Genomic DNA, 115343 nt, shown 5'->3' with positions numbered 1-115343 from the left:
CAGCTACAAATAAATTGGCAGGATGGTTGTAAATATCTGCTGGTGGTGCAAGCTGCTGTACATAACCGTTATTTAATACCGCAACTTTAGAAGAAAGCGTCATTGCTTCGGTTTGGTCGTGGGTAACATAAACTACCGGAGATTTTTGGGCTGCAAATATCTGTTTGATATCGGCTCGGACTCTTTCGCGCAATAATGCATCAAGGTTGCTCAAAGGCTCATCTAACAAATATGCTTCAGCTTTACGCACCAAAGCTCTACCTACAGCAACCCGCTGTCTTTGCCCTCCAGAAAGTTGTCCGGGTTTGCGCCCAAACAAATCTTCTAAACCCAAAAGTTCCGCAACTTCACTAACTCGGCTTTGAATTTCCCCACTGGGTACTTTTTTCAACTTTAATCCCGAAGCCAGGTTTTCCCGTACCGTCATATGTGGGTAAAGCGCATAACTTTGGAACACCATCGCCATGTTGCGATCGCCAGCGCGTTTGTATGTAATATCTTCAGTTCCCAAAAATATTTTTCCTCGCGTCACTTCTTCCAAACCCGCAATCATTCGCAAAGTTGTAGACTTACCGCAACCGCTGGGGCCTAATAATGTCAGAAACTCGCTATCCTCTACAGATAAACTAATATCTTTCACCGGAATAACTTTCGGAGAAAAGGTTTTGTTTAAGTTTTTTAATTGCAGTATTGCCATATTTTAATTTTGGATTTTGGATTTTGGATTTTGCGGAAAGTTTGGGGTGTAGATTCACGAACCCCAAAACTTTCCAAGACGGGTGCAGGGATTACTCTTCTTAAAGACGCTTGCAGGCAATTACAGATTTATGATTTTGGATTATTCAATATGTAAGAGATAATTGATAGATTTGATATACAATCTAAAATCTAAAATCTAAAATCTAAAATCGACTTACCCTTTAACTGCTCCAGCGGTAAGCCCTTGAACAATTTTGCGCTGGAAGAACAGAACTAATAATACTAAAGGTAATGTTCCTATAACTGTTGCGGCAGCAATTGGACCATAGGGTATTTCAAAAGTTGATGCACCACCTAATTGGGCTGCTGCAACGGGAATTGTTTTCAGATTTTCGCGGGTAATAAATGTGAGTGCGAATATAAATTCATTCCAAGCAAAAATAAAGGTGAGAATTCCTGTTGTTACCAAAGCCGGAAGAGTCATTGGTAAAATAATTTGGGTTAGCGTTTGCCAGGTATTATAGCCGTCTACTCTAGCAGAATCTTCTAAATCTTTGGGTAATTGCTCGAAAAAGCTGCGTAATACTAAAATAGTTAATGGTAAATTTATTGCTGTATAAGGAATTATCAGCGCTAAATAATTGTTACCCAAATGCAGGAATTGAACAATTTCTAGTAATCCTAAAAATAATAGAATTCCCGGAAACAAGGTGACAACCAGAATACCTGCAAGAATAATATTTTGACCCTTCGGACGCAAACGCGCCAAAGCATAAGCAGCAGGGGCACCAATACCCAAAGAAAAAGCTGTAGAAAGAATCGAAACAAAAGCACTATTTAATATATAACGCCAAAAATCACGACGAGTAAACAACTCAGTGTAATGATTTAAAGTAAAGCGAGTCGGAAAATAAATTGTAGGAAGTTTGGAAATATCTTCATTCACCTTAAATGAAGTTAATAATTGCCATAAAGCCGGAGCCAAACTAAAGACAATTACAAAAATAATTGCCATCCATAACAATATTGTTTTTAGGGAGTTTTTTTTCATACCAATTATAGATTTTAGATTAATAACCACTAACAGCTAACAACTAACTAGCGCGAGATACGCGGAGTAGTAAATTTGCGATCGCCACTGCAAAAATTAGCAACATAAAAGTTACTACAACTAATGCTGCACCGTAACCAAAATCTAAATAGCGCATGATGGTGGAGTAAATGTAGAGCGATACTACTTCTGTCGCTCCTCCGGGGCCACCACCCGTCATTACCGAAATTAAATCGAAGATTCCGAATGCTTGGGCAAAGCGAAATAAAACGGCTATTAATATTTGTGGTATCAAAAGTGGCAGGGTTATTTGAGTGAAACTTTGCCAAGGTGAGGCCCCATCAATAGAGTGCGCTTCATACAAATCGGCGGATATGGATTGTAAACCAGCCAACAGCAAAATACTGATAAAAGGCGTGGTTTTCCATACGTCGGCAACCACAACCGCAATCATTGCTAAAGTTGGATTTCCTAACCAGTTAATACCATCTTGAATAAAACCTAACCGCTGCAAAATATCGTTTGCGACACCGTATTGATCGTTAAAAATCCAAGCCCAAGCCAAACCAATTAAAGCAGTAGGTAAAGCCCAAGGTAAAATCGCAGTAGTTCGTACCAAGCCACGTCCGAAGAATTGCTGATTCAATACCAAAGCTACGATTAAACCCAACAGTAATTCTGAAATTACCGATGCGCTAGTAAAGATAGTTGTTACCAGAAAGCTTTGCCAAAACCGCCCATCACCCATCATTCTTCCGTAATTATCCAAGCCCGAAAAAACAGGTTGTAATTGCGTTCCTAAATTTTTCGTAAACAAACTTAACCAAAAAGCCCGAACGATCGGATAGCCAAACACCAACAACAGCAACAGCATCGCTGGGATTAACAAAATTAAAGCCGTTTTTTGTTCTCTACTCCGAATTGTTTCCATATTAGTTGTTAGTGGTTAGTTGTTAGTTGTTAGTTGTTAGGAATTGGACATTGGGAATTGGGAATTGGGAATTGGTTATTATAAGTTTTAAGTCTTAAATTTATAAATAATAGTCCCCCCATCTCCCCATCTCCCCCTCACCCTATCTCCTTAAAAGCTGACGAGTCTCGGATGCTGCATTCTTCATCGCGGCTTCGGGTGTGATTCTATTAGTTAATGCAGCGGAAAGATAGCGTTGCAAAATATCGGATGCTTGAGCGTATTGAGCGATGGGGGGACGCAATACTGCTTTATCTACGACTTTTAACAATTGAGGATAGTGGGGATATTTGGCAACAATTTGCGGATCGAGAAATAGCGATCGCCGACTTGGTACAAATCCGGCTTGTAAGACAAATTTTCGCTGTGCTTCTTCGGAAGTAAAATATTTAATTGCTTTCCAAGCTTCTTCGGGATGTTTGGTAGATTTGGATATTCCTAAAGCCCAACCTCCCAAACAAGCGCCACTACTTCCATTTTTGGTATGCACCATTGGTTTGATCGCAATTTTACCGTCAATGGGTGAAGATTCTTTGTTTGCAAGAGGCCAAACGTAAGGCCAATTTCTTAAGAAAACTGAATTCTCATTTTGAAAAATCTGCCTGGTTTCTTCTTCTTGATATGTAGTTACTCCAGGAGGAGAAATTCCAATTTGAATCGTATTTTTGAGAAATTCAATTGCTTCGACTGTTTGTGGACGATCTAATCCTACTTCTAAAGTTTCGGGGTTAACCCAATAACCACCAAAACCTTCGAGGATTTCCACAAACATTGCTGCTAATCCTTCGTATTGCTTACCCTGCCAAACATAACCCCATCTACCCTTGTTTTCATCTTTTAAAGCCTGGGAAATTTTAATTAAATCATCAAAACTTTCTGGAGGATTAAACCCAGCTTCTTTAAGCAAATCTTCCCGATAATAAAGCATTCCCACATCGCTGCGCATGGGAATTGCGTATAGTTTACCTTTATAGCGTCGCCCTTCTACATCTTTTTCGGAAAATGCTGCTAACTCTGCTTCGGTAATTTTATCCGTCAAATCTAACAGCCAATTAGCCGCAGCAAATTTGGGTGTCCAAACGACATCCATATTGATCAAGTCGTAAGGAGAATCGCCCAAAATAAAGGCAGAAGTATACAAATTTTCTAATAAATCGGTAGCATTCGGACCTTCAACAATATTGATTTTAATACCGGGATTTTTCGTTTCAAAGTCTTTGATTATCCCTTGTTTCCAAGGTTCAGCATCGGGTGCTGTCATCAATAAATTTAACGTTACCGGCTGCTGCGTTTGTGCTGGCTTTACCGAAAAAAAAGCCACGCCAAACATAACAATAAGAAATATCACAACAACTCTAAACTTGAGTTTTTGCAATACTTTTCTGATTTTTTTTACCACTTGTACATCCAACATTGATTATTAGTCAAACAACAGTTTAATTAACACCACATTTTTTGTCATCAATTATTTTCGTGATGCCAGTATGCTGCTTAATATTTCTTTGTATTTTTTAATGTTTTTAAACTTTATATGCAATTTTAAATATCGACATTATAGCTTTTTTGCTCAAAATCGCCAGGTAGAATAAAAAATTAGAATAATTAGAATAAGTTAAACACCTACGCAAAGCCCCCCAATTTATCGGGGGGTTGGGGGGATCTCAACGTCTGGAACACTACATTTTAATATATATGTTAAGTGGTTGCATCCTTTGTATGTTTATGCAGATTGCTCCCTGCCGCTTTATGCAGCGTGTTGCCTAAATAAAATAAATATAAGTTTCAATAGACATAAGGCTAAAAGCCGCTTTCAGCCCTTTAACCTCAATTACGCTTCTTAGTTAGATATTACATACCGAGCTTTTCCTTTCTCTTTAGCTTGGTACATTGCTCTGTCAGCATCATCTAGCAAATTTAAGGGTTCTTGGTGACTTGCGCTGCTTAAAGCAATACCAATACTAGCTGTGATTAATATCTTACGCTGGTTAATATCAAATGGTGTTTCTAAGCTCTCTTGAATGCGTTGAGCAACATTTTTAGCCTCCTTAACATCTTTAATATCTTCTAGGAGAATGGCAAATTCATCGCCACCAAATCTAGCTACAGTATCGCCGCCACGCAAACTAGACTTTAAACGTTGGCTTATATCAACTAACAATTTATCTCCCATCCCATGCCCAAATCTATCGTTAATTCCCTTAAAACCATCTAAATCCAGGAAAAAAACGCTAAAGCAATAATTCTTTCTTCGCTTACTATGTTCAAAAGTCTGTTTAAGTCTATCTATGAACAAAACCCGATTGGGTAATCCTGTTATGGAATCATAAAAAGCATTGCGTTTAAGTTCAGCTTCTGCCTTTTTACGTTGGCTTATATCCTGAAACACCAACACTGCACCTAATATTTCCCCATCTTCACCACGCAGGGGTGAGACAGTATCTCCGATATATATTTCGCTTGTATCTTTTGCAACTAATTTACGGTTTTCTGGTAAATTCAGAATCTCACCTGTTTTTATTACCCGTGCAGCTAAATTCTCAATTTCTTCTTCTGTATCGGCATCTTTCAACTGAAAAACCTCCAATAATTCTTTACCAACAGCCTCTTTTTCCTGCCAACCAGTTAGTGACTCTGCAACCGGATTAATAGTTCTGATACAGGTATTTACATCTGTAACAATTACTCCACAACCCATACTGTTGATTATTACACCTAACTGTTGTGGTTTTTGTTGTAACTCTTTAAGTGTTTGGTGTTCGTAGGTAGGCATTTTGATAGCCATATGTAGGTCTCTTCTTGTAAAAAAGTTGAAAAACTGAGTGAAATGTTTGTTAAAAATTTTTGTATTTTCCACATTATTTGTAAAATAGATTACCTATATATAATAATAATTTTGAATAATATCTGTTATTTGTGTACTATTTTCTCTTGTCAAGCAAATATCAATCAATATTAAACTTTGAATACTTTTTACAAACTTTGTAATTAACTCTTCAATTGAATTCATGACTTTCAGAACGCTATTATAAAAATTTTGGTAAACTTTTTATAATAGAAAAATTCCGATTTTTTCCATTTATAATAATTAAGATTTTCAGACTGTTCATCTTGAATGCCTACTTAATGTAAATTTAAATATCTTGATCCTAATCAATATTCAAAGCCACATTGTTCTTAGCTCACAATTGTGTCTACTAAATTTATGATGGTTTCTGCTCGACTACTCTTATTGCTATGCTTGACATTTATTTTATTTTTTTACAACTTGAATTCAAAATTTATTATAGCCAATTATTAATAAATTACAAAACCATTTGTATTAAATAAATAATAACATTTCTCAACTATTATTTATTATCGTTTGGATTGAAAATAGGAATAATTGTGGTTTTTACTTAACCAAAGCAAAAAATAATACTATTTAAGTAGTTGTGCATAATTATGAGTCAAACTTGCTTTGAAAGAAGTTTGTATAGATTGAATGGTTTTGTATTGCCGACAATCAAATATCGAGATCGACTAAAAAGCACGATATTTAATACATACAAGCTTGTATATTAAAGTCACAAGACATAAAATTTCAAATCCTGCTTAAAATAAAAAATGCGAACTGTCTTTTCAGATACCAATCGCTTTTGCAGAAAATAAACTAAATTTATGCTTTTTCATGGATTAGTTTCTATCTATTGCTTCTACAAATTAAGCCCATATCAATAGTTAAACTAGAAATAGATATAGCTTTAAGTTTTATTACGTTAGACGAGAGAAAAAACAATCGCTTCTTTAAGAATAGGCAATATCTCTCCTAAAGAAAATATGCAATAAGGCATAAAAATAAAAATAAGTAATTAAGCAGCAGACTTTTTCGTCTGACTCAGGTATGAGGCTAAAGATAAAATAATCGATAGTCACTGTTCTATTGTGACGATAGGTTATTCCACGCTCGTCAAAACTAATCGAACTTTATTTCATGCAGAGTTTTTGTATGTAACTATTTGCTTCTAATAAGTTCAATAGTAATTTTGCCGCCAAAATCTGGAATCGGTGCAGCAGGCTTACTTAAAATGACTTGAACTTGCTTTACCGTTGTGGCAGACTGCAAAATAGAATCTGCAATACTACCAGCAAGACGTTCGACTAAAGCAAACTTCGAGGTTTTGACTAAATCTTGTACTAAACTAATAATGCTGCGGTAATCGATAGTATCTTTAATCGCGTCAGTTTCGGCAGATATACTTAAATCCAGCCATAACTTTACATCTACCTCAAACCATTGTCCTAGTACTTGTTCTTCTTTTAGATAGCCAGTGTAACCGTAAGCGCGAATTCCTGTTAAGTAAATGCAGTCCATAAGATGAGAAGATTGGGGGATGGGGAGATTGGGGGATGGGGGGATGGGGAGACAAGGTAGAGAGAAAATAATTTTAACCTTTGACCTTTAACCTTTAACCTTTAACCTTTAACCTTATTTTTCATGACGATTGGATTTAGAAATGTTAACGAACTTTGGGCTTCTATATTTACCGAAACGCTTCAACGATTGGGTTTAAGTTGTGTTGCGATTTGTCCGGGTTCTCGTTCGACTCCTCTGACAGTTGCTTTTGCTCAATCTCCGGATATAGAAGTTGTTCCGATTCTCGATGAACGTTCGGCTGCTTTTTTTGCTTTGGGTAGAGCGAAAGCTACGGGATTACCTGTTGCTGTTGTCTGTACTTCCGGAACCGCTGGAGCAAATTTTTATTCCGCAGTTGTGGAAGCTAATTTCAGTCGCGTACCTTTATTATTATTAACTGCCGATAGACCTCCAGAATTGCGTGATTGCCACTCCGGGCAAACTATAGACCAATTGAAACTATTTGGTAATTATCCTAACTGGCAAACAGAGTTAGCATTACCTTGTATAAGTATGGAAATGCTAGCTTATTTACGCCAAACGACGATATACGGATTTGAACAAACACTTTATCCCGTTTCTGGTGCTGTACACTTAAATATACCGTTTCGCGACCCCCTTCCACCAATTAAAGATGAAAGTGATGTTAATGCAGCATCTTTAAAATTATTGCAGTCAAACTTTAACTCAGAAGAATTTTTCGCCGCAGTAACGAATAAATATCAACGAATGATAACTCCCAAGCAAATATCAATTCCTCAAAAATGGCTGGAAACGCAACGAGGAATTATCATTGCTGGAGTTTCTCAGCCGCAACAACCGCAAGAGTATTGTAGTGCGATCGCCAAACTTGCTCAAAAGTTAAATTTTCCAGTTTTAGCAGAGGGATTATCACCAGTTAGAAATCATGCTTCACTCAATCCTTACATTATTTCTACCTACGATTTAATTTTAAGAAATCAGGATTCAGCAACCAAGTTAACTCCAGAAGTAGTAATTCAAATCGGCGAAATCCCTACCAGTAAAGTATTACGACAATGGTTGAGCGATAAAAATCCTTTGCGCTGGATAATTGAACCATCGAATCAAAATATTGATGCTTTGCACGGAAGGGTGGTTCATTTACGGATGAATGTGGAGGAGATCGAGAGACAAGGGGACAAGGAGACAAGGGGACAAGGAGATGATGAATTTATAAATTCTTATCTTCAAATTTGGGTAGATTTGGAAGCGCGGGTAAGAGAAAAAATAGATAAAACTTTGGCAGAAAAGACGGAGTTATTTGAAGGTAAAGCCGCTTGGTTGCTTTCTCAAGTTTTACCACCTCAAACGCCTTTATTTATATCGAATAGTATGCCGGTGCGCGATGTAGAATTTTTCTGGAAACCCAATAATTTAGGCATCAAACCATTTTTCAACCGTGGTGCAAACGGTATCGATGGAACTTTATCAACTGTTTTGGGAATAGCTCATCGTCAACAAAGCAGCGTCATGTTAACGGGTGACTTAGCTTTACTTCACGATACTAACGGCTTTTTAACTAGAAATAAACTTATCGGACATTTAACAATAGTATTAATTAACAATAACGGCGGCGGAATCTTTGAAATGCTGCCAATATCGGAATTTGAACCACCATTTGAAGAATTATTTGCAACTCCACAAAATATAGACTTTGCTCAACTTTGTAAAACTTACGGTGTTGAACACGAATTAATTACTTCTTGGCAAGAGTTGATTAATAAATTAAATCCATTACCTAGTAAAGGAATTCGGGTTTTAGAAATACCCACCAATCGAAAAGCAGATGCCAAATGGCGTAAAGAGAATTTGGGCAAGATGATGAATTAAGTTGTAGGGTGTGTTACGGCTGATATCTCTTGAAATAGAAGTTACTAATTTGATAATGCCGTAACGCACCATCTTTATTTGATTGATTTGTGAAAAATGGAAAATCTTTAATTCTAAAGCAAAACTACGAACCAATAAAATTTTGATGTTCTGCCGTACTTAATCCCTGCTGTAACACTTCTAAAACTTGAGCTAAATTTCTTTCTAATAAAGCTGATTTATCTAACCATAAACCGGGAAAAACTTGTGAACAAATTATCCCTTCGCTATCAGCTTCTAATTGAATATACTTACCTTCTTGAAGCTTAAACCAATCAAAAGCATTGTCGTATACTCGCCATACTAAATATTCTTGTACTTGATTGCGTCGATAAACTTTCAGTTTTTCATGTAAATCGTAAGAAGCGGTACTGGCAGCAATTTCTACAATTAATTCCGGCGCACCTTCAAGATAATCATCTTCAGTAATACGCGACTGCCCACCATTTTCAATTCTTAACAAAGCATCCGGTTGGGGTTCATTGTCAGCATCAAGTCTTACTGTCGGATTATCGGCAAATCCAACACCAGGTGTTGCAGCTTTATAAACTCCTAACCAAGTCATAATAAAACCATGTGGTTCTCCATGACTTTTAATTCTTAAAGGTGATGCCAAGTAAACGACTCCTTCAATTAATTCTGCTTTTTTCAAATTTGGCATAGCATCATAACGACGCTCAAATTCAGCACGGGTAAGTTTATCACCGCTTTCGAGAGGAGGAATAAATAAAGGTGGTTTAGTTGCAATTTCGGGTGTCATGGTTTTCTCCTGTTATATGAGAATTTTAGCAATAGGAAAGTTTTGTAAAGAACAGCATTTTTTATACCAGATGTTACCTTATCGCCAAATCTAAGAAGTAAAGTATTAATTATTATTCTGGCAATTATTGCTTACAATCTACCTGTCACTATTGCAGTTATAGCAACTCAAGTTTTTCCAAACATAATCGTAGAAAATGTAAACGTCCCGATGCTTCCCCTACAACTATCGTTTGTCCATCTGGCGCGATCGCGCAACATTTAATCTCACTTTCTCCTGCGAAAGCGGCAATATCTTTTCCAAGCAAAGCATCCCACAATTTAATATTTTCGTCACCCCAAGACCAAATTTGAAGATTATTATCAGAACTGGTAGCAAGAAGAAAAGGTAAAGTGCTATCAATGCGGCGAAAAATTTCTTCAATATCGCCAAATTTGAGTTCAGTAATCTTTTGGTTTTGCTTATCTCCAAAAGTAAATAGCGAATTGACATTCCCAGTCAAAGTTTTCTCATTCTCCCAAGTTCCGACTTTCCAAAACTTAAGAGTTCCGTCTTCTGAAGCAGACCTTACCTGTTTTCCATCAGAGGTAAAATCAACTACTTCCACAGAGTCACTATGAGGTGTTTTTGAGTTTTCAGTATCGAATAATTGATTTTGTACGCACCTTTCTAGATCCCAAATTTTGATAGTGTAATCATTTGAAAGTAAATTATAAATAGTACTTCCCGAAGCGGAAATTATCTTTGTTCCGTCAGAAGTAACTGCGACTGCAAGAACCGAACCTGTATGAACATTAATAGTAGCTTCATTCTCCCAGGTTCCTGTCTTCCAAATTTTAAGAGTTTTATCTTCTGAAACAGAAATTATTCGTTCCCCATCAGAGGTGATAGATATAGCACGTACCGAATTAGTGTGACCTTGGAAGCTATATTCTTTCTGGCGAGTTTTTATATTCCAAATTGTAATAGTTCCATCCAGCGATCCAAAAATTACTAATTCTCGATCGGGAATAGCTGTAGTAGACCACACCATATCACTCTTACCGAGACTGAATTCCTCTTTTCCAGTTTCCAAGTTCCAAACTCTAGGAGTGTCGTTATATGAACCAGAAACTACTAAGTTTTTATTGTTGGTATTAACTATTGTGACCGCTTGTACTGAAGCATGATGACCAATAAATGTATGAAGCACTTCCCCATTTTGCAAACTCCAAACTTTAAGAGAACAGTCAGAAGAAGCAGATATAATTTTTGAACCATCAGGAGTTAGTACAACTGCGTTAATAGAACCATGATGATCAATAAGCCTGCGTACTAAATGTCCTGTATTTAAGTCCCATATTTTAATAGATTGATCGTAGGAACCAGAAATTATGTATAAACCATCATCGCTAGTTACAACTGTATTCACAGAGTCACTATGAGCCGTGATAGTGCGTATTAAATCTCCTGATTTCAAATTCCAAATTTTGACAGATCCATCCTGCAAACCTGAAATCAACTTCTGTCCATCAGAAGTAACAGCAACAGACCACACAGAACTACTATGACCACTTAAAGTACGTATTAAAGGTTCGCGAGGAGAAGTTAAACTAGCTGTCAAAGGACGTAACCAAGCAATTCTAGTTTGCGATATTTGTTCCAGCAATACTTGAACTTCTGGCAGATCAAAATTCAGCAACCGCCCTAATAATTGTCCTGCAAGTTGCTTTGTATCTTTAATTAAAACATGAGCAGATAGCCGCAATGCTCCTTGAATCAATTGAAGCGTTTTTATAGTTTGTTTTTTCTCGTCTGGGAAGTTTGATAATTCTCCACTATCAATTAAAACATAATCTTTAATCAACGCCTCTACGCCAATTTCAGGATAATTAACTTTTGCTTGTATAAATTCAAAATTATGCAGCAACCCATACAAATCATCCCAGTTTTCCCCATCTCGTAAGTGTTCTGGATAATGTCTCAAAGCGTAACAACTCTGATGTTTATCCCAATGACTACAATATTTCAGTAATTTATCTTTAGCCGACGAAGCCTGACGACCTAACAAATTTTGAAATTCTCGTGCAAGGAGCGGGTGAGCAAAGCTGTAAAAAGGTTTTTTAATGCTGAACCAACGTGTAGCTTGCCAAGGTAAAGCCTCTAGATCCCATGTATCTAAATTAGTTAATTCCTGAATATCATCTTCTGAGAGTATCCCTAGTGCAACCGACAATAAGGCAAATAATTCTTTTACTTCTTGCTGCTTTCGTATCTCTTCTACTCTTGCCAAATGTTTAAATTGTTGTTTTATATACTTCTCAAATCCTTGGGGCGTTTCTGCCAAAATTGAACGCACATCCTTTCCTTGTTTGGCTGCATGACTCAATTCATCAGTTAAATAACTCAGGTAAAGCGGAAAGCCCTGAGTTATTTCATGAAGTTGATCTACAAAATGATTATCATCAGCAAATGTTTCTAATTCACCCTCACCCATTCTTTTTAACCAATCAGCAAGTGCGACTTTAGTTAAGCGTTTAAGGTATAACTTTTGCGATTTTTCTACCCAATCTTCTAAATATTTCGGTTCCTCTGCTTCTGAAGCTCTCGCTGAAGCGATAATAAACACATTGTTAGGTAAAGGATTGGTAAAAGGCAATGAAAAAGGAATTTCAAATTCGTTTAATTCATCTAAAGCATCTATAACAATCACTAAGGGCTTATCTTCCTTTGCACCACGTTCTCTTAATATGTTGTATAGCGACGCTCTCAACTCATCTAGTTCGCTTGGTAGTTGTTCGTGGTAAATTTGGTAATATTTATGTATTTGCCGTAATAAATTCTGATAAGCACTTTTAGCAGAGCGAGTTTTATCATTACGTTGTGAGAAGAAATGGTAGGCAATGAAACAGCCATTTTCCTGTCGTGATTTTAACCAATTAGCTAAGAGCGCTGTTTTACCAAAACCAGCCTCAGCCGTTACCAGCATTACACCACTTGAGTTTTCTTGCAAAAAATTGTCCAAGGCTTGAGTTTCTTTACAACGCCCTACAAATAGCTGCGTGTATTCATTGATAATATTTTCAACATTATCAATTACTTCCCATTCAGGCTGTCTTCTTTTTTTACCAAAATTTTCTTCTAAAATCTTTTCAACTTCACGCGCTTGCTCAATCGGAAATTTATTAACTTCTGTAAGAATATTTCGATAATCCCAAATATCTTTTTTCGTATCAAATTTAAACTTACCTTGAATTATTTTTTTAATTTCTATAGCGGAATAGGAATTCTGCTTTTCTGTCAAAACATAAATAATCAGTCTGTCATACTTCTCGTATAACTTGTATTCAATAAACTTTCTCAATGTATATTTGACTTTTTCAATACCAGGTGTAGATGTAATTTGAAAAGCAACTCTTGCCGTTTCATCAGCTAAATCAATACCAGGATAGTTTTTATGTTCACTATCATTTAAATTTTTGATATTTTTATAGCCGTAAACCTGAGCTAACAAAGATTTTGTTACATTTTCAGATATCTTATTAATATCTGTTTGCTCCATAGCTGTAGCAGCCTTAATCTCTGTCACAAATAATGACATCAAATCTCTTATATTTTGTAAAGTTTTTTCAAGTTTCATACTTTACCGTAAAGGTATTTAATTTCATCTTGTATTTTACATATAGATACTTATTTTGAAAATAAATAGTTTTTAATACTACTTAATTCATAAATACGATTTTTAGTCCATTTTAATGGACTTTCGCTATTAGATTGGGGTTTGCAACCCCAAGCGGATATGAACGCAGTCGAATAATTTTGAAAAAATTGAGTATCTTTTTTAGTTCAATTGATATTTAGTGCAAGATATTATTTAATAAAAAATTGTTGAAAACCTCTATCAAATACTTCATAAAATAACCATTTTTGCATCGCACTAATTAAAAATTAGCCTAGAGTCCCCACACTGCGATAAAATTCTCAAGCTAGGGTCAATTCATAACCCATCACCAATTACCCATTAGCAATTACCAAATAATGCAAATCAACTGGCAAACCGCCAAAACCTACGAAGATATTTTTTATCATAAAGCCGATGGCATTGCGAAAATCACCATCAACCGTCCCCACAAACGCAATGCTTTCCGTCCCAAAACTGTTTTTGAACTTTATCAAGCTTTTTGCGATGCCCGCGAAGATTCGAGTATTGGCGTAGTTTTATTTACTGGTGCGGGGCCTCATACCGACGGTAAATATGCGTTTTGTTCTGGTGGCGACCAAAGCGTGCGGGGAAAAGCGGGTTATATAGATGATGATGGCACTCCCCGTTTAAATGTATTGGATTTACAGCGCTTGATTCGTTCTATGCCCAAAGTTGTAATTGCTTTGGTTGCAGGTTACGCGATCGGCGGCGGACACGTTTTACATTTAATTTGCGACTTAACAATTGCTGCCGATAATGCTGTTTTTGGACAAACCGGGCCAAAAGTTGGTAGTTTTGACGGTGGTTTTGGTGCAAGTTATTTAGCCCGCAGCGTCGGACAAAAAAAAGCTCGCGAAATCTGGTTTTTGTGTCGGCAATACAGCGCTCAACAAGCTTTAGATATGGGGTTAGTTAATACTGTTGTACCTATAGAGCAATTAGAAGCTGAAGGTATTGAATGGGCACAGGAAATCTTAGAAAAAAGCCCGATCGCAATTCGCTGTTTAAAAGCTGCATTCAACGCCGACTGCGACGGGCAAGCGGGTTTACAAGAACTTGCTGGAAATGCCACTTTACTTTATTACATGACAGAAGAAGGAGCAGAAGGGAAACAGGCATTTTTAGAAAAGCGTAAGCCAGATTTTCGTCAATATCCTTGGCTGCCATAATTGAATTTTGGTTTTTAATATGCAGGGATTTTGGATTGTAGAAGGTTGATCGGTAATACTTTCCAATAAATTCAAAATAAACAAAAAAATGCACCCGTACTTAACAGGTGCATTTTTTTACGTGCAAGAACGATGAAAACTTACAACATAAATTTTAAACATAAGTTTTAAACATAAGTTTTAAACATAAGTTTTATCAGAAACGAAATCTACTTCGCTTATTCACTTATTCAATTTATATAAACTAGACCGATTGATAATTTTGATAGAACGGTTAAATTGTTTCTAAATTAAAAGTTGCTGTGGATTTTTTGTCTTGATTAACCGTTCAAGCTTTGCAGAAAACCAGAAAATTGCTCATCACACAAAAATCTAACTTAATAAAGCTTCTGCTTTGACGGGTGTAGATACTTGCTCAACCGATATTTCTACATTCTTGAGGGCTAACTTATTAGAACTATGAGCTAATAACGGCGTAGCATCGGGCAAACTCCAAGCATCTTCCAAGGTTTCCCATGAGGGCGCAAAGGGAGGAGCCGCGAAAGAACAAGCTTTCCAACTTCCACGTACTGGCGCTCCGAGTTGCTGACAATTTCCTCCGCGCCGTCCAACTGGTGCGAAGTGACGACAATTCCGGCAAGCTGAGGTAAAGGTTTGGATGCTTTTCATTTTTTTGTGCCGTATGCTCGACTGATTTACATCTCCTATTTTGCTCCTAGATATAAATACTGAATAAACCCATAAAGCCTTGAGCCTACATAAGTTTTCACGATTCCAATGATAAAATAGCTTTATAATCTCTTTATGTTTGTGTTATATTTTTCAACTTTATTGTAACGAAAAAGCAACAAAACTATTAAAAAGCATTCACCCTCCTTTTATACCTAAACCAATTGGGGATCGCGATTAATCAACCTGCTTTAGATATAGGAGCATAACAACCTCTACGCTTTAAGGAGTACTTCCTCAAGCTAATTAGTTGATCCCAGATGTCAAGATAAGAAAGATAATTATCAATGAATTATCAATTATGCTTTTAACGGTTTTCTGCTCCCCATTCAAAAAGACCTAGCAGCACAAATTGAGCAAACACCCCAGCGTTCTAATTCTCCCTTGGGAGTGGGGGATTGACAGTTGGGACAAAGGGGTAAAGATGAATATCGCGTTTTTATTGTTTCGCTCCAATTAGCAAAAGCAAGATCGGGATTTTTGGGTGGATAGTGAAGATTCAGGTTTTGATTAAGATTGTTGACTTTTCCTAAATAGCTGGGATGATCTAGAGACGAAATTTTTAGTTGCGTAGAAGATTTTTTTTTGGTAGGCTGCCAACGAGCGGTAGAAAAACGTATATCTACTAAGGGGGTTGGTAATATTTTGTTTAACTTTTTTAGCAATCGTTGCCGTTCAAAAGTTAAGTTTTGTGCCCAAGCAGCCCCCGAAGTCGCAACCCACAAAACGTCCCGTTCAATAGATATTGGCCTTGTTTGAGTGGCAATAACTTTTCCCACAACTTCTTGCCAACAATCAAGTAAACGTTGTATGGGCTGTTGCTGGTATAAAGCTTCAATTTGCAGTCGTTCTAAAATTTCTGGAATTGATTGAAATGACATCTTGAATAAGTGTGAGTGCAGGAATTACATTTTGGTGAAATCATGTAACCATGATAATTTTCGCTAGGATTAGGATAAGGGTATTTGTTTTACCTGACTATGACTCCTTTCATATTGGGACAGGTTTGATAAAAGCTTCTCCCTAATTGGGGGAGATACTTGTCTGGATTAGGGCTACTGGCTTAATCAGGGAAACCTGCATCAATTTTATTTATGCAAAAAAATTGTCAAATATTGGATAATCTGGCAGTAGGTACGGAGGCACATGGGCTATGAGTGAAAACCCCCTATATTATTCTGGGTTACAAACATCTAAGACATCAAATCTAAAACCGGCAATTAGTGCGGCTTTGGCAAGTTTAGAAGTACAGCTTGATCAAGAATTGTCGCGATATCGTCGAACGCGAATAGCACATAGAACCCCAATTCAAAAAAGTCTTGGTAGTTTAATTGCTGCTAAATCGCCCTCCTCAAATGTTATAGCTGCTGCTTCGAGTCAGTCGCAGCAAAATTTAACGGGCAAGGAAGCTGCGGCTTATATAAGACAGCAGCAAGCGAGCATTTCGGCGAACGAAATTAAAACAACACCACCGCCACCTCCTCCCGCTCTAGAAACTTTTCCAGAAGTAACTTCTAACAAAGAGCTAAATACTGAAATTGCTTCTAGCCAGGGGCAAGTACCATTCCCCTCTGCGACAACGAATACTCAAAATCAAACTGAATCCACGCCAAACCAAAGCAGCATTGTTAAAGCGGATACTAATCGGAATACACCTCCGGAAAATATATCCCCGCCGAAGGATGACACTAAATCGCAACCTGACGATTATTTAGAATCTTCTGAAGCTTTGCTACGAAGCTTACAAGAAGAACAACAGCCCCAAACCAAAAAGCCAAAAAATAATAATGATAGTCTGCTATCGCCTTTGAGTATTGGTTCGATGCTATTACTTTTAGTATCAAGTATCACTTTTGGCTATATTATTTTTAACTTAGACGACCTAGCATCATTCAGTTTAGGCGGATTGTTTAAGCGTAACGAACAAATTACCAGTAGTGAAAATACTGAAACAGTTAGTGATGTAAACGCAGATGATAAAAAATTAGCGCCCCCCGTATCCAGAAATCCTAATCTAGCAAACGATGCGCTTCCAAATATAAATAGTATTGATGATGTCGCTGGGGCAACCCCCAAAGGCGAACCAACTCAAGCAGCAAAACCATCCAACCCAGTTACAACTACAGCCCCAGTGGAACAGATGTCGCCCCCAGTTGCAAATACTCCTGCTCCTGAATCGCCTGTTTCCGAAACCGAAGCTGTAACAACACCTCAAAATCTTGATGAAATAGAACCATCGAATGGTGGATTTTATAATGTCATCGTAGATAATACAGGCAATACTTTAGCTGAGGTTAAAAAAGTAATTCCAGATGCATATTTATCACCAGAAGGCAAATATGTTTACTTAGGTGCCTTTAAATCCAAAACAAGATTAAAAAACCATTTAGAACTTCTTAAAGAAAACGGAATTACGGCAAGGGTTGAAGAACCTGACAGTTAGCAGTTAGCAGTTAACAGTTAGCAGTTAACAATTTAATTAGTTGGGGTGAGGAATATGCGGGTTTGAAACGATATTGCCATTTGCTAAGCGGTTATATTAATTAATTGAGAAGCAACCGGATTCAATTCCCAACCGATTACGTAGCGCAGCGTGGGAAGTTTTTCTGTATGTACCCTCTAGTTTGTAATTATTAAGGCGGCTCTCGCCTTTAAAATAACTGATGAACTAACTGATAACTGTTAACTGATAACTGATAACTGATAACTGAAAAAATGGAGGTTTAACTTATGGGGCTGATGGAGCGTATCGGGCGCTTATTTCGTTCAAATGTTAATAGTTGGACGGCACAACGGGAAGATCCTGAGAAAATTCTGGAACAAGCCGTTTATGAGATGCAGGAAAATTTGGTGCAGATGCGACAAGGAGTAGCGCAGGCGATCGCCACTCAAAAACGTACCGAACGACAAGCGGCTCAGGCTCATTCTACAGAAGATGAATGGTATCGTCGCGCTCAAATGGCTTTAGAACAAGGTAATGACGCTTTAGCGCGAGAAGCCCTTACCAAACGCAAAGCTTACCAGCAAACTTCAACTGCGCTTGCTTCCCAAATTGGGCAACAAAAAACTTTAGTCGCTAAACTTAAAAAAGATATGCAGGCTTTGGAGTTAAAAATCTCTGAAGCTAAAACAAAAAAAGATATGTATATTGCTCGCGCTCGTTCTGCTGAAGCTTCTTTGCGACTTCAAGAAATGCTTGGTGAAACTGGCGATACCAGTTCGCTTAAGGCTTTTGAGAAAATGGAAGACAAACTTTTAGAATTAGAAGCGAAACAAGAAGCAATTGCAGCATCTGATACAGACGAATTAGAAAATAAATTTGCGAGCTTAAGCGAAAGTGATGATGTAGATGCCGAACTTTCGGCAATGAGAGCACAACTTCCGATTAGTACGCAAAAATATCAACAGCCTCCCCAGTAGTTAAATGAAATTTTATAACTCATGCCTGTAATATTTCTTTTAAGAATTGGGGGTTATGGGGAGGACTAATTGATAAGAGTCAGATTACCCTGAAATAGGGAACTATATAAGTAGTAAAAAAGCTAACTTTTGATCGCAAAAGCGTAAATCTCAAGAGGAAAAAAATTATGGGATTATTTGATCGTGTAAAACGAGTAGTAAGCGCCAACCTTAACGACTTGGTAAGCAAAGCCGAAGACCCAGAAAAAATTCTCGATCAAGCCATCATCGAGATGCAGGAAGACTTGGTTCGTTTGCGTCAAGGGGTTGCTCAGGCGATCGCTGCTCAAAAGCGTACAGAGAAGCAATATAACGATGCTGATAATGAACTAAATAAATGGCAGCGTAATGCAATGCTAGCGCTGCAAAAAGGCGATGAAAACCTAGCTCGTCAAGCCTTAGAGCGCAAGAAATCCTTTACTGATACTGCAACCAGTCTCAAGGGAAGTTTAGATCAGCAAACCACTCAAGTTGATTCTCTCAAGCGCAGCTTAATGCAGTTAGAGAGCAAAATTTCTGAAGCAAAAACCAAGAAAGATATGCTCAAAGCGCGGGTAAGAGCAGCCAAAGCCCAAGAGGCGCTCGAAGGAATGGTAACTGGGATGAATACCAGTGGTGCAACTGCTGCATTCGAGCGTATGGAAGAAAAAGTGTTAATGCAAGAAGCACGCGCGGGGGCGGCAGGAGAATTAGCTGGCGCTGACTTAGAAAGTCAATTCGCAAAGCTAGAAGGTAGTTCGGCTGTAGATGATGAGTTAAATGCTTTAAAAGCACAAATGACTCTACCCGGAAGCGGAACAGCAAGCCAGCCCCAACTACCAGAACAAACTGACAGCAGCCAAGCTCAGAAGAAAAACAGCGAACCAGTAGATTCTGAACTGGAATCACTACGCAAAGAATTAGACAATATGTAATTTTTTAGATTTTAATTCAAATGTTGATAAATATCCCACAGCTGATAAGGTTGTGGGATTTTTCAGTTAACAGTGAACAGTTATCAGTTACCAGTTACCAGTTACCAGAGTAATGGAGTAAACGTTATTTCCTCATCCCCCCATCCCCTTGTCCCCTTGTCTCCCCATCCCCTTGTCCCCCCCGAACCCCATCTCCCCATCCTCTTCCCACAGCTACTAGTTTCGGGACAACAAATTGGGATACATTAAATCTGTGTAACTATAAAAGATGCTATTAAGTGGAGATTAAAATGAGCGAGGGTGTAAACATTATCAATGATGCAGATTTTGATAAAGAAGTACTGCAAGCCGAAAAGCCAGTGTTAGTTTACTTTTGGGCTACTTGGTGCGGCCCTTGTAAGTTGATGTCCCCAGCAATTAGCGCTGCTGCCGAGAAGTATAGCGACAAGCTTAAGGTTGTGAAAATGGAAGTCGATCCTAACCCTGTTTCAGTTAAACAATATCAGGTGGAAGGTGTTCCCGCTTTGCGACTTATGCAAGGAGATAAGGTATTGGCTTCAAGTGAGGGAGTTGTTAACAAAGATAAATTAATGAACTTGTTAGATACTCATTTAAGTATTTAGTGGATAGTGGTTAGTGATTAGTGGTAGTAAAAATGATAATTTAAAGAACTAGCAACTAACAACTAACCACTAACAACTAATATTAAAGATGCAATTTGCCAAGCGTTTAGAACCCCTGCAATCCAATGTGTTTGCAGATATGGACATTGCGAAGGCTAAGGCTTTGGCTAATGGTCGTGAGATAATTGATTTGTCTTTGGGATCTTCGGATTTACCAGCAGAAAGTCATGTCATTGAAGCTATAGCTGAGTCTTTACACGATAAGAGTACTCACGGTTATCTGTTGTTTAATGGAACTCAAGAGTTTCGCTATGCAGCATCTCAATGGTATTCGCTTCGATTTGGTATTTCGGTAGATCCAGAAACTGAAGTGCTACCCCTAATTGGTTCTCAAGAAGGGACGGCACATTTACCTTTGGCGATTCTAAATCCAGGGGATTTTGCTTTATTACTCGATCCTGGCTATCCTTCTCATGCTGGGGGAGTTTACTTAGCGAATGGTCAAATTTATCCGATGCCTTTACGGGAAGAGAACAATTTTTTACCTGTATTCGAGCAAATCCCCGCCCATGTCTTAGCGCAGTCGCGAATGATGGTATTGAGCTATCCACACAATCCCACTGCTGCGATCGCACCATTATCTTTCTTTAAAAAAGCTGTTTCTTTTTGTCAGCAGCACGATATTGTTCTGGTTCACGATTTTCCCTATGTGGATTTAGTGTTTGCAGAAAACCCAGCACAAGCAAGCAATCCGATCTCTGTGGCTCCTTCAATTTTCCAAGCCGACAAGACAAAAAGTATCTCGATTGAATTTTTCACTTTGTCCAAATCTTACAACATGGGCGGTTTTCGCATTGGCTTTGCTATTGGTAATCGCGAGCTAATTGCAGCCTTACGTCGGGTAAAAGCAGCAGTTGACTTTAATCAGTATCGAGGAATCTTAAATGGTGCGATCGCCGCTTTAAGTGGGCCGCAATCGGGAATAAAGATCAATGTAGATAGCTTCCAAAAACGCCGCGATGCTTTTGTTAATGCTTTACACCGTATCGGTTGGGAGGTTCCCACGCCAAAAGCCACAATGTATGTTTGGGCAAAACTACCAGAACCTTGGAGTAATAATTCTATTCAATTTTGTAAGGATTTAGTTGAAAATACGGGTGTTGCGGCTTCCCCTGGTGCTGGCTTTGGTAAATCGGGAGAAGGTTACGTGCGCTTCGCATTAGTTAGGGAACCGTCAGTGTTAGAACCTGCTGTAGGTAAAATATCCCAGTTTTTGCAGTTAGTTCATTAAATCTTTATTTAAGATTGATGCAAATTTAATCAAATAGTATCGGCAATTACAGTATTACTCGGTTAAACTTAACAAACTCTTACAGATTTCGTGCATCATTTTTTTAGTAGATTAAAGCAATATATTTACCTATATAAAATTTAATCTCCTTTAAGAGTAATGTAATTGCACTCAAAAGAAAGGGAGTATCAATTACTTGTTTTTTTAGTTTTAAGGAACGATTGCGTCCATGACAATAACTATAAACATTCGTAATTACGTATTGCTTGGTACGATAATTAGTGCAAGCGCTACAGCCCCGGCACAAGCAGGCTCGCTTAAAAATCTTAATAGTAATGATGACTTGGCAAAAAGTCCCAATAAGCAAGCATCAGTCAATAGTAAAGATATTTTTTTAGTAGAGAAACAAAATTGTCAAGAAGCAGATCCTTGTATATCCTTTCCCGAATTTGATTTAGACGGCGAATTTAACGAAAACGATAAAACATATTCATCAAAAAAGCCATCTAAAAAAAAAGCCAGACAGATTACACAATCAGTTAAAGCTACTAAAAACGTTGAAATCAAACATTTAGCAGATGGGCGTAAAGCCATAATATACAAGAATCAATTTACTCCATCGGAAAGCGAGCAGCTACATACTTCTGTCTATTTATCCGCAGCTTCCGAAAGAAAAAAGGTTCCAGAACCTTCTGCACTGATTGGATTAATTACATTTTTCTTTCTTGCTGCAAAGCGTCAAACAGCCAAAAATAGCCCGAGATTAATTGAATAATCATCGGCACAATCCCGTAGAATAATATTTGAATTAATTTTATTATTTAACTTGATTTAAAAAATTCTCTCCGAAGTATTTAATTAAAGGTGCATCTATTTTCTATTGCCGCCTTTAAACTGGATCGCGAATGCAATATTATCTATATGGATTGAAATAAATCTCAGAGATTGGATATTGTTACATTCTTTTACGAATCATTGACTCGTGAGCGAAAGTGATAGGTGAAAATGACAGCGCAACTAATAAATGTAAAGCAGCAATTTAAGCCACATTATAGTAAGAAAGTTTTACTAGTTGAAGATAATGATGCCAATCGAATGTTACTGAGCGATTGTTTCAATTTTTGTGGATATCAAGTTAAAGCTTTACCTAATGGTTCAAAGTTTTTCTCTACAGTAGAAACTTTTCGACCAAATTTAGTTGTACTAGATTTAAAATTGCCGGATATTGACGGTTTCTTGTTGCTAGAAAAAATGCAGCACAACTCTCGCACTGCAAAAATTCCGATAATTATAGTTTCGGGGTTAGCTTTTAAATCGGATTGCGAGCGAGCGATGGATTTAGGCGCTCGTCGCTATTTTGTTAAACCTGTAATTCTTACCGAGCTTACCCAAGCTATTGAAAAAGAGTTATCCTGTAATCAAAAAGAAGTATTCAAAAATAAAACTGATTTTCACCGATAATTTTATTCGGATTTTATTCAGATTTTTGATTAATTAGATATTCTTCTACACTTTGACTCAAATTTTGTACGGAAGAACCAATTATTGAGATTTTTCGCTGAGCTTGCGCTAACAGCAAAATAGCCGATTGCAGTTCGTTGAGCGTTTCATTCATCGTTTCACGATACTGAGATTCAAAATCTTGCGAATTCATATTTTTATCTCCTTAAATATTTTCTCTAAATTTTCTCTAAATTAATTGGGAGTGAGTACCAAAAAGGAAAACATATCAAACTATACATCAATTCCTTATAAGTGCGTAAGACAGGATTTATACCAATCATAATCATTTGATTCATATCTATAAATCCGTTGATTTGCTTAAAATTCAAGGGTTTCGCAAATAATAGGTCATCTTGCTTATTTAAGTTGAGCAAATATAACGAATTTATGATGATAGAAGACTCGACTGTAGAGAGTTTACGAAAAATACGAAAAAATGGGTCAAAATAGGTATCAAGCACGTTTTAATTAAAATGTAAAGAGCGGACGTTAATCCCAGCTTTAAAAGAATCCTGATTAGTTTTTTAAGATTTTATAGTTAATTGAGGAGAAAGTATAAAAGGGTTGCTCGATTAAAAATCAAATCAGCGTACAACAACGGTGATTTTACTTAAAATAGTAAAGGTGGGTAGATTTCCAACATTTTCAGGCTTTAATTGTGACCAAATCTGCTGAAGCTTTACCGCTGCTCAAAAATCCAGAACGTCTAGAAAATCGTTTAAAAGAGATTCCCCCAGAGCCGGGGGTTTATTTGATGCGCGATGCAACCGATCGCATCGTATATATAGGTAAATCGCGAAAATTGCGATCGCGAGTTCGTTCTTATTTCCGAGAGTCGCAAAAACTTAGCGATCGCATTGCAATGATGGTAAGACTGGTGACGGATATCGAATTTATTGTCACCGATACCGAAACCGAAGCGCTAGCTTTAGAAGCGAACTTGATTAAGCAGCATCAGCCATATTTCAACGTGCTGCTCAAAGATGATAAAAAGTATCCTTATGTATGTATAACTTGGTCTGAAATATATCCCAGAATTTTCATGACCCGCAAACGCAGACTTGGTAAAGAAAAAGACAAATATTACGGCCCCTATACTGATTCTCGGTTGTTACGGGGAGTATTACATCTGTGTAAGCGAATATTTCCCCTACGACAGCGGCCGCAACCTTTATTTAAAGACAGACCTTGTTTAAACTACGATTTGGGAAGATGTCCGGGTGTTTGTCAGCAATTAGTTACGCCGGAAGAATATCGTAAAATCGTGCAAAAGGTGGCGATGGTCTTTCAAGGTCGGACTTCTGAATTAATTGATACACTTACCCAACAGATGCATCAAGCATCCGAAGAATTAAACTTTGAAACAGCAGCGCGTAGAAGAGATCAAATCGCCGGGTTAAAGTCGTTAAATGCCGACCAAAAAGTATCTTTACCAGATGACACCATTTCTCGCGATGCCATAGCTTTAGCCGCAGACGAAAAACACGCTTGCATTCAATTATTTCAGATTCGCGCGGGACAATTAGTTGGAAGACTGGCGTTTATAGCCGATGCACAAGCTGGATTTGGAGATATTTTGCAACGGGTATTAGAAGAACATTATCAAAGTGCCGACTCAGTAGAAATTCCTACAGAAATTATAGTTCAGCACGATTTACCGGATGCAGAAATTTTGGCGGAAGCGTTGAGCCAGCGTAAAGGGAAAAAAGTCACTATTATTAATCCCCAGCGTCAACTTAAAGCAGAATTAATTGAAATGGTAGAGCGAAACGCCAGCTATGAATTGCAAAGAATGCAAAAACTAGGCGATCGCAACCAACAAGCATTGCAAGATTTAGCCGCGATAGTAGATTTACCCGAATTACCCCATCGCATCGAAGGTTACGATATTTCTCACATTCAAGGTTCAAATGCGGTAGCTTCCCAAGTAGTGTTTATTGATGGTTTACCGGCAAAACAACATTATCGGCACTATAAAATTAGAAATCCTGAGATTCAAATCGGGCACTCAGATGACTTTGCTTCCTTAGCTGAAGTTATCGGCAGACGCTTTCGTAAATATATAGAAGATCCACAACTGCAAAGAGTAGGTAATCCCGATTTTCCCGACTTAGTAATGATAGACGGTGGAAAAGGACAATTATCTTCTGTTGTTGCAGTTTTGCAAGAAATGAACTTATTAGAAGACGTGCGAGTTGTCAGTCTAGCGAAAAGACGAGAAGAAATATTCGTACCCGGAGAATCCATACCGTTAAAAACAGAAGCCGAACAACCAGGAGTCCAATTACTGCGACGTTTGCGCGATGAAGCCCACCGTTTCGCAGTCACCTTCCACCGCCAACAACGAACCGCAAAATTAAGGCGATCGCGCTTGGATGAAATACCAGGTTTGGGACACAATCGGCAACAACAACTGTTAGCGCATTTTCGTTCCATAGATTACATTCGGTTAGCAACACCCGCGCAAATAGCCGAAGTCTCCGGAATTGGTTCGCGTCTGGCCCTCATAATTTACGATTACTTTCATCCCAATAATGAAATACATTCGGTTGAGGGAACGGGAAACTCTTAATAGGGAATAGAAAAAATTAAGTTTGTAGTAGGTTAGACGGCGCTACTACAAACTACGATTACCCCTCAAAAATGATGCTTTGTCCCATTAATTACAGGAGATTGTATTTATCTTACATTTTGCACCGTTCTCAACACCGCCAGGGAATGTAATTAAGAGTCTTATAGCTAAAGTCCTATAAATAGGACTAGCTAAGGATTTTAGTGCGTTTCAACGTACTTTGTATATGAGCCTGGGAATTTATTCCAAGGCGGTTTGTGTGGCTTGTTAAGAATGCCGCAAGATATAGGATAAATAGAACTGAAATTAAAAATATTATTTCCCATTCCCTATTCGTCATTCCCTATTCCCTATTCCCCATTCCCCATCACCTAATCGCAGGCAACACAACCTTTTCAACTAATACACGCTTGAGCATATCAATCTCACCGATATATTCTCTACCATCGAGTTCGTAAAATACTAATAAAGTCGTTGAATTTTTTTGATGGGAACCTAAGAATCTATCGACTTCATCAATAACTTCCGTATAATCGCTTCCGGAAACATCAGAAACAGCAATAGTTATCTTATCATTATTATCTAAACGTTTATCGTTATTGCTATCAGCTTTAACCACTTCATACCATATCCCCCTGACAATTTTATCGTCACGCCTTTCTAAAACTACTTTTTGGGCATTGACAAACAAAAAGTCATTTTTAGGTACTAATTGCTGTGTTGATTTATCATTAACATTGACAAATAAATAGTTACGGATAGTGAATTGTTTATTTTCAGAATAATCTTGACGATAATTTAGTTGAGAATTAACAGGTGCCATCAAATAAGGTGTACCCTCAAGTTCGGAGAAGTTACCCAAACTTGTTTTTACTTTGCTGTCCTTTTGAAGCTTTTTATTTGCCACAGTATTGGCTGTGGGTTCGCGTAGGAAAAAGCGCCCAAGTTGATAGCCACCGAAGCCAAAAACTACAAGTACAACTAAACCAATAATCAGAAACAGCTTGCGATTCGCGAATTTCATTTTTAATGAACGTGGAAAAGAATCGGTAATAAATTATTCATTATTTTAAAAATTATATCTCACTTTTTGGTCGTCTAATTAAAATATAAAGCTTTGGTACGTTAGCTATATCAATTAATAATAAATCTGTATTTTAGCAAGTTTATATCTGAAATAAATAAAACAGATGAAATCATAAATACAGTTAACAGATGGCGAGCCTAACCAATTGTACGAATAACTAATAGTGGAAATTGCACAACTTTGGTGAGAAAATATAAAGGCATCTCCGAGTTTTTCAGGAAAGGTATGGAATTATGGGTAACAAAACAGTTTTTATTGATGGCGCAGAAGGTACTACAGGATTGCAAATTCATTCGCGTTTAAACCAGCGCGATGATATCGAAATTGTCAGCATACCCCCAGAAAAACGTAAAGATGCTCAAGCGCGATCGCACTTGATCAACTCTGCTGACGTTGCCATTCTTTGTTTACCCGACGATGCCGCCCGTGAAGCCGTAAGTTTTGTCACCAACCCAGATGTAAAAATCTTGGATGCAAGTTCCGCTCATCGCGTTGCAGATGGCTGGGTGTATGGCTTTCCCGAATTAGAAGAAAAACGCCGAGAAGAAATTAAAAACGCTAAAAGAGTCAGTAACCCTGGATGCTATCCTACGGGATTTTTAGCCTGTATACGTCCTTTAGTTGCAGCAGGTATTATTCCCAAAGATTTTCCCGCGACTATCAACGCCATTTCCGGGTATTCGGGGGGAGGAAGAAAGTTGATGGAGGAATATCAAAGCGCTTCTGAAGAGCAAGCAAACAATTATGCTTACGGTATTTACGGTTTAACCTTCGCACACAAACACGTTAAAGAAATGCACCAGCATTCCGGTTTGCAATCTCCACCGTTGTTTGTTCCTGCTGTAGGAAACTTTGAAAAAGGGATGTTAGTACAAATTCCTCTAGCTTTGCATTCGCTGCAAAATAAATTAAAAAATAAACTTAGTGGTGAATTGATTCATAAAACACTCGAAGGATATTATCAAAACGAAAAATACGTTTCCGTTGCGCCCATAAATGATGAAGGTTCTTTACGCAAGGGTAAGTTTTTAGATGCACAAGCAGCGAATAATACCAACTTGGTGCAAGTATTTGTGTTTGCGAACGACGAGACAAAAGAAGCTTTATTAGTAGCGCGATTGGATAATTTAGGAAAAGGTGCTTCCGGTGCGGCGGTGCAGAATTTGAATATTATGCTGGGTTTGGATGAAGATTTGGGGCTTGATTGAATGTTTTTTGCGAAAGTAGTTTCAACAATCAAGTTCCAGATTTAAAGTAATCCAAAAGGCGATAAGCCGTTCACCCACGGCTATCTCTTTGGGAGACTAAAAAGCGATAAGCCCTATGTCCTACGTACACGCTTCTCTAAGAGGCACTTTTGAAGCGATCGCCAAAAAACGGACGAAATAACTCGCACCCCAGGCTTGCCATTTTACCATGCAGATGCACCAACCCCATCTTGCACAACTGTCCGGCTTGCACAGCGTCACAATATAGAGGACTTGATTGGTTAACGATTTCTGTAAACAATCGCAATAAATCGGGATATCGTAGCAGGTTCCACCATTGTTGCTCTAAATGTTGTGCATAAATGGCAGCAGTAATTGAAGAATTTTCTAAGAGTTGTTCGAGGGTTATTGTTTGTTGGTGTAGATGATAAAATGCCAACTGCAACCGATAGGGATGTCCTCCCACAAGGGTAATCAATTGCTCGATTTGTTCCACCGTCATTTCTTCTCCCCACCGATTTGCCAATTCCTGCACCTGAGCAGGGGTAAACTCAGGTAAATTGAACACTAGCCCTGTATTCAAGAGGGATTCATTAATCGAAACTGGCATCTGGATTTCGGTAGAATGAACCGTCACCAGTCGGAGCTTGTGCCAAGGATTGCTGTCTGCTACCGTTGCTTTAGCTCGCTCAGACCAGGTTCGTAAAAGTAAGAAAAATTCACTAGCAACGTCTGGGTAGGCAAAAAGCTGGTTGATTTCATCGATAGCAATGACTAAGGCGCGATTTTCCCTTGGAGACGCTGCGCGAAGGGAATTGGCTAAAATAACATCCTCGAAGTAATCAGTGGCATTTGATTTGGCACCCAAGGAGTTATCCCAAAAATTGGCCGTTGCGTTTGGCAAATTTAACTGCTTGCTGACTCTGGCACAGAACCATTGTAAGAAGCGTTCTAGGTTCTGTAAAATATCGTCGTTGGCAAGTTGCAAGCTCACGGAAACGGTGTTATAGCCCAGGAAGCTAGCGTAAGCCAGAATGCGCGTCATGAGGGAAGTTTTGCCCATTTGCTTGGGAGCGCGGATGTTGATCGACACACCGGGTTGCTCGATGGCTTCGTAGCACAGGGATTCGAGCATGGGACGGTCAATGTAGAAGATTGAATCGAGGGGCATCTGCCCTCCTGGTGTGTTTGAGGAACCAGGGTGCAGATTATTTTGCGATCGATCCATTTTCTGGGGGTGGGGGGTATTCCTGCCATAATCACAGAATGATTCGATAGGACAGCAGGTTTGATTCGGGAACATTGAGCGAATCTCGGCAAAATTGTCCTGATGAGTCTCCAGGTATAGATAATCGTCTTTTAATAAGGTCAGATTAAAGACATTGAAGCAACACTCTAGGGTTCGCTTATCCACTCCTGCTGAGCGAGTAAAAACCTTACTGAGGGTATTGGGGGTTAAGCCTGTTACCTCGCTGAGGTCTTCGAGACTGTATCGCTTAAAGTTTCGTTCAATTTCTACTTCAGCTTTTGCGTGGTTGAGTTTGCTTGAGCCTTGAGCCGTCAAAGTCGCACCCCGCCGTCGCTGGTTTTTCGATTGTAATTGCATTTTTACCTACAAATAAAAGTATAAAAATGTGTTTAGTAATCTGCCTACTAATATATATGGATGAATACTGTTGTGACTTATGCACTTTGCAAATTTACGCAGCATAGCTACAAATCTTACAAATAAAGTTCAAAAAGTTTATTTTGAATACGCTTATACTTGGCACTTACAGTAAAGCTCTATATTATCAATACTTCTAAAGAAATAAATATATAAGCTTTGAATTGAAGTTTTCTCTGGGAAAAGTAAAGGGAAGTATATTTATTAACTTGGGGTTTTTTTCAAAGTTAAGAACGACGTTAACTAATGGTTGCGAGGTACTTAAATTTTCGGTAACTGAAACCAATATGAGGAATGGCTTAGGGTATTTGCTAGTGTAAATCCTTAACTTTTTTCTTAAAGTTGTAAACTTTGGTGGTATTGGCGGCAGGAAATCTGAATAATGAGTAACAAGTGAGCCAGAGCTTACTTGGAAAATTGAACATTTAACGAAAGGAGAAAACGACTTTTAGGGCTAACTCAAGTATTGCTCCTAAATGCCAAACTTCTACTTCATATCAAATTCACATCAAATTTTGGAGCGTTAATTATGTCTATCGAAATTTTTGTAGATGCCAATTTCTCTGGAGGCTCATCAGGTCCGTTTAATCAGGACTCTTCTTTTGTTGGAGATTTTTGGAATGACAAAATATCCTCGATTAAAGTTCTCTTTGGCACTTGGGAATTTTTTGAGGATGCAAACTTCCAAGGAAGAAGTTTTCGGCTGACACCAGGTGAATATGCTTTTGTCGGCAATGAATGGAATGATATAATCTCATCCTTCAAACAAGTCGAACAAGGTACTCCATCTGGTTCGTCAGGCGGTGGTATGGCACAAGAGATACTGAATGCCCACAACTCGTACCGATCGCAAGTCGGTGTTTCACCTCTCACTTGGTCTAATACTTTGGCGAGTGATGCTCAAGAGTGGGCAAATTACCTCAGTTCCAACAGAAAATTCGAGCATAGTAGACAGAGGAGAGAGCAAGGAGAAAACCTTTGGATGGGAACATCACGCAGGTTTAGCTTTACACAAATGGTTGGGAGTTGGGGGAATGAAAAGCAGCATTTTGTCAATGGAACCTTCCCAAATGTGAGTAATACTGGCAATTGGGCTGATGTCGGTCACTATACTCAAATGGTTTGGAGAAATACTACGCAAGTAGGGTGTGCTGTTGTTGACGGTGGTGATGGCAACGCTAGACTCGTTTGCCGCTACAGTCCTTCAGGAAATTTTACTGGTCAATCAGTTTTTTAACGGCATCTGTCTTCTTAATAGACATCGACTGAATTTAGATTTCGACTCAAGCATTGTAAGGGTTAACGTCTCCTAATCGGAGATTGTCTAACGGCAGATTTACTGTAAGTGCGTAGGCGAAACCCGTCGTAGACATCGCCGATCTTTTAGGTTGCGTTAACCGATGACAACAACTCAATTGATTAATTCAAGCTATTGAAAGAAAAAATTATGGCTAGAAAACAGGGAAACCCTCCAACAACCCATACCGTAGAAGCTGGAGACACATTATTTGATATAGCTCAAGCATACTATGGTGATGGCAATCAGTGGCAAAAAATCTCTGCTGCTAACGGTAATATTCAGCCTCAAAGTTTACAAATTGGTCAACAACTTCAAATTCTAGCAGTTGATACTCCTCCTCCAAATCCCCCTTCTCCTCCTGGCGATGGGTTTGCGGGTATTGTATCGCGCCAAATCTTTGAAGCTATGTTCCCAAACCGTAACAGTTTTTACTCCTACGACGGTCTAGTGTCAGCAACGCAGAAATACCCAAGCTTCTGCAATGAAGGATCGGACGAACAACATAAACGTGAGGCTACTGCGTTCCTGGCAAATATTGCCCATGAGACTGGGGATCTAAAATACATCGAAGAACTGAACACAGCAAATTGGACTCATTACTGCGATCCAGCCAATAATACCTATCCGTGTGTTCAGGGGAAAACATATCACGGTCGCGGACCGATCCAGTTGTCGTGGAACTACAACTATGGTGCGTGCGGGGCAGCCCTCGGCATTGATCTGCTCAACAACCCCGATCTGGTTGCAAAGGATAGCTCCATTTCCTTCATGACCGCCCTCTGGTTTTGGATGACTCCCCAATCACCCAAGCCATCGTGCCACAATGCCATAAGTACGTCTGGCTTCGGTATGACCATTAACATCATCAATGGAGGCATCGAATGTGGTAAGGGGCAGGTGACTCCACAGGCTCAGAGTAGAATAAAACTCTACAAGCAGTTTGCCCAGAGGTTGGGTGTAACTCCAGGCGAAAATCTTTCGTGCTAGAACACGCTTCGCTTTTAATCTGGTCGGTTGAGATACAATACTGGTCGGTTAAGGAAATAAAGTAGCGACTGTCTTAAAAGTAATCCGTAGGCGTAGCCCGTCGTAGACATCGCTCCTATCTGATAGTTGATGAGTAAATCACAAAAATATATAAATTCAACGAATAAGAGACGCTTCAAACAAGTTATAAAATGTTGGGTTACAACGCAAATCTAGATTTTTCATATGGATGCAAATATCTCTTGTGCGTTTCCACCCAACCTTCTAATGATTGGTTTTCAATCTGTTTCTTCTTGGGTTTCAACGTTGTCATAATCCCACTCTTCTAAATTTAATAGTTCAATAATTTGTTCTACATACACCCCTTTAACTTTTTGTCCACCTTTTTTGGGAACAGTAATCGTTCTACCTTGAAAGTTACAAAAGCTATGATGACTGCCTTTAGAGCGTTTTTCTTCAAATCCAAAAGCTTCTAAAATGTAGCGTACATCTTCAAATCTAACTTCCGGAGGTTTTCTAACTTACTCATCGAGAAATAGTACCATATATAGTATCACTCAATTAAGCAAAGCTTGTTTAACTAGCCAACAAAAAACTGTAGTCACTTACAAATAACTACAGTTTTCATTCATCTATTTTCAGTTAACTCAATTTAAAAGTTTACTGTTGAGGTGCTTCTTCCGCTGCGGGAATCTCCAAATTTCCTTCAGCAGGAATCAATTTATTCAAAACATTAATGTAGCTTAAAACAGTATTGCGCTGTTGTTCTAAATTAACCGCAACATTAATATTCTTTTTCGCGACAACCTTTTGCAACTCTTGTATTTTACTGATATTCAAATTACTATCTGTATCCTCAACTTTTCCTAAAGCTGCTGCTGCTTCTTGTAAGCGAGTATTTGCCATACCAAAGTTACGCTCATCTAAGTTGACTGTAACATCATACAAATCGCCGCGAGCTTCCATTAAATAAGCGCGGTTTGTTGCTGTATTCAACAATTCCTTAGTTTGCTGTAACTCTTGCTTAATTGGCTCATCATCAGAAGAAAATTGAGAGCGCCCTTGCCACCAACCAGCGCCGTATAAAGCCGCACCCGCAATTGTGGCAACTACGATACCAATTAGAATTTTCTTAAATTTAGAAAACCCCGAACTTTTATTATTTATATCTGTTGTTTTAACATCTGCTGCTTCACTCATGGCTGTTTTACCTTCCTTACTATGCTTAATTTGTAAAACGTTTATAATCTTTTTCTTTAATTATCTCAAGAATATTCTGGGAAAAACTCGTAAATTAATATACGCGACAATTAATTAACAATTATCAATTATCATTTGGGCATGGAGAGAGGGGGAAGAGGGGGGAGAAGGGGTAGAGGGGGTAGATTTAATTCCTAATTCTCAACTCCTAACTCTTAACTCCTAACTCTTAAAGCGGATTCCGAGAGGGTACGCCAACTGCACGGGGAAACTTGGCGGGTGTAGTTGCTACTTTTCGCAAATACAAACAATGGCGATCGCCTTTACTCAAAGGTGTATTAAATTGTTCGATTGATTCTATTTTGCCACCCAACTGTTGAACGGCGTTTTCCATGCTAATATTTTCTTCTTCCGTCCAGCTACCCCGGTAAACTACAGCTAATCCCCCTGGTTTTAACAATGGTAACGCATACTCCGCGCAAGCTGAAGCTGAAGCTACGGCACGAATTAAGGCTATATCGTAATTCTCTCTATGCTTACTGTCTCGACCAATTTCTTCTGCTCTACAAGTAGTAGCTTTAACGTTATTTAGGTTAAGTTCGGGTAAAATGCTATCTATAAAATTAATTTTTTTCCTAGTAGAATCAACTAGATTAATCGTACAATTATTAACTATTATAGCTGCCGGAATACCAGGAAAACCAGCACCAGTACCTAAATCAATAATCTTAGTTTTTTTTCTCTCTACCCCCTCTACCCCCTCTACCCTCTCTCTCCCCCTCCCCTCTGCTGCAATCAAAAACTTAATTCCCCGTAAAGAATCCCACAAATGTTTTTCCCAAAAATCTTCAGGGTTGATAATGCGAGTTAAATTTAGCTGACGGTTTGCTTCAACAATCAACTCATAAAGACGCTGAAACTGTTGTTGCTGTTGAGGAGATGGCTGCCAATTAAGGGTTTGTTCCCAGATGTCCATCATTGTCGGCAAACAAGATATAGTTGAATCGTTCACAATTAAAATGACGAGTTATATTTTTAAGTCCAAAATAGTATTTTAGATATTAACTCGACTATTAAGCCGACAAAACTTAACTAACAGCAATTAACAGGTTTTAAATTTGCAGACGAAGCCTAAAATCAAACTCAAATTAGAACAAGTCAGCTACACGGAAAAACTGACTGCTCAAGCCAAACACAAATTACCCGAATATCCGATATTGCAGGATATTTCATTCGAGGTTTACGAAGGCGATCGCATTGCAATTATAGGCCCCACTGGTGCGGGAAAGTCTTATTTATTAAGGCTTTTAAATCGTTTGTACGAACCTTCAAATGGTAAAATTTATTTTGACAATCGAGAATATCAGCAAATTGCCGCTCAATCATTACGTCAATCTGTAATACTAGTATCACAAGAACCAAAGTTGTTAGGAATGAGCGTCAGAGAGGCTTTAGCTTATCCGCTTGTATTGCGAAATCTACCCAAGTCTCAAATTCAGCAACGCTTAAACTATTGGATGGAACAGCTACATATTCCAGACGACTGGTTAGGAAGAACAGAAACACAGCTTTCCAACGGACAGCGACAGTTAGTAAACCTTGCCAGAGGCTTAGTTATCCAGCCAAAAATTTTATTGTTAGACGAACCAACCTCTAACCTAGATTTAGGCACCGCCGAGCGCATCATAAAAATTTTAAATCAGCTATACGAAAATCATCAGACAACAATTTTGATGGTGAATCATCAGCTAAATATAGCCCAAATGTTTTGCACCCGGCTTTTACACTTGCAGCAAGGGCGTTTGATCGCAAACCAAACAGCTTCTCAAATAAACTGGAATAATTTGCAAGAAACCTTGAAACAAGCAGAAGCCGACGATGATTTTGAATTTTAAAAATCAGAATTGGGAACTGAGAATAGTTAAGAGTTAAGAGTTAAGAGTAAGGAGTTGGAAGTAGAAAATAACAAGTAACAAGTAATAAGTAGTAAATTAGTAATTCTTCTCCTTGTCCCCTTGTCCCCTTGTCCCCCCATCACTCCATCACCCCATCACCCCATCATCCCATCACCCTCATCCCCTCATCTCCCCGAAGCAATGGTAGAATGCTGGCTAGCAAATTGTTTTGGTTGATGATTAGCTATCTTTGCAGCTGGTTGCGAAATATTTTGAGAAACATTTGTATTTAGAATTTCGACATTAAATCGGTATCCTACGTTGCGAATCGTTTGAATTAAACTTGGTTGGCGTGGATCTAATTCTACTTTTTTCCGCAATGATAATACGTGCGTATCAATCGTGCGCGGATTGTCTATTGCATCTGGCCAAGCTCGACGTAGTAATTCCGAGCGAGACAGAGGTATTCCAGCGGCTTGAGCCAATACATAAAGTAAACTAAATTCCTGTGGTGTTAAGTCAATAAACTCACCTTTAAAACGAACGCGGCGCTGGATTAAGTCAATTTGCAAAGCACCGTAATCTAAATAAGCAGGTGCTACAGGAGTACGCTTGCGACGAACAAGTGCTTCTACTCTGGCTAAAAACTCTTGCATCCCAAAAGGTTTGCTCAAGTAATCATCAGCACCTGCTTTCAAACCCGTCACAATATCAGCTTCGTTATTTCGCGCAGAGAGCATTAGAATCAAAGGCTGTTGCTGGCGATTTAACCAACGACAAAATTCGACTCCATCACCATCGGGCAGATCGGCATCAAGAACAACTAGTGTTGGTTGATGAGTCAGAAAGGCTTCTTTAGCTTGATAAATGCTAGCAGCCTGAAATACTCTGTAGTCCAATTGTTGTAAGTGCCAACCTAAAAGCGATCTTAAATGGGGATTCCCCTCAATAATTTCTATACAAACCGAACCCACGGTGGCAAACCCCTCATTCGAGTATGACTTTCAAGGTAACAAAGCCTGTAGCATCTGTTTTGTAACCGTTGTTACTTCAATTGGCATTTGCTTGACATTTATTGCTTTTTTTAGTTGAAAGCTACCTTTAAGCAGTTGCCTAATTTGCTTGCTTGGTTGGTAACATTTTTCAATTTTTGGTATACTAAGGATAAGATATTTGTTAGTAGTTTTGTTCTCTTTATTGTATTACTTGCATTCAAATTGCGAGGGGCAAAGCCTAGTTCTGTAATAAGCTATGAAAGCGTTTTCGGATGAACTGGGGGGTAGATATTTCCTTTTTAAGAACGTAAAGCATTCATTTGTATAATGAATTAATCATGTAGGAAAAATATAACAATCGCTTATTTACTCATCACATTTCGCCTTTTAAAGAATACGATATGTGTAGAAGTCGTGACAATAGCTAATTTTATTCACGCAAATTTTATTTAGTTGTAATTCATGCCTAATTAAAAGTTAGACTTCACATCTAGGCTTGAATCATTTACAATTCTCATTCCAACCCATAGCGACGTTTTTCTCTTATCTTATGCTCCAAGACACACGAACCATCCGCTACTATCAAACGTTAACTGATGCCTTCGTCGAGATGTGGAATCGGGGTTATCGTACAGATGATATGCGAATTTATTTAGACGGTTACTTAGCCGCGCTAAGACAAAGCAACGGCATAGAACCTTATTTAATTCATCGCTTAGAAGAAGAAGCTAGTCGTTTTCTATTCGATGTATCTAATTTTGCAGTTACTCAACCAGAGGCAGAGCCAGATTACTATCAATAAACATTTTCCCTGTTAATTAATAGTGAATGTTGCTTAACGGTGATAATTCTAGCATATTTTCTGAAAATATCAACTGTACCAGTGGTGCAATTTACTTTGTTATAGATGTTTTGTAACAATTCAACTTAATTACCCCTCACCGATTTAATTGGTCATCCAAGAAATCGGTGAGGGGATTTTTGCTTTTTCTAAGCTATTGGCTTACAAAATCCCTTCTCCGATGATTTGGAGAGGGGAAGGGGCGAGGTAATGAAGGTATCCTAAGAAGCCATTGCGACTTCAACCATTTGTTGTAGTTCACCTTTTTGGTAAAGTTCGATCAAAATATCCGAACCACCAACGAATTCACCGTTTACGTAAACCTGGGGAATTGTAGGCCAATCAGAATATTCTTTGATTCCCTGACGTACTTCTGCATCTTCAAGAATGTCAAAAGTTTCGTAAGGAACTGCCAAAGTATTGATTATTTGCACAACATTGTTAGAGAAGCCGCACATTGGCATTAACTTGCTTCCCTTCATAAAGACCATGATTTTGTTTTGCTGTAACAGATTATCAATTTTTTCTTTAGTTTCTGGTGTCATGATTGTTCCTTTTTTTAGTAGTGTTTTGGCTGCGAAGACTGGTATTTTAAGCTAGAAGCTAGAGTTTGTTTACAACTATTGTTACAGCTATAAGTTAATTAATCTTTCTGTAAATAATTCAAAACTTATAACTCATAACTTATAACTCATAACTCATAACTTATAACTTATAACTTATAACTAGCGATTATGAAGCGGCTGCTGTTTGCCAAGCTTCGGGAGTATATGTTTTAAGTGCTAGAGCGTGAATTGCTTCGGTAGACATAGCTTGTTTCAACGCACCATAAACCAACTGATGTTGCTTTACTAATCCCTTGCCAGCAAACTGCGATGAAACTACACTTACTTGATAATGGTCGCCACCGCCAGTTAAATCTTCTACCTTAACTTGAGCGTCTGGCATTTGAGTCTTTATCATCTCTTCTACTTGCTGCGGACTTATCATCGCTATCCCTTAAAATTAATTATTTCCCTACACCTTAATATTATGTACAAAATTTGAACAAGAGCGAGCGGTTGTCAGTTATCAGTTAGAAGTAATTAAGACCAAAGGTTAAAGGTTAAAGGTTAAAATTCCCCTTGTCCCCCTCTCCCCTTGTCTCCCCATCTCCCCATCTCCCCTCTCTCCCCACTCCCTACTCCGCAAAATTCAAAAACCACCGCTAAAAATTTAACGATGGCACATTTAATAATTTTATTGTAGATATCAAAAAGGATTATTATTTCTGAGAAGAAGAAGATCTACCACCGTCTTTACCGAAAGGAGAATCAACAAAACCTAATTCAAATAATTGTTGATAAGCTTTTTTACCTAAATCTCTGGTTGGATTTTGACTTTTGATAATCTGTACCAGCAGAGGTACGGCTAATTCTGGTTTGTTTTGCGCTCTGTGTACTAATGCCAGCTGATAGGTGGCTTCATCTCGCATTTGAGCGGTAGATAAAGCTTTTTTGCGCTGGGAATCGGCTAATCTGTTGTCAATTCCAGCAAAACTAGAGTTTAGCTGCTGGTAGAAATTTGATAGCTGATTGAAAACTAAACGCGCTTCCTTGAGTTTGTCGGCAGCTAAAGAATAGTTCTGTGAAGCAACTGCATTACTAGCTTCGGACATCAAACGCTTGCCACCATCGAGACTCAACACGCTTGTTGTTTGTCCGGTTGGCTGAAGATTATTTGGATCGTTTGGATCTATCGGTTGTACTTGCGTGCTACCACTAGGTAGTTTAACCTGAGCGTGAGCGGGCGATCGCAGGCTAAAACTTGCTATTACCGATAGCAAAGTCAGACAAATAGTAGGAACGGTTGCAGCAAATTTCATGGGGATAAATACTTGGGACTACTAAAAAGAGTAAGGATGAAAACTTCGGGTATCTTAACTCTGTTTTGCTATCAAAACAAAGCAAAGCCACATACTAACTGTCTGTGAATTTAGACTGAAAATTCAATCGATTGAGTTCCCACAACCATTAGAGTTACCAAAATCGCTGTCATGAATATGAGCGCAAATACAAGCGAAAATTTCGACTCTGGAGTACCAGATAGCAGTTTAGGAATGATTATACAACGTGGCGGTGAAGAATTAATCCTAGAAAAGATTTCCGACCGCTTTACAGTTCGTAAAAACTCTAATATTTCTGTCAAGGAATTAGCTCAGAATTTTTTAGGTAGTTGGCGCAATACTATTCCTACTTCCCGTTTAGAATTGTTTAAAGTTGCGCCCAGTAGCTTAGAGATGGCGATGTCTCAAGCGCGGAGTTCGACTTCGGTTGCTTTCGCCAGTCATGTTTACCAAATTAAAGGTAATCCTGGAAACCGAGTTTATCTAAGCGACCAAATTACGATTGAATTTGCTTCTTGGGTCGATTCTGCCAGAGTTAATGCCATTGCAGCCAAGTTTGGCTTGATTGTTTATAAAGCTATTGATGGTCTTCCTAATACTTTTGCATTTAAAGTTGGTAAACAAGCTACACAAAATCCCATAAAAATTGCTAATAGGTTACAAGGATTACCATGTGTTGTAGCTAGCGAGCCGAATATTATTATCCATCAACAAGCTTATTATAAGCCTCGCGACCCTCAATATTCTCAACAATGGTATCTAAATCACAATGGTGGTAATCAATTAGCTTATGGTTCTCATATTTCGGTAGAAAAAGCGTGGGATATTACTAGAGGAGTTCGTTCGATAACTGTTGCCCTAGTAGATGATTCTTTGGATCTGAATCATCCCGATTTTATGGGTAGTGGAAAAATAGTTGCCCCCTTAGATTTAAAAGATAAAGATTTTTTACCAACACCATCACAAAAACAACCCAGCCACGGTACTGCTTGTGCGGGAATCGCGATCGCCGAAGAAAACGGTACGGGTATTTCCGGCATTGCTCCGGGTTGTGCGTTTATGCCTATTCGTACTAGTGGATTTTTAGATGATGAATCTATAGAAGCGATTTTTGATTGGGCAATTGAAAAAGGAGCGAGTGTAATTTCTTGCAGTTGGGGGGCAACGGCTGTATATTTCCCGCTTTCTTTGCGTCAACGCGCTGCTATTACTCGTGCTGCTACCAAAGGACGCAATGGTAAGGGTTGCGCGATTTTATTTGCTGCTGGTAACGCCAACCGTCCGATTAACGGCACGGTATACGAACGCGGTTGGGTAAAAAATATTGTGACTGGTAAGACAAGATGGCTAAGTGGATTTGCGGTACATCCAGATGTAATTACGGTTTCTGCATCTACTAGTTTGAATAAAAAAGCCGCCTACAGCAATTGGGGTACGAATATTTCGGTATGCGCTCCGAGTAATAACGCTCAACCGGGAATATGGTTTGAACAAACAGGTTTTATTTATTCCCAACCCGCCATTTCAGCTTCACTTCCTGGAAAGGGAATGTTTACAACCGATCAATTAGGATCTGCTGGCTACAGCAAAGGCGATTTTACTAGTTATTTTGGCGGCACTTCCAGCGCGACTCCGGTAGTCGCTGGAGTCGCGGCATTAATTTTGTCAGTAAACCCTGACTTAACAGTCGCACAAGTAAAACGCATACTTGAAGAAACGGCAGATAAAATTGTTGATTTGGACACAGATCCACAACTAGGTTTGCGTTACGGTAGTTACGATGAGAACGGTCATTCAAAATGGTTTGGTTACGGTAAAGTAAATGCACTATCGGCTGTCAAAGCAGCGCAAAAGCTGCAAGCAAATGCCGCAGTTGCAACCAGACTTATAGAAGCACGTAATAATTCTGTATTACCTATTCCCGATAATCATAAACAAGGCATAAAAAGCTCCATTCAGATATCTGACTCGGGTAATATTGGCGATATTCAAGTTAACGTCAATATCCAACATGAATTTTTAAGCGATTTAGAAATTTATTTAATTGCTCCCAACAATCAACGGGTATTGCTGCAAAGTCGTACTTTAGGTCGTCGTCAAGATTTACTTACCACTTATTCGGTGCAAACCCATCCAGTTTTAAAAAATCTACTCAATCAGTCAGCCAAAGGCAACTGGCAACTATGGATTATTGATACTGCACCACAAGATGTAGGCAAATTAAAGAATTGGGAACTTGCTTTATCAATTAACAATTAACAATTTTCAGCAGTTGGGCGTAAATCGTCAACTAACAACTAACTTTCTACTGACATGAAAGCGCTACTAGCAAAATCATCATATTGATAATTTAGTTGTTGAAGAGAATAAGCCAAGTCATCTGTAAGACTTTTCGCATCTTGCTTTACACAGCCTTGAGCATAATCAGAAACTTTTATTGCTGGAGCGATACTAATGCTTACATCCGTACCCCAGCTTGGATAAGGGTGACTGTAATTAAAAGAAATAGGCACAATTTTCACTCCTAAACCAGGATGAGTAGATTCAGCGCTCAAAGCCAAACGTCCGATTCCAGGTTTTAAGGGGTGAACTTCACGATCGCGAAAAATACCGCCTTCGGGATAAATAACCAACATTTCGCCGCGCTTGAGTAATTCTACAGTATGGCGAAGAGTTGTAATTGAAGGGCGTTGTGAATTTACGGGGAATCCTCCCAAACGTCGCACAAACCAACCTTGAAAACCCTGACACTCAGTACTTGTAACCATAAACCGCAAATCTCTTCCGGTAACGCAACGTCCGGTTGCATAAGGCAAAAGTAAAGAATCCCAACGTGCTTTGTGGGTGGGAGCTAAAATTACTGGGCCGCTTTTTGGTAAATTTTCCTGTCCGACAATCGTAATTTGGCTAAAGTACAAAGGTAAAAGTACATTTCCTGCCAGTAGGTAAGTCAAAGAACTTAACCAAGGAGAAATTCGCGAATTCGCATCAGCCAACTTAGTACTTGCTTTACTATCGGCTATTTTTCGTCTGTCCGTATCGAATATCAAATCAAATTCCATCATCTCGGTGACTGCTGAATATTAAGTAAATCAAAATGTAAAGAATTCTTGATTAGTAACACCGTAGATTTTCTCCCCTGACTTTTGTAGCACTGACTGGACAGTTTTACCTCTGTCCTTTATGTTGTGCTATGTCGCCGATTAGCAAACCAAGTTTGTAATGACAAGCGACATTCAGATTCTCGGATGCCTCCAATTACACTCAAACGGTGATTGGAAGCCGCACTATCGGGAATATTGGCAACCGTGCGAATTGCCCCAGTTTTCGGGTCATCTACTCCATAGATTAATCGATTCACACGGGCTTGGACAATAGCACCAGCGCACATCGGGCAAGGTTCGAGAGTAACGTAGAGACTACATTCATCAAGCCGCCAACTTTGTAACCTTCGCGTTGCTTCTCTTATAGCGAGAATTTCCGCATGAGCGGTGGGGTCATTGTCGCGTTGCTTTCTATTTTCACAGAAAGCAATCATATTTTGGGATGAATCAATAACAACAGCGGCCACAGGAACTTCACCTGCTTCTCCCGCCAATTGAGACAGTTTTAAAGCCTGTTTCATCCATTTTCTATGTATCAAATATTCTTCGTTGAGATTTAACATATTTTTAAGAAAAGTTAGGAGTTAAGAGTTAGGAGTTATACCTATTACAAAAAGCCGCTCTTAAAAAGGGGGAATCTTACGTTAGGAATACCAAATTTTTGTTGCGTAAGTCCCGATCAAAATAACCCAGCCTCTCAAAGAAGCCGGGTTTTCAATTGTATTCAAATGATTTTAGCAAAAGCTTTATATTTTTATAGGACTTATGCAAGTCCTGTTTTAATCAAGCTGTTGCAGGCTGATTTAACAAAGAATCAAGTTGACCTTGGGTATCTAATTTATACAAATCGTCGCAACCACCAACGTGTTGATTATTCACAAAAATTTGTGGTACTGTGCGCTTTCCATTGGCACGGGAAGCCATTGCGGTTCGAGCGGTTTCGTCTCCATCAATCTTGTATTCGGTGAATTTAACTCCTTTCCACCATAAAAGCATTTTTGCCCGGATGCAGTAAGGACAAGTCTGCCAGGTATAAATTTCGACGTTTGCTTTGATTTTTTCGGGATGGCGACCTAAAAGCGGGTTGAGAAAGTCAAGCATATTTTTTACGTGAGAATTTTTTTGAATTTGAAACTTTCTTTTAGCCTAGCAGTTGGGGGTTTTTTCTTAATTACAAATTCTTCAAAGCCATACACCAAGGTGGATATACAATATTTATATTTAATTTATTATTGCCCAAAAGGAATATTCGCAGCTAGAGAAGGATATAAATACGTAGCGTAGAGATGATTAATATTGCAAGTAAATTTACTATTTTTATTTTAATTAATATATTCAATCAGATATTTCATTTTAACTAAATTAGATAAAATACATGATTAAATTTTGCTTGAAACAGCGTGCGTTTTATATTCTCTCTTCACCGTTTACCGTTCCCTTCTTTCGCGATTAATTTGACAAATTAAAACTGAATCAAATATATTTGGCGATTTTAAAATTGCATATAATAAGCCAACAAAAGAAGAATATGTTCATTAATATTAATATAAAAAGCCATTAGATTAATTAATCAACATAATAAAAAAACTCAACTCAATGTTAATTGACCAAAATTACAATTACATATATCCGAATGTAAAAAAAGTACTAAAATGAAATAGTAATATATGCCAATAGTTTGATGCCAGAAATATGCTCGGCAGCAAAACTTAACAAAACGAATTGGCAAGACGCATTTCCACGGGTATACGCCCTTTGGTAGACTTAATAACTGAAATCGCAATTCGCTTTTACCGCGAATGGCCAAGCAATTGAGAGGGCAGACTTCGTGGAAAATACTCTTGGGTTAGAGATTATTGAGGTAGTTGAGCTAGCGGCGATCGCCAGCGCTCGATGGATGGGTAAGGGCGAAAAGAATACCGCCGACCAAGTAGCAGTGGAAGCTATGCGGGAAAGAATGAACAAAATCTATATGCGCGGACGCATTGTGATTGGAGAAGGCGAACGCGATGATGCTCCCATGCTTTACATCGGTGAAGAAGTGGGAATTTGTACTCGCGAAGATGCCAAGACTTTCTGTAACCCCGATGAATTAGTTGAAATTGACATCGCCGTTGACCCTTGTGAAGGTACTAACCTGGTAGCATACGGTCAAAATGGTTCGATGGCAGTACTCGCAATTTCGGAAAAAGGCGGTTTATTTGCTGCACCTGACTTTTACATGAAAAAGTTAGCGGCACCATCACAAGCCAAGGGCAAAGTAGATATCGATAAATCTGCTACTGAAAACCTAAAAATTCTAGCTGAATGTATGAATCGTTCGATAGAAGAATTAGTAGTAGTAGTGATGGATCGTCCCCGTCACAAAGATTTAATTGCCGAAATTCGTCAAGCTGGCGCAAGAGTCCGGTTAATTAGCGATGGTGACGTTTCTGCTGCTATCTCCTGCGGATTTGAAGGAACCAACATTCATGCCTTAATGGGTATTGGTGCGGCTCCCGAAGGTGTAATTTCTGCTGCTGCAATGCGTTGCTTGGGCGGTCACTTCCAAGGACAATTGATCTACGATCCAGAAATAGTCAAAACAGGTTTGATTGGCGAAAGCAAAGAAAGCAACCTTGCCAGACTTAAAGAAATGGGTATTAATGACCCAGATAAAGTTTACACCGCCGAAGAACTAGCTAAAGGCGAAAACGTACTGTTTGCAGCCTGCGGTATTACTCCCGGAACCTTAATGGAAGGCGTTCGTTTCTTCCACGGAGGAGCTAGAACTCAAAGCTTAGTAATTTCGAGTCAATCCAAAACTGCCCGGTTTGTTGATACCATTCATATGACCAATAAGCCAGAAACCATAAGTCTTCACTAAGAAGTTGAGAGTTAGGAGTTGTTGTAGAGACGTAGCAATGCTACGTCTGTACAGTTAGGAGTTAGCAGTTAGGAGTTAGCAGTTAAGAGTTAAAAATTGGGATTTTTGAATTTATGATTCAAATCATCTTAATTGCCTTGATAATCCTTTTAATACGATTTGAAACCGATCTCAAAATATTTACAGGTAATAAAGGCATTTTTAATTCACATAATTCATAACTCATAACTCATAACTTTTTTCAGTTGCCCATTTTCATTTCAAGAATATCAATTATCAATAAATAGTTAGTAATTACCATTTAAAGTAATGCATATAGCAGTAGTAGGCTTAAGCCACAAAACAGCGAGCGTAGAAGTTCGAGAAAAACTTAGCATTCCCGAACCACAAACTGAAGGTGCGATCGCTCACCTGTTAAGCTACCCCAGTATTGAAGAAGTAACAATTCTCAGCACTTGTAACCGTTTAGAAATTTATATTGTTACTCAAGAAAGCGAACAAGGCATCCGAGAAGTAATTCAATTTCTCTCGGAACATAGTAAATTACCTGTAACCATTTTAAGACCTCACTTGTTTATGCTGCTGCATCAAGATGCGGTGATGCATTTAATGCGAGTTAGTAGTGGTTTAGATAGCCTGGTGCTTGGAGAAGGACAAATTCTGGCTCAGATTAAAACTACTCATAAAATTGGTCAACAATATAAAGGTATCAAAACGGTTTTAAACAAATTATTTAAACAAGCCATCACAGCCGGTAAGCGCGTGCGTAGCGAAACTAGTATCGGAACTGGTGCGGTTTCCATTAGTTCTGCTGCGGTGGAACTAGCTCAGATTAAAGCCCAAAATTTAGCAGCAGTTCGAGTTACCATTGTTGGCGCGGGCAAAATGTCGCATTTGCTGGTAAAGCATCTGATATCCAAAGGTGCAGTCGAAATTTGTATTTTAAATCGTTCGGTTAAAAGGGCTGAGGAATTAGCGAATAAATTTAGTGCTTGTACTATCCGCACTCAACCTCTGGAACAAATGATGCCAGTAATTAACGAGAGCGATTTAGTCTTTACAAGTACTTCTGCGACAGAGCCAATAATTGACCGCAGCAAATTAGAATTGGTTTTAGAACCCAGTCGTCCTTTGATGTTATTTGATATTTCCGTACCGCGTAACGTTCATTCGGATGTCAACGAACTAGACAACGTACAGGCATTTAATGTAGACGATTTAAAAGCTGTAGTAGCGCAAAACCAAGAAAGTCGTCGTCAAATAGCGCGGGAAGCAGAAGGGATTTTAGAACAAGAAGTAGATGCTTTTGATATTTGGTGGCGCAGCCTGGAAACAGTTTCGACTATTAGTTCTTTGCGAAACAAAATTGAAACCATCCGCGAGCAAGAATTAGAAAAAGCTTTATCCAGATTGGGTTCGGAATTTGGCGAAAAACATCAAGAAGTAATTGAAGCCCTAACGCGAGGAATTGTAAACAAAATATTACACGATCCAATGGTGCAGTTGAGAGCGCAGCAAGATGTCGAAGCCAGACGACACTGTATGCAAACTCTACAAAAACTATTCAATTTAGATGCAGAAGAACAATTTAGTTAGATTGGGAATTGGGCATGGGGCATTGGTAATTGAAAACTCCCCATTCCCCCATCTCCCCCTTCGGGTATCTCCTCCGGAGACGCTACGCTAACACCACTTCTCTCGTACTGCGGGAGACGGACCCACGAGAGTGGCTTCACCATCTCCCCATCCTCCTCACAAGAAAATCTCGGTAGTTTGGAAGCCCACTCTTTTTAAAGCTGGGAGGAAAAACGCCACGCGCGAATTTATTCGCTGTGGTCTTTAATTAGTTCGTCAATATATAGCCTAAACTTTTCTTGCCAATCAGGAATTTGCTTCAACTTATCTGCTTGACCTTCATAGCACCTAAAACCAATTATCTTTTTGTCGAGAGGACGGTCAAGTTTTTTTTCAAAACCATATTGATTATTTTTCTTAAAAGGCATTTATTCTTCTGTTTATGCGTGTTAACATACATACAAGATAACACTGAGAGGTCGGTCAATGGCTAAGGTTAAGAAAAATATGGGTGTTCAGCAAGTTTTACTGCGCTTGGATAAAGATACTGAGTCGCTATTAGAATACCTCTGTCAACTATCTGGGAAGCTCTATAATTGCGGTATTTATTTTGCACATCAAATTTTATTTAAGACTGGGAAGTTGTTAACAGGTAAGTTTGATTTAGACTTTGAGCCATCAGTTTCTAAAACGCTGTTAGCTCAATCGATGCCATCGACACCTATGCAACAAACTTTAAGGTCTGTGACTGAAGCTTTTAAATCTTATAAAGGTTTACGAGAATTATTCTTTAGAGGTCAACTACACTTTAAGCCTAGGGCGTGTTTTCAAACTATAACCACAATAAAATTAGCGCGATAGCCCTAAAGGGCGACGCTTCGCGTATCGTCAACATCGCAGTATAATTTTGTACAAGCTTTTCGTATCGCGTCGCGATACGGCGAAACTGTTTGATTCGGTTAATAGCACGCTCTACAAGGTTACGTTGACGGTAGATTTCACGGTTGAATGGACCGCGACGTGGTTCGTTGCTTAGTCTTGGGATGGTTAAACGAATACCGCGACGACGAAGGTAATTACGGATTCTACGACCCGTGTAACCTTTATCTCCAACCAGTCTTAAAGGACGAATGCGCGGACGACCCCGCCCAGAACGCTTAACAGAACCTTGTTCCATCAATTGTTAGAGAAAAAGCGACTCGTTTCGCTGACCTGGACTAAGAAGAAAAGTGATCGGTTTTCCTTTGCCTTCACATCTGATGTGTATTTTTGTACTGAATCCACCACGAGAACGCCCTAATTTTTCATCTTCTTCTCTTCGAGACGCTGCGCGAACGCCCCTTTTTTACCGCCGTAGTGCTGTTGATGGGCGCGTATCACTGTTCCATCCACGTAATGTACCTCCCAATCAAGATGTCCTTCCTTGTCAGCGATCGCCTGTAAGGATTCTAAAATTTGGTTCCAAATACCATTTTTTTGCCATCTGTAAAACCTGGTTGCGACACTTTCCCACGGACCGTAATGTTCCGGCATATCTCGCCAGGGTGCTCCAGTTCTAAGAATCCACAGGATTCCATTAATGACCGTTCGGTGGTCTTTACTTGGCTTGCCGGTATGAGGTTTTTGTGGTGGAAGTAGTGGTTTTAACCGCTCCCATTGCTCGTTACTTAAATCCCCTCGATTCATCAATGCACCCTGCCCAAAATTACCTTTTTCCGCCGGATACAACGAGTTTGAAAACACGCTCTACCCCCTCTCTCCTTGTCCCCTTGTCTCCCCATCCCCCCCTCCGGGTTGCGCCACTTGTTACAAGTCGGGGAACCCGCCCAACGCAGTGGCTGTGCGATCTCCCCATCTCCCTAATGCACCACCGTGGATGTTTCTTCTTCCACAATTGGGCTGCGTAAGTCTTCAATTAAAGCTTGAATTTCTGCTGGTGGTGGTGGTGTTAAGCGCGAAACTATTAGGGTGACAATTAAGTTAATTATCATACCTAATGTGCCGATACCTTCGGCGGAAACACCGAAAAACCATGTGGGCATTCCAGCAAATTTTACGCCGATGATATAGGCTGTGGTGAAAATTAAGCCAGTTAACATTCCGGCGATCGCACCTTCTTTGTTTGTGCGTTTGTCGAATATTCCTAAGAATATGGCGGGGAAGAAACTGGCTGCTGCTAATCCGAAGGCAAATGCTACTACTTGCGCTACAAATCCCGGCGGGTTTACGCCAAAGTATCCGGCGACTACTACTGCAAAACCTACCATGATTCTGCCGACGAATACCCGCCTACTTTCCGATGCGTGGGGGTTTATCATGCGGAAATAAACGTCGTGAGCGATGGAGCTTGAAATCACTAGCAGCAAACCGGATGCTGTAGATAAAGCTGCCGCTAAACCTCCTGCGGCTACTAAGGCAATTACCCAAGGCGCAAGTTTGGCTACTTCTGGGGTGGAAAGTACGATGATATCTTTATCAATTACGATTTCGTTGGTTGCTTCGTCTGGGGTTAACTGCAACCTCCCATCACCGTTTTTGTCGTCGAAAACCAATAATTCAGTATTTTCCCATTTTTTCACCCAGTCTAATTGCTGTACTTCTACAATGGTTTTATTATGCAGTGAATTAATTAAGTTGTAGCGAGCAAACATCGAAAGGGCGGGAGCGGTGGTATAAAGTATGGCAATTAATAATAATGCCCAACCCGCAGAATAACGAGCGGCGCGGACGTTAGGAACCGTGTAGAACCTGACAATTACGTGGGGTAAGCCTGCTGTTCCTACCATCAAAGCAATGGTAATAAACAGCACGTCCAACATTGATTTGTTGGCGAATGGCTGGGTATATTCCTTAAAACCCAAGTCAACTTGAACGGCATTTAATTTATCTGCAATATCGCCGAAGGTAAACGCAAATTGCGGAATCGGATTTCCTGTAAGAATAAAGGCGATCGCAACCGCAGGGATAAGATAAGCGATAATTAAAACGCAGTATTGGGCTACTTGCGTCCAGGTAATGCCTTTCATTCCTCCCAATACCGCGAAAAAGCCGACGATTACCATACCGATAATTACACCAGTATTGACATCAACTTGTAAAAAGCGGCTGAAAACGATACCAACACCCCGCATTTGTCCAGCGACGTAAGTTAGCGAAATGAAGATAGCGGCTATGACAGCAACCAATCGAGCGAATTGGGAATAATAGCGATCGCCAACAAAGTCGGGTACGGTATATTTGCCAAATTTTCGCAAATAGGGAGCTAGGAGTAGTGCTAGCAGTACGTAACCGCCAGTCCATCCCATCAAGTAAATTGAGCCATCGTAGCCCAAAGTCGAAATTATCCCCGCCATCGAAATAAATGAAGCTGCCGACATCCAGTCAGCAGCAGTCGCAGCACCATTAGCTAGGGCTGGTATATCTTGTCCGGCGACAAAAAAGCCCTTAGTATCTTTAATGCGAGACTGCCAACCTATGTAGACGTAAGCTAAAAATGAAGCGCCAACAAACAAAATTGTCCAAATTTCAACCGTCACGATTTTCCCCTATCTTCTAATATTATGTTCGCGGTCTAATTTATCCATTTGCACGGCGTAAATAAAAATCAACGCCACAAATACCAAGATTGAACCCTGCTGCGCCATCCAAAAGCCAAAGGGTACGCCAAAAAAACGGATTGTATTTAAAGGCTCGACTAGCAGAATACTAAATACCAGGGATACTAAAGCCCAAACTATTAAAAGATTGCGAATTAAAGCTACATTTTTCCGCCAGTAAGCGCGGTGGTTTTCGTTATCCATTTTTTTTATCGCTATAAATGCATGAGAAATAATAACAGTAAACTGGGCTGTTACTGTAAGTATGCGTCGATACCAACAGTATTTTTAATCATTGTTAAAGAAAACAGCAAAGCTTCCCACTATTATTATTTGGTTCGAGTTGGGTGGGAATTATGCACTTGTAATACCAATGGGCGCATGAGGCAGCGCTACATCACCCGCAGAAGCCTGGGCAACCATCATTACAAAGCCCTCACAGCTGGCAAATAATTTTCTTAAATCATTTAGTTTTTCCATCTACACCTTTATATGAAGGCTTCAATCTATAAATGCCTTATCTTTATATTTTGTTATTTGAACCATTTATCTGTTATAAATCGAACTTATTAAAAAATAATAATGTTTTCGCGATTATGAATACGATTGGCTTATCCTGGAATGACTTCAAATCAAGCAGTCTCAAAGCATATGCAACGAGGATCGACTCATAGAAAGACATAAATCAGGTCTATTCAACGTTTTTATATCTAAAGTTAGATGGAAATTGGTTGCTGTAAAAAGATAATAGAAAAACGTAGGAGGTTTGTTGCCTTAATAAAACAGATGCAAAAAGTATATTGAATTTGATTTCTATAATATTTTATCAATTAATTAAATGAAAACCAAAGAATTAGAAACAGTGCCTTCTCAAGTTTTATCAATTAATTACATGAAGACCAAAGAATTAGAAACAGTGCCTTCTCAACAAAAGCACGAGAACAAAGATTTCAAAACGGAGATAATACAAAAAGTTTGCTGTCCCAATTGTGGTAGTAAATGCGAAAGACATTATATTTGCGAACGCCAAATATGTCGCACAAGCTGTGCAAATTGCGATTACTTAATGATTAACTGCACCCGCACCGGAAAAGTTATTGAAGCTTACGCCCCCGGTATTTACGCCAGTAAATAAGAATTGGGAATGGGGTATAGGACATGGGGCATTGGGAATAGCTCACCGAGTTAGGAGATAAGAATTAGGAGTTAAGAATTAGGAGTTAGAAGCTAGGAGTTATTAATAATTATTTTCCCCTTGTCCCCTTGTCTCCCCATCCCCCTCTCTCCCTCTCTCCCCACCCATCCTATTTCTTACTAGCTCGCAACTGTCCGCAGGCAGCGTCTGCTTCTAAACCACGGGAGTAACGAACGCTGTGTGCGGTATGGTGTTTTTCTAAGGCTTGTACAAAAGCTTGAATGCGATCGTAAGTTGGGCGTTGATAATCTACTTCTTCAATGGGATTATAAGGTATTAAGTTTACGTGACATTGAAATCCGCGTAACTGCCGCGATAGTTGATGTGCGTGTTCTGGAAGGTCGTTGACACCGGCAAGAAGTACATATTCAAAAGATACGCGCCGTCCGGTCATTTCTACGTAGTCGCGACATTCGGCAAATAATTCTTCAATTTTGTATTTACGAGCGCTGGGAATAAGTTCTTCTCGCAATTCTTGATTTGGTGCGTGGAGGCTAACTGCAAGGGTAGCCTGTAAGCGATATTTTGCTAAATTACGAATACGTCCGGGAACACCTACTGTAGAGACAGTTAAGTTGCGCTGTCCGATTCCCACATCTTTATTAAGGGATTGAATAGAACTCAAAGTATTATCTACATTTAATAACGGTTCTCCCATACCCATAAATACGATATGAGTAACCCGTTGTCCAAATTCTTCTTGTACCGTCAAAACTTGGTCAACAATTTCGCTACGAGTTAGATTTCGCTTGAAACCACCCTTACCAGTAGCGCAGAAATCGCAAGCCATCGCACAACCAACTTGAGTAGAAACGCAAACCGTTAAACGTTCTAATTCTCCTTGCTTTTCTCCTTGTCTATTCCGATTTTTGCCCCATTTTTTAAAAGTTGGCATACCAACGGTTTCGATAATTTCCCCATCTGCCAATTCCAAAAGATATTTTACAGTGCCATCGGGAGCAGTCGAACGATGCTGTAAAGTAGAACGCCCTACGGGAATTTCCGCTACAGATTCCCGCCACTGCTTAGAAAACACAGTAATATCAGCCAAGGAACGAGCGCCCTTTTGATATATCCACTGATGTAACTGTTTTCCTCTGTAAGCTGGTTGTCCCTGCTCTTGTACCCAAGCAGTCAACTCTTCCAAAGATGCTCCCAATAAAGGAGGGACAGAAATTTTCGGATATTTAGGAGTGGGAGGTTTAGAAGAAACTACAGAATTAACAGACATAGTGAAACCGCGATGATTAAGAAGACAGTGAATCTTTATGGTAGATTATTTGAGCTTTTTATTGTCGGGGGAGAGTAGATAATAGTTCGTAGTCAGAAATGCGCGTTCTCTAATGAAGCGATAAATCCCTTACTACAAGCTGAGGGAATTTAATCAAGCTTTAATTAATAACGTATATTTAACCAACCGCATAACGAGTAAATTGGCGTTTAAAAGAAGAATGAAAACCGATAACTATATCTAAAGTTGGTACACCCATTTCAACCAACCTTTCGGCAACAGAATCTTCCGTACCGTTATATTGAATCCAGATTTTGCCATCTTGAATATCAAAGTGCATTACAGGGCCAAATACTCGCTTATCTCCCTGCCAACCAACATAAGCCAATTGATAATGATCATTTTCTCGATCAAAAATTAGCTCTGCCTTGACGTTATCATCATTATTGGTAGCTATCTGAGCGTGTTCCGTTAAAATTTTCTTCACAAATTCTCGATATTGTTCTAACTTATCCATTGCTCAATTTCCTCTAATTTAGGATTGTAAATTATTAGCTTTATTTGGTAACGTTTTAAAGCACGTTGGATGAAAGAAAGCTGAAAAAAATCCTGGTAGGTTTCAATCGGAACGGCTAAGTAAACAATTCGGTAAGGTTCTTGTTCTTCAAGTGCTTGGCAATAGTTAAGATATTGACCTAATGCGGTATGAAATGCGCTAATATCTGAATCCGCAATAAAGCTTTTAATTTCTACAGCAATTTTTTCTGAATCTCGTTCTGCTGCAATAGCGTTTTCTGCTGCTAAATCAATCTGTAATTTTACTGCTTCACTAATACGAATTGTTAAGGGGTCATGGGTAATCTTCCATCCATCTTTAGATTAAAGCATTTTTAACCTGTTGATGGAAAACGTCTTTAGCCATTATGGATGCCTTTCATCGCAAGTATATTTAACTTTAACTTTAAATTGATTTTAGCGAGAGCTGAAGGCGTGGAGATAAATGAATGATACAACCAAAACGTTAGGGAGACGTAGCAGTGCTACGTCTCTACATTAAGGTAAAAAAATCAACCAAACGTATTGCCGTTCCAACCCCACATTGCACCTTTGGCATCGGCAAATTCGATATAAATGCGATTTTTAGGCACACCAAGGGCTTGATTAATTTCTTGGCAAAAATCCTGACTCATGGACTTCGTTTGTTCGGGTTTCATTGTACCGACACTTTTGATTTCTATGTAACAAACTGGGTCGGTACTACCACCGAAAGTCATGGGAACTTCTGCTTCAAAAGCCGTCATTACATAAGATTCCGGTTTCCCGGTATGCTTTGCTAATTTAGATGACAAGGTTTTCAGCATCCCCTCAACTTCAGCTTTTTGAGGAGTAGATATAGAACTTTGGACTTTAATTAAAGGCATAATCCGATTTTGGATTTTAGATTTTAGATTTTGGATTGGTTATTTCTAACTCCTAACTCCTAACTCCTAACTCCTAACTCCTAACAATATTTACCCGCCGTAATTCCAGCTAGTTGATTCGAGATTGAGTTGTTTGCCTTCACGGTGAACTCCCGCAGCGATAACTTCGCCAACATAAACGGTATGATCGCCTTTATCAACTTTTCCGACAACCTGACATTCGATATATCCCAAAGAGTCGGTAATAATCGGACATCCAGTTTCTTTACCAAGGGAAAATTCTACATCTTCAAATTTATTCCCAACGCGGCGCATGGGTTTAAAGAATTTTTCTGCTAAGTTTTTTTGCGTGTCTTCTAAGAAGCTGATGGCGAATACCCCACTTTTTTCAATCATTTGATGGGATATAGAATCTCCTTTGACACAATTTACAACCAAAGGCGGCTTAAACGAAGATTGCATCAACCAGCTCGCAGTAAAACCGTTAACCTCTTCACCATCCTTAACCCCACAAATATATAAACCGTGAGGAATCTTCCGCAACATCGTTTTTTTAGCTTGTTCGTCCAACATGAGTTTCAGAAACCTAATTACTTCTCTACCGTTCAGTTTATCGAAGAGTGGGGAATGGGGAATAGGGCATTGGGAATAGTTAGGAGTTATTAAGGTTAAAGGTTAAAGGTTAAAATTTTTCTTATCTCCTTGTCTCCTTGTCTCCTTGTCTCCCCTACTTTGGTCTAAATAAATGCGAATGCTCTGGGTGATACAATCGCGATCGCGCTGTTGCCTCACCAAGGGCGGGGCTAATTATATAAAGTGTGGTGCGAATTAGTTTTTCTTTGTGAGTGCATTCTGCAATTTCGCTTAGGGGAACTACAAGAATTTTTTCGTCATGCCAGCCGACGCGAAAGCAGATTGCTACGGGGGTTTCGGGGGGATAATGTTCTAACAATTTTGCTTGGGAATCTTCGACGTGGCGGGCGCTCAAATACAGGCAAAGACTAGCTTGATGTGCTGCTAGTGAGGCTAATTCTTCTTTTGGCGGTACTTGGGTGCGCCCGCTGATGCGGGTAAGGATGATGGTTTGCACTAAACCCGGTACCGTAAGCTCGACATTTAATTTTGCGGCGGCGGCTTGGAAAGCGCTGATACCGGGAATGACTTCAAAAGGAATCTCAGCTTGGGCAAGTTGCTGCATTTGTTCGTGGATGGCGCTGTAAAGACTTGGATCTCCCGAATGCAAACGCACAACCGATTGATTATTTCTCACAATTTCCACCATCATCGGCACAATTTCTTCGAGGGTTTTAGAAGCCGTGCGAATGATTTGAGCATCTTCCCGACAAAATTCTAAAATTTCTTGAGGGACTAAAGAGTCTGCAAATAAAACTACATCGGTTTGTTGAAGTAGCTTTTGCGCTCTAATCGTTAATAAATCGGGGTCGCCAGGACCAGCACCCACAATATAAACTGCTGGCTTTAATTTACTTTCAGCTTTTTGCTCACACAAAATACTAGTATTTTCACGCATAAAAACAACAGGCAATGCCCTCTCCTTCAAATTTTTTTAGGAAATATCACGGTATCTTTCCGGATTCAACCCCTATATATAGAAATATTGATTGGTAGATGCACCCTGGTTAAGCCCTAGAGAATACTCTGGGGCATTTTTTATTTTTGGGAATTGGTAATTGGAAATTGGGAATTGGTAATTGGTAATTGGAATAGTTAGGAGTAATTAAGGTTAAAGGTTAAAATTATTCTTGTCTCCTTGTCTCCCCATCTCCCTATCTCCCTATCTCCCCATCTCCCCATCTCCCCATCTCCCTATCTCCCTACCTCCTCATCTCCCTTATCTCTTCACTCTGGGTAGAAACGACATCTGGTAAGGGGCGTTTTCTGATGTATAGCCACCATAAGCCAGCTAATCCGATGGCTATTTCTACTAAACTTATTACTTGAGCGATTCTTAAGGGGCCGAGCATTAAGCTATCTAAACGCAATCCTTCAATCCAAAAGCGTCCTAAGCTGTAACCTACCAAGTAAACCAAGAATATCGTTCCTGTTTTCAAGGAGAGCTTTCCCTGTAAGGCTCGAAAGAATAATATCATCAGCAAACTGAATATCATCACATTCCACAATGATTCGTAAAGGAATGTCGGATGAAAGAAATTTTCATCAATGAATTGCGGCGGGCGCGGGTAAACTTTTGAGCCATCAACAAGCGTAATTTCACGAGGAATATAAAGCTTCCAAGGTAAATTAGTCGGCTTTCCAAAGGCTTCGGAGTTGAAGAAATTTCCCCAGCGTCCAATTGCCTGCCCCAAAATCAGCGAGGGAGCCACTAAGTCTGCTAATTGCCAAAATGAAACTTTTTTTAGTTTTGCGAATATTACAGCGACTATTAGACCTCCTATAATCGCTCCATGAATAGCAATACCACCCTTCCAAATAGCGAAAATCTCCCACCACGGACGTTGGGAATATTCCTGCCATTGAAATAAAACGTAATATATTCTGGCAGCAGGAATTGCACCAATTACCAGCCAAATCGATAAATCGCTTAATAAATCGGGATTTACATTACGACGCTTCGCCAAATACTGAGAAAGCGTAACACCAATCAATACTGCTGAGGCAATCAATAAGCCATACCAGCGGATAGTTAATGGCCCTAGTTTTACTAAAATTGGGCCCGGAGAAGTAAACATAAACGCCAAGGGCAAATAGGAAATATCCAGTGCCATGCGAAATACCGTAACGAAGAATGTTGCACTCATACTGTGACATACTCCCGTATTTTTGCAAGCAGGAGGGGGAAGAGGGGGAGATGGGGAGATGGGGAGATGGGGGGATGGGGGGACAAGGAGAATTATTAATTTATAACTGGTAACTGGTAACTGGTAACTGGTAATTGATAATTGCCAATTGTGATCTAGTTACTATTTGTTGGTAATTGAAATCTGATACTATGGGAAATTAAATTCTTGCCTGTATAAAAATTGAGCAAGATTAAGTAGATACTTTTAGGATTTTGTCAGCAGGTTAATCGGTAAATATTGGTTGGGTAATAAAATTAACTTGTTCCCTATTCCCTATTGCCTTTTTCCTTACAAATCTGGTTCGGATTAAGTTTGCTGATACCAAGGGTGCAGTGTAGAAGTTAAATTACGTACATACCTTTGGCTGATTGCTATGCAGAAGCGTTTGACAACAAAACAAGTTTCTCAAATTGTCGCAGAAGTTGAACGTTTGTCTCAACGGCGACAATCTGAAATTGAAGTGGAAGAGTTAGAGCAGATTTTAGATGAGTTAAATTTACCTGATGATTTGCTCGATGAAGCTGTGATGCAGGTTTATCGCAAGCAAGCTATGGATAAGCAGAAGAAACGCAATCGTTTGATAATTGGGGGTGTGCTGGCTGTGGTAGTAAGTGCGATCGCAGCGACTTTTTTCATGCAGCAACAGCAGCAGCAAGCACTAGAACGTATTAATGTTTATGATAGTCGAGTTGGTTTTAGACGTAATGATGATTCTGCAAGTTTAGAAGAAATTAACCGTCAAAGTACTCCAGAAATATTTTATAATGTAACGCTTGAAGATGCTCCGGTAGGTAAACAGGTAGAATTAGGCTGTAATTGGGTCGATCCTAACCGTGAAATTGCTCATCAAAATAGTTGGAAAACTAAAACTATTAGTAAAGAAGTTTGGAATACTCATTGCCGGTACAAATTTAAGGAAAGTGTTCCTGCTGGTAATTGGCTTGTACAAATGACTTTGGATGATGAGGTTATTACTAGCAATAAGTTTGTTGTTAAGTAATTTGAAAATGGGTAATTGATAATTGATAATTGATAATTGATAATTGATTATAGGTTGTTGGGGTTGCGGTAATTTATCTGAATCGGAAGCTCTTTTAAATAAGGTGTTTAGTAAGGCATCTGATGATAAAGGGTTACAAAAAGTAAGTTATGAAAATGATGATTGCTTTTTCTATGCCGCTGGATGGATTGCAAATAAAACTTCTATTAACGACGAAGAAATTGTTAAAAAGAAAGATATTTGTCAAGTTTCGCTTTCTGCTGCTGGAATTCCAGAGTTGCCAGATGCCGCAATCAAGTTTGAAAATAAGCGTTTAATTTTAAGTCGAGATAGAATAGGGCGCGTACCTTTATATTGGTTTCAGCAAGGGCAGATAATTTGGTTTGCAACGCGAATGCAGTTGTTATTACCTGTTTTAGATTCGCCACAAGTTAGTATTCCAGGCTTTTACAGCTATAACTGCTTCTCTTACGTACCCACTCCTTTAACTCCCATCGAAAATATTTTCACAGTACCTACAGGATGTGAAATCATTTGGGAAATTAATCAAAATTATCAAAATACATCAAATACATCCGTTGTTAAAATCCAAAATCGATACGAGTGGAAAGAATCTGAAAATTTAATTCGAGATGAAAAGACAGCGATATTGCAACTACAAAGTTTATTAAAAGATTCTATCCAACGTCAAATTAGTGATTTACCCAATCATGAAGTAGGAGTATTTCTTTCTGGGGGATTAGATTCTTCAATTGTTGCGGCTTTATTAGTGCAAGCTGGGGTAAAAGTGAAAGCCTACGCTTTGGATTTTGGTGAATATGCAATTTCCGAATTACCTTTTGCTGAAACTGTCGCCGCACATTTACAAATTCCTTTGGTAAAAGTGGATGCAACTCCAAAGCGAATTAAATCGGCAATTAGCGCTACTGTCAAAGCTTTAGATTTACCTTTTGGCGATGGCGTAACGGTACCCTTATATTTACTGTGCGAAGCTGCATCAAAGGAAACTTCAGTAATTTTTAACGGTGAAGGAGGAGATCAATTATTTGCTGGATGGACTAATAAACCTTTAATTGCTGCCGGTATTTATAATTCTGAAGATTTTAATCAACAATACTTGAGAACCTTTCATCGCCTTTATGGTTATGAAGCGCAATCTTTTCAAGCTAAAGTAACTAGTAAAATTGAAACCATTAATCCAGAAAATTGGATTGTAGAAGCATTAAACCCAGAATTTACCAACAATATTTTAGCGAGATTGCGGCGGGCAAGCTTGATGCTCAAAGGCGCACAAAACATTCATCCCAGAGCTACGAATTTAGCAAAAGCATTTAACTTGAGAGTGCGATCGCCTTTTTGCGATTTAGCATTAGCCGAATGGAGTTTTGCACTTTCGGGAGAACTTTGTTTGCAGGGTAATACTGAAAAATACATCCTCAAACGTGCCGTTGAATCGTGGCTACCGTCGGAAATTGTTTGGCGAGAAAAGCGCGGAATGGGAGTACCTTTAAATAATTGGTGCTTGGGTGAGTTGTGGGGAGAAATTAGTAAAAGATTGAATACAGGAATTTTGAAATCTGAAGGGCGCTATCAAGAAGATATGATTCGGAAAATTCTCGCGGGTGAAATCGGCGGGCAAATTCGTCAGCGTCGCATCGGTGAAGTTTTATGGTTGCTATTAATGTGGGAGATGTGGCGAGTTGAAGTTTTAGGTGAGAAAGCTGAAGGGAAAGTTTTTGATTATCGGTTGTTATGGCTGAGGGTTTTACAGAAGTTTGGATATAGGGCATAGGGGGGATATTGCGCGGGTGTGTTACGGCACGAAATTTTTTGAAAGAAAACAAATATGTATCCGAAGCCGTAACGCACCATCCGAAATTAGGAAATTTTAAAAGATTCCACCTCGTCGAATAAAATCGCGCTTCATTTCACATAAGTTTTTATTCAATAAACAACCAACGATTAACTTGAAAAATTCAAAATGCTGTCTTGTTTAGATAAGCTCTGATTTAGGCTTTAAACAATTCTTAGTTTAACCGTATGTAAAAGCATCCGAGCCTAGTTGAGTAATGCTTACATCTTCTAAAATCGCTACCAAAGCTGAACCATTTGGAACATCAAAAGCCAAGCCACTACCGCCTATAGAAAGAGGATCTAAACCGAAATCTAAATTAACAGTAGGATCATCTATATACAAAATCGCGGTGCCGTCGAAGCCATAGTTTACAGTGTCATAATCGAACCTAGTTCCTGGCAATCTGATGACATCTCCTTCGGATGGATTGAAATCTGTAATTTGTGCATACTTCTGTCCCCTTTCAAAAGCTTTCCCTGGATTTCGACTAGATGGAGCTAGTAAAAAAACATCTTCCCCTGCTCCTCCAGTTAAAACTTCTGGATCGTTAAAAGACGGTGGTATCTCTCCCGCTGTTTGTTCGGAAAGTCTATCTTGTAATCGTGCAATTAAACTTTTTCGTTCCCCTAACCCTAAGATAATATCGTTACCATCGCCACCTTCTAATACATTAGAGCCTTTTCCACCTCGAAGAACATCATCACCTGCACCTCCATATATAAAATCTTTATCGTCGCCGCCTCTGATTATGTCATCGCCATTACCACCAAATAGCGTGTCTACTCCTGTACCGCCAAAAATATTATCAACTGCGTCACCACCTTCTATAATGTCATCGCCATCGTAGCCAGCTAGAATATCGTTGCCTCCACGACCTTTAATACTGTCATTTTCAGGAGTACCTTGCAAAAGGTTACGCTGATTAGTTCCTACTTTTGTTGCCATTTTATCAAGCCAATAATAAAACTGAATTACGCAACATCTTAAAATTTTATTTAATAATTCGTGAATCAATCTTTAGATATAAAAGAATTGCTTATTAAACTTAGTACTGGAGTACCTAATAGTATTTAAGAAAAGCTTTTATTCAAGTAAGAGCAAGGGTTACAGCCTGTTTAATCAAAATTTTACAAGAGAAGAGTTTCATAATGCGTGCAGAATTTACACCTGAAATATGTATAGATTTGCGTTTTTTATATAGAAAAATTAAATTGTTTTTGAAAATTAAATAAGTATTCAATGATACCTATCTTCTTGTAGGGTGTGTTACGGCACGAAATTTTTTGATCAATAACTAATATGTAGTTGAAGCCGTAACGCACCATCCGAGATTAGGAAATTTTAATTGAAACAGTATTAAATGAAGACGGAACTTTAACATTAAGGGGATTACCTTTTCATGCGGGGGATGCTGTAGAGGTAATCATTCTTAAAAATTCTCAACAAAAGCAAGAATCAGCATCGGAATCTAAAGTCAAAAAACCATTCCCATTGGAAGGTAAAGTAATCTATTACGATAACCCAACATAACCCGTTGCATATCAGTTATAATTGATTGTTTATCTAGATGCTAAGAATGGAGATTAGGTATTAGGTATTTGGGACAAAATGATAAAATTATTATGGAGTAAACATCACATCCCTGCCTCATTCTTCAACATAATGGTGCGTTAGACTATTTAACTTTCAATTAATAACTATATTTATTCAAGCCGTAACGCACCCTACAATTTAATTAATACAAGTAAACTTTTATAAGAAATTAGTATAAAATGCCCTCGTGAATAACTAACTTCATTACGAGGTTAAATTTCAATGCCCAATGCCCAATGCCTCATTCCCTATAATTTAGCAACAGAAATTATTTCAATTTACGATTCGCCACTATACGTTTATCAAGGTGATATTTTACGTCAGACAATCGCTCGCATTACTAAATCAATTTCTTATGCACATACAAAATTCCACTTTGCGAGCGTAACTAATGGCAATATTTCATTGCTGCAAATTTTCCAAGATTGCGGTTGGGGAATTCATGCGAATACTCCTGGTGACGTTTATTTAGCGTTAAAAGCAGGTTTTTCTCCAGATAAGATTATTTATAGCGGTAGCAATCTGGATGCTGAAGAAATGACTCAGTTATTAAATTGGGGAATTACAGCTTTTAATTTAGATAGTATTAATCAGCTACAGGTATTTTGCGACGTTTATAACATACCAAGAAACCTCTCTCCTACAAGTAGAGAGGCTTTAATACCCCCTTCCCTACAAGGGAAGGGGGCTAGGGGGTTAGGTTTCCCAGATTTTGAAATTAAATCTAAATTCTCTCAAGAAATAAAATTAGGATTGCGGTTAAATTTACCCGAAATTACCGGCGATAGTCGTATTGGTGTACGCCCAAATCAGTTTACAGAAGCTGTAGAAATTGCCAGAAAAGCAAATTTAAAAATCAGCGGTTTGCACTTCTATCGAGGCACGGGTACTAATTCAACAAAGGCTTTTACCCAAGTAATTAATCTAATTATCGAAACCGCAAAATTATTACCAGATTGGCAATATTTAGATTTTGGTGGCGGTTTTGGATATCCTTATCATCATGATGGAGTTGCTTTTGATTGGGAAAGTTTTGGTAGAGAAATTACCGATATTTTATTAAAGCTTGATAGAAAAATTGATTTAATTATCGAACCTGGAAGGGCTGCAATTGCCGGCTGTGCAACTCTTCTTGCTCGTGTTGTTGCTGTTAAATGGCAGCAAGATAAACAAATTATCGGCGTTAATACTACCGTTGCTAATTTATCAGTACCATCTGTACATGGAGGCTATCGCGAAATTATCACTTGGAAGACTGGGAAATCATATCTTACAGATGTTTGTGGAAACACTACTTATTCTCGCGATTATTTAGGAAAAAACTGTCAGCTTCCAAAATTAGAAATTGGAGATATGATAGCTATTTTAGATGTCGGCGCTTACGGCTATGCAATGTCTTCCCATTTCTTACATCGTACCCGCCCTGCTGAAGTTTTATTAGAAAATAATAACCATAACCATAATTTAATCCGTAGAAGAGAAGATTATGATATTTTATTACACAACCAAATATTTGGATAAATAAATGAAATGCGTTAATTGCGGAGTTGATAATAATTTAAAAGAAAGAACTGCTAATCAGGGTAAATGTAAAAATTGCAATCATACTTTTGCATTTGAACCAACAAGTTCTGATGTTAAATATAAATTTACCGATCCATTTTTTCACAAAGTAATTACAGATATTTCTGCTAAGGGTACCTTATATTTTACTCCAAAGCAGTTTTTCTACGCTTTAGAAAGGCGTGTATCAAAGAAAAATAATCAAATGAATCAATGGAAAGGATGTGGATTCTTTCTTGTTTTTCCTGTAACTGCCATGTTTACTGCTGGGATTTCATTGATTGTAGGATTAGTCATAATATTTATTAATTCATATTTACAAAGCAAATCTCAAAAAAATAGACGTTATGTACGTAAAGGTAATGCCAAATTTATTCAAATTAGCGGCATTGTAATTTTGATAGTAGGTATTTTATGTTCGGTTTCAATTAAATCATTTCCTTTATTTGTAATCAGCGTTATTTTAGGCATGACATCTATTTATTTAGGAACTATACAAATAAGACGTATAGTAGATGCGACAGAACCTTTTATAATCAATCAAAATTTATTTCAAAATTGGATAAATCGTTGGCAACAAATTAATGGCACAATTACAAATATGCTGCCTTATGCACGTCGGCAAAATGCACCAGCTAACCTCAATCCCGATATCACCGCATACAGTTTCGATAGAGTAGTTGTGTGCGATGGCGCAGAAGTTGCACAATTATTAATAGCCAATAATTTCCACTTTGAAAATAACTGTGCCGTCTTGAGTATTTCCGGATATCCAGAAAACATTTTTAGTACAGTTATGGAAATGTTACGACGCAACCCCAATTTAAAAGTCTACGCTTTACATGACGCTTCTCCACGGGGTGTAAGTTTAGTAAATCATCTCCGCACCAGCCCTAATTGGTTTTTAAATACCGATGTTACTATTTATGATTTAGGATTATTGCCGCGTCAGTTTATAGATAATTCCAAAGCATTTGTACAACAAAAAGAAGAATATGCAGCAGATGCAAGAAATTTATCAATTGATGTCAAACGAGATTTAACTGAAGCAGAAATTGCATGGTTAGAGTCGGGTAAATTTATCGAATTAGAATCTTTCACTCCCCAAAGATTATTAAGAGTTGTGACTCAAGGTATTGCTAAAAGTTGCCAACCTGATAATCTTCAACCAGATAGTGGGGGCACTACTTTTATTGGTGCAGATGATTATGGTAACGATAACGATAGCGGTATTACAATTTTTGCTGTTGATAGCTTTGGATAAATCAGTTAACAGTGAGCAGTGAGCAGTGAGCAGTTATCAATTATCAATTTACTTTTTCATCTTAATATCAACCTGATATTAAATATAATGAAACCCGCGCAGGCTGGTTTTGCTTGTGTAGCCGCGTTAGCGCAGCGTGCCCGCCAGGGCATATTCAATCGCCAGGTATTTTTATTTCCCAATTCCCTATGCCTTCTTATCTTTTTGCACCTGCAACCAAATTTCTAAACTTACCAACAGCCACAATTTAACTCCATAACGCTGCCAAGCATCACCGCGATAATTCAACCACTGTTTAATTAATTCTTGATTTAATAATGGTGCTATTTCAGCATTTTTATTCAATAACAAACTTTTTGCTCGACGCTGAAAGATATTCTTAAACCAATACTGTACTGGTACCATCATTCCGCTTTTAGGGCGCTCGATTATTTCTCTTGGCAATATATCCAAAACAGCTTGTTTTAATACCGCTTTTTCTTGCGCCCCTGCTAGTTTATACTGCGGTGGTATCTGCATCGCCATCTCTACTATTCTTCTATCGAATAATGGCGATCGCCCTTGCAATTCATTGGCAACTGTCATGTTATTAACTTTTGTTAAGATATGATCTGCTCCTTTAAATTTGATGTTGATTGTCATTAATCGATTTAAGTAGCTTTCGTTGCGATACAGGTAATCGGCGAATACAAAATCTTTCTGTTTTATTTTTGTGAAAACGTCTTGCTTGAGAAGTTGCGGTAAATAAGAAGAACATTTTTTAAAAGAATTAACGTAATTTGTTACCATATTTTCTTCAGTATTATTAACTCCACCGTAAAGCTGATTTAACAACATGGGCTGATTTTTTGGGCCGCCAAAACATGGGTCTCCTCCTTCTCCATTCAGGATTACACCGGCGTGTTGCCGTGCTATCTTTCCTAATAAATAGTTAGGTACTGTCAAAGGATCGCCGATGGGGTCGTCTAAATAAGACATTACTCGTGGTAGCTTATCCCACATTTCATTGGGTGTAATCTCTAGGATATGATGCTGAGTTTTACAGTGTTGCGCTACTAAGCCAGAAAACTCTAATTCATTGGGACAATTTTCGCCAAAATGAATTGAATAAGTATGTACGGGATGGTTGTGAAATTTGGCAGCCAGCGCAGTTATACAGCTAGAATCCAAGCCACCAGATAAATAAACACCCACGGGTTGCTCCACAGGTAAATATTCTTGTACAACTTCATCTAAAAGCTTTCTTAACTGCTTTCCATGCCAAATTAAACTTTTTTCTACATTCTGAATATCTTCTCGTGCTTCCCAAAACAGTTTTTCATTGATGTAATTTATTTCTTCACCAGATGATTCGATTTGCAAAACCATCCCCACAAATAATTCCCGCACGTTTTGCCAAAGCGTTTGCTCTCCAGGTACGAAACCACAGCAAAGATAGTCTCGTAATGCGACTAAATCTAACTGTTGGGAACCCCAAGGTAAAAGAGTTGCTAAACGAGGCGCAATAACGCAAACTTTACCAGAATTAGTGTAATAAAGAGTGCGGCAACCAACGCCATCTCGAACTAAATATAAATGCCTTTCAAGGTTATCCCAAACACATAGTGAGAACATTCCTTCTAACAACTTGAGACATTCTTCACCTTCTTTTTCCCAAAGATGCGCTACTATTTCTTTATCAGTATATTTTTGATTTAGATGTAAAAATTGCAGCAAATGAGAGCGGTTGCTTAACCAGATATCTCCAATTACAATAAAACGATTATTATGACTTTTTACAGCTGGGGTTTTGACTACAAAAAAATCTTTACTGCTGTAAGTAACATCATAATTGCTAGCATTTATCCCCCCCAAAATCACATACCAATCCGGTACAACATGAATATCGGGGATTTGTCTTTTATTCCATAAAACAGGTAATTTCATCAAGATTTAAAACTATTGATTAAGAATTGAAAATAAAAATACCGATGAGAAGCTCTGCATTAATTCACGGAGTCAATCTAAAATTCCATAAACGCATCCGTTATTAAAATCTAAAATCCAAAATCGTTTGACATTGGCAATGGATGGAAATAGTATATTTTGATGCGAATTCAAGGATAATAGATAAATACATTACATTTTGAATCTTACAATTGAATCTGTAATTTTAAACACATTATCTCAGAGATAGAAATACTTCAATATAATTACTGAACTTTAAAATGACTAAGTATAATGATTGCGATTTATCCTGGAAGTTTTGACCCCGTAACCCTGGGACATCTTGATATTATTCAACGTGGTAGTCAGTTATTTTCACAAGTTATTGTTGCAGTATTACGTAATCCCAACAAAACTCCATTGTTCACGGTGCAACAACGTTTAGAACAAATACGTCAATCTACAACACATTTAGATAATGTAGAAATAGATGCTTTTGAAGGTTTAACTGTCGAATACGCTGCCCGAAGCAAAGCAAAAGTTTTGTTAAGGGGTTTAAGGGCAATTTCGGATTTTGAAGTTGAGCTGCAAATGGCACACACCAATAAAACTCTTTCCACCGAAATAGAAACTGTTTTTTTAGCAACGTCGAACGAATATAGTTTTTTAAGTAGTAGTGTGGTAAAAGAGATTGCAAGGTTTGGTGGTTCTATTAATCATCTCGTTCCCCCTCACGTTGCTTTAGATACATACAAATGCTTCACCCACAACCAAACGGAATCGAACCCAATCAAAACGGACAAAACGGAAGTCATCCACCCTCTCAATTTCCCCAACAACCGGGAAGCGTAGATATTCAGCAGGAGCTTAACCGTTTAGAAGAACTTATTCTTACCAGTTTTCGCATCCCTTTGACGCGAAAGACTTTGGTAGATGAAGAAAAATTACTAGAACAGCTTGATTTTATCCGCTTATCTCTACCTGAAGCTTTCCAAGAAGCAATCATAACTATTCAGCAAAAAGAAGAAATTCTTTTAGAAGCCGAAGCTTACGGGCAGCAAATGGTAGAAGCAGCACAAGCGAAGAGAGCGCAAGTGTTGAATGAAAGCGATATTATCAGACAAGCCGAGCAACAAACCGAACAATTGAGCCGACAAGTACAGCAAGAGTGCGAGCAAATTATGCAAGAAACTCTTGATGAAATCGAGCGTAAACGTCGTGCTTGTCACCAAGAAATCGAAGAAATGCGTCGTCTAGCGATGGAAGAAGCCGAACAAATTGCTCAAGGTGCAGATCAATATGCCGATAATGTTTTAGAGCATATGGAACAAGAACTTAACGAATCGTTAAAAATTATTCGCAACGGTAGACAGCAACTTTATGGAGAAGCCCAGCCACCGCAGCGCGTTTATCCCGGCAAAATGATTAAAAAGAAGTAGGGAATTGGGAATCGGGAATTGGGAATTGGTAATATTAAAAACTACTGAAAAATTCCAAACCTAATAAACCATAAACAGCATCTACGAATGTGTTATTTAGCTCAAGTTAATATTGGCAGCAATTTAGGCATAAACATTGCTTACTTTTTGGGATTACTTCAGATAATTTTTGGATTATTTTACTTGATATTAGTAGTAGTTCAATTGGTGCGAATAGGAAATAGAGTTAGTAGGTTTGCAACAATATTTTATATAATTCAGTTAGTTATTATCCCAATTTTTCTATTACTATCAGGTTTTATTTTAATATTCCAAGGTTGGCGATTAGACCCAATTTTACAGTTTCAACCATTGATATTATTTGCTCTAATCTTTTACTTGAGCATCAAAGATATTATGTTGAATACTGTTAATAGAAATAGATAATTTAATTGAGTATTGCTATTAATTGACTGAAAAATTCAAGCCTACGCGGGTAGGCTTCGTAAATGTAGCGATACCCTTCGAGGGTATTGCTATTAATTGACGAAATTTTGCTAAAGCGTATAGGTAAAATCTTCTACCAACATACCAGGAACCTTACTACCGCCAAGCTGACGATTTTCATAAGTTCCAACTTCGGGAAGAAATTCGTGTTCATCAGTGAAATCAATTAAATTATCACCCCAAAAACTGTATAAACTATCATCAAAGCGCAAATCTTCGATCGGTGCGACAATTTCACCGTTAGCAACCCAAAAGCAAGCGTAACGAGTCATTCCTGTGATTCTCCCAGAAGGGCGATCGCTCCAATTTAGATAATGCAAATTCGATACATATAGCCCCGTACCTAAACTTGATAAAATTGAATCAGATGCCAAGTTTCCTCGACTAATTTCTGGGGAACGTAAAGACTCGTTACTACCAGCACCATTGGCAAATTTGTCGTATTCTTTAGCGCTACGGGAATTAATTAAAGTATTTAATAAAACACCTTTTTCGATTACTTTTAACTGCAAAGGTGCAATTTCTCCCCAATCATTAAAACGCGGTACCGAGCCAGCATAAAAATTTTCTTGCAAGCTAAACTTAGGAGAAAGTTGCTTTTCTTTATTTGCTAACATTACTAAAGCACTGTTCCCCTGTTGAATATCAGCTTCGCTTAAACCCCCCCAAGAAAGCATTGTTAATAATTCTGCAACCGCAGCAGGAGCAAAATAAGTTTTGTAATGTCCTCGCGGTATTTTTTTAGAAGGACGAGAAAGTAATTCTAATTGCTGTTTTGCGCTCGTAATTTTATCTATATAAGTTTGATTATTCCAATCATTTCCAGCAAAAAAGCCTTTGACAGCTTGTCCCGAATCGGTAAAAATTGAATAGTCCAAGGTAAAAGTATCGGTACTAAACCAATGTTTATTACCACCCGAATCAGCATAACCTTGACTTATATTACCGCCAGCATAAAAGCCAGTAAAATCCAATTCACTAACAGCTTCTAAAATAGTTTTAGCAACATCTTCATTAGCCAACAACTTACCCGAATGGACTTCGCAAGTAACTTCATCTCCTGATGGTAAAACCAAATATGTATCTACAGGTAATGATGGTAATTCTGCTCGTAATTCCTGCAAAGAATCATAGGCTTGCTGGCAATCAACTTCCCAATTACCGCTAATAGGAAAAACGCGAAAACTATTACGTTGATTTTCCATTAAAGTCAATTCAAGCCAGCCATCTGCCACAACACCAGTTTGTCGTACCTTAGCGCGATTAAACCTAGTAAACTGACTGCGTTCTCGATTAAGTTTAAAACTAAATTCTTCTCCCGGTTTCTTCTCATCTAAAAGATATTCAAACAGTCGATTAAAGCTGACTTCAAAAGCAGATATATCTTCGTTTTTCATAAACGTTTACAGTAAATTAGATTTTAGATTTTAGATTTTGAATTGGGCATTGGGCATTGGGCATTGGGCATTGGGCATAGGAATCAGGAGTTAGGAATGAGGAGTTAATAATTATCTATCCCCTTGTCCCCTTGTCCCCTTGTCTCCCCATCCCCCAATCTCCCCATCTCCCCATCCCCTCACCCTCCTCCGAAAACTTCAACATTTGTAAATAAACAAACGGGGGAAGCGTGCCCTACAGAAATTGCTTGGTTGGGTTCTCCTTTACCGCAGTAAGCAGTACCGTACATTTGCCAAGTCGATTTATTGCCTACTTTAATTAAACTTTGCCAAAATTCTGGGGTAGTAGCTCGATAATTCGGGTTACGGAGAGTTTTTGTGAGCTTACCGTCTTCAATCAATTTTGCGTACTCGCAACCAAATTGAAATTTATATCGACGGTCATCTATTGACCAAGAACGGTTGGATTCCATGTAAACGCCGTGCTGTATACCGGCGATGATTTCTTCAAAGCTGGCTTCACCAGGTTCCAAATTCAAGTTTGCCATACGGTCAATTGGTGGTCTATTCCAAGAACAAGCACGAGCGCAAGCTACTCCGTCAATACCGCTTCTAGCTTGACTTTCCAGACTTCCCAAACCTCGCTGTAATACACCTTCTTTAATTACATATTCTCGCGTTGCTACAGCACCAGTATCATCAAAGCCATAGCTAGCAAATTCACCCTTGACAGTGGGATCGAAAGTAATATTCATTTTCTGAGAACCATATCCCAAACTGCCAAAATCATCCGTCTTGACAAAACTACCACCAGCATAGTTTCGTTCATCGCCCAAAATTCGGTCAATTTCCAAAGGATGTCCGACACTTTCATGAATTTGTAGCATCATTTGGTCTGGTGCTAAAACCAAATTAGTGCGAGTATTTGGGCATTCTTCAGCCGTCAAAAGTTCTACAGCTTGCTCGCCAATTTGTCGCACGCGATGCCATAAACCCTCTTCCTGAAAGTCCAAAACCCCTTGATAGCAATGTGCCGACCAACCATTATTAGTCCGCTGCTGAACAATTAAACCATCTTGCGCTGTAGCTCCGAAATGAGTGCTAAATAATAATAATTTTTGATAAATTTCCGAACCGTTACTGCTAATAAACCAAGTATTCTTGTCAGTAGTCGTAGCGCTAGCTGTAGTCTGAACAATTTTGTCATCAACTCTTAACGTTTTACAGACACGCACAAGCAAATCGTTAATTTCTCGCGAATTCAAACCATCAACATTTTTTACCGATGGCGAAATAAATTCACCCACAACATAAGGACGTTCGCTGCGAATCTCAAATGGATGTATCCACCATTCGCTAGCAGCAAGCGCCTGTTTATACGCAACTTCCGCAGCAGCCTGTAGAGAATCCAATTCTAGAGAATTAGTAGCTCCATAGCCCAGACAGCCATTAACCAGAACCTCTACCATTGCTCCTACAGTAGAAGACTTACCATTACTTTGTGGTAAACCATCCCGGAAAAAACGATTTGACGAAGTTTCTTTAACCGCCCTAATACCAATCCAGTCAGCAGAAACATTTATATTATTGATTGCTTTTTTTAATTCAGACCACATACAGCACTCATTTAGGTGTAAGCAAGAGGGGGAGACTATATTATTTACTACAAAACGTCAATTTTTGCACCTATGATTTGTTAACTTTTTCTTTATTTAAAAAAAATTGCTAATTGCTAATTGGGCATTGGGCATTGGGTAATAGGAGTGAAAATAACTTATAACTCTTAACCTTTGACCTTTGACCTTTGACCTTTAACCTTAAGAACTCCTAACTATTGCCTGTTCCCTGTTGCCCATTCCCTGTTCCTTTAATAATTTTGGACGAAGATACAGATTTTCCAAAACTACAGTAATACCTGCTACCCAAGGAGGGACAATCACAGCCCCGATAATTCCTAATACTTGGGTTCCCCCCAATACAGCTAAAAGTTGATAAAACGGGTGAACTTTAACGGTGTTACCGACTAATAAAGGATCTAACACATAACTTTCAAGATTTTGAATAATTACGAATAACAATAATACCCATACAACAGTTAATCCTCCTTGAGGGATGGCAACAATCAAAGCCGGAACCGCTCCCAAGACTGGGCCAACAAACGGTATTACGTTGGTAAACGCTGCGATCGTACCTAATGCCAAAGCAAACTCCGAAAGCCCTAAAACTCGTAAAGCAAGGGTAATAACAATACCTAAAATCAAAGAAACTAAAACCCTTCCTTGAACGTATCCCCCCATGCGGCGAGAAATTGGTATAACTTGTGCTTCAAAACGTTCATCCCACGGTTGTGGAAACACGCTTACCAAACCTCTAATTAAACTTTTGCTTCCAGCAGCCATATAGCCAGAAATTACCACAGCCAAAATTAAATTGATAGCAGCACCAAGAATACCAAAAGTCACCCCGAAAGAACGTAAAACTAACTTTTGACTAGAACGAAATAACCCATTAGTTAGCGCTTGAAGATCGAAGAATTGTTCTATAGTTTCCAACTGAGTGATTCCCACTCGCGCAGCTAAATTTTCAGCAGCAATACCCAAATTTTCTAAATAAATCGGAAATCTACGGGCTAATCGCTGAATTTGTTCGGAAACAGAAGGGCCAATTAGCAAACCGATTATAATAAGTACCCCAATAAAACCCAGATAAAACAAAATAACCCCCAACCATCGGGGGAAACGCAATTTTTCCAGCGCATCAACAAAAGGTGTAATAGTTGCCGCCAACACTACAGAAATCATCAAAGTTAACAACAAACTTCGTAATTGCCACAATAAAATTACTAGAAAAAATCCAGCAACAATTAGTAGAACATCGTACAAAGTGAAGGATTTACGTTTTTCTGACATAGGGATGGGGAGATGGGGAGATGGGGAGATGGGGGAGAGATGGGGACAAGGAGACAAGGGGACAAGGAGAATTTTAAACTTTAACCTTTGACCTTCCTAATTCTTAACTCCTAACCTTTGACCTTTAACCTTTGACCTTTAATTCCGATGCCATTTTGTGCCTTGGGGACTATCAATTAAGGCAATACCTTGGGCTTGTAATTCGTCGCGGATGCGGTCGGATTCGGCGAAGTTCTTTGATTTTCTGGCTTCTTTTCTTTGTTCAATCAGTGCTTCAATTTGTTCGTTGCTTAAACCATCATCCGTTGCTGTTGTCTCTTGCGATTCTAGTTGAGCTTCCAATCCAAGTACATCAGCTAATGTAACTAATGTTTGCCACATTTTTTGTAATTCTTCGGATGGAGTTTCTGTTTTACCTTGATGTACCAAGATATTTCCTTCTTTAGCAAGCTCTTTGGCTAACTCAAATAAAACACTCAACCCGCTAGAAAAATTAAAGTCATTATTTACAGCTTCTTTAAAACGCTCAACGTAAGAATTTTGGATTTTAGATTTTAACAACGGATGCGTTTCTTTTGGATTTTGGATTAGGTTTTTATCAATGTGCCAATTTAATTTTTCGCCATAGCGATCGCCAAAAACCAATCCTTCTTTAAGAGTATTCCAACCATTTGTAGCTGCTTCTATGGCTTGCTCGGTAAAGTCAATGGGCTTGCGGTATTGCGCTGTAAGTACAAATAACCGTACCGCCATCGGTTCAACACCTCGATCGAGTAGTTGGCGAATGGTGATGAAGTTGCCCAATGATTTAGACATTTTTTCACCTTCAACTTTCACCATGCCGTTGTGCAGCCAAAAATTAGCTAAAGGTTTACCCGTGACGGCTTCGGATTGAGCAATTTCGTTTTCGTGATGGGGGAAAATTAAATCGGCACCACCTGCATGAATATCAATGGTTTCTCCCAAACGCTCTCTAACCATTGCAGAGCATTCAATATGCCATCCCGGACGACCTTTTCCCCAAGGTGAATCCCAAGCTGGTTCTTCGGGCTTTGCTGCTTTCCACAAAGCGAAATCAAACTGATATCTTTTCTTTTGATATTCCGCATCTTCTACATTTACCCTTTCGCTGGCTCCAGCCTGCATATCCTCTAATTTACGTCCGGAAAGCTTGCCGTATTCATCAAATTTTTGTACCGCATAATAAACATCTCCTTGCGACGGATAAGCATAATCTTTGTGTTCCAACTCGTGAATTAACCGCTTAATGCCATCCATCGTTTGCGTAGCGCGAGGATATTCGTCGGCTTCTTTGACGTTCAAACGCGCCATATCGTCAAAATACGCTTTGATATACTTTTCGGCTACAGCTTCCATCGATGAGTTTTCTTGTCGCGATCGCTTTAAAATTTTATCGTCAACATCGGTAAAATTCTGCACGTAACGCACTTGATAACCGCTAAATTGTAAATAGCGCCTTACTACATCCCAAACAATGCAAGCTCTAGCATGACCCAAATGGCAGTAATCATAAACCGTCACCCCGCAGTAATACATCTTAACTTTCTGCGGTTCTACTGTTTTGAAGGGTTCTTGGCGACGGGTGAGACTGTTGTAAACTATTAGGGTCATGACCAATTAATTTTTAAATATAAGATACGCAATAATTAAGATAAAGCAGTTTTGCGTTATCACCTACGCTACATTATTATTTTTAATTCTTTTCCAATTAATTTACTCTTCTCGCCATGCAATCAACAGCAACAGAATCTCAAGCAATGGAAGAAACGAAAAAAGGATTACCAGTCACAATTATTACTGGATTCCTCGGTAGCGGTAAGACGACTCTACTCAATCATATCTTGACCAATCAGCAGGGTTTGAAAACTGCTGTTTTGGTAAATGAATTTGGCGAAATTGGCATCGATAACGAGTTAGTAGTCTCCACCGACGAGAATATGGTAGAGCTAAATAACGGCTGTATCTGCTGCACCATAAATAGCGATTTGGTAGATGCAGTTTACAAGGTGATGGAACGCCAAGAAAATATTGATTATCTGGTTGTGGAAACAACTGGTTTGGCAGATCCGTTACCCGTCGCATTAACCTTTTTAGGAACCGAATTACGAGATTTAACTCGTTTGGATTCCATCGTTACGATGGTAGACGCAGCTAATTACAGCATGGATTTATTCAACTCCGAAGCTGCTTTTAGTCAAATCGCTTACGGTGATGTAATTGTTCTTAATAAAGCCGATTTAGTTGATGAAGCCGATTTAGATGCTTTAGAACTAAAAGTTAAAGATATTAAAGAAGGAGCAAGAATTCTCCGCACCACAAAATCCCAAGTACCTTTACCTTTAATTCTCAGCGTCGGTTTGTTCGAGACAGATAAGTATTTTGACGCTGCCGAAGAACACGATCGCGACCACCACGACCATAATCACGACCATCACGAACATCACGAACACGACCATCACGACCATTCAGAATGCGGTCACGACCACGACCACGACCACGACCATCATTCACACCACTTAGAAAATGATGGTTTCACATCGGTGTCATTCCAAACTGATAAACCGCTATCTATCCGTAAATTCCAGTATTTTCTAGACAACCAACTTCCCGACAACATTTTCCGTGGCAAGGGAATAATGTGGTTTGACGAAAGTCCCAAAAGACATATTTTCCACCTTTGCGGCAAACGCTTTACCCTTGATGACGACGAGTGGAAAGGTGAAAAGAAAAATCAATTAGTATTAATTGGTCAAAATTTGGACGAAGAAGGTTTATTAAAGCAGATACAAAACTGCGTGTGTATGCCTTCTGCAAACAAAGGTAAAGGTTTCGGGAAATAATCAAGGATAAATAAAGGTTTGTAGTAAGGACTTTAGTCCTTTAAAAAGGGCTAAAGCCTCTTACTACGAACTTTTATTGCTCATGAAAATTGATAACTGAATTAATGCGCGTAATTATCCAGCGAGTTATATCATCTCAAGTTGCTGTTGATGGTGAAATTATCGGCAAAATAGGAACGGGATTAAATTTACTCGTGGCGATCGCCAATACCGATACCGAAGCAGAATTAGATTGGATGGCGCGTAAATGTTTGGATTTACGGTTGTTTCCAGAATTAGGTGAAGATAAACCCTGGCAAAAATCGATATTAGAAATCGGTGGCGAATTATTAGTTGTTAGCCAGTTTACCCTTTATGGCGACTGTCGCAAAGGTCGTCGTCCTTCCATGAGTCGTTCTGCATCTCCAGAAATCGCCGAAAATCTATACAATTGCTTCGTAGAAAAGTTGCGTACTAGCGGTTTGCGGGTAGAGACGGGTAAATTTGGCGCAATGATGCAAGTTTCAATTGAAAACGATGGTCCCGTAACTTTAATACTCGAACGAGAAGCAGACTAAGAATTTATACGTAAATATAATCATCAAAAAAGAAATTGTTGGTAAGCTGTTGCGGTACTTAAAACTTCCTGCATCTTTGCCTTACGTAGAATTTCAAGCTTTTTTTTAGTTAATATTACGTCTTGGTTCTAAATGATGAGACAATGATGGTTTAATCATCTGAAGATTTTAAATTACAAGCATCATGGCAAAAATACAGTTTTCAAGAGGTGTCAACGAAGAAGTGATTCCAGAAGTACGCTTAACACGTTCGCGTAGTGGAGATAGCGGTACTGCAACGTTTATTTTTAACAATCCGAAAGCTTTAGACGAAGGAAGCACGGATGAAATTACTGGAATGTACATGGTTGATGAAGAAGGGGAAATTGTCACCCGTGAAGTTAAAGGTAAATTTATCAACGGTAAAGCAGAAGCTTTAGAAGCAATTTATTTGATGAAATCTGCCGAGGAATGGGAGCGTTTTATGCGCTTTATGGATCGCTATGCCGAAGAGAACGAATTAGGACTTGATAAAAGTTAGGAGTTAGGAGTTAGGGGTTAGGAGTTATGAGTTAAGAGTTAATAAGGCCAAAGGTTAAAATTCTCCTTGTCCCCTTGTCTCCTTGTCCCCTTGTCTCCTTGTCTCCCCATCTCCCCCTCTCCCATGCCCAAAATTATATAAATTGAAAAACAATCCTCACGTGTCGCAAGGATTGTTTTGATATTATTTATTCGATTATTTCAAAGAAATCTACATCTGAGTAATTGCGAAAGCAAGGGAAGCTAGTATTGCAGCGATAATGTAAAATACACCAACTACCAGTAATTCTGACCAGCCAGTAAGTTCTAAATGGTGGTGTAAAGGTGCCATTTTGAACAAGCGCTTACCTTTTCCATCAGGTCCTTTTGTAGCTTTATAGAAACTTACCTGTGCCATTACTGAAAGCGTTTCTACAAAGAAGATTCCGCTAATAAGAAACAGCGCAACTAAAGTATTAGACAAAAGTCCAACCGCCGCTAAACCTCCTCCCAACGCTAGGGAACCTGTATCTCCCATAAAAACGCGAGCAGGGTTGCGGTTGTGGGCTAGAAATCCTAGACAAGCACCGCTAAACGATGCACAGAAAATCATCAATCCAGGTGAAGTTGGGGCAACAATTGTAGCTAACGCTAACAGTGCGATCGCCGCAGTACCAGCAGCTAATCCATCAACACCGTCAGTCAAGTTTGTGGCGTTACTTTCTGCCACCATTACGAAACAAGATAAAGGTAAAAATAGCAACCACCCTAAAGGCAAAGAAAAGCCCAAGGGAAAAGAAATACTCGTAATAGTAGAAGGCTGACTAACAAATAACCATCCGCAAAAAGCAATCGCGAAACCAACTTGTAAAGCCAGTTTCATTTTAGGTGAAATACCTTTATTCGACTTGCGGCGAAGAATCTGCCAATCGTCAATCCAGCCAACAAAACCGTAGCTCAATGTCAAAGCAGATACAGCTATAGTTTCAGTAGCCAAATGAGATAAAACACAAGCGACTAAAATTGCTACGGGAACAAAGAATATGCCTCCCATCGTCGGAGTACCGGCTTTCTTTAAATGCGCTTGGGGGCCATCCTCGCGGATAACTTGCCCAGCCTTAAGCGCAGAGAGCCAAGGAACAGCCCAAAAGCCTAATCCGGCAGCAATCAAAGCCGATAGTAAAAATGGTAGGGTTAAAGAAGTTCCTTGCCAGGGAGAGCGAGAAGCTGCTCCATCTAAAACTAGTGCCGTTGCACCAAGTCCTATGCCTAACACAGAAACCAATCGGATACCATCAAGGTTTAAACCTTGGTTTGGAGATAATTTAGCGTCCACGGAAATTTCCCTTCACTCCACACTATTAAAAAATCACACTTTGCACGTTAAGCGAAGCCAAAGCCGAAGGTAATCGCACTTCACGTGCAGTCTTTCGGTTCTTAACGAGCTAGTCTACACTAGGACTTGCATCGTCATCATCATCATCATCGTCATCATCATCATCAAATTCATAATCCCCGATGTTTTCTTCAATACCCATCAAGGATATGTCTGGTCGTTTTTCTTCCGGTTGCGGTTCCACTGGATCGCGAGATATTAAACGACCATTTTCTTTCAACCAGTCTAACAAGGAAGATTCTTGTTTTAATGGGATTACAGAGGCTCTCCGGCTACGGGGAACTTCATATAAAGGAGAATTTAACATAAAGACTTCGGATGCGAAGAGTAAGGAACTGACTTGACATTAAGAGTCTATCACTTGATACAGAATATTTTAGTTATTGATTCAACTCTTTTACTTATAAATCCGACAAAAAACAGATCCCTTTTATATTGCTGCATAGTAATAACTACATATTTCGCCGGAATTTGTGGGGTGCTATACACATTCACTCTAATATTTCGTTTTAATTATCAATCCGAATTGAGGTCAAAGCACGGATGAGAAAAACTACTTTATTAGAAGTAATCGCGGGGAAAAATCTAGGTAGTAACGCCACCGACGTTGATAAACAAAATATCTTATCGGCGATCGCCAATTTAGAAGACTTCAACCCAACACCGCGTCCGTTAGAAGCCACCGATTTGTTAGATGGCAACTGGCGACTGTTATATACAACCAGTTCCGAACTATTAAATCTTAACCGCATACCGCTAACAAATCTGAGCAAAATTTATCAGTGTATTCGCGTACAAAGCAAGAGCGTTTATAACATCGCCGAAATAAGTGGCTTACCATTTCTCGAAGGTTTAGTTAGTGTCGCAGCAAAATTTGAACCAGTTTCCTCAAAGCGAGTTCAAGTTAAATTTGAACGTTCAATCATCGGCTTGCAGCGTTTAATCGATTACAAATACCCAGGAAGCTTTATTGAAAAAATTGAATCCGGTAAGAAATTTCTGGCAATTGATTTTCCGATTACAAGCAGCGAACAACAGGGATGGTTAGAAACTACTTATTTAGATAACGACTTACGCATTGGCAGAGGAAACCAAGGAAGTGTCTTTGTATTAACTAAATCATGAAATATTCCTTAATACTTAATAACTGTTTGCGAACAAAAAGTTACTTCATAAAGGGTACATTGTCAAGGGGGTGAGACACCGTATTTGGGGATTGGGAATAGGGTATGGGGCATGGGGGATAGGATTTTGGATTTTGGATTGAAATAGTTAGGAGTTAGGAGTTAGGAGTTAGGAATTAATAATTATCTTCCCCTTGTCCCCTTGTCCCCCATCACTCCATCACCCCATCCCCAATTAGCAATTCAGACAAATAACTTAACAAACCCTATATGGTAGTCCTTCAAGTTGTAAAGTGAAATCAATCAGCCCTGCATAAAAGGCAATTAATAATTAAAGAGGGATATTCGATTATGGTTCAACGTGGTTCTAAAGTGCGCGTTCTGCGCCCCGAATCTTATTGGTATCAGGATGTAGGAACCGTGGCTACAGTTGATAAAAGCGGCATTATATATCCGGTAATTGTCCGCTTTGATAAAGTTAACTACGCTGGTATCAACACCAATAACTTTGCAGAAGATGAAGTAATTGAGATTGAAGCACCTAAAGCTAAGGGTAAAAAATCTACGCCTACAGCTTCCGGTGGCAAACAAACACCCGTAGATCCAACACAACGTGCAACCGGACAAGGTACCAAACCTAGTGGTAAAACAGGCGCTCAACCCGAGTCTGCTGAAGCCAACGTTCAGAAAGAAGGTACTCCAAATCAAGGAACCGACGCGCGTTAAATTGTGCCAGAATTACCAGAAGTTGAAACAGTCCGTCGGGGTTTAAATCAATTAACCCTCAAGCGGAAAATTACGGGAGGTGATGTGTTGCTTCATCGCACTATCGCCTACCCGTTTTCTGCTGAAGACTTTTTGAATGGTCTTAAACAAAGAGAAATAATATCTTGGCATCGTCGCGGTAAGTATTTGATTGCCGAACTGAGTTCGGTGTTAGGAGACAAGGAGATAAGGGGACAAGGAGATGAAGTAGAAAATAATTCTTTCCCCTCTACCCCCTCTCTCCCCCTTCGGGTTGCGCCACTTCTCTCAACGGAGGGGACCTCCGCACGAGAGTGGCTTACCATCCCCCCCTCTCCCCCTTCGGGTTGCGCCACTTCTCTCAACGGAGGGGACCTCCGCACGAGAGTGGCTTACCATCCCCCCCTCTGCCCCTCCTCTTTGGGGGTTCATCTGCGAATGACTGGCCAACTATTATGGTTGGCTCAAGATGAACCTTTACACAAGCACACGAGAGTAAGATTGTTCTTTGGTGAGGAATGGGAATTGCGCTTCGTGGATCAGCGTACTTTTGGTCAGATGTGGTGGGTTCCTCCCCAGGTTGAAACACAAAGTATTATTACTGGTTTAGCAAAACTTGCAGCAGATCCTTTTTCAGCAGAATTTACTGTAGAGTATCTTGCCGATAAACTCAAAAATCGCCGCCGCGCTATCAAGACTGCGCTACTGGATCAATCTGTAGTGGCGGGATTAGGTAATATTTATGCTGATGAAGCATTGTTTCTCAGTGGGATACAGCCGCAAAATTTATGTTTGAATTTGCGAATAGAACAAATAGAGAGTCTGCACTCTAGCATTATTAAAGTTTTAAAAACTAGCATTGAAGCTGGAGGCACTACTTTCAGTAATTTCCTCAATGTCAAAGGCGTGAATGGTAACTACGCCCATGTAGCGTGGGTTTATAACCGCACCGGAGAACCTTGTCGAAATTGCAGTCATCCCATTGAGCGAATTAAATTAGCTGGAAGATCCAGTCATTTTTGTCCGCAGTGTCAGCAGTGATGGGGGGATGGGGAGATGGGGAGAGGGGGAGACAAGGGGACTAGGGGACAATGCCTTATGCCCAATGCCCAATGCCCAATTCTCAATTCAGCATTCAAGCTACAATTCTGAGTAAAAATAATCGTATTTATTAGAGAGGAAAAATTATGGCTGTCAAAAAAGGATCGATGGTTCGTGCTATTCGGGAAAAGCTAGAAAATAGCTTGGAGGCTAAAGCTAGTGATTCTCGCCTTCCTTCCTATTTATTTGAAACTGAAGGGGAAATTCTAGATACTAAAGGTGATTATGCTTTGGTGAAGTTTGGAAAGGTGCCTACACCGAATATTTGGTTGCGTATGGATCAGCTTGAAGAGTTTCAATAACTTTCAGCCCTCTGAGGGGAAATGTAGCATAGGGCTTTTTCAAGAATTAAAAAATCGGGTTAAAAAAAATCGGGTTTCTCTACATCCTACAATTCTGAAAAATTATATAGAAATGCTATATTTTGCTGGCTACAGAAGCCCGTGAGTATATCCTCAGAGGATTTCAATAAACTAAAAAAGGGCGAAACTTAATTATGAAGTTTCGTCTTTTTTTGTAGACAAAAATACTATTTAAAAAAAAAATCATCGAAAATTTCTGAGAAAATACCCTGATGTTTTTTATCATACCCTGAAACCACTTAGTACTAGATTACTCTAGGAAGTGAACTAACATTATTAACCTTCAATGGCACTTAGAAAAAGTCGTTTGGAAAGTAAGAAAACTCAGTCTAAAAGTTCCACTGCTAAGGCGAATGCTCAGAGTACTGCTACAAAAGCAAAAGTTAAAAAAAGCACAAAAATAGCGAAGCCTGAAGCTTTATCTGTAGAAACCAAAGTTTCAACTAATACTCCAGAAACTGAAGTGAAAAATACAACTAAAAAAGCATCCAGCACAACAAAATCTGCTAGCACCACTCTAGGAAGAGTTAAGGCTACAAGAAAGAAAGTATCTAGTAGACGATTAGCTGTTACTACCAAGGTAGAAGAGGTGAATTCTAGCAATAAAGCAGAAAAACCTGCTGAGACTGCCAAGGTAGAAAAGGTAAAGTCTTCCACAAAGAAAATTGCTAGTAAACGATTACCTGCTAGCACCACATCTACCACGGTTGATAAATCTGAAACCAGCCAGAAGAAAGCAGCTAGCAAAACGAAAGCTAAATCCACCGTGAAGAAAGCTACTAGCACAACTAAAACCAACACCAAGAAAGTTACTGGCAAAACCAAAGCTGCTATCAAGAAAACCCAAGATGAAACTCGCTTGCTTCTAGCTCTGTGGGATTTGGGAGGAACTAATAAATTAGTTAAAACAACTGAAGTGACTGGCAGCGTACAGCGCAAAAACGAAAAAGCAGGAGATTATACTTCTATTCTCACAAAGTTAGAAAAAGCTGGTGCGATCGTCAGCACTCGCAAAAGTAAAGTTGAAAGTATAAAGCTCACCGATACAGGTTTGCAGATGCTCTCAGCAGGGCTAATAACTCTTGATTTCAAATTTTATGGAAAGCAGGTTGGAAGTATAGTTGCAAGTAAATTCGTTGGTGGGTTGCTCAAATGGATACGAGAAATGGATGGAGCAACAATTTCTTCCACATCAGAAACAGAGCAATCCGAAATCGCATCTTAATATTTGAATGGTGGTAATGTCGTCAGGGTGTTACGTCTCAACTGTGGCACAAATCGCTAATTTAAGAGTTGGAAGCGAGTGCTGTACGTTGCTAATTTAGGCGACAATATAGGTAATGATAATGTAATTACAAAGCAGGCTGTTAAAATAACTAGAATTAGAGAAATATCGCAGTTTTCCTCTCACAAACACAACGACTCGGCAAAGTTTTTTTGGCTATTGATTGGAACAGAATTAGTGGTTTATCTCATTGGTATTTAGTGTATATAAACCTCCACCAGAGTGATTTGATTATTATCTACCAAGCTTCGTTCAAAATAATAAAGATTATTAATTCGTTATGAGACGAGCAAGAAACCGGGTTTCTGAAATTGGCGCAAGATGTGAATTAAAAGCAAACTGCTAAATATACTTAAACATCAACAAAATTTAATAAATTCTACAGAAATATTTCAGTAATTTTCCAAAAGCTAAATCGGTTTCATCAAAACTATACTGGGGAACGGTAAGTATAAATATTGATATGGCACCACAAAATACTGCTTTAAAGAGCTTGGAAACACAGGCTAGAACTCGTTTGCTTCTGGCTTTGTGGGATTTGGGAGGAGTTAATCAGGAAGTTAAAAAAGGCGATCTGACGAAAAGGATTGTATCCAAAGGCAAGAAAATTGCGGATTATCAAGGCGTTTTTGAAGAATTAGAAAACGAGCAAGCTATTTCAAAATCTAAAAAAGGCTATTCTCTGGAATTGCCTAAAGGTTTAGAGGTATTAGATGAAAATTTGAAAAGTACCGATTTTACATTTGAAGGGACAATTGTGGGAACTTGGGCTGCGAATGCTTTGCTCAAGTGGATTCACGAAATGAATTGTGGAATCAATACAGTAAATAAGGATTGCGCTACAGCTTCAGAAAATATCGTTAGCAAAACCGATTCAAAAAGCAATATTGCATCTTACGACGAATTTAAACAACTAGCTTTGCAAGTTTACGAACAACTTAACAGCGACTACAACTTAGATAACTTAGTACCAATTTATAGAATTAGGAGAAAAATTGGCGATCGCCTTTCTCGCAAGCAGTTTAGTGAGTGGCTTTTAGAGATGCAAGCTGAGGATATTTTTCAACTTGAAGGTGGCAGTGTAGAAGACAGCGCTCCCGACAAAATCGAAGATTCCATCACTACGGAATTAGATGGATTGCGTTGCTATGCTTCCAAATTACAAAATTAAATCAAGTTAATCAAGTTCAAAATTATTCTCTTCACTCCTAACTTCACTTATTACATTTTAAAAAGATGATTGCTAACACATCTCCGATTGACGAACTCATTCAAAATAAAAACCCCTTTGCAGGACATATTGTTGTCCGCTCATCACAAGTATGGGGAAAAAGTTTTCCCGATGTACCTACCATTAACGCCCATGCTTCCAATGCTGTTTTTGATGCAGTAGAAAAAGTTAGTAAAGGAGAGCGCGAAACTGTAGGTATTACGATTACTGCTGAAAAAGGAGTTGGTAAAACCCATATTATTAGTAGAATTCGACATCGTTTGCAGACAGAAGATAATGCCTTTTTTATCTATATGGGTAAGTATGATAATCTAAACCAGATTAAATACGAATTTCTGCAAACTGTCGCTTCTAGCTTGAGAGCGCACGGTAGTAAAAACGTTATGCAGTGGCAAGAAATTGCAGCGGCTTTAATTAATGAAGTTCGAGAATGGAACTATACACCGCAACAGTACATTAACGGCATTTATCCAAAATGGTTGCAAAAATACTCAACTAATTTTATTGATAAATTAACTGAAATTGTCTTGCAAAAGAAGCCTGAAATTACTAATCCTTATTTAGTGAAAGCTATTTTATGGACGCTATCTTCTGTCCACAATAACTATGCAAATTATTGGCTATCTGGATTAGAACTAACTCAGCAACAAGCAGAAGTAATGGGATTACCTAATTCTGAAAAAAAAGATAAGGAAGCAGAAGGATTAAAGACTGTTCGCCAGATTTTAGATATTGTCAGCGATTATAAAGTCCCAGTAATTTGCTTTGATGAATTAGATAATGTAGAAGTTAATGAATATGGCTTTGTCTTAGCGCAAATAGTTGCAAATTTAGTCAAAGATTTATACAACAGCTTGAAACGCGGTGTTTTCCTCTTAGCAATGTATCCTCCAACCTGGATACATCAAATTAGGGCTTTACCAGATGCTGAAGCTGTCATGGATAGATTACTCAGCGAGCAGTTAGATAAACAACCGTTGAAATTAAATAATCTTAATTCTGATGATGTTGTAGCGATTGTAAGTCAATGGTTGAAAGTATTTTATCAAGAAAATCAAGTTACTCCACCACATCCGGTTTATCCATTTAATGAAACAAAACTGAGAGAATTTGGTAAGAGCAAACCGACTGTAAGGTCAATTTTGAAATGGTGTGCAGAAAACTTTGATAATTTACCAAGTAAATCGAATCCAGTAAAAGAATATTATCAAAACGAGTTAGGAAATCTTGAAGCTTCTATTGATGAATTAATGGAAGATAATAATGCAATTTCTAATTCACTCAGATTCGCATTCTCAAGTTTAGTGGGTGAAAAATTAGAAGGAATAAAGGTTGAAGCTGTCCAAGATATTCAAGCTAATGCAGCAGATAGAGGATATCTTGATTTCAAAATTATTGGCAATGACAACAAAGTAAAAATTGGTGTTGATGTCATTCAGCAATCCAGTGGAGCCTATATAGGAGCAGCTTTAAGAAGACTAATTAAATATGAAGAATTTGATATTACTCGTGGTTGTTTAGTTCGCTCTAAAAAGATTAATCCCAAGGCATCAGTACCCAATGAATGCTTGAAAAAACTTTTGCACGAGCAAGGTGGAGAATGGGTAATGCTGCAAAGCCAAGATATTAAACCTCTTTTGGCTATTTGGTTTGTAATGCGTAGCTGCGAAAGTTATGAATTGACTGAGGAGCAAATTTTTGACTTTATCAAGCAAGAGCAAATAGCAATTAATAATGCTTTAGTTAGAGAAATACTCAGCGAACCATCAGGAGAACAACCAGAGGATTTAACTGATGATGATTTACCAATTAGTATTCCTCAAAGTGTTGATAGCAATGCTGATGATATTGACTTAAACTTATCTCTAGCTAACTAAATATGACTTCGCTGCTTCCGATTTCAACAGCATTGTGTCTACCTGCTGCCGATATTGCAGCTTTAATTAAAGGACGAATTATTGTTGCTATTCCTAAGATGTTTATTCGTCCCGGACAGAAATTTGCGCTTTATCCAAGCAATTTATTATCTGTTCCAATTCCGATAGATAAATATTATTGTTCAATTTTTTTACCTGTTGCTCAAAACATCAGTAAACAATCTAATTTTCAACCGGTTTTCATTCAATCAAAGCAATTAAGCTTAATCCCTGAAGACGAACAATTACAACTTCCTTTATCTACAGAAGAAAAAGTTTTAATTCAAGCTTATGCTCAATGTGAATTAAGCCAAATTTTTGATGAAAGCCAATATGTAGAAAAATTATCCCAATTGACAATATGGACGCAAGAAGCATTAGATAAAATACTGCATCAACAACAGCATATTTTTTTAAGTTATTTACGTGTCTATAAATTATCTCAGCCTTATGAAGTATCGCTGAAAGTAGAATCAAAGAAGTTAGGAAAATTCATCGGCTTACCTAATTCTTTGACAGTTTCCGATACAAACCCAGTATTACCTGATAACATCTTCGCTACTCGCAAGCGTCAGTTAGAAAAACTCGAACCACCAGCGCATCCAGAATTAGAAGAATTATTAAACGTTTTATCACCTTTAAGCTTAAACAACGTTGCTGCAAAGGAATTAGAAGAAAACATTCACACTCTCTTAGGTTGGAATACTCAAAAAAATAAGCAGCTAGAAAACCCAAATTTAGATTGGACTAACGAAATTGCAGCATTAGGAAACCGCACTAAGGAAGAAGATAAAGACAAAACTAATTACCACGCTGGAACAGATTTTGAAAATATAGTTCGCCAAAGTTTGGAATTTTTAGGATTTACTGTTGATTATTTTCATAAAGGTGGTGCTGGTGGTGTAGATGTTTTTTGTTCTCATCCTTACCCATTAGTTGGAGAATGTAAATCAGGTAAAAAAATTCCTAACGATACAGCAGTACAGCTTTTAAACTTAGGAACACTGCGTTTAAAAAGTCCAGAATTATTAAAGCAAGCAACTAAATTAATTATTGGTCCCGGTAAACTGACAACACAACTTCAAGACGCTGCAAAAGTACATGATATGGCTGTGATTAATCCCGAAACACTAGAAAAACTCGTTAAGCTGCAAAGCAAATATCCTAACTCAATAGATTTATTTAAACTTCAAGAATTCTTAAAAGCTGGTCAATCTGATGCGGAAGTTGAAAAATATATAGTAATTGTTGAAACAGAAATCAAATTGCGATCGCACTTAATTCAAATAGTGAAAAAGCATAAAGAAAACACCGGAGATAAAAACATCGAAGTTGCAACTCTTTATGGAGCGTATGGGTATTCAAATCCACCTAAATCCTTAAGTCGTGAAGAAATGTACGAAATTTTAATAGAGCTTTCTTCACCTTTAACGGGTTATCTGGGAAGAAATAAAGGTACCGATTGGAAAAGCGATAAATTCTACTTTTTGCGCGATTTAGCAACTTAGGTGAAGAATAAACTGCTAAATATACTTAAAAATCAAAAAAAATTAATAATTTCTATAGAAATATTTCAGTAATTTTCCAAAAGCTAAATAAGTTTCATCAAAACTATACTGGTGCTGATGCTGGTTAAAGGTAACTATTAAGTATAAACACAGTAAATTATTTTAATTCAGGCTTAGCTTGGATTAATCAAATTACTGAAGTGATGAATGTGAGAGCGTTAGAGTAATTCTAGCCAGTGGCTCGCTTACTTGCATATGCTCTGTTAACTACACAAAATAATCAAATGAACGTAATTACTCCAGAAACTCTAGAGAAACTTGTTGAATTGCAATCGCATTATCAAGGTTGCGTCAATTTATTAGAATTAAAGGAATGTTTGCAGCAGAAGCCCTTTGGTTTAGCAGAAGATAAAGTTAATAGCTATATCAGCAAAATAGAACAAGATATACAGTTGCGATCGCACCTGGTTCAATTAGTAAAAGATTATCTACAAAACTCCAATATGGATTCTACTGGTGTAGAGGCTTTACATGGTGCTTATTTTGGTTCTCAACCACCGCAGCCTTTACAAATAAAGGAAATGCACGAAATTTTAATCGAACTTTCTTCATCTTCGACGGGTTACTTGGGAAGAATCAAAGGTGATGATTGGAAAGGCGAGAAATTCTACTTTCTCCGCGATTTATCGGATTAGTTAATAATTTGTAGGTTGGGTTAGACAGGAAAATAATTTGTGATTCATCACGATAATCTATGTAACAATCGTAACCCAACATCTGCCAACTGAATAAATAAAAATACTGTGAATTCCGATAATTAAATGTTGGGTTACAGCGCAATATTAATTATTTGCTAAAACCATCAGTTTCTAGTGCGCTTAACCCAACCTACCAACTGAATAAATAAAAATACTGTGAATTCCGATAATGAAATGTTGGGTTACAGCGCAATATTAATTATTGGTTAAAATCATTATTCTTCGTGCGCCTAACCCAACCTACCAACTACCAACTACAAATTACCAATTACCAACTACCAACTATCTCTTCATTGTTTCAAAATTACTCCAAGCGGCTTGTGCTGCTTCTAAGTCATAAGGAAATGGTTTTTTACGGGTAACGTAATCGATTTCTTGCGCTTCTCTATGACGCAGTACGGCGTTTACTACTACGCAAGGTTCTGAATTAACATTAATTGCCCCGTGCAGAACTCCTGGTGGAATTGTTACTACTGCTGGGTATTCTTCACTTAATGGAATGTACTGATATTGTTTATTAATTAAAGTAACTAGTACAAATCGACCTTTAACTACTAGCAATTGATCGGTTTGCGATTTATGTACGAATAAATCTTCTACTGTATTGGCTGGAATCTCTACCAACATGGTTTCGTCGCTGGCTTGAGGAGTGAAAAATTGGGTTGTCCCTGCTTTGATAGATTCCAAATAACGGATTTCGATTCCCCTAATATTACTCATAAATAATGTTGCTAAAAAAGCATCCTAAAAATTGAATAGTACGTTCAATCTAAGATGCTCTTAAATAAAAAAATGTTGCGGATGCAACAAAAATTACCAAAATATGGTATTTACCTATAGCTTTTTAGCCAATTTATTTGCCAATAGAGAATTTTAAACTGCTGGGTTGTCCAAAATTACCGTCTATTACTACACCGCGTCCGTTGGCATGAAGGTGACGCAATATGATGTAAATTGACTCTATTTGCTCGGTTGCATCTGCTTTTTGGGCTATTTCTTCCAAAGAAAGTGGATTTTCTTCTGCTTGTAGAACGGATACTACTTTTTGCTGCACTTCCAAAATAGCTGCTGCCGCTTTTTTACCTGCTTCTACACCCGGTTGATGATAAGCGTTAACGTTCACCAAACTGGCGTAGAAACCTACAGCGCGTTCGTATAAAGCTATTAATGCACCAACGGTTCGGGGGTTAACTTGGGGAATGCTTACTGTGATCGAATCGCGTTGGTTGTCGTAAAGAGCTTTTCTGGTACCTTGGAGAAAACCGGAAAGATAATCGCCGGATGTAGTTCCCGGCTCAATTTCTAAAGAGGAACCTTTTCTATCTTCTAAAACTTCAATGAAGGTTAGGAAGAAGTTCGCTACCCCATCGCGCAACTGCTGAACGTATGCGTGTTGGTCGGTTGAGCCTTTGTTACCGTAAACTGCAATTCCTTGGTGGACAATATTACCATCCAAATCCTTTTCCTTACCCAAGGATTCCATTACCAACTGTTGCAGATAGCGGCTGAATAAAAGTAGGCTGTCTTTATAAGGAAGAACAACCATGTCCTTTTCACCCTTTCCGTTGCCGGCATGGTACCAAGACAAAGCTAAGAGTGCAGCCGGATTATTTCTGAGTTCTGGAACGCGAGTTGCGTCATCCATCTCTTTAGCACCGTTTAGCATTTGACCAATGTCAATGCCTTGCAGTGCCGCCGGTACAAGCCCTACAGCCGACATTTCGGAAGTACGACCACCCACCCAATCGTACATGGCAAAATGCGCCAGCCAGCCTTCCGATTCTCCAATCTTGCTTAGCTTACTACCAGGCATCGTAATCGCGATCGCATATTGTGCGAAGTCCAAGTTTTGCCCAGCATAAGCTTTCTTGACTTCCATCATGCCGTTACGCGGTTCGGGTGTTCCTCCAGATTTGGAAATCACCAATACCAAAGTACTAGAAAGACGGTTTCGCACGGTAGTTAATACGCGATCAATACCTGCGGGATCGGAATTATCAATGAAGTGAATTGCCAAAGGTGGATAATCTGTAGCCAAGGCTTGAGCCACAAATTGAGGTCCGAGTGCTGAACCACCAATCCCAATCGAGATGATATCGGTGAAGCGAGCAGCTTTGGGAGGATGAATCGCACCCGTGTGGATTTTCTCCGCAAAGACTTCGATTTTCTCAATATTGTTGACAATTTCTTGGGTTAACTCCGGTGTCGGAGCCAAATCGGGATTTCGCAGCCAATAATGTCCAACCATCCGCTGTTCATCTGGATTTGCGATCGCACCTTTTTCCAATTCTGCCATATCCGCGAAAGCCTTATCAAATGAAGGCTCCAGCTTCGCAACAAAATCATCATCAAAGCCCATCCGGCTAACGTCTAGGTAAAAACCCAGTCCTTCATGGAAATATAGCCATTTCTGGTATCGTTGCCAAAGTGCCGTAGCATCCATAAGGGGAAATCTCAAGTCACGTTATTGTCACAAACAAGTTTAAGCTAAGGTTCCATTAATACCTTGTCAACTTATACAGTTTTAACTGTTTACACAACTGCTCTCCTCAAACATCTGGCATAGGTATGACTCGCAAAAATTTCACAATTTCGCCTTTTATCTCAATTCCAACCAAATAATTATCCAAGGTAAAACGGTGAAAGATGCCCGACTCATCAATTTGACGCAATTGAGGCAGCGAGTGCAAATTCTCAGAAAATGCAAACTCCACAAACACAAAATCCAACACCCGCTTTTTAGCTACTAAATCTAATTCCTTTACATCTTTTAAAAATGACCGTGCGTATCTCAGTTCTAACTTCACGCGCTTATTGTTGTTAGTTGTTATACCAATTCTGTATGAGGCTGCGCCCTTCTCACCCGCAGCCTAGAAGGCTGGGGCTACAGTTACGAAGCCCCTCCGCCCCTCCGGGTATCTCCTCCGGAGACGCTACGCTAACACCACTCCCCTCAACGCGGGGAACCCGCGCACGGGGGTGGGTTCACCACCTGCGTGGGCTGAATTAAGGTTAAAGGTTAAAATTCCCCATCCCCTTGTCTCCCCATCCCCTTGTCTCCTCATTCCTCCAAATACCGCATCGCTTCATCGTAAGTTAAGAAATCCCACGGTTGCTGGGAATTCAAGATTTCCTGTATTGCCTTTTTGATCTCAAAGTCACAATGTAGACTGTAAACTGTCTCCCAAGTCGTTTTTAGCTCATTTTCACTCAATTGCTCGATTAATCTATGAATTTTGTCTCGCAGTTCCATGATGCTTGTCTTGAGATAAGGGATTAACAAAAATTAATAATTAACATTCTTGATTTTATAAGTTTTCCCATTCAACAGATAAGAGTTAACAATTATACCGTCCTCCGCCGATCAATACGGTTAATATGCTGATGATTTTATCGTTCAAATACCGGCTCCGATGAAACTTGCAAAAATACAGCCCTTCTTTAAGGAGGAGAGAGGTGATGCATTATATTTTACAAAACTAAAAATCGTTATATTGCCCTTAATATTGCATATCGTGGCGGAGTCAAAAAAATCTTAACTAGAAAAATACTGACTTGTTAAATGACGCTTATGTAAATTCAAATTTTGTATAAAACATATTCCTTAAGGTAGTATCCCTGAATAACAAAGTATAGTCAAAAGAAATCATTAATGGAGAATGGGATTAAATGCGGAAGTCATTATCAAAGCGTCAATGGTTATTAACTTTAATATTCTGTTTGATTCCGACTGCGGCTTTAGCTCAGGATGAAGCTGCTGGGGAACCTTTCATCAAATCCCTTGACGCAGCTTTTGCTGGATTTGTGAAGGCAATATTTGATGTGCTGTTTTTCAGCATCGGTGGTTTTCCCCTGATAGTTTTATGGTTAATTTTCGGGGCAGTTTTCTTTACTGTTCGCATGGGGTTTGTTAATTTCCGAATGTTCGGACACGCGATTGATATCGTTCGCGGAAAACACGACGATCCGAATGCACCAGGGGAAGTTTCTCATTTCCAGGCTTTAGCTACTGCTTTGTCGGCAACCGTCGGACTTGGTAACATTGCTGGGGTTGCGATCGCAATTAGCGTAGGTGGCCCCGGTGCAACTTTATGGATGACTATCGGTGGTTTACTGGGTATGTCGAGTAAGATGGTTGAATGTACTCTCGGTCAAAAATATCGCATCATTAAACCCGATGGTAGGGTTGCCGGGGGACCGATGTATTATCTTTCTAGAGGATTCGCAGAAATTGGTTTAGCACCATTTGGTAAAGTTTTATCAATTCTATTTTCTATTTGCACCGTCTTCGCTGCTTTCGGTGCTGCAAACATGATTCAAGTCAGCCAATCCTATGGTGCAGTTAGAGAAATATTTCCCATATATCCTTGGGTTTACGGTTTAATTCTGGCTATTTTGGTGGGTTTGGTAATTATTGGCGGTATCCACCGTATCGGACAAGTTGCAGGAACTATAGTGCCAGTAATGTGCGTGCTTTATGTAGTTGCGGCATTATGGATTCTTTTAATTAACTTTACTCAAATTCCCGCTGCTATTGGTAGTATCTTCAGTCAAGCCTTCAGCCCCGAAGCAGTAGAAGGAGGAGTTATTGGTGTCATCGTTCAAGGTTTTAGACGTTCCACCTTTTCCAACGAAGCCGGAGTTGGTTCGGCTGCGATCGCTCACTCCGCAGCCAGAACAGATCGACCAATCAAAGAAGGTTTAGTGGCACTTTTGGAACCATTCATCGATACAGTAGTGATTTGTAATATGACTGCTTTAGTAATTGTAATTACCGGCGTTTACAACAATCCCGAATTTGAAGCAATAAGAAAAGCTGGTGAAGGTGCAACCTTAACTTCTAAAGCATTCGGTACGGTAATTGGATGGTTCCCCATATTACTTTCCATATCAGTATTTTTATTCGCTTTCTCCACGATGATTTCCTGGAGTTATTACGCCGAGCGGGCTTGGGAATATCTCTTCAGCGAGCGTAGTGTGATTGTATACAGAATATTATTTGTGGGTGCCACATTCATTGGTGCGATCGCCAAGCCTCAATCGGTAATTGATTTCGGTGACGCTACCTTTTTTGCAATGGCTTTTTTTAATCTGTTGGGTATGTATTTCCTTACCAACAAAGTGGTAGAAGATTTGAACGATTACCAGCGCTATCTCAAACAACCAAAATTGTAAAATAACAAGTTTCACAAAAATAGGACTTACGCAATCGCAACAATATATTAAGCATTCCAAACGTTTAGATCCCCCCAACCCCCCTTTTCTAAGGGGGGCTTTGCGTAAATACGATATTTAGTTTTTTCTATTCCCTATTAATTATCAACGTCTGCCAAAATCAACAAATTCTACATTATTAATTTTTGGATCGTTTCTTAATTCTTCAATTTGAGCATCTTTATCCGATATTGCTTTTTTAATAGATGATAATCGCTTCTCTAACAACTCTACTTTAGTTGCAGATTTGCTATATCCAATTACTGCAACACTTGCCACACCAAGCGTTAAACCTAATGCTACTCCTATTTGGGGAGAAACAATATCTTTTACTTCACCGTAAAACAAGTTTTGATTATCTACTCGAACTTGTATGCGTTCGGAACCGTACTGAGCTAAAAACGTGGCAAAACCAGCAAATATCATCCCTGAAACTGCAACGGTTGGTAGCACTACTTTCTTAAACATTATTTTTACCTGTAAAGGAAAATTGCTTGTTAATAACAACTTAATGAGTATATGAATATATTTTTATGTAATTTTGATGAAATCCTCACTTATATATTTATCGCTTTCATAAAATCATCTTTCCTTGACCATACAAATACCTAACCTTCATAAGTACTTAATATTACTACGCAAAGAATATTTATAAAAAAGCATAAAAACTTATACTAACTTAATATATTTTACAGTAGCGCTTTTCTGTCAAAATCAGGATTGTTTTAGCGTTAAGCGTTACCCTAACGGGTCGTGCCGCGAGTAAGGCTTGTGTCGCCCGGAGGGCGATACACGCAGTGAGTCGTTAGACTAAGCTCACGCCCCGGTATCGCCAATAACTATTAGTCCACAAACAAAAACGAAGCTTGAAAAAGTAATGAGACTATAAAACGCGCAAATCTTTTCCCTAGTTCCTACTTCCATTATTCTTGAGTTGTATCAAGCCTGCATACAAAGAAATGATCTAATTGAGAGAATGGGAGTCAGTAGTTGATGTACTTTGTCCCTTCTCTGCTAGCTACTAGAAAATCTCCTTACAATCGAGCATCAAATGTATTTGCAGGTTCAGCTTCTCCAATACATTCCATTATTTTCCTGCATCAACCGACTATCGATCAATGCTTTTCGTAAAGTCTCGAAATCTGGGTAATAACGTTTAAGAATTTCATCGAGTTTATCCTGCGGATATTCTACTCCCAATTCAAATTTGTCGATTACCCATTTGAGAACCGTTAAGCGTTTCTTACTGCTATTAGGAATTTCTCTGACGTATTGTACGGATTCAGGATTTTCAAAATCTCCTATATAAGTATTCAACACTTTCATTTGCCAAGATTGAAGATTAACGTCATCAGCTAAAGAAGATATTTTTTCTGGATAAAATACTTCTTTACTCATGGTTTGCAAAAGCTTTTTATCTAATTGATAAAAGTGAGTATTGCCTTCAGGACGCATTCTGACCAATTCAAGCTGTTTTAGCTTCGTTAAATGATGAGAGATTGTCGGTTCTTTTAATTCTAATAACACTGCTAATTCTTCTACGCTGCACTCCTGATTCGCTAGAATACCAATTATCTTTAGCCTACTTTCATCTGCTAACGCTTTGAAAAAACGCAGTAGGTTTTGCAATTTCTCATTTTTCATTTTTTACTATAACTTATTTAGACACCTATCTAACTAAAACTAAAGTAATTGATTTACAGCTTAAAAGCAAGCAGTAAAAACAATGTTATTAATTTACTTTTAACACAAAAGAATTTCAGTTTTATTTGTGCAATAAAAAATAAATTTCTCTGATTTGTTTACATTTAGCTGAATTTGAGGATAAAAAAGATTGTATGAAAAATATTCATAGAACGTTGATTATAGTCAAGTCAATAATTCCAATAAGAGCAGAAATTATGTTTTCTATAATTGAGAAAATCTACTCTTTATAACACCGATCAAATTAGAACTCTCCTTGATTGAAAGTCACATCCTAAAATGTCGCGCAACTAGTTATCTAATTACGATTAAAACGGTAACTTTAATAAGTACCTTAGTTATAAGAAATTTTAAATTAAATTAGAAGTAATTAAAAAATAAGTATTTAAAATCGGTTGGTAAAACCAAATATTATCGAGCAGCCCTACACGGTGAATTTTTCGTGTAACGTACAAACTTCTAAAACATTCTTAACAATTCTGGCATCTTTACTCTCATTTCGATATCCCTCTAAAAGGGTATTAAAGACTCTATCTCTATTCCTAAAGAAAGAGATTTGTGATTTTTATGACTTATGTATATTAAACAAGAAAAGCTCATTTGTGGCGTTTCAATACTTATAAGTACCTTTATTCAGATAACTATGCATTATTTAATATTGTTTAACATTTTTTAATAGTCTTCAAACGCTTATATAAAGCATATTTTCAGTTCTAAGTGTTAGGCATTGTTGACAATTTACTTTTAACCCTATTATTGAAATTGTATTTTATGGAGAATTGGAAATCTATTAACCAATCTATAAGAAGATGCGAGCATACACTCTCGCTTCAATCGCACAGAAATTAGGGCACAAAAAAATAACCGTAGCGACAGAAGCTACTACAAACCCATAAAAATTAATGTGGCGGAGTACTACGGCTTACATTTGAGCAAATTTCCAGCACTTGTAGAGATTACGTTATTTCTGCGTAAGTCCGGTGCCGTTCATATGTGCATAGCAAATGGGTTAAGGTACGGGTAGTTGCGGTTGTACTTCTGGAGTAAAAACAGGAGTTGTAATTTCATCCGCATCAAAAATAGACTCTAGAGCATCTTCTAAAGTATTTTCCATGACAATCTCGTTGTCGTAAGCGACAATAACTCTAACTAAAGTCGGTAAACTGTTTTCTTCTGCTTCTAGATATATGGGTTCGACGTAAAGAAGCGATTGTTCTATAGGTATTACCAATAAATTTCCTTGAACTACTCTGGAGCCTTCGCGATTCCATAAGGTGATTTGTTCGGAAATCTCTGGCTTTTGGTTAATCAAAGCTTCTATTTGTTGAATACCGTAAACCAATTCCTGTTTGGGGAATTCGTAAAGCACTAATTTACCATATTGTTGACCATCGGAACGAGCAGCTAACCAAGCGATTAAGTTTCTTCGTTGGGTGGGAGTAAAAGGCCGTAATAAAATAAATTCTTCTTTTTGAGCGGTAGGCAATTTTGTAATTAAGTAATAAGGTTCCACCTGTTGCTGTTCGGTACCGTAAATTTCCGTAGGAATCTGCCACAAATCTTCTCGATTGTAGAACACCTGGGGATCTGTCATATGATAAGCCAGCAAGCGTTCTGATTGAACGCCGAAATAGTCTAATGGGTAGCGGATATGACTACGAAGAGTTACGGGTAATTCCGATAGAGGTTTGAACATCGACGGGAAAATTTTCCCTAATGTATTAATAATTGGATCTGTTGGATCGGCAATGTAAAAGCTCACATCACCGTTGTAAGCATCAACAACAATTTTGACAGAGTTGCGGATGTAATTAAATTTATTTTTACCTGGATCGGAATAAGGATAACGGTTGCTAGTTGTATAAGCGTCAATTATCCAATACAAATATGTTGGTTTATCGTCGATAGTTGTTCCTTTGCCATCGGCTGCAACTAAATAGGGATCGCGATCAAAACGTAAAAAAGGAGCTATGGTTTTTATCCTTTCTTTTATATTACGGCGGAAAATTACCTTAGTTTGTGGTGTAAAATTGCGGGTTAGCAGCATTTGCCAATCTTTAAGATACTGGGCAAACAGCAAGCGTCTAAAAGCTGAGCCGATGGGAATTCCACCTTGTCCATCGTAAACGTTAAATTCGTTTTCATTTCCGCTGGGATAATCAAACTCTTGAGTTTTTGTCCCCGTCATTACATAGGTATTGGCGATTTCTCCAAAATAAATTCGCGGATTTGCAACGGGAATACTGGCTCGGATTTCTGCATTCGATATTGATAAAGAAGCTTGATTTCCGGAATTTTCAACGCCAATATCTTTAATGTAGTAATAAGGTAGTCCGCCGGGGGCAACTTGGTTTACGGGGCTGAGGGTAAAACCGTAGCCATGCGTATAAACTAAATGTTTGTTTACCCAAGTTTTTGCTGCATCGGGAACATCATTGTAGTCAAGCTCTCTGGCAGCGATGATAGTTTGCTGTTTAAAAGATGCTTGGGATTTAAGACTGCGCTTGAGAGTATAACGGTCAATATCTGCATCTGGGAACTTATAATAAGGTCGTATTTGTTGTAATTGACGGTTACTTCGTAAAAGTGGACGTGAATCCCACAAACGAATATTTCCTATAGTTAAGTCGTTTTCTCGCAAGTCGGAAGCCGTAAGATTATTTTGAGGATTAAAAGTACTTGCATCGATGGTGTCTAAATTAAATGCTTTGCGGGTAAGCTCGATTGTACGTTCTATATAAGGTCTTTCGCGAGTGATTTCGTTGGGCTGTACGACTAATTTTTGCACCACTGTAGGTAGAAAGCCCACGGCAACAGTCGCCATTACCAGGAAGAATGCCGACACATAAACCAGTTGACGCGGGTAAGGAGAGCGTTTTATGCTTTCGTTTTTTCTTTTGTATAAATCTAAAGTTCGCAATAGTAAATAAGCTGCAATTCCTAAAGCTAAAAAACTTAAGCCGGTATAAATAGGTAGCAATACTTTTACATCTGTATAGCTAGCACCGTAGTTTACCCCCAATACCGAATACAAAAGTTGATACCGTAACAGCCAATAACGTAAAGCTATAGCTAACATCGTCAAGCAACCCAAAGCATCGAGATGAAGTCGTTGCTTTACGGTAAAACCGGGAAACTTTCCTTCACTCAAGCTGTTAGCCGAACGTAAATAAGTCAATGCTACGGCAGCTATACCCAAGCCAAATAGTCCTAACAGCCAAAATTGTAATAGTTCCCAAATCGGCAGCGAAAATACATAAAAGCTAATATCGCGATTAAATAAAGGTTCCTTATTATCAAAGCTAGTGGCGCGGAAATATTCTAAGACATTTATCCAGCGTGCCGATACCAAGAAACCTAAAAGCAAGCTTACAAAGGAAGCGATCGCCTTTAACCAAAATTCGTAGCGAATAAAAATTGCCGCAGTCACAACCGTGAGTACAATTAGCTGCAAAATCGAAATTACAAATTGCCGCAAACCAATTACATTCAAGATTAACTGCAACCAAAATGGAAATGGCAGCGCTTCGGAAGGTAATTTTATGTCGGGATACCAGACATTTAAAGTTTGCTGACTGTAAAAAAGTACTATTGTGGCTACTAAAACAGTCAATCCTAAAATCGTCGGTAAAAGCCAGCGCAACCTAAATCCATAACGGTACGCAGGAGTTACTGGTTTATCGATAAAAGTAGGAGAAGAGAAAAAATTTCTTGTTTCTTTTCCGCTTAACTGTTGATTTATATAACCTGAAGAAGGGTGTTGAAAGTTCTTAGCTATAGCCAAATTACCCAGCAAAAAACAGATGGAAGTAAAAAAGGCGATCGCCCACAACCCAAACTGCGTCATCAAACGCAATATAAACTCTGATAAATACCCGACTTTATCAAACCAAAGAAATTCTGCTCCCACACGAGAGACTAAATCAAAAATTAGCCATAAACCCAATAAAATGGGAATTATCCGATAATTCCTTTTAGAAAAAACATTAGCTATTTGCATCACTCAAGATTAATTTATTATTAATCACCATTACTTTTTTTGTGACTATTTTGTCTTGATAATTTTCAGCCTAGTTTCAGTAAACACGCGCCGTAACTTCCCCAGTTCGGAACGACAGTTGCTACGTACTGCGGGAACCTCCGCAACGCACTGTCTCCACACTGTAAGACTATTTGTTTAGTAGTTGGGTAAAACCAAGTCATCTTAGTAATGGTGCTTGAAGGGACTTAAAGAGGTTTGCTGGAACAAGCGGATTATATGCATTTAAAAACCAGTATTCAAATTCCACGGTGGTTAAAACCACTCGCGACGTTTTTCCTCTCAGAACTGAAGTTACTGAGGCATCCTTACTATCGGGATTTTTCTGAATAATTCTCAATAAACCTGTATTAATACTAAAAATTAATCCGACCGACTGCACTATCTTAAAAGCACGACCGAACAATAAAAAACTTTTAACATAATAATATCATATAAGCATTTGAGCCGATATAGAACGTAGAAAAATTTTAACCATACCAAAATATTATGTTGTAGTTTAAAATTATTGTTGCGATCGCAGATACAAGCTACAATTATTTGCAATTAGCTTCCGATTAAGAAGCGTTAATTCTCGACCGATCAATTTATATTGACTAACCGTCGAGAAATGGGGTGCAGTAAGATAAGCAACGATTAAAGATTAATAAAGAGTGAGGAGTGTGAAAATGCGTTCAAAAACAATTGCTTTATTTCTTGCATTAGGTATGGCAAGCAGCATCACCGCTTGTACCCAAGGTGAAGCCCCCGAAGGTGGCGAAGGTACCACCCCTGAAGTTGAAGAAATTACCCCTGCTGCTCCAGAAGCGACACCGGGTGCTGAAGGTACCGAAGGTGGAGAAGGTGGAGAAGGCGGAGAAGGTGGAGAAGGCTAAACTTCTATAACATTTACTTTTTATAGATTAACTTGCCAAGGGCAAGGTAAAGGTGAGAAAAGCGCCTATATCTTGCCCCATTTTGATGGAGAGATTGGGGGGGATGGAAAGACAAGGAGAAAAGGGGACAAGGGGAAATATTCCAAACTCCAAACTCCTAACTTCCAACTTCTACCCTTAATCCAAAATCCAAAAGAAACGCATCCGTTGTCAAAATCCAAAATCTAAAATCCGATGATTCTTGCTATAGAAAATGTCTTAACTGCGGAAGAATTAGATGTAATTAGTTCAAAGCTTAAAAATGTAGAGTTTGTTGACGGTAAGTTAACTGCGGGATGGTTTGCTAAAGAAGTCAAAAATAATACTCAATTATCTGGGAATGCTGAAGCTAGTCAGGAGTTAAGAATTATTGCAATCAAAGCGCTCAAACGTAACAGACTATTCCAAGCAGCAGTTAAACCAAAAATTATTCGTCCGATTCTTTTCAGCTGTTATCAAGCCGGTATGTACTACGGCTCTCACACCGATAACGCGATAATGGGTGGTGAAAAACCGATACGCTCTGATGTGTCGTTCACCTTATTCCTCAATTCTCCTTCAAGTTACAAAGGAGGGGAATTAGTTATTGACACAAGCTTGGGAGAACAAGCTTTTAAATTGGAAGCTGGCTCAGCGATCGTATATCCTTCTACAACCCTACATCGAGTTGAAACAGTAGAGACAGGTAAACGTTTAGCAGCAGTAAGTTGGGTACAAAGCTTTGTTCGCGAACCATCCGAACGCGAGATTTTATTTGACTTAGATACAGCCAAACAAATTATGTTTCAGAAATACGGTAAAACGGCAGAGTTTGACTTAATCAGTAAAACTCATGCTAACTTGTTGCGGAAATGGGCGGAAGTTTGACACTCGATGGTCTAAAGACACGCTCGATTCTGCGGACAGAATAGTACTTTGCTCCCGGTTTCTTGCTCGAAACGTGCCAAAGTCTAATTCTGTTATATCCTAAAAAGTTGTGCGATCGCAGGGTGTATTCATGAATATCGTAGAATTATTAACGGAATTCTGTGGATATTAAGAACAGGGGCACCTTGGCGAGACTTACCTGAATATTATGGAAAGTGGGAGAGTGTTGCAACAAGGTTTTACCGATGGCTCCAAGCTGGAGTTTGGAAGCAAATACTAGAAAATCTACAAGAAAACGCCGATAAACAAGGTTTGATTGATTGGGAAGTTCACTACGTAGATGGTACTGTTATACGTGCCCATCAACACGCCGCAGGCGGAAAAAAGGGGGTGAAAAAGAAGAAAAACTAGGTCGTTCTCGTGGTGGATTCAGTACAAAAATACACATACGATGTGAGGGTAAAGGTAAACCGATAACTTTTCTTCTCAGTCCAGGTCAGCGCAACGAGTCACTTTTTCTTGAACAACTGATGGAACAAGGTGCTGTAAAGCGTTCTGGGCGAGGTCGTCCGCGCATTCGCCCCTTAAGACTGGTTGGAGACAAAGGTTACACGGGTCGTCGAATCCGTAATTATCTACGTCGTCGTGGTATCCGTCTTACTATCCCTCTTATTATCTACTCAACCGCGTCGCGGTTCATTTAACCGAGAAATCTACCGTCAACGTAACCTTGTAGAGCGTGCTATTAATCGAATCAAACAGTTTCGACGTATCGCGACGCGATACGAAAAGCTTGCTCAAAATTATACTGCCATGTTGACGATACGCGAAGCGTCGCCCTTTAGGGCTATCGCGTTAATTTTATTGTGGTTATAGTTTGAAAACACGCCCTAGAGGGGGTAGAGGGGGTAGAAATTTCTAATGCCTACTCCTAACTCATAATTCCTAACTCTTAACCCTTTTAATCTAAAATCCAAAATCTAAAATCTAAAATCCCATTCCCAATCCCCAATGCCCCCATGCCCATCACTCTTCTACCCGATAGCCTAATTCCGCTAACCTAATCCGCGAATGTCGCCATTTTGCTTGTACTCTGACGAATAATTCTAAATAAACTTTGCCTGCAATTAGCTTTTGAATTTGTTCTCTGGCGGCGCTGCCAATAGATTTAAGCATTCCTCCGCCTTTCCCAATTAAAATACCTTTTTGAGAATCGCGTTCGACGTTGATTGTTGCCAGCACGCGGGTTAATTTAGGTGTTTCTTCTACTAAATCGATGCTCACGGCTACTGAATGGGGAACTTCTTCGCGAGTTAACAGCAAAATCTGTTCTCGAATTAGTTCACCCATAATGAAGCGCTCCGGTTGGTCGGTAACTAAATCTGGTGGATAATAATATGGCCCAGGTTCTAAATGTTCTATTAACGATCCTTGTACTTCTGGTAGCCCATCGCTGGTTTTAGCAGAAAATTTTGCCGTTTGCCATTCTCCAACCTGGGCTAACTCTAAGTAACTTTGATCTATCAACTCAAAATCTTCAGGCTGACTATCAATTTTATTGATACCTAAAATTATCGGCGTAGTGGTACGTTCGAGTAATGAAGCAATATATTTATCACCACCACCGCAAACAGTACTACCGTCAACTACAAATAATAAAACATCAACAGATTCGATCGCGATTTTAGCATTCGTCACCAAAACTTCCCCCAACCGATGATGGGGTTTATGAATTCCTGGTGTATCTACAAAAATCAGTTGTGCTTCTGGTGTAGTTAAAATACCGCGCAATCGATTCCGCGTAGTTTGAGCTACTGGTGAGGTAATCGCAATCTTTTGACCAACCAATTGATTCATCAAAGTAGATTTACCGACATTCGGACGACCGATAATACCGATAAAACCCGATTTAAATCCGGGAGGAGCCTGGGGAATCAAAGCTTCACCAGGAATAGAAATGTTGTTATTTTGAATACTATTCACTTAAAACAATTATCAATGATTTTATTTTCTTAATCAGGAATGGAAGATAAGTTGTATTTGACAAGATTATTTGATGAATATTTTAACTTTATTTATGCTCGGATAACAGTAATAGAACGTTGATTTTCTGTCACAACAACCTGCGTAGACAAACGTTCTTCAATTGGTAATGCATTTTTACGTCGATCAAATACAAGTAACCAACCTTCATTTAATCCCAAACGGGCTAAATAGGATTCTAATTGCTCAATTCCTTCGGTTTGGGGGTCACGCTTCTTTTCACGCCATACTTTTAATTCAATACCAAGAATAGTAGAACCATACCTTAAGCATAAATCCATTCTGTCACTACCAATTGCGTATTCCCGTTCCAACGTTCCACCACCATTGACAACGCGATGTAAGAAAGCCATTAATACTAAGTGTGGCGCAATTTCGTGGTATCCAGTAGTACCTAATAATGGTTCTCCATGCTGTCGCCAAAACTTGATAAAAGCTTCGAGTAAAGCATCTTTATTTAATTCCCCTTCTGGGTTTAACCAAGTTGGTGCAATCATTGGTAGGGAAGCCATTGGTGTCACCGTTAATACCCTGGGCAAAACCTCGCGATAAATTGGATTGGCAATTGTTAATCCACCTTGAGGATGCATTTTGCACAAACCCAAATCAATTACAAATTGAATATCGTCGTTGGGTATATTCCCCAATTCCAAACCCGCTAACATTGGTTCAATAATCGCTTTTATCCTTGGTTCCCGTAGGCGTTCGGCTAAACTATCAAGATGGGTGTCTCGACGAGCAATTAATATTTCCTTGGCTTGTAAAATATGCTCTTTGGTAATAGCAATACTTCTATCCTTAACCATTTTTTCCACAACTTCCTTAGCTAATGCATTCACTAACCAAGGTTGTCCTTGAGTTAGATCGAAGGCTGTTGCGGTGGCTTCGGGTGTAAAAATTTGTCCCGTTTCTTGCGTATGTTGTTGGTATAATTCTTGCACCTCGGAGGCGTTGAAATTTCTTAAGGTGATGGAACTGACTTTGATATTAAAAGGACTAGATGTATTTAATCGATCGCTACCACCGGATGCAACCTTATAATCGCGCACATCTCGTAAACCAATTAAACCCAACGATGAAGGAAAATTCTCTGGACGATTGGGAAAACCATCCCGTAATTGTCGTAAAACTGAAATTAAAGTTTCGTTTTGTAGGGAATCAATTTCATCGATAAATATTACTAGAGGTTTCGTTGAAGCCTTTGCCCAAGTCTGTAAAAAAGCTCGAATTCTGCGTCCTGATTCTTCTTTCTGCCATTGATAGCTCACGGGTGGTTGCAATTCATCGGGCAATCGGATCGAAATTGTATCGTACCAAGTTCCTACAATTGCTAATTCTGCCGCACCCACATCATTATTAAAGGCACTACCCACTTCTGCTGACACCATTACAGCAGTGTAACGTTCACTTGCGGTAAGTTGTTGTGCTAGCGATAGCATGGCGGTTGTTTTACCCGTTTGTCGCGGTGCGTGAACTACAAAATAACTACGCTGTTGAATTAGCTCCTCCAAATCCGGCAATCGTGTTGTCGGAGATAGCATATAGTGGATATCGTCTTGGCATGGACCAGCAATATTAAACCAGCGAGGCATGGGGTGTTTGCAGATGCGGACATTTTGAGTTTAGACGATTTTGGTCAAGATAGTCTAAACCTTTTGTTGCTGAGATTATTTGAGATTTATAGCGTGGTCATGGCTAATATCTATGCAAATGATAGAAAGTCGGTATTATTCTTATGCTGTAATCAAGTCAATATTAAATTGTATTAATTATTAACCTTTCGACAAGATCAAAGGATTGAACTATGAAATCAGTGGTTGCAAGTTTTGCCTTTTTAAGCGTCGTAATTCTTTCTAATGGTGCGATTGCTCAGGCTCGAAGTGCTACCTTTTCTGGTAGAATTGCCCGAGTTTGGGAGGACGGATTTCAGTTGAATACTGGGAAACGTTCTATTACAGTTGATTCTTATGATATCTGTGGAGATAATACGGCTCGTCACATCAAAGCTGGCCAAATAGCAACTGTAACAGGTGAGTTTGAAGGGGGAGAATTCGATGCTTTCTCTATTACGAAGGCAAATGGAAAAAGAGCTTGTAAGTAGAGATTCGAGCAAATCAGTTCAGTTGTTGTAACAGACGCTATAAGAATTTGGGCATTGCTGAATCATGATATTAATTTTGCTGCCTCGTGCAATAGGTTGAGGCAGAGCCTCGCAAATTGCGTTCCCAGGTTGAACCTGGGAACAAGAAGTACAATGCCCCATTCCCCATTTCCCAATTTTAAATAATTCCTAATACAAACTCACCTTCATTTACAGCTTGATTCGCAGAAACATCGTAAACAAATCCATCTTGACTAGCAAAAATATCTACCGTCGTAGGTAATTTACCTTGTTTATTAAAACTAAGAATCTGATAAAGTTGTTCTCCTACTTTTACTTCCGCACCAAGGGCAATTCTTGAGTTAATCATTCCACCAACGGTTGCATAATATTTTGTTGCTTTACTTTTGGTTTTAAAACTCATTTGATTATTTTTTGGTGGAAAATCATCTAATTTAAAATCTTCAGCTAATACACCTTTTTGTTTTAAATAATTTTTTATCCCTCGAACGCCTTTTGAAACCGAATCGGGAATCATTTCCATTCCTCTACCTAGTTCAAGCGTCCAAGCTTCCACATCAAATTTTACCGTTTTACCTAACTGAAAAAAACACTCTTCTAACGCCAACCAAGGTTTAATAAAAGCTTCGTCGAAAGCATCTCCGTCATATTCATCTAATAAAATACCAAAATCGAGCAGGAAAAATTTAGCGCTTTCTTCGCGATCGCGAAAGTAGTAAAGATAGTCTAAGCCTTGATTTGTCGAACTATGAATATCGATCAAGTAATCTGCATTTAAGCTCAGGGATTGTAGTTTGTAGCTAAATTTATCGGTATAGGGTACCCCACACTCAGAGTTAATATCATCTAAAATCTTGACAAATTGCTGCTTGATTGCATATAAAAAATTATTTCTAATCTGCTCTAAATCTAAATCAAGTTGAGATCGAGCGAATGCTAATAATTGATTTTCCTTGTTTTTATTATTTTTATATATATTTTTTTCATAATCCCAAAAAATACGATTCCAATCCTTCGCTTCATAAGCACAATATCTACCAGAAGAAAAATGATGAGAGCGTTGATTAGTTCCCATAGGATTACAAGCAGGAAGCAGCCAGATTTCTCCAATTAAATCTGTATTATCCAACATCCATAAAAACTCAATTAGCTGGTGTATAACAGCATTCCCCACAATTTCCGCACCATGAAGATTCGATTGAATGTAAACTTTTTTGCCCGGATTCGCACCGATAAATTTGTAAACTTGTAGCGATAAAACATCACCAGAAGCCATTTGACGTAAAGGAATTGTGGAAATAATAGGGAGCATTAATGATTAAGAAAGATAATCCTAAATTTCCAAATTATCTTTTTTTAGGACTTACGCATAGTCCCCTAAACAAATTAGGGTTATTTTAATATTCGTCTTATCTCCAAAAATCAGTAATAGAATACCCCATCTCCAACAACATTATCCGCAACAACGGCATACTCAAACCAATTACGTTACTATGACAACCTTCGATTTTCTCCACAAAAACCGCACCTTTACCTTCTAGTGCAAAAGCACCAGCACATTTTAATGGTTCTTCGGTAGCAACATAAGCATTTATTTCTTTCTCGCTAACCGAAGCAAAATAAACTTTTGTAACTTGATGCTTGATTAAACTACGACTTTGTGTATTGTCAATAAAAACGTGTCCGGTAAAAAGTTCGCCGCAATTACCGCGCATCATCAGCCAGCGCTGACGTGCTTCTTCTGGATTCGCAGGTTTACCGTGAATTTCGCCATTAATAGCCAAAACCGAATCGCAACCCATAATTAAAGCAGTTTGAAAATGTGGCGCTACAGTTTCAGCCTTTCGTAAAGCCAGAGTTTCCACTAATTCCGCTGGATTATCAACTTGAATCTGCGACTCATCAAAATTGCTCGCATAAACAAAAGGTTGAATTCCAGCATTTTGCAGCAAACGACGACGCGCTGTTGAAGCAGAAGCAAGGACAAAAGTTGGAGTACCCATGTTTTTAAAGGGAGAGGGGGAGACAAGGGGACAAGGGGAAATCGGTTATGAGTTATGAGTTAGGAGTTATGAATTAAAAATGCCCAATGCCCAATGCCCAATTCCCAATTAATTAATCGACGCGGAAAGAACCTACGGAATCTTTAATCATTCGTTTCATGCGATTCCAACGTCTTTGGGGTACAGAAGCGTTGAAGGTGAATAGCTTACCGCGACTGACGGCGACGCTAGCAAGATTGTGACGCTCTCGGTTGTTAGGAAATTTTACTAGATATTCTAAGAAATAATAGGTTTTACCGTCTTCGCCTTGGGTTTGTTCGGCGTTAACTAATTCTGCTGTACGATTGGAACCTTCGGGAGCAAGAGCATTTTTTCCCAACTTATATCCGACTTCTGTAGGAGTACCCAATTCTGTTAAAGTTTGATTTGAGGGAACCGGACTCATTACTACGGAAACATTTTCAGTTGTTTGGATAAAATCATGAAAAACAACATCGGGGCCGTTATTTATGTCTACTTCCACCCAACCAGTAGGATATAGGAATTGATAGCCATCGGTTGAGTCTATATAACTGTTAAGTGCAGCGGCTGCTGCTGTACCCATATTAGTCAGGCACAAGCTAAATACTAAAAATAAAGTAATTGAAATTCGTTTCCACATTGGTTCTGGTTCCTGAATAGCTGGAAATAATGCTCCCCGTAAGGGTAATTTCTCGTTTTATTGTCCCACGTATGTTGACAACTTACGAAGTTCGCTGGTTTAACTTGGGTAATATTCCCGAAAATATTGAATCTTGGTTTAAGCACAGTTGCTTATTATCATCCACAAAATTACCTGAAAAAAGAGAAGATATATATCTTTACACCCCTGGATGCGATTATTTAGGGATTAAATTGCGTCAGGGAGGATTAGAAATCAAATGGCGTTATTTAGAAAAAACCGCGATGCAATTTAGTTCTGTAGTGGCAGGTAATGTTGAAAAATGGAAGAAGTGGCGTTGTTCGGATTCTAGTGAAGAAAGTTTTTCTCTTCAACAAATTGGTGATAATCCCGTCTGGGTAAAAGTCGGAAAAGTTCGTTATTCGCAGCTTTATCAAGTCGTAGGTAAAAAAGCACAAGCTGTTTCTAGTGATGGAGGTGTAGATAACGGCTGTAGTTTAGAACTTACCGACGTAGAAATCAATGGCAATAAATGGTGGAGTATTGGATTAGAAGCTTTCGGCGAAGATTGTGATTTACAAAATAATCTTCACGTGACAGCCGATGTTGTATTCAGTCGTTATGATATTTTTCCTTTGCAAGCTGAGAATTCTTACGGTTATCCGGGTTTGTTGGAATTAGCTGTTTGATGAAAACTTTCTGGGAAAAGTTGTTTGTTAAATAAGCTTTGTATTTTATAAGACTATAAATTTTTTAGTCATCTTTAGATGACTTGTGCTATTAGCCGTCTTGTTTGAACCCCAGGTAGATTTGGATGCAATCGAATGAGTAAATCTACCAATCGCAAAAAATCTTCTGAAAACTGGTTGTATAAAAAATTAGGTGTTATAACTGATACTTCTGCATCTCATCTACCCAATTAGTTAATAAAATCAGGTCATCAGGAGACATCTATTATGGCGTTAAAAAATTACGGTGTTCTCAAAGGTAACGCAGTTGATAGAAAATTAGGTTCTGGTAATAATCCCCATTACCAGGTACTTATCGATACTAATGGAGAAAAGCATCGTATTGCTATCAATGTAAAATCAAAACTCAGCCCTTCGGAATTACTTTATCTTGTAGACGATAATTTTGCACATCCAATTACTCAAGAGTTAGTTAAGTTGGATTACGGGTTTAATCACTTAGATCGAAAACCCGGCGGACTAGCTTTGGACTACGTTCGAGGTAATATGTTCGATACAACACAGATGAAACCATTACCTCATGATGTTCCTGGCCCCGATAACGATTTAAACGAATTAATTGAACTATATGTAGGGCGATCGCAAAGTAGCGAAGACGCTGTTATCTACGCTTTTGGTGAAAAATGGGGACCGGAAAATGATATTAAGGACAAGTATTTTGATTTTGTTCCCGGTAACGGTATTCATGACATCCACATGAATCAAGGTAGTGTAGGTAAATTCCAAAAAGATAACGGAGTTTGGCAAGATGGTGGTTTATTAATTCACTATCCAAACCGCCAGCAGTGGGTTGGTATTTTCTTAACTTTCCAATCGCAATCTTTCCACACTGACGATAAAAATGGTGACAGATTAGACTCGTTACTTGCTGCTAGTACTGCGGATGTTCGCATTTTGGCTGCTTTAGTTAATCCAGTAGGTAGCAACCGCAACACTGAAACGGTAACTTTAATTAATACCTCAACAGTAACGGTTGATTTAAGTGGATGGGCGCTTACCGATTACGACAAACGCAAGCATCATCTAGATGGCGCGATCGATCCAGGGGAAGTACTGCAAGTGCCTTTAGTTAATAACGGTATTTCTCTAAAAGATAAAGGCGGTACAATTACCTTACTTGATAAACAAGGTATCAAAATTGATGGCGTTTCCTATACAAAAGAAGACGTGCTTCATGAAGGTAAAACAGTAGTGTTTTAATTAGTTGTTAGGTTTGTAGTAAGGACTTAAGTCCTTACTACGAACCTTCATCGTGCTTGCAAAACAACTAAAGTCATATCATCGTTGTTTTGTCTCTCCGAACCGATGAATTGCTTAATTGTGTTAAATAGACAATCAAGTATTTCTTGTGGATCTTTGTAATGCTTGCAAGCGTTATTAAAGGCAATAATTAGGTTTTCTTCGTCGAAACGCTCGCCGGAAGGGGAAGCTGCATCGGTTAATCCGTCAGTGTAATAAATAATTGTATCCCCCGGTTCTAAGTATACCTGACCGTTTTCGTACTGACTGTTGGCTTCTAAGCCAATCAGCATTCCATTGGTATCCAATCTGCTGACGGTTTTGGTTGCAGCGTGCCACCATAAAGGAGGATTGTGTGCGGCATTGCTGTAAGATAAAAGCCGTTTTTGTGGGTCGTATTCCGAATAAAATAAAGTAATAAAGCGACTGGAATTATCCAAATCTGCATACATGACTCGATTCAAGTTTTGCAGAATTCGGGCTGGAGAATTTAAGTGCAATACCTCACCCCGTAACATTCCTCGCATCATCGTCATAATTAAACCGGCAGGTACGCCTTTACCCATCACATCCCCGATAACCATAGCCCAGCGATTGGCTTCGCTATCATCCGTACCTTTCCCTTTAACGATCAAATTATGATTCGTGGGGATAAAATCGTAATAGTCTCCCCCGACATGATTTGCTGGTTTACATCTGGCGGCTAAAGCTACACCGGGAATATCTGGACATTGACGGGGCAAAAGTCGCCGCTGGATTTCTGCACCAATTTCTAATTCTTGGTCGAGACGTTCTTTCTTACGTAATTCTACTCCCAATTCATCATTTTCAATGGCAACTGCCGTTTGATCGGCTACTAAGCGTACTAACTTTTGTCTAGTTTCCGTCCAGGTATATTCGGGGTCCCTGCTTAAAACGTAGAGCCACCCACGTTCCTTGTGTTTAACCAAAATTGCAGTACCAAAAGCTTGCATATCTGGCCCCAAACAACGATGCATATGAGCATCTAACATCCCAGTCGCGGTTGCTAAGGGTGTAGTGTTTGTTGGTAGAGAAATTTGACTGCTGAGTGCTTCTAACGCCTTACGTATATTTTTGCGCTGGCGGCTATCTTGCCAATGTAGCTGTTCTAATCGAACTTGACCATTTGGTTTGTAGAGAAACAAGGCGCTACCATCGGCATCCGTTACTCTAGTTGCCATCAGCGGTATTAGTTCCAAAAACTGATTTAAGTTATTGAAACTCCGCAGAGCAAATCCTAAAGACGAGAGTAAATCTTGGATTTTATTCTGCTCCCGATGCAGCCGTGCCACAAGTTCTTTGAGTGCCACCACTGGAGTGACATCTTTTGGGGCACTGCTATTACTTTGTGCTGGTTGGGAAGGCAGTTGAGACACAGGCGATTGTATTATATTGCTCTTTATAATTTGACGGTTAGCAGATAATTGATCGATCAAACAATGTCGAAGTAATGCTAAACCATATTGAGACAAGGTTTACAAGTTTAGCAAGAGTAGAAAGACAATTAGAGTAAATTTTATAACTATTTTCTTGTTTGATTTGTTTTGTTAATTTGTATAGATTTCTTCCTTGCATGGGTTTGGAGTTTAATACCAATTTACCTACCGCTAAGAATATTCCGATCTCATCACAAGTTTTTAATCTTTTCATAACTTGATTCTCAAATCATATACCTTCGGACGTAAAAAATATACATCTTAAACTATTACGGCTATATGCAGTTTTTGAACGCTAATTTAGGTATGTACAATATGGGGTCATAGCCTTTATGGGTGAGAGACTTACTCAATAATATTATGCAGGTAAATCAATCAATTAAGATGTTATCAACAGTATGATTTAGGAGAACAAAATTACGTATCAAATAAGCGGGAAAGTATACCCCAAGACCTTCAAATTAAAACTCAGTCGAGATATTTTATTGAATCATCACGTTTTTATCTTGTGTTTCCTCCTCAGAATATGTTTGTAGGTATAGCGGCGAAGCAACTATTTCACAAGTGTAAAATTTTCCTATAGCTCAAAAGCGTATAAATATCTTTCCCCCATCTGTGAGGGAAGATAACATATAAGTGGAATAATTCCCAATTCTTCTCAGAAAAATTTTGTTTTCTTTTGAATAAATACCTCGCAAAACAAAGACTTACGCCTTTATTAGATTTATCCTGCGTAAGCCTTTATATGGATTATTGCTTTGTATAACCGATTAAACTCCGGTAACTAATACCTGCTTAACCGCTGAGCAATGCTTCCACAAATTCGTAACTGGAAAAAGGACGTAAATCTTCCATACCTTCACCAGCCCCGATAAAGCGAATCGGTAAACCTAGCTGTTGTACCACCGCAAGAGCAACTCCTCCTTTGGCAGTTCCATCTAGTTTTGTCAAAACTACGCCACTAAGTTCGGCAGCTTGAGAAAATACTTCCGCTTGTCGCAATCCATTTTGACCTAATGTAGCGTCTAGAACCAACAGTGATTCTACTTTGGCATCCGGAGCTTTTTTCTTAATTATTCGCCGGATTTTACTTAGTTCGTCCATTAAATTTTTCTTATTCTGCAATCTACCTGCGGTATCTACTAGTAATAATTCAGTATTTCGCGATTGAGCAGCGGCGATCGCATCAAACACAACTGCTGCTGGATCTGTATTTTTCCCTGGGTTTGCAATTACTTCAACGCCGCTTCTTTCTCCCCAAACCTTTACCTGCTGCACTGCTGCGGCTCGGAAGGTATCAGCTGCGCCAATCAAACATTTATAACCAGATTTATTCGCCAGATGAGCTATTTTACCGATGGTAGTAGTTTTACCTGCACCATTTACCCCAGTCATCAACCAAATATTGAAACTGTCTTTATCTGGAGTAAAAACAGCGGATTCAGGAGATTCTAACAGCGGTTTATCTAAAATATCCCGCAGAATTTTCTTCAAATAAGCAATACCTTCTTCAGGTGGTAAAGCTTCTTGACGGAGTTTTTCCTGCAAAGCATTAATAATGTAATCAGTAGCTTTTATACCTACATCGGCTTGCAGTAATAAAGCTTCGATTTCATCTACCGCGTCTGCATTAAGCGGCCCTTTACCAACAATCGCTTTCAGCTGGTTAACTACACTACGACGAGTTTTATCTAAACCTTGCCGCAGCTTTTTCAGCCAGTTAATTTCTTCAATTGATACATCTTCGGCACGTCTACCTTGTGCTGCGAGGACTTCCGTAGACCATAAAAAGCCTTCATCAAATGGAAGTTCGGTTGTTTCTTGAACTGGTTCGCTAGTATCGCTTAATACCGCTGCTGGCTGCTCTACCTTGGAAGTGTCCGGTACTTCTATTGCACTCGCAACCAGTCTTTCCTGCCTAGCTTCTCGTTCGGCTCTGGCTCTTTCTAAGAAAGACAGCGGTGCTGCTGGCTCGGATATTTCTTCTGTTTCGACTTCTGTTTTGACTTCAGATATTACATCTTCCCCAGTAACAATAGCATCTGATGTTTCCACTTCCGATACAGTATCGGTAGTTTCTTCTGGTTGAGGCTCTGTACTTTCTTCTACAACTTCTTCAGATTGGGAAACTACTTCAGTTGCTTCTTGGGGAGATTCGGTAATTTCTTCAGATGTTTCTTCAACTTCAGTACTTACCTCAGTTGTTTGTTGCTTATCTTGAATATTTTTGTAAGCAGCTTTAGCAAAAGCCAGCAAATCTTCCGTTTGAGCCGGAGGAGATTCTGGAGTTGAGGATTCTTCCGTTGATGGTGTACTTACTTGTTCAATCTCTTGTTCCTGCTTCTGTTCGGAAGAAGCATCGGAAGACTTTTTATTTTGACGGCGAAACCAATTAAAAACCATTGCAGCAAATATTTTTAATTTTTAAATAATTATGAATAATTAATTATTAGAGCACAGAAGGAGTGGAAAGATGGGGAGATGGGGAGATGGGGAGACAAGGAGAAATTCCTAACTCCTAACTCTTAACTTAAAACTCCTAATCCAAAATCCCTGCATAAACGCATCCGTTGTTAAAATCCAAAATCTAAAATCCTTTAACCTGTTGCTCGGTGATTTTGCGTAAAACACCATTAATAAATCGATGTCCTTCATCTCCACTGTAACGTTTGGCGAGTTCTACAGCTTCATTGATTGCTATTCTTGGAGCAATATCAAAAAACTCCATATCAGCTACAGCAATACGAAGAATATCTCGGTCGATTTGAGCAAGTCGGTTTACTTGCCAATCTACTAAAGCAACAGATATTTTTTCATCTAGAAACTCACGTTCTGACGAAATTTTTCTCACCAGTTTAATAGCATATTCGTTTATTTCTTTGTATCTTTTATTTAATTCCTGACCCAATTCCAGAAAATCTATCGTATAAGCCAATCTATTAATTGCTGCCCTAGTATATTCAATTGCTTCTTTGAGCATTGTTCTAGAAGTATTTAGATCGGCAGCGCGAGTTTCGCTAGTTAAAAGCTTGTCGTTACTGTTCCTTAGTTCCTCAGAAGCATTTTCTAAACAATCTTTTATCTCCCCTCTGAGAGTACGTACTGTTCCCAGCACTAATTCGGGAAGTTGATCTTCTGTTAAGTTTTTGGGATTTACAGGTAACTGAGAAAGGCTTAACAAAGCTAGTTCGCGAGCAATTTGACGGGGTTGACGAGGTTTACGGTCTTGCATAGCAGTATTAATATAATTCAGGTGAGAGTTAACTTTGACGCGAAACTAAGAGGATGTTTTCAAAGTATCTGGCGGTTAAAACCGCTACTACACAGGCAAAGTCCACCTCCGTGGACTAATTAATTTTTAACCCGCGCAGGCGGGTTTGGCTTGTGTAGCCAAGCCACTGCGTTGCGCGGGATAAGCGCGTTGTAGCAAGTGGCGCGTGACTTATAGTCGCCAGGTAAAGTAAAGTATTAAATCCATAAGCCATTCGGAAGATCGAAATTTTCTCTACAAAGCCCGCTATTCGCGTCAAAGAAAATTAACTTCTATAAAAATTAATCAGTACTGCTCAAAATACCACGCAACCAGGTACTGCGAGGCAACAATAAACATTAAGCTTCTTCAACAGGAATTACTTGCCGCTTTTTTTCTCGCGTTTCTATTTTACGTTCTTTAGGTATTTCCAGAGGAGGTAAAACAGCCGATTGAGAAACGATGCCACCAGATATCAATATTTTGAACGCTTCTTCTATCGACATTGAGAGGTTAACCACATCTTTTTCCGGAACCACTGCATACCATCCCGTAGTGGGATTAGGAGTAGTGGGAATAAAAACGCTTAACATTGCTTCGGGCATTTTGGCTTGAATATCGCTATTGATATTACCCGTAACAAAGGCGATCGCCCACATTCCGGCTCGCGGATACTCGACCAAAATTACGCGACGAAATTTATTGTTAGTATCTTTTAATAGCGTTTCTAAAAGCTGCTTAAGGGTTTTATAAATCTGTCCGGCTAAAGGAATTGCTTGTAATAAGCGCTCTCCAAAATCAAGTAACCATTTACCCGCAATATTGCGAGCCATTAATCCAATTAAAAGAATACTTAGTAGCGGTACCGTAAACCCCACCACAAAATTTAATACATTAATTAATAAAGGGTGCAACCCCTCAAAAGGATTGAGTTGCTTGGGTATTTGAGTTAGAAAATCGATTACCCAAATGGCAATAGTAACTGTTAACCAAATAGTGGTTGCTAAAGGAATTATTACCAGCAAACCAGCAATTAGGTCATTTTTTAGGTCTTGCTTCCAGCGTTCGTAACCCAAGCCCTGATTCTCCTTAATACGGCTAGTGGAATTTCTGTTATTAACATTCATACCAGCTTGCTTCGTCCAATTGTTCTGAATATTAGCTTTTTATAGCTGCACGCCCGTTCTTAGCAACTTTCCGCCACTGGCTGTATTCTTAACACAAGCAAGAATATTGGCAATTCATTATGGACTTGATAATTATATTCCCTCTCTACATCTAAATTTATTGCCATTACCTTTAATGCAAGAAAAAAAGATTAAATCACAAACCTTTTTTTCACCCCACACCACTATAATCTTCACGGCAACAGGTCGATTAACCCATTATTTGGGCTGAATTACAATTAACTATTTACCAGAATTAACCAGTTTTCGCTTTCTGAGGTCATAAAAAATGCACTCCACAAGATATTTTCCTATCCTAGCAAGCGGCTTATTAGTCCATACATCTAATTTTACTTTTAAGACTTGTAAACGAATGTTGCAAATCATAAACCATATTATTAATACTACCGCGCCCTCGAAAATACTGCTTGCGATAGTAAAACAGTTAGGAGTTAGGAGTTAGGAGTTAGGAGTTAGGAGTTATGGAATTTTGGATTTTAGATTTTAGATTGTTAGAGTCGATGCCTGGTATTATCCAGGGCACCTCTCCTTCAGAACCGTGC

Annotated in this window: 103 protein-coding genes and 4 pseudogenes (1 of these 107 running past the window's edge); 49 read left to right on the top strand and 58 right to left on the bottom strand. The window is 38.8% G+C overall.

The window, feature by feature from the left end; translation table 11 throughout:
* The 6 genes from ACM03V_RS02010 to folB form a co-directional block, all read right to left on the bottom strand.
* Positions 1–697, bottom strand: the 5' portion of a protein-coding gene (locus ACM03V_RS02010; protein WP_414619074.1) for an ABC transporter ATP-binding protein. 377 nt of this gene lie to the left of the window's left edge; the window shows 697 of its 1074 coding nt (coding positions 1–697); it begins with the start codon at positions 695–697; its stop codon lies off the left edge, out of view.
* Between the two features lie 216 nt (positions 698–913).
* Positions 914–1750: a carbohydrate ABC transporter permease gene (locus ACM03V_RS02005; RefSeq protein WP_414619073.1), complete on the bottom strand. Its 837-nt coding sequence runs from the start codon at positions 1748–1750 to the stop codon at positions 914–916.
* A gap of 43 nt (positions 1751–1793) precedes the next feature.
* Positions 1794–2681 (bottom strand): carbohydrate ABC transporter permease, encoded by an 888-nt coding sequence (locus tag ACM03V_RS02000; protein ID WP_414619072.1) that lies wholly within the window; start codon positions 2679–2681, stop codon positions 1794–1796.
* A gap of 142 nt (positions 2682–2823) precedes the next feature.
* The gene (locus ACM03V_RS01995) at positions 2824–4107 is read right to left on the bottom strand and encodes an ABC transporter substrate-binding protein (protein WP_414619194.1); all 1284 of its coding nucleotides are present in this window, start codon (positions 4105–4107) and stop codon (positions 2824–2826) included.
* A gap of 450 nt (positions 4108–4557) precedes the next feature.
* A complete protein-coding gene (locus ACM03V_RS01990) occupies positions 4558–5502 on the bottom strand; it encodes a diguanylate cyclase domain-containing protein (RefSeq protein ID WP_414619071.1) in 945 nt (314 codons plus the stop codon).
* 1209 nt (positions 5503–6711) lie between these two features.
* A complete protein-coding gene (gene folB, locus ACM03V_RS01985; RefSeq protein ID WP_414619070.1) occupies positions 6712–7071 on the bottom strand; it encodes a dihydroneopterin aldolase in 360 nt (119 codons plus the stop codon).
* A 123-nt stretch (positions 7072–7194) separates the two neighbouring features.
* Between folB and menD the strand changes: the two genes are divergently transcribed.
* Positions 7195–8964 carry a 2-succinyl-5-enolpyruvyl-6-hydroxy-3-cyclohexene-1-carboxylic-acid synthase gene (menD, locus tag ACM03V_RS01980; protein ID WP_414619069.1) on the top strand — a complete coding sequence of 590 codons (1770 nt, stop codon included), beginning with the start codon at positions 7195–7197 and terminating at the stop codon, positions 8962–8964.
* Between the two features lie 124 nt (positions 8965–9088).
* On the opposite strand, the gene ACM03V_RS01975 is transcribed toward menD, so the two are convergent.
* The gene (locus ACM03V_RS01975; RefSeq protein WP_414619068.1) at positions 9089–9763 is read right to left on the bottom strand and encodes a Uma2 family endonuclease; all 675 of its coding nucleotides are present in this window, start codon (positions 9761–9763) and stop codon (positions 9089–9091) included.
* A gap of 157 nt (positions 9764–9920) precedes the next feature.
* On the bottom strand, positions 9921–13382 hold the full coding sequence (locus tag ACM03V_RS01970) for an SMEK domain-containing protein (protein ID WP_414619067.1): 3462 nt from the start codon (positions 13380–13382) through the stop codon (positions 9921–9923).
* Between the two features lie 398 nt (positions 13383–13780).
* On the opposite strand from ACM03V_RS01970, the gene menB reads away from it, so the two are divergent.
* Positions 13781–14614: a 1,4-dihydroxy-2-naphthoyl-CoA synthase gene (gene menB / locus ACM03V_RS01965; RefSeq protein WP_414619066.1), complete on the top strand. Its 834-nt coding sequence runs from the start codon at positions 13781–13783 to the stop codon at positions 14612–14614.
* A 372-nt stretch (positions 14615–14986) separates the two neighbouring features.
* On the opposite strand, the gene ACM03V_RS01960 is transcribed toward menB, so the two are convergent.
* Both ACM03V_RS01960 and ACM03V_RS01955 read right to left on the bottom strand, forming a co-directional pair.
* Complete coding sequence (locus tag ACM03V_RS01960; protein WP_414619065.1) at positions 14987–15283, bottom strand: hypothetical protein; 297 nt, start codon at positions 15281–15283, stop codon at positions 14987–14989.
* Positions 15284–15672: 389 nt separating this feature from the next.
* Entirely contained in the window at positions 15673–16224 is a 552-nt protein-coding gene (locus ACM03V_RS01955) for a DUF721 domain-containing protein (RefSeq protein ID WP_414619064.1), read from the bottom strand.
* Positions 16225–16496: 272 nt separating this feature from the next.
* On the opposite strand from ACM03V_RS01955, the gene ACM03V_RS01950 reads away from it, so the two are divergent.
* The 7 genes from ACM03V_RS01950 (at position 16497) to ACM03V_RS01920 (ending at position 23091) form a co-directional block, all read left to right on the top strand.
* Positions 16497–17786 (top strand): hypothetical protein, encoded by a 1290-nt coding sequence (locus tag ACM03V_RS01950; protein WP_414619063.1) that lies wholly within the window; start codon positions 16497–16499, stop codon positions 17784–17786.
* Between the two features lie 287 nt (positions 17787–18073).
* The gene (locus ACM03V_RS01945; protein ID WP_414619062.1) at positions 18074–18763 is read left to right on the top strand and encodes a PspA/IM30 family protein; all 690 of its coding nucleotides are present in this window, start codon (positions 18074–18076) and stop codon (positions 18761–18763) included.
* Between the two features lie 167 nt (positions 18764–18930).
* Positions 18931–19716, top strand: coding sequence for a PspA/IM30 family protein (locus tag ACM03V_RS01940; protein ID WP_414619061.1), 786 nt, complete (start codon positions 18931–18933; stop codon positions 19714–19716).
* A gap of 290 nt (positions 19717–20006) precedes the next feature.
* Positions 20007–20339 carry a thioredoxin family protein gene (locus ACM03V_RS01935; RefSeq protein ID WP_414619060.1) on the top strand — a complete coding sequence of 111 codons (333 nt, stop codon included), beginning with the start codon at positions 20007–20009 and terminating at the stop codon, positions 20337–20339.
* 88 nt (positions 20340–20427) lie between these two features.
* The gene (locus tag ACM03V_RS01930) at positions 20428–21630 is read left to right on the top strand and encodes an LL-diaminopimelate aminotransferase (RefSeq protein WP_414619059.1); all 1203 of its coding nucleotides are present in this window, start codon (positions 20428–20430) and stop codon (positions 21628–21630) included.
* A 229-nt stretch (positions 21631–21859) separates the two neighbouring features.
* Complete coding sequence (locus ACM03V_RS01925) at positions 21860–22405, top strand: hypothetical protein (protein WP_414619058.1); 546 nt, start codon at positions 21860–21862, stop codon at positions 22403–22405.
* 230 nt (positions 22406–22635) lie between these two features.
* Complete coding sequence (locus tag ACM03V_RS01920) at positions 22636–23091, top strand: response regulator (RefSeq protein ID WP_414619057.1); 456 nt, start codon at positions 22636–22638, stop codon at positions 23089–23091.
* 13 nt (positions 23092–23104) lie between these two features.
* Here ACM03V_RS01920 and ACM03V_RS01915 read toward each other — a convergent pair whose 3' ends face one another.
* On the bottom strand, positions 23105–23284 hold the full coding sequence (locus ACM03V_RS01915; protein ID WP_414619056.1) for a hypothetical protein: 180 nt from the start codon (positions 23282–23284) through the stop codon (positions 23105–23107).
* Between the two features lie 507 nt (positions 23285–23791).
* Here ACM03V_RS01915 and uvrC point away from each other — a divergent pair.
* Complete coding sequence (gene uvrC, locus ACM03V_RS01910) at positions 23792–25705, top strand: excinuclease ABC subunit UvrC (protein WP_414619055.1); 1914 nt, start codon at positions 23792–23794, stop codon at positions 25703–25705.
* A gap of 367 nt (positions 25706–26072) precedes the next feature.
* Here uvrC and ACM03V_RS01905 read toward each other — a convergent pair whose 3' ends face one another.
* Positions 26073–26729, bottom strand: a complete 657-nt coding sequence (locus tag ACM03V_RS01905) for a hypothetical protein (RefSeq protein WP_414619054.1) — start codon at positions 26727–26729, stop codon at positions 26073–26075.
* Between the two features lie 296 nt (positions 26730–27025).
* Here ACM03V_RS01905 and argC point away from each other — a divergent pair, with 296 nt between their 5' ends.
* A complete protein-coding gene (argC, locus tag ACM03V_RS01900) occupies positions 27026–28000 on the top strand; it encodes an N-acetyl-gamma-glutamyl-phosphate reductase (RefSeq protein ID WP_414619053.1) in 975 nt (324 codons plus the stop codon).
* A gap of 136 nt (positions 28001–28136) precedes the next feature.
* Here argC and ACM03V_RS01895 read toward each other — a convergent pair whose 3' ends face one another.
* Entirely contained in the window at positions 28137–29228 is a 1092-nt protein-coding gene (locus tag ACM03V_RS01895) for an AAA-like domain-containing protein (protein ID WP_414619052.1), read from the bottom strand.
* A 967-nt stretch (positions 29229–30195) separates the two neighbouring features.
* Here ACM03V_RS01895 and ACM03V_RS01890 point away from each other — a divergent pair.
* Positions 30196–30903 carry a CAP domain-containing protein gene (locus ACM03V_RS01890; RefSeq protein ID WP_414619051.1) on the top strand — a complete coding sequence of 236 codons (708 nt, stop codon included), beginning with the start codon at positions 30196–30198 and terminating at the stop codon, positions 30901–30903.
* Positions 30904–31113: 210 nt separating this feature from the next.
* Complete coding sequence (locus tag ACM03V_RS01885; protein WP_414619050.1) at positions 31114–31953, top strand: glycoside hydrolase family 19 protein; 840 nt, start codon at positions 31114–31116, stop codon at positions 31951–31953.
* 278 nt (positions 31954–32231) lie between these two features.
* Here ACM03V_RS01885 and ACM03V_RS01880 read toward each other — a convergent pair.
* From ACM03V_RS01880 to rsmG, 3 genes and pseudogenes are all read right to left on the bottom strand, one after another.
* Positions 32232–32435 (bottom strand): annotated as a pseudogene (locus ACM03V_RS01880) (type II toxin-antitoxin system HicA family toxin); the annotation flags it as partial.
* A 178-nt stretch (positions 32436–32613) separates the two neighbouring features.
* Positions 32614–33153: a hypothetical protein gene (locus tag ACM03V_RS01875; protein ID WP_414619049.1), complete on the bottom strand. Its 540-nt coding sequence runs from the start codon at positions 33151–33153 to the stop codon at positions 32614–32616.
* Between the two features lie 229 nt (positions 33154–33382).
* Positions 33383–34165 (bottom strand): annotated as a pseudogene (gene rsmG, locus ACM03V_RS01870) (16S rRNA (guanine(527)-N(7))-methyltransferase RsmG); the annotation flags it as partial.
* 106 nt (positions 34166–34271) lie between these two features.
* On the opposite strand from rsmG, the gene ACM03V_RS01865 reads away from it, so the two are divergent.
* The gene (locus ACM03V_RS01865; RefSeq protein WP_414619048.1) at positions 34272–35048 is read left to right on the top strand and encodes an ATP-binding cassette domain-containing protein; all 777 of its coding nucleotides are present in this window, start codon (positions 34272–34274) and stop codon (positions 35046–35048) included.
* A 185-nt stretch (positions 35049–35233) separates the two neighbouring features.
* Here the strand turns inward: ACM03V_RS01865 and ACM03V_RS01860 are convergent, their stop codons facing one another.
* Positions 35234–36022: a response regulator transcription factor gene (locus ACM03V_RS01860; RefSeq protein ID WP_414619047.1), complete on the bottom strand. Its 789-nt coding sequence runs from the start codon at positions 36020–36022 to the stop codon at positions 35234–35236.
* Between the two features lie 571 nt (positions 36023–36593).
* On the opposite strand from ACM03V_RS01860, the gene ACM03V_RS01855 reads away from it, so the two are divergent.
* Positions 36594–36845 carry a DUF6761 family protein gene (locus ACM03V_RS01855; protein WP_414619046.1) on the top strand — a complete coding sequence of 84 codons (252 nt, stop codon included), beginning with the start codon at positions 36594–36596 and terminating at the stop codon, positions 36843–36845.
* Between the two features lie 260 nt (positions 36846–37105).
* On the opposite strand, the gene grxD is transcribed toward ACM03V_RS01855, so the two are convergent.
* The 3 genes from grxD to ACM03V_RS01840 all read right to left on the bottom strand — a co-directional run bounded on the left by grxD (position 37106) and on the right by ACM03V_RS01840 (position 38748).
* Entirely contained in the window at positions 37106–37429 is a 324-nt protein-coding gene (gene grxD, locus ACM03V_RS01850) for a Grx4 family monothiol glutaredoxin (RefSeq protein WP_414619045.1), read from the bottom strand.
* Positions 37430–37616: 187 nt separating this feature from the next.
* A complete protein-coding gene (locus tag ACM03V_RS01845) occupies positions 37617–37874 on the bottom strand; it encodes a BolA family protein (RefSeq protein ID WP_414619044.1) in 258 nt (85 codons plus the stop codon).
* A 274-nt stretch (positions 37875–38148) separates the two neighbouring features.
* Complete coding sequence (locus tag ACM03V_RS01840; protein WP_414619043.1) at positions 38149–38748, bottom strand: hypothetical protein; 600 nt, start codon at positions 38746–38748, stop codon at positions 38149–38151.
* Between the two features lie 171 nt (positions 38749–38919).
* Here ACM03V_RS01840 and ACM03V_RS01835 point away from each other — a divergent pair, with 171 nt between their 5' ends.
* Positions 38920–41028, top strand: coding sequence for a S8 family serine peptidase (locus ACM03V_RS01835; protein WP_414619042.1), 2109 nt, complete (start codon positions 38920–38922; stop codon positions 41026–41028).
* A 38-nt stretch (positions 41029–41066) separates the two neighbouring features.
* Here the strand turns inward: ACM03V_RS01835 and ACM03V_RS01830 are convergent, their stop codons facing one another.
* The 3 genes from ACM03V_RS01830 to grxC all read right to left on the bottom strand — a co-directional run bounded on the left by ACM03V_RS01830 (position 41067) and on the right by grxC (position 42974).
* Positions 41067–41834 carry a lysophospholipid acyltransferase family protein gene (locus ACM03V_RS01830; RefSeq protein WP_414619041.1) on the bottom strand — a complete coding sequence of 256 codons (768 nt, stop codon included), beginning with the start codon at positions 41832–41834 and terminating at the stop codon, positions 41067–41069.
* Between the two features lie 116 nt (positions 41835–41950).
* Positions 41951–42436 carry a nucleoside deaminase gene (locus tag ACM03V_RS01825; RefSeq protein ID WP_414619040.1) on the bottom strand — a complete coding sequence of 162 codons (486 nt, stop codon included), beginning with the start codon at positions 42434–42436 and terminating at the stop codon, positions 41951–41953.
* 220 nt (positions 42437–42656) lie between these two features.
* The gene (gene grxC / locus ACM03V_RS01820; RefSeq protein WP_414619039.1) at positions 42657–42974 is read right to left on the bottom strand and encodes a glutaredoxin 3; all 318 of its coding nucleotides are present in this window, start codon (positions 42972–42974) and stop codon (positions 42657–42659) included.
* Positions 42975–43701: 727 nt separating this feature from the next.
* On the opposite strand from grxC, the gene glpX reads away from it, so the two are divergent.
* Together glpX and ACM03V_RS01810 are read left to right on the top strand one after the other, a co-directional pair.
* A complete protein-coding gene (glpX, locus tag ACM03V_RS01815) occupies positions 43702–44739 on the top strand; it encodes a class II fructose-bisphosphatase (protein WP_414619038.1) in 1038 nt (345 codons plus the stop codon).
* Between the two features lie 309 nt (positions 44740–45048).
* Positions 45049–46335 (top strand): glutamyl-tRNA reductase, encoded by a 1287-nt coding sequence (locus tag ACM03V_RS01810; RefSeq protein ID WP_414619037.1) that lies wholly within the window; start codon positions 45049–45051, stop codon positions 46333–46335.
* A gap of 227 nt (positions 46336–46562) precedes the next feature.
* Here the strand turns inward: ACM03V_RS01810 and ACM03V_RS01805 are convergent, their stop codons facing one another.
* The gene (locus ACM03V_RS01805; protein ID WP_414619036.1) at positions 46563–46742 is read right to left on the bottom strand and encodes a hypothetical protein; all 180 of its coding nucleotides are present in this window, start codon (positions 46740–46742) and stop codon (positions 46563–46565) included.
* A 58-nt stretch (positions 46743–46800) separates the two neighbouring features.
* Between ACM03V_RS01805 and ACM03V_RS01800 the strand changes: the two genes are divergently transcribed.
* Entirely contained in the window at positions 46801–47175 is a 375-nt protein-coding gene (locus ACM03V_RS01800; protein ID WP_414619035.1) for a hypothetical protein, read from the top strand.
* Here ACM03V_RS01800 and ACM03V_RS01795 read toward each other — a convergent pair.
* The 3 genes and pseudogenes from ACM03V_RS01795 to ACM03V_RS01785 all read right to left on the bottom strand — a co-directional run bounded on the left by ACM03V_RS01795 (position 47147) and on the right by ACM03V_RS01785 (position 50114).
* Positions 47147–48000 (bottom strand): annotated as a pseudogene (locus tag ACM03V_RS01795) (IS5 family transposase). The gene ACM03V_RS01800 and the pseudogene ACM03V_RS01795 sit on opposite strands and share 29 nt — an antisense overlap.
* Before the next feature lie 173 nt (positions 48001–48173).
* Positions 48174–49850: a sodium:solute symporter family protein gene (locus tag ACM03V_RS01790; RefSeq protein WP_414619034.1), complete on the bottom strand. Its 1677-nt coding sequence runs from the start codon at positions 49848–49850 to the stop codon at positions 48174–48176.
* 9 nt (positions 49851–49859) lie between these two features.
* A complete protein-coding gene (locus ACM03V_RS01785; protein ID WP_414619033.1) occupies positions 49860–50114 on the bottom strand; it encodes a DUF4212 domain-containing protein in 255 nt (84 codons plus the stop codon).
* A 688-nt stretch (positions 50115–50802) separates the two neighbouring features.
* Between ACM03V_RS01785 and ACM03V_RS01780 the strand changes: the two genes are divergently transcribed.
* A complete protein-coding gene (locus ACM03V_RS01780; protein WP_414619193.1) occupies positions 50803–51045 on the top strand; it encodes a replication restart DNA helicase PriA in 243 nt (80 codons plus the stop codon).
* A 169-nt stretch (positions 51046–51214) separates the two neighbouring features.
* On the opposite strand, the gene rlmN is transcribed toward ACM03V_RS01780, so the two are convergent.
* From rlmN to lgt, 7 genes are all read right to left on the bottom strand, one after another.
* Positions 51215–52336 (bottom strand): 23S rRNA (adenine(2503)-C(2))-methyltransferase RlmN, encoded by a 1122-nt coding sequence (gene rlmN, locus ACM03V_RS01775; RefSeq protein ID WP_414619032.1) that lies wholly within the window; start codon positions 52334–52336, stop codon positions 51215–51217.
* A 178-nt stretch (positions 52337–52514) separates the two neighbouring features.
* Positions 52515–52853, bottom strand: coding sequence for a XisI protein (locus ACM03V_RS01770; RefSeq protein WP_414619031.1), 339 nt, complete (start codon positions 52851–52853; stop codon positions 52515–52517).
* Positions 52841–53170, bottom strand: coding sequence for an element excision factor XisH family protein (locus ACM03V_RS01765; protein WP_414619192.1), 330 nt, complete (start codon positions 53168–53170; stop codon positions 52841–52843). The genes ACM03V_RS01770 and ACM03V_RS01765 overlap by 13 nt, the downstream gene beginning before the upstream one ends.
* 233 nt (positions 53171–53403) lie before the next feature.
* Positions 53404–53757, bottom strand: a complete 354-nt coding sequence (locus ACM03V_RS01760; protein ID WP_414619030.1) for a phenylpyruvate tautomerase MIF-related protein — start codon at positions 53755–53757, stop codon at positions 53404–53406.
* A 90-nt stretch (positions 53758–53847) separates the two neighbouring features.
* Positions 53848–54330, bottom strand: a complete 483-nt coding sequence (locus tag ACM03V_RS01755) for a flavin reductase family protein (protein ID WP_414619029.1) — start codon at positions 54328–54330, stop codon at positions 53848–53850.
* A gap of 154 nt (positions 54331–54484) precedes the next feature.
* Positions 54485–55288 (bottom strand): precorrin-4 C(11)-methyltransferase, encoded by an 804-nt coding sequence (gene cobM / locus ACM03V_RS01750; RefSeq protein WP_414619028.1) that lies wholly within the window; start codon positions 55286–55288, stop codon positions 54485–54487.
* 304 nt (positions 55289–55592) lie between these two features.
* Positions 55593–56504 carry a prolipoprotein diacylglyceryl transferase gene (gene lgt / locus ACM03V_RS01745; protein WP_414619191.1) on the bottom strand — a complete coding sequence of 304 codons (912 nt, stop codon included), beginning with the start codon at positions 56502–56504 and terminating at the stop codon, positions 55593–55595.
* Between the two features lie 448 nt (positions 56505–56952).
* On the opposite strand from lgt, the gene ACM03V_RS01740 reads away from it, so the two are divergent.
* The gene (locus ACM03V_RS01740; protein ID WP_414619027.1) at positions 56953–57579 is read left to right on the top strand and encodes a DUF3859 domain-containing protein; all 627 of its coding nucleotides are present in this window, start codon (positions 56953–56955) and stop codon (positions 57577–57579) included.
* 43 nt (positions 57580–57622) lie between these two features.
* Positions 57623–59371 (top strand): asparagine synthetase B family protein, encoded by a 1749-nt coding sequence (locus ACM03V_RS01735; protein WP_414619026.1) that lies wholly within the window; start codon positions 57623–57625, stop codon positions 59369–59371.
* A 240-nt stretch (positions 59372–59611) separates the two neighbouring features.
* Here ACM03V_RS01735 and ACM03V_RS01730 read toward each other — a convergent pair whose 3' ends face one another.
* Positions 59612–60379: a calcium-binding protein gene (locus ACM03V_RS01730; RefSeq protein WP_414619025.1), complete on the bottom strand. Its 768-nt coding sequence runs from the start codon at positions 60377–60379 to the stop codon at positions 59612–59614.
* Positions 60380–60772: 393 nt separating this feature from the next.
* Between ACM03V_RS01730 and ACM03V_RS01725 the strand changes: the two genes are divergently transcribed.
* The 3 genes from ACM03V_RS01725 to ACM03V_RS01715 all read left to right on the top strand — a co-directional run bounded on the left by ACM03V_RS01725 (position 60773) and on the right by ACM03V_RS01715 (position 63854).
* Entirely contained in the window at positions 60773–60964 is a 192-nt protein-coding gene (locus ACM03V_RS01725) for a hypothetical protein (protein ID WP_414619190.1), read from the top strand.
* Between the two features lie 285 nt (positions 60965–61249).
* The gene (locus ACM03V_RS01720) at positions 61250–62548 is read left to right on the top strand and encodes a diaminopimelate decarboxylase family protein (protein WP_414619024.1); all 1299 of its coding nucleotides are present in this window, start codon (positions 61250–61252) and stop codon (positions 62546–62548) included.
* Between the two features lie 4 nt (positions 62549–62552).
* Positions 62553–63854, top strand: a complete 1302-nt coding sequence (locus tag ACM03V_RS01715; protein WP_414619023.1) for a hypothetical protein — start codon at positions 62553–62555, stop codon at positions 63852–63854.
* Between the two features lie 186 nt (positions 63855–64040).
* Here ACM03V_RS01715 and ACM03V_RS01710 read toward each other — a convergent pair whose 3' ends face one another.
* Positions 64041–65780 (bottom strand): asparagine synthetase B family protein, encoded by a 1740-nt coding sequence (locus ACM03V_RS01710; RefSeq protein WP_414619022.1) that lies wholly within the window; start codon positions 65778–65780, stop codon positions 64041–64043.
* 294 nt (positions 65781–66074) lie between these two features.
* On the opposite strand from ACM03V_RS01710, the gene coaD reads away from it, so the two are divergent.
* From coaD to ACM03V_RS01695, 3 genes are all read left to right on the top strand, one after another.
* Entirely contained in the window at positions 66075–66632 is a 558-nt protein-coding gene (gene coaD, locus ACM03V_RS01705; RefSeq protein ID WP_414619021.1) for a pantetheine-phosphate adenylyltransferase, read from the top strand.
* Complete coding sequence (locus tag ACM03V_RS01700; RefSeq protein ID WP_414619020.1) at positions 66536–67219, top strand: DivIVA domain-containing protein; 684 nt, start codon at positions 66536–66538, stop codon at positions 67217–67219. Before coaD ends, ACM03V_RS01700 begins: the two co-directional genes overlap by 97 nt.
* A gap of 87 nt (positions 67220–67306) precedes the next feature.
* Positions 67307–67645 (top strand): Ycf66 family protein, encoded by a 339-nt coding sequence (locus tag ACM03V_RS01695; protein ID WP_414619019.1) that lies wholly within the window; start codon positions 67307–67309, stop codon positions 67643–67645.
* A 110-nt stretch (positions 67646–67755) separates the two neighbouring features.
* Here ACM03V_RS01695 and ACM03V_RS01690 read toward each other — a convergent pair whose 3' ends face one another.
* From ACM03V_RS01690 to cysS, 4 genes are all read right to left on the bottom strand, one after another.
* Positions 67756–69102, bottom strand: coding sequence for a TldD/PmbA family protein (locus tag ACM03V_RS01690; RefSeq protein WP_414619018.1), 1347 nt, complete (start codon positions 69100–69102; stop codon positions 67756–67758).
* A 179-nt stretch (positions 69103–69281) separates the two neighbouring features.
* A complete protein-coding gene (locus tag ACM03V_RS01685; protein WP_414619017.1) occupies positions 69282–70718 on the bottom strand; it encodes a TldD/PmbA family protein in 1437 nt (478 codons plus the stop codon).
* 201 nt (positions 70719–70919) lie between these two features.
* Positions 70920–72011 carry an AI-2E family transporter gene (locus ACM03V_RS01680; RefSeq protein ID WP_414619016.1) on the bottom strand — a complete coding sequence of 364 codons (1092 nt, stop codon included), beginning with the start codon at positions 72009–72011 and terminating at the stop codon, positions 70920–70922.
* A gap of 138 nt (positions 72012–72149) precedes the next feature.
* Positions 72150–73643 carry a cysteine--tRNA ligase gene (gene cysS / locus ACM03V_RS01675; RefSeq protein ID WP_414619015.1) on the bottom strand — a complete coding sequence of 498 codons (1494 nt, stop codon included), beginning with the start codon at positions 73641–73643 and terminating at the stop codon, positions 72150–72152.
* 116 nt (positions 73644–73759) lie between these two features.
* On the opposite strand from cysS, the gene ACM03V_RS01670 reads away from it, so the two are divergent.
* The 3 genes from ACM03V_RS01670 (at position 73760) to psb28 (ending at position 75949) form a co-directional block, all read left to right on the top strand.
* A complete protein-coding gene (locus ACM03V_RS01670; RefSeq protein ID WP_414619014.1) occupies positions 73760–74872 on the top strand; it encodes a CobW family GTP-binding protein in 1113 nt (370 codons plus the stop codon).
* 104 nt (positions 74873–74976) lie between these two features.
* On the top strand, positions 74977–75429 hold the full coding sequence (gene dtd / locus ACM03V_RS01665; RefSeq protein ID WP_414619013.1) for a D-aminoacyl-tRNA deacylase: 453 nt from the start codon (positions 74977–74979) through the stop codon (positions 75427–75429).
* Between the two features lie 184 nt (positions 75430–75613).
* The gene (gene psb28, locus ACM03V_RS01660) at positions 75614–75949 is read left to right on the top strand and encodes a photosystem II reaction center protein Psb28 (protein WP_414619012.1); all 336 of its coding nucleotides are present in this window, start codon (positions 75614–75616) and stop codon (positions 75947–75949) included.
* Positions 75950–76159: 210 nt separating this feature from the next.
* On the opposite strand, the gene mraY is transcribed toward psb28, so the two are convergent.
* On the bottom strand, positions 76160–77263 hold the full coding sequence (gene mraY / locus ACM03V_RS01655; RefSeq protein ID WP_414619011.1) for a phospho-N-acetylmuramoyl-pentapeptide-transferase: 1104 nt from the start codon (positions 77261–77263) through the stop codon (positions 76160–76162).
* 109 nt (positions 77264–77372) lie between these two features.
* Positions 77373–77630 (bottom strand): DUF3134 domain-containing protein, encoded by a 258-nt coding sequence (locus tag ACM03V_RS01650; protein ID WP_414619010.1) that lies wholly within the window; start codon positions 77628–77630, stop codon positions 77373–77375.
* 236 nt (positions 77631–77866) lie between these two features.
* On the opposite strand from ACM03V_RS01650, the gene ACM03V_RS01645 reads away from it, so the two are divergent.
* The 9 genes and pseudogenes from ACM03V_RS01645 (at position 77867) to ACM03V_RS01605 (ending at position 87289) form a co-directional block, all read left to right on the top strand.
* Positions 77867–78448, top strand: coding sequence for a PAP/fibrillin family protein (locus ACM03V_RS01645; RefSeq protein ID WP_414619009.1), 582 nt, complete (start codon positions 77867–77869; stop codon positions 78446–78448).
* A gap of 350 nt (positions 78449–78798) precedes the next feature.
* Positions 78799–79008 (top strand): annotated as a pseudogene (locus ACM03V_RS01640) (photosystem I reaction center subunit IV); the annotation flags it as partial.
* A 168-nt stretch (positions 79009–79176) separates the two neighbouring features.
* The gene (locus tag ACM03V_RS01635; RefSeq protein ID WP_414619008.1) at positions 79177–80232 is read left to right on the top strand and encodes a DNA-formamidopyrimidine glycosylase; all 1056 of its coding nucleotides are present in this window, start codon (positions 79177–79179) and stop codon (positions 80230–80232) included.
* Positions 80233–80378: 146 nt separating this feature from the next.
* On the top strand, positions 80379–80594 hold the full coding sequence (locus ACM03V_RS01630) for an NAD(P)H-quinone oxidoreductase subunit O (RefSeq protein ID WP_414619007.1): 216 nt from the start codon (positions 80379–80381) through the stop codon (positions 80592–80594).
* 346 nt (positions 80595–80940) lie between these two features.
* Entirely contained in the window at positions 80941–81879 is a 939-nt protein-coding gene (locus tag ACM03V_RS01625; protein WP_414619006.1) for a hypothetical protein, read from the top strand.
* Positions 81880–82402: 523 nt separating this feature from the next.
* The gene (locus ACM03V_RS01620) at positions 82403–83110 is read left to right on the top strand and encodes a hypothetical protein (protein ID WP_414619005.1); all 708 of its coding nucleotides are present in this window, start codon (positions 82403–82405) and stop codon (positions 83108–83110) included.
* Positions 83111–83175: 65 nt separating this feature from the next.
* Positions 83176–85047 carry a hypothetical protein gene (locus ACM03V_RS01615; RefSeq protein WP_414619004.1) on the top strand — a complete coding sequence of 624 codons (1872 nt, stop codon included), beginning with the start codon at positions 83176–83178 and terminating at the stop codon, positions 85045–85047.
* A 2-nt stretch (positions 85048–85049) separates the two neighbouring features.
* A complete protein-coding gene (locus tag ACM03V_RS01610) occupies positions 85050–86594 on the top strand; it encodes a DUF1802 family protein (protein WP_414619003.1) in 1545 nt (514 codons plus the stop codon).
* A gap of 236 nt (positions 86595–86830) precedes the next feature.
* A complete protein-coding gene (locus ACM03V_RS01605; RefSeq protein ID WP_414619002.1) occupies positions 86831–87289 on the top strand; it encodes a hypothetical protein in 459 nt (152 codons plus the stop codon).
* 345 nt (positions 87290–87634) lie between these two features.
* Here the strand turns inward: ACM03V_RS01605 and ACM03V_RS01600 are convergent, their stop codons facing one another.
* The 4 genes from ACM03V_RS01600 to ACM03V_RS01585 all read right to left on the bottom strand — a co-directional run bounded on the left by ACM03V_RS01600 (position 87635) and on the right by ACM03V_RS01585 (position 90605).
* Complete coding sequence (locus tag ACM03V_RS01600) at positions 87635–88072, bottom strand: dTDP-4-dehydrorhamnose 3,5-epimerase (protein ID WP_414619001.1); 438 nt, start codon at positions 88070–88072, stop codon at positions 87635–87637.
* A gap of 133 nt (positions 88073–88205) precedes the next feature.
* Positions 88206–89795 carry a glucose-6-phosphate isomerase gene (locus ACM03V_RS01595; RefSeq protein ID WP_414619000.1) on the bottom strand — a complete coding sequence of 530 codons (1590 nt, stop codon included), beginning with the start codon at positions 89793–89795 and terminating at the stop codon, positions 88206–88208.
* A 106-nt stretch (positions 89796–89901) separates the two neighbouring features.
* Positions 89902–90159: a cytotoxic translational repressor of toxin-antitoxin stability system gene (locus ACM03V_RS01590; protein WP_414618999.1), complete on the bottom strand. Its 258-nt coding sequence runs from the start codon at positions 90157–90159 to the stop codon at positions 89902–89904.
* A 254-nt stretch (positions 90160–90413) separates the two neighbouring features.
* Positions 90414–90605 carry a hypothetical protein gene (locus ACM03V_RS01585; RefSeq protein WP_414618998.1) on the bottom strand — a complete coding sequence of 64 codons (192 nt, stop codon included), beginning with the start codon at positions 90603–90605 and terminating at the stop codon, positions 90414–90416.
* A gap of 416 nt (positions 90606–91021) precedes the next feature.
* Between ACM03V_RS01585 and ACM03V_RS01580 the strand changes: the two genes are divergently transcribed.
* Positions 91022–92527, top strand: a complete 1506-nt coding sequence (locus tag ACM03V_RS01580) for an alanine/glycine:cation symporter family protein (protein WP_414618997.1) — start codon at positions 91022–91024, stop codon at positions 92525–92527.
* 144 nt (positions 92528–92671) lie between these two features.
* Here ACM03V_RS01580 and ACM03V_RS01575 read toward each other — a convergent pair whose 3' ends face one another.
* The 3 genes from ACM03V_RS01575 to ACM03V_RS01565 all read right to left on the bottom strand — a co-directional run bounded on the left by ACM03V_RS01575 (position 92672) and on the right by ACM03V_RS01565 (position 98270).
* Positions 92672–93034, bottom strand: a complete 363-nt coding sequence (locus ACM03V_RS01575; protein ID WP_414618996.1) for a hypothetical protein — start codon at positions 93032–93034, stop codon at positions 92672–92674.
* A 597-nt stretch (positions 93035–93631) separates the two neighbouring features.
* Positions 93632–94210 carry a metalloregulator ArsR/SmtB family transcription factor gene (locus ACM03V_RS01570; protein ID WP_414618995.1) on the bottom strand — a complete coding sequence of 193 codons (579 nt, stop codon included), beginning with the start codon at positions 94208–94210 and terminating at the stop codon, positions 93632–93634.
* A gap of 1069 nt (positions 94211–95279) precedes the next feature.
* Positions 95280–98270, bottom strand: coding sequence for a UPF0182 family protein (locus ACM03V_RS01565; RefSeq protein WP_414618994.1), 2991 nt, complete (start codon positions 98268–98270; stop codon positions 95280–95282).
* 707 nt (positions 98271–98977) lie between these two features.
* On the opposite strand from ACM03V_RS01565, the gene ACM03V_RS01560 reads away from it, so the two are divergent.
* From ACM03V_RS01560 to ACM03V_RS01540, 5 genes are all read left to right on the top strand, one after another.
* On the top strand, positions 98978–99184 hold the full coding sequence (locus ACM03V_RS01560) for a hypothetical protein (protein ID WP_414618993.1): 207 nt from the start codon (positions 98978–98980) through the stop codon (positions 99182–99184).
* Between the two features lie 234 nt (positions 99185–99418).
* Positions 99419–100090, top strand: coding sequence for a Fe2+-dependent dioxygenase (locus ACM03V_RS01555; protein WP_414618992.1), 672 nt, complete (start codon positions 99419–99421; stop codon positions 100088–100090).
* Positions 100091–100186: 96 nt separating this feature from the next.
* A complete protein-coding gene (locus tag ACM03V_RS01550; protein WP_414619189.1) occupies positions 100187–100501 on the top strand; it encodes a transposase in 315 nt (104 codons plus the stop codon).
* A complete protein-coding gene (locus tag ACM03V_RS01545) occupies positions 100411–100794 on the top strand; it encodes a transposase (protein WP_414618991.1) in 384 nt (127 codons plus the stop codon). The genes ACM03V_RS01550 and ACM03V_RS01545 overlap by 91 nt, the downstream gene beginning before the upstream one ends.
* Entirely contained in the window at positions 100736–100966 is a 231-nt protein-coding gene (locus tag ACM03V_RS01540) for a transposase (protein ID WP_414618990.1), read from the top strand. Before ACM03V_RS01545 ends, ACM03V_RS01540 begins: the two co-directional genes overlap by 59 nt.
* A 150-nt stretch (positions 100967–101116) precedes the next feature.
* Here ACM03V_RS01540 and era read toward each other — a convergent pair whose 3' ends face one another.
* Entirely contained in the window at positions 101117–102073 is a 957-nt protein-coding gene (gene era, locus ACM03V_RS01535) for a GTPase Era (RefSeq protein ID WP_414618989.1), read from the bottom strand.
* 92 nt (positions 102074–102165) lie between these two features.
* Positions 102166–103725, bottom strand: coding sequence for an AAA-like domain-containing protein (locus ACM03V_RS01530; protein ID WP_414618988.1), 1560 nt, complete (start codon positions 103723–103725; stop codon positions 102166–102168).
* A 212-nt stretch (positions 103726–103937) separates the two neighbouring features.
* Here ACM03V_RS01530 and ACM03V_RS01525 point away from each other — a divergent pair, with 212 nt between their 5' ends.
* Positions 103938–104234 (top strand): hypothetical protein, encoded by a 297-nt coding sequence (locus ACM03V_RS01525; protein WP_414618987.1) that lies wholly within the window; start codon positions 103938–103940, stop codon positions 104232–104234.
* 178 nt (positions 104235–104412) lie between these two features.
* Here ACM03V_RS01525 and ACM03V_RS01520 read toward each other — a convergent pair whose 3' ends face one another.
* The 3 genes from ACM03V_RS01520 to psbP form a co-directional block, all read right to left on the bottom strand.
* Positions 104413–105567: a succinylglutamate desuccinylase/aspartoacylase family protein gene (locus tag ACM03V_RS01520; RefSeq protein ID WP_414618986.1), complete on the bottom strand. Its 1155-nt coding sequence runs from the start codon at positions 105565–105567 to the stop codon at positions 104413–104415.
* A 97-nt stretch (positions 105568–105664) separates the two neighbouring features.
* A complete protein-coding gene (locus ACM03V_RS01515) occupies positions 105665–106258 on the bottom strand; it encodes a Maf family protein (protein ID WP_414618985.1) in 594 nt (197 codons plus the stop codon).
* 112 nt (positions 106259–106370) lie between these two features.
* Positions 106371–106919, bottom strand: a complete 549-nt coding sequence (psbP, locus tag ACM03V_RS01510) for a photosystem II reaction center PsbP (protein ID WP_414618984.1) — start codon at positions 106917–106919, stop codon at positions 106371–106373.
* A gap of 71 nt (positions 106920–106990) precedes the next feature.
* Here psbP and ACM03V_RS01505 point away from each other — a divergent pair, with 71 nt between their 5' ends.
* Both ACM03V_RS01505 and ACM03V_RS01500 read left to right on the top strand, forming a co-directional pair.
* A complete protein-coding gene (locus ACM03V_RS01505; RefSeq protein WP_414618983.1) occupies positions 106991–107608 on the top strand; it encodes a hypothetical protein in 618 nt (205 codons plus the stop codon).
* Between the two features lie 267 nt (positions 107609–107875).
* Positions 107876–108868: a DUF2278 family protein gene (locus tag ACM03V_RS01500; protein WP_414618982.1), complete on the top strand. Its 993-nt coding sequence runs from the start codon at positions 107876–107878 to the stop codon at positions 108866–108868.
* A gap of 47 nt (positions 108869–108915) precedes the next feature.
* On the opposite strand, the gene ACM03V_RS01495 is transcribed toward ACM03V_RS01500, so the two are convergent.
* The 4 genes from ACM03V_RS01495 to ACM03V_RS01480 all read right to left on the bottom strand — a co-directional run bounded on the left by ACM03V_RS01495 (position 108916) and on the right by ACM03V_RS01480 (position 114741).
* On the bottom strand, positions 108916–110304 hold the full coding sequence (locus ACM03V_RS01495) for a PP2C family protein-serine/threonine phosphatase (RefSeq protein ID WP_414618981.1): 1389 nt from the start codon (positions 110302–110304) through the stop codon (positions 108916–108918).
* Between the two features lie 855 nt (positions 110305–111159).
* Positions 111160–112767, bottom strand: coding sequence for a signal recognition particle-docking protein FtsY (gene ftsY, locus ACM03V_RS01490; RefSeq protein ID WP_414618980.1), 1608 nt, complete (start codon positions 112765–112767; stop codon positions 111160–111162).
* A gap of 184 nt (positions 112768–112951) precedes the next feature.
* A complete protein-coding gene (gene nusB, locus ACM03V_RS01485) occupies positions 112952–113596 on the bottom strand; it encodes a transcription antitermination factor NusB (protein WP_414618979.1) in 645 nt (214 codons plus the stop codon).
* Between the two features lie 377 nt (positions 113597–113973).
* A complete protein-coding gene (locus ACM03V_RS01480; protein ID WP_414618978.1) occupies positions 113974–114741 on the bottom strand; it encodes a DUF502 domain-containing protein in 768 nt (255 codons plus the stop codon).
* Positions 114742–115343: the final 602 nt, after the last annotated feature.

The organism is Calothrix sp. CCY 0018 (assembly GCF_963920925.1).
Taxonomy (GTDB): domain Bacteria; phylum Cyanobacteriota; class Cyanobacteriia; order Cyanobacteriales; family Nostocaceae; genus Rivularia.
Note: the sequence above shows the minus strand (reverse complement) of the source record. Positions and strands in the feature narration are given on the sequence as shown.

Coding starts and splice junctions, on each gene's coding strand:
- ACM03V_RS01895 (WP_414619052.1), bottom strand. CDS start 29,228: ATGGATCGATCGCAAAATAATCTGCACCCTGGTTCCTCAAACACACCA.
- ACM03V_RS01720 (WP_414619024.1), top strand. CDS start 61,250: ATGCCCAATGCCCAATGCCTCATTCCCTATAATTTAGCAACAGAAATT.
- nusB (WP_414618979.1), bottom strand. CDS start 113,596: ATGCAAGACCGTAAACCTCGTCAACCCCGTCAAATTGCTCGCGAACTA.
- ACM03V_RS01890 (WP_414619051.1), top strand. CDS start 30,196: ATGTCTATCGAAATTTTTGTAGATGCCAATTTCTCTGGAGGCTCATCA.
- lgt (WP_414619191.1), bottom strand. CDS start 56,504: ATGGCACTGGATATTTCCTATTTGCCCTTGGCGTTTATGTTTACTTCT.
- ACM03V_RS01835 (WP_414619042.1), top strand. CDS start 38,920: ATGAATATGAGCGCAAATACAAGCGAAAATTTCGACTCTGGAGTACCA.
- psb28 (WP_414619012.1), top strand. CDS start 75,614: ATGGCAAAAATACAGTTTTCAAGAGGTGTCAACGAAGAAGTGATTCCA.
- ACM03V_RS01630 (WP_414619007.1), top strand. CDS start 80,379: ATGGCTGTCAAAAAAGGATCGATGGTTCGTGCTATTCGGGAAAAGCTA.
- ACM03V_RS01480 (WP_414618978.1), bottom strand. CDS start 114,741: ATGAATGTTAATAACAGAAATTCCACTAGCCGTATTAAGGAGAATCAG.
- ACM03V_RS01710 (WP_414619022.1), bottom strand. CDS start 65,780: ATGAAATTACCTGTTTTATGGAATAAAAGACAAATCCCCGATATTCAT.
- ACM03V_RS01555 (WP_414618992.1), top strand. CDS start 99,419: ATGATTCTTGCTATAGAAAATGTCTTAACTGCGGAAGAATTAGATGTA.
- ACM03V_RS01715 (WP_414619023.1), top strand. CDS start 62,553: ATGAAATGCGTTAATTGCGGAGTTGATAATAATTTAAAAGAAAGAACT.
- ACM03V_RS01530 (WP_414618988.1), bottom strand. CDS start 103,725: ATGCCTCGCTGGTTTAATATTGCTGGTCCATGCCAAGACGATATCCAC.
- ACM03V_RS01945 (WP_414619062.1), top strand. CDS start 18,074: ATGGGGCTGATGGAGCGTATCGGGCGCTTATTTCGTTCAAATGTTAAT.
- ACM03V_RS01950 (WP_414619063.1), top strand. CDS start 16,497: ATGAGTGAAAACCCCCTATATTATTCTGGGTTACAAACATCTAAGACA.
- ACM03V_RS01990 (WP_414619071.1), bottom strand. CDS start 5,502: ATGGCTATCAAAATGCCTACCTACGAACACCAAACACTTAAAGAGTTA.
- ACM03V_RS01650 (WP_414619010.1), bottom strand. CDS start 77,630: ATGTTAAATTCTCCTTTATATGAAGTTCCCCGTAGCCGGAGAGCCTCT.
- ACM03V_RS01695 (WP_414619019.1), top strand. CDS start 67,307: ATGTGTTATTTAGCTCAAGTTAATATTGGCAGCAATTTAGGCATAAAC.
- ACM03V_RS01915 (WP_414619056.1), bottom strand. CDS start 23,284: ATGAATTCGCAAGATTTTGAATCTCAGTATCGTGAAACGATGAATGAA.
- ACM03V_RS01785 (WP_414619033.1), bottom strand. CDS start 50,114: ATGGATAACGAAAACCACCGCGCTTACTGGCGGAAAAATGTAGCTTTA.
- ACM03V_RS02005 (WP_414619073.1), bottom strand. CDS start 1,750: ATGAAAAAAAACTCCCTAAAAACAATATTGTTATGGATGGCAATTATT.
- ACM03V_RS01830 (WP_414619041.1), bottom strand. CDS start 41,834: ATGATGGAATTTGATTTGATATTCGATACGGACAGACGAAAAATAGCC.
- coaD (WP_414619021.1), top strand. CDS start 66,075: ATGATTGCGATTTATCCTGGAAGTTTTGACCCCGTAACCCTGGGACAT.
- ACM03V_RS01680 (WP_414619016.1), bottom strand. CDS start 72,011: ATGTCAGAAAAACGTAAATCCTTCACTTTGTACGATGTTCTACTAATT.
- ftsY (WP_414618980.1), bottom strand. CDS start 112,767: ATGGTTTTTAATTGGTTTCGCCGTCAAAATAAAAAGTCTTCCGATGCT.
- psbP (WP_414618984.1), bottom strand. CDS start 106,919: ATGTGGAAACGAATTTCAATTACTTTATTTTTAGTATTTAGCTTGTGC.
- ACM03V_RS01755 (WP_414619029.1), bottom strand. CDS start 54,330: ATGTTGGACGAACAAGCTAAAAAAACGATGTTGCGGAAGATTCCTCAC.
- ACM03V_RS01845 (WP_414619044.1), bottom strand. CDS start 37,874: ATGATAAGTCCGCAGCAAGTAGAAGAGATGATAAAGACTCAAATGCCA.
- ACM03V_RS01970 (WP_414619067.1), bottom strand. CDS start 13,382: ATGAAACTTGAAAAAACTTTACAAAATATAAGAGATTTGATGTCATTA.
- ACM03V_RS01730 (WP_414619025.1), bottom strand. CDS start 60,379: ATGGCAACAAAAGTAGGAACTAATCAGCGTAACCTTTTGCAAGGTACT.
- ACM03V_RS01580 (WP_414618997.1), top strand. CDS start 91,022: ATGCGGAAGTCATTATCAAAGCGTCAATGGTTATTAACTTTAATATTC.
- menB (WP_414619066.1), top strand. CDS start 13,781: ATGCAAATCAACTGGCAAACCGCCAAAACCTACGAAGATATTTTTTAT.
- ACM03V_RS01920 (WP_414619057.1), top strand. CDS start 22,636: ATGACAGCGCAACTAATAAATGTAAAGCAGCAATTTAAGCCACATTAT.
- ACM03V_RS01905 (WP_414619054.1), bottom strand. CDS start 26,729: ATGAAATTCGCGAATCGCAAGCTGTTTCTGATTATTGGTTTAGTTGTA.
- ACM03V_RS01670 (WP_414619014.1), top strand. CDS start 73,760: ATGCAATCAACAGCAACAGAATCTCAAGCAATGGAAGAAACGAAAAAA.
- ACM03V_RS01925 (WP_414619058.1), top strand. CDS start 21,860: ATGACAATAACTATAAACATTCGTAATTACGTATTGCTTGGTACGATA.
- cysS (WP_414619015.1), bottom strand. CDS start 73,643: ATGACCCTAATAGTTTACAACAGTCTCACCCGTCGCCAAGAACCCTTC.
- ACM03V_RS01700 (WP_414619020.1), top strand. CDS start 66,536: ATGCTTCACCCACAACCAAACGGAATCGAACCCAATCAAAACGGACAA.
- ACM03V_RS01855 (WP_414619046.1), top strand. CDS start 36,594: ATGCTCCAAGACACACGAACCATCCGCTACTATCAAACGTTAACTGAT.
- ACM03V_RS01975 (WP_414619068.1), bottom strand. CDS start 9,763: ATGACACCCGAAATTGCAACTAAACCACCTTTATTTATTCCTCCTCTC.
- ACM03V_RS01760 (WP_414619030.1), bottom strand. CDS start 53,757: ATGCCTTTAATTAAAGTCCAAAGTTCTATATCTACTCCTCAAAAAGCT.
- ACM03V_RS01625 (WP_414619006.1), top strand. CDS start 80,941: ATGGCACTTAGAAAAAGTCGTTTGGAAAGTAAGAAAACTCAGTCTAAA.
- grxC (WP_414619039.1), bottom strand. CDS start 42,974: ATGCTTGACTTTCTCAACCCGCTTTTAGGTCGCCATCCCGAAAAAATC.
- folB (WP_414619070.1), bottom strand. CDS start 7,071: ATGGACTGCATTTACTTAACAGGAATTCGCGCTTACGGTTACACTGGC.
- ACM03V_RS01595 (WP_414619000.1), bottom strand. CDS start 89,795: ATGGATGCTACGGCACTTTGGCAACGATACCAGAAATGGCTATATTTC.
- ACM03V_RS01800 (WP_414619035.1), top strand. CDS start 46,801: ATGGCTAAGGTTAAGAAAAATATGGGTGTTCAGCAAGTTTTACTGCGC.
- ACM03V_RS01505 (WP_414618983.1), top strand. CDS start 106,991: ATGTTGACAACTTACGAAGTTCGCTGGTTTAACTTGGGTAATATTCCC.
- ACM03V_RS01525 (WP_414618987.1), top strand. CDS start 103,938: ATGAAATCAGTGGTTGCAAGTTTTGCCTTTTTAAGCGTCGTAATTCTT.
- ACM03V_RS01875 (WP_414619049.1), bottom strand. CDS start 33,153: ATGAGTGAAGCAGCAGATGTTAAAACAACAGATATAAATAATAAAAGT.
- ACM03V_RS01810 (WP_414619037.1), top strand. CDS start 45,049: ATGCATATAGCAGTAGTAGGCTTAAGCCACAAAACAGCGAGCGTAGAA.
- ACM03V_RS01690 (WP_414619018.1), bottom strand. CDS start 69,102: ATGAAAAACGAAGATATATCTGCTTTTGAAGTCAGCTTTAATCGACTG.
- rlmN (WP_414619032.1), bottom strand. CDS start 52,336: ATGTCTGTTAATTCTGTAGTTTCTTCTAAACCTCCCACTCCTAAATAT.
- ACM03V_RS01955 (WP_414619064.1), bottom strand. CDS start 16,224: ATGTCATTTCAATCAATTCCAGAAATTTTAGAACGACTGCAAATTGAA.
- ACM03V_RS01610 (WP_414619003.1), top strand. CDS start 85,050: ATGACTTCGCTGCTTCCGATTTCAACAGCATTGTGTCTACCTGCTGCC.
- argC (WP_414619053.1), top strand. CDS start 27,026: ATGGGTAACAAAACAGTTTTTATTGATGGCGCAGAAGGTACTACAGGA.
- ACM03V_RS01940 (WP_414619061.1), top strand. CDS start 18,931: ATGGGATTATTTGATCGTGTAAAACGAGTAGTAAGCGCCAACCTTAAC.
- ACM03V_RS01645 (WP_414619009.1), top strand. CDS start 77,867: ATGAGAAAAACTACTTTATTAGAAGTAATCGCGGGGAAAAATCTAGGT.
- ACM03V_RS01825 (WP_414619040.1), bottom strand. CDS start 42,436: ATGTTAAATCTCAACGAAGAATATTTGATACATAGAAAATGGATGAAA.
- ACM03V_RS01960 (WP_414619065.1), bottom strand. CDS start 15,283: ATGAAAAGCATCCAAACCTTTACCTCAGCTTGCCGGAATTGTCGTCAC.
- ACM03V_RS01500 (WP_414618982.1), top strand. CDS start 107,876: ATGGCGTTAAAAAATTACGGTGTTCTCAAAGGTAACGCAGTTGATAGA.
- ACM03V_RS01570 (WP_414618995.1), bottom strand. CDS start 94,210: ATGAAAAATGAGAAATTGCAAAACCTACTGCGTTTTTTCAAAGCGTTA.
- ACM03V_RS01585 (WP_414618998.1), bottom strand. CDS start 90,605: ATGGAACTGCGAGACAAAATTCATAGATTAATCGAGCAATTGAGTGAA.
- ACM03V_RS01780 (WP_414619193.1), top strand. CDS start 50,803: ATGAAGACCAAAGAATTAGAAACAGTGCCTTCTCAACAAAAGCACGAG.
- ACM03V_RS01740 (WP_414619027.1), top strand. CDS start 56,953: ATGCAGAAGCGTTTGACAACAAAACAAGTTTCTCAAATTGTCGCAGAA.
- ACM03V_RS01615 (WP_414619004.1), top strand. CDS start 83,176: ATGATTGCTAACACATCTCCGATTGACGAACTCATTCAAAATAAAAAC.
- ACM03V_RS01620 (WP_414619005.1), top strand. CDS start 82,403: ATGGCACCACAAAATACTGCTTTAAAGAGCTTGGAAACACAGGCTAGA.
- ACM03V_RS01515 (WP_414618985.1), bottom strand. CDS start 106,258: ATGGGTACTCCAACTTTTGTCCTTGCTTCTGCTTCAACAGCGCGTCGT.
- ACM03V_RS01560 (WP_414618993.1), top strand. CDS start 98,978: ATGCGTTCAAAAACAATTGCTTTATTTCTTGCATTAGGTATGGCAAGC.
- ACM03V_RS01885 (WP_414619050.1), top strand. CDS start 31,114: ATGGCTAGAAAACAGGGAAACCCTCCAACAACCCATACCGTAGAAGCT.
- ACM03V_RS01685 (WP_414619017.1), bottom strand. CDS start 70,718: ATGTGGTCTGAATTAAAAAAAGCAATCAATAATATAAATGTTTCTGCT.
- ACM03V_RS01930 (WP_414619059.1), top strand. CDS start 20,428: ATGCAATTTGCCAAGCGTTTAGAACCCCTGCAATCCAATGTGTTTGCA.
- ACM03V_RS02000 (WP_414619072.1), bottom strand. CDS start 2,681: ATGGAAACAATTCGGAGTAGAGAACAAAAAACGGCTTTAATTTTGTTA.
- menD (WP_414619069.1), top strand. CDS start 7,195: ATGACGATTGGATTTAGAAATGTTAACGAACTTTGGGCTTCTATATTT.
- dtd (WP_414619013.1), top strand. CDS start 74,977: ATGCGCGTAATTATCCAGCGAGTTATATCATCTCAAGTTGCTGTTGAT.
- ACM03V_RS01565 (WP_414618994.1), bottom strand. CDS start 98,270: ATGCAAATAGCTAATGTTTTTTCTAAAAGGAATTATCGGATAATTCCC.
- ACM03V_RS01575 (WP_414618996.1), bottom strand. CDS start 93,034: ATGTTTAAGAAAGTAGTGCTACCAACCGTTGCAGTTTCAGGGATGATA.
- cobM (WP_414619028.1), bottom strand. CDS start 55,288: ATGCGTGAAAATACTAGTATTTTGTGTGAGCAAAAAGCTGAAAGTAAA.
- ACM03V_RS01805 (WP_414619036.1), bottom strand. CDS start 46,742: ATGCCTTTTAAGAAAAATAATCAATATGGTTTTGAAAAAAAACTTGAC.
- ACM03V_RS01520 (WP_414618986.1), bottom strand. CDS start 105,567: ATGCTCCCTATTATTTCCACAATTCCTTTACGTCAAATGGCTTCTGGT.
- grxD (WP_414619045.1), bottom strand. CDS start 37,429: ATGACACCAGAAACTAAAGAAAAAATTGATAATCTGTTACAGCAAAAC.
- ACM03V_RS01935 (WP_414619060.1), top strand. CDS start 20,007: ATGAGCGAGGGTGTAAACATTATCAATGATGCAGATTTTGATAAAGAA.
- ACM03V_RS01770 (WP_414619031.1), bottom strand. CDS start 52,853: ATGGATAAGTTAGAACAATATCGAGAATTTGTGAAGAAAATTTTAACG.
- ACM03V_RS01600 (WP_414619001.1), bottom strand. CDS start 88,072: ATGAGTAATATTAGGGGAATCGAAATCCGTTATTTGGAATCTATCAAA.
- ACM03V_RS01840 (WP_414619043.1), bottom strand. CDS start 38,748: ATGAAATTTGCTGCAACCGTTCCTACTATTTGTCTGACTTTGCTATCG.